We start from the raw sequence: 115,343 nt of genomic DNA, 5'->3' as shown, positions 1-115,343 counted from the left end.
ACAATACCCGCGTTCTCACCAGGTCCACAGATGACCTGGGGGCCTTCGGTGGGCAGGCCGCGCAGCCATTTTTTGGACGACTTGTACGAGCAGTGTTCGTTCCACATCGCAGAGAAAATTCCCAACTCCGTAAACGTCGGCTCACGCCCGATGATCTCAAGGATCAGATCGTATTCGTCGGGCTTCAGCCCGTGACTCTCAATCAGTTCAGGCGTAATCGCTGGTTCCTGCATTCGTTTCTTCCCGATGGATGAGTTTGCGCGCCTTTTAGGACAACCCGTGGCGTTGGAAAAGCCCAAAGCGTATAGAACCAAGGCCTGCGGGCGATCTTTCTGCGGCTTGGCCTGTGAAATTACGCCTTGTGACGTGGTTTACACAAAGGCTGAGGCCGGAACATATGCACTTAAATCAATCACCGTTCGGGAAATTTGGTATAAAATTTGTGCATGCAAAAAATGTGGCATGTTTTTGCTTGGCGGAAACTTGGCATTTACGTTTAGAAGCGCAAAACATGTCGCCATAAAGTGCAAATCAAATTGCCAAAAAAAAGGCCGAGCACTAAGCTCGGCCGAAGTCCAACAGGGAGGTATGAAGGGCGGCGTCTGCCAGCGCCTTCATAAGGTTCATTTAGGAGGTCTCTCCAAAGCCTTCAAGACTAATCACCGTTAAATCGTGCAAATCTGCTATGCACCTTGCGCATGGCTGTCCCGAGCGCCTAAATTTTACCCAGTTCTTTCATGTGCTTGCGATGTTCTATGATTTCGCTTTGTACAAAATCACGGAATGCTGCAACGCGACGAGAATGACGCAGCTCTTCGGGATAGGCCAAATACACCGGAACCTCATGTGTCTCTTCCTGGGGGAGGACTTCGACAAGACCGGGAAAATCTTCGGTGACGTAATCGGGCAGGATGCCGATACCCAGATCATGAACCACCGCCTGTAACACCCCAAAGTAGTTGTTGACGTTCAGCAGAGACTTCGGGCTGTGCGCCATCAAACGTTTGACCATCAGCGCAGCGGCTCCGACCTGGGCCGAATGCGGATTCTGACAGACCAGACGGTGGTCTTTGATGTCTTCGGCTTTGGCAGGGGTACCGTGACCCTTCAGATAGGTTTCAGACGCATAAAGCCGCATCTGCACCGTCATCAGACGTTTGCGGATCAAATCGGCCTGGCTTGGCTCTTTCATACGGATCGCCACATCGGCCTCACGCATGGGCAGATCCAACACCCGTTCTTCCAACATCAGATCGACGTTCAGATTGGGGTATTCCTCATATAATTTGTTCAGACGCGGCGCGAGCCACAGCGTGCCAAAGCCAAATGCCGTGGTCACACGCAATTGGCCAAAGACTTCTTCTTCGCTGTCGCGGATCCGGGCCGCTGCGGCCTCCAGACGCTGGCTCATGGCGCGCGTGGCTTCAAACAGAAGTTCACCCTGTTCCGTCAGGATCAGTCCACGCGCATGGCGATGGAACAGTGTTGCGTTCAAACGTTCTTCCAGTGCGCGCACCTGCCGGCTGACCGCAGACTGAGACAGGTTCAGCTTGTCGCCCGCGTGGGTCAGGCTGCCTGCATCCGCAACCGCGTGAAAAATACGTAACTTGTCCCAATCCATCTGCGTGCTCGCCGTTTTTGTGTTTTGCTTGAGTATAGCGGTAAGAAGCGCGCTTTTCCATTTTGTGACGGGACGTTCAATGGTTCGTAGCCAAAAAACCACTATTCAGGTCAGCATTTATGACCCAATGTGGTAAAATCAAAGGCAAGCTGATCTGGTGAGGAGGACTTGATGGGCAAGCAAGGTATTTCACTAAACGATAAATTCGACCTGACGCAGTCCCCCATTCTGTTGAATGGGACGCAGGCGCTGGTTCGATTGATGTTGATGCAAAAGGCACGGGACACGGCAGCAGGGCTTCATACTGCTGGTCTGGTCACGGGCTATCGCGGCTCACCGTTGGGGGCGGTGGACATTCAGATGGCCCGCGCCGAACGCCAGCTGCGCGATGGCGAAGTGACCTTTCAATACGGGCTGAACGAAGATCTGGCCGTCACCGCCCTTTGGGGATCGCAGCAAGCCGAGGTGCGCGGCGAAGGAAAATACGACGGGGTCTTTGGCCTTTGGTACGGAAAGGGGCCGGGTGTAGACCGATCCGGCGATGCCTTCCGACACGCCAATATGGCAGGGTCTTCGAAACATGGCGGCGTTTTGGTGGCTATGGGGGATGACCACACAGGCGAAAGCTCAACCGTGTTGCACCAATCCGAATGGTCGCTTTTGGATTGCTACATACCCATCCTCAGCCCGGCCGGTGTTCAGGAAATCCTCGACTACGGGATCTATGGCTACGCGCTGTCTCGGTTTTCGGGCCTTTGGGTTGGGCTCAAGACGATGAAAGACACGATCGAGGTCACATCGGTTGTGGATGGTGATCCGGACCGGGTGAAACTGGTAACCCCCGAGTTTGACATGCCCGCCGACGGGCTGAACATTCGGTTGGATGATGACCGCTTCCGTCAGGAGGATCGGATCATCGACTACAAACGCTTCGCGGCCGAGGCGTTTTCGCGCGCAAACAAGATGGACAAACGTGTCTGGGGTAAGGCCGGCGCCAAGATCGGACTGGTTGCGGCGGGGAAAAACTGGCTCGACCTGAGCCATGCGCTGAAGCTGTTGAACATTGATGAAGCCATGGCAGAACGGCTGGGGATCACCACATATAAGGTTGGTCAGACCTGGCCGATGGATATGCAGGGGTTTCATGACTGGGCCGAGGGGCTCGATCTGATTGTGGTGGTTGAAGAAAAGCGCAAGCTGATCGAGATCCAGATCAAGGAAGCGATTTTTGACGACCGGCGCGGACGGCGTGTTTACGGCTGGTACAAGGGCGGGGCCGGGGCCTTGCACCGCGAAGAGCTGTTTCCAACCAAATATGCGCTTGATCCCATCATGATTGCCGAAAGGCTGGGCGGCATCCTGTTGGAGGAAGGCCGCGACACCGAGGCGATCCGTGCAGGCCTTGCCACATTGGCCGAAGCCAAACGCGCTGATAACGCCGAGGATATCACAACACGGATCCCCTATTTCTGTTCGGGCTGCCCGCATAACTCTTCGACACGTCTGCCAGAAGGCAGCCGGGCCTATGCCGGGATTGGTTGCCATTTTATGGTCCAATGGATGGACCGCGAAACCGTAGGCGTTACCCAAATGGGCGGCGAAGGGGCCAATTGGATCGGAGAAGCCCCGTTTTCCAAACGCAAGCATGTGTTCCAGAACCTGGGCGACGGCACCTATAATCACTCGGGCGTTCTGGCAATCCGGGCGGCTTTGGCGCAAGGCACCAATATCACCTACAAGATCCTTTATAATGACGCGGTGGCCATGACCGGCGGTCAGGAGGCAGAGGGCGATCTGACCCCGCAGCGTATCGCCGATGAACTGCGCGCCATGGGGGTCGAAAAGCTGGCCGTGGTTTATGACGCAAAGGAAGAGGTTGACCTGAACCTGTTCCCCAAGGGTGTCAGCTTTCACGAGCGGGCCGACATGATGCAGGTCCAACGGGAGATGGCCGAGGTCGAAGGGGTCTCTGTCATCCTATACATCCAGACCTGTGCTGCCGAAAAACGCAGGCGGCGCAAGAAAGGCACCTTCCCGGAACCGGATCAGCGCGCCTTTATCAATACGGACATCTGCGAAGGCTGCGGAGATTGCGGGGTGCAGTCCAACTGTATCTCTATCGTGCCTGTAGAAACGGAACTGGGCCGCAAACGTGCCATAGACCAATCGTCCTGCAACAAGGACTTTTCTTGCGTAAATGGGTTCTGCCCGTCCTTTGTGACGGTCAAGGGCGCGCAAATTCGCAAAGCCGTCAGCACGGAACTGGACCTTCCCAACCTGCCGCACCCCGATCTGCCGCAGATCAACGGAACCCATAATGTGGTGATCACCGGGGTTGGCGGCACCGGCGTTGTGACCATCGGGGCGATCCTTGCTCAGGCTGCGCAAATTGATGGTAAGGGCGCGGGCATGATGGAGATGGCCGGCCTCGCCCAGAAAGGTGGCGCGGTGCATATCCATTGTCGGCTGGCCAATTCCCCCGATGACATCAGCGCCATCCGCGTGGCCACCGGGGAGGCCGACGCGCTGATCGGCGGCGATCTTGTTGTCAGTGCAGGTGCCAAGACATTGGGGCTCACGGCGCAGGGGCGGACCGGAGCGGTGGTCAACAGCCATGAGATCATCACCGGGGAATTCACCCGTGACACCGCCTTTCGTATTCCGGGGGATCGGCTGCAATTGGCACTGACCGCACGACTGCGCCAGCGGGCCGATCTGTTTGATGCCACCGAACTGTCCCGGATCACCATGGGAGATTCGATCTATTCGAATATGATGATCTTTGGTGCCGCCTGGCAGCGGGGGCTGCTTCCGGTTTCCCACGATGCGCTGATGCAGGCGATCACTTTGAACGGCGCGGCAGTGGAGCGCAACAAGCGCGCCTTTGACATCGGACGCTGGGCTGTTCTGCACTCTGATGAGGCCGCGCGGATCATCGCTCCCAAAGTGGTCGACAAACCCAAAACGCTGACGGAAAAAATCGCCTTCCGCGCCGACCATTTGCGCGCCTATCAGGGGGCGCGTCTGGCAAAGCGGTATCTAAAGCTGGTGGACGGGATTTCGGACCCACGTCTGCAGGAAGCCGTTGCCAAAGGGTATCACAAGCTCTTGTCCTACAAAGACGAATACGAGGTCGCGCGCCTGCTGCTGGACACCCGTGCCAAGGCAGAAGCCGAATTTGATGGCAAACTGGAGTTGAAATACCATCTGGCCCCGCCGATCCTTGGCGGAACGGACACCAACGGGCGCCCGAAGAAACGCGCCTTTGGTCCTTGGGTCGAACGCCTGTTGCCGGTACTGGCCCGTCTGAAACCTCTGCGGGGCACCCCGTTTGACGTCTTTGGCTATTCAGCTGAACGCAAGATGGAACGCGCCCTGATCCGGCAATACGAGCGCGACATGGCGACATGGCTGCCCAAAGCAAGCGCCGATACGTTGGATCCTTTGGTGGCGCTGGCAGAACTGCCGCTGCAGATCCGGGGCTTTGGCCCGGTGAAGGCCGCCAATGAAGCCACAGCCGCTAAACGCCGGGAAGAGCTTCTGGCCGTACTCAAAGACGGGGGAGACAATCAGATCCATGCCCGTGCCGCGCAATAGGGCAATAGGGCAATAGGACAGCCGCGCAATAGGGTGATTGCAAACTGCGTCATGGTTTCGTTACCTTAACGTCATAAGTGCTGGGCAGTTTGGCTGCCCGGCGCTGTACATAGCCCACGCCCGGATCGGGCGGCCTCCCTTGCAAGACACGAGACTCCAAAAGACATGCCATCGCGCAGACAGATTGCCCGCGAAATCTCATACTCACATTCCGCAGAAACCCGCTCGGGTCGGGCGCTCATCCGAGTTATGGAAAACACCACAGGACGGTTGCGGCTGATCAAAAGGGCCCGTGGGTATGAGGACGATGTGGCCGCTGGACAGAATTTTTGGTCAGTGATGACAGAGCGGTACGGGCTGACGCTGGATGTGGCGCAGGGCTCTTTGGATATGATCCCACGGGATCGCCCGCTGATCCTGATCGCCAATCACCCCTACGGTATACTGGATGGGCTGATGATGGGTCATATCCTGGCGCAAACCCGCGGGGATTTCCGCATTCTTGCACATCAGATCTTCCGCAAGGCCGAGGATCTGAACCGGGTGATCCTGCCGGTTGATTTTGCAGAAACCAAGGACGCTATGCGCACCAATCTGGAGACCCGGAAGACTGCGCTGGATTATCTGGGGCAGGGGGGCGCTATTGGTATTTTTCCGGGCGGTACGGTCAGCACGGCCGTTACACCCTTTGCACATCCGATGGATCCCGGCTGGCGCGGGTTCACCGCGCGGATGATTGCCAAATCGGATGCGGTTGTGGTGCCTGTTTTCTTTGATGGGACAACCTCCCGACTGTTCCAGATCGCCAGCCACCTGCATGTGACCCTGCGTATGGGGTTGCTGATCAAAGAGTTCAGAAAGCGGATCGACCGCCCGGTGCGGATCGCCATTGGCAAACCCATCGACCGTGATATTCTGGACCCGCTGTCGCGTGACACAAAAGCAATTATGGATTTCCTGCGCAAAGCGACGTATGAGCTGTCTCCAACCCCGTTGAAATCCTTGGATTACGGGTTCGAATTCGAAGAAAAGCACCGCGTGCGCTCCTGATGCGTACGCATCAGGGTGAGAGGGTAAATGGCTGTAGGCATCTTTGATTCCGGTCTGGGCGGGTTGACCGTTCTGAACGCCGCGCAGAAACATCTGCCGGACGTGGACTTCCTCTATTACGGGGACAATGCGCGCGCGCCTTATGGGGTGCGTGATGCGGAAGATGTGTACCAGCTGACCAAAGCCGCGGTTGAGGACATGTGGTCCAAGGGCTGTGATCTGGTCATTCTGGCCTGCAATACCGCTTCGGCTGCGGCGCTGCGCCGGATGCAGGAAGGCGGCCTGCCGCCCGGCAAACGGGTGCTGGGGGTCTTTGTGCCGCTGATTGAAGCGCTGACCGAACGGCAATGGGGGGACAACTCTCCGCCGCGCGAGGTTGCGGTCAAACATGTGGCGCTGTTTGCAACCCCTGCCACCGTGGCAAGCCGCGCGTTCCAGCGGGAACTGGCGTTTCGCGCGATTGGCGTCGATGTCGAAGCGCAGTCCTGCGGCGGCCTGGTGGATGCCATCGAAGACGGCGACATGATTCTGGCCGAAGCCTTGGTGCGCAGCCATGTGGACGCGCTTCTGCGCAAGATGCCAAACCCCGAAGCCGCCATTCTGGGCTGCACCCATTATCCGCTGATGGAAGAGATCTTTCAGGACGCGCTTGGACCATCGGTCAAGGTTTACAGTCAGGGCAATCTGGTTGCAGACAGCCTTGGTGATTACCTGAAACGGCATTCGAATATGTATGGCTCCGGAAGCGGCGGGTTCTTCACGACCGGCGATCCGGCGCGCGTAAGCGTGCATGCGACGCAATTTCTCCGACGAGAAATCACCTTCCAGGCCGCCTGACGGTTTCAGGCTTTCCCCAGCTTTTGCGCGCCTATTCGATAAGCGCACCCTTTGATACGAACAGAGAAACGATATGACCCATAAAGTGGCTATTCTGGGCGCCTCCGGCTACACCGGCGCCGAACTTGTGCGGCTGATCTCTCAGCACCCGTCGATTGAAATCGCAGCGCTTGCGGCGGAACGTAAGGCCGGCATGGATATGGCGCAGGTTTTCCCGCATCTGCGCCACCTGACCCTGCCAACACTGTGCAAGATTTCCGAGATTGATTTCGCCCAGATTGACCTCTGCTTCTGCGCGCTGCCGCATAAAACCAGCCAGGAGGTCATCAGCGCGCTGCCGAAGGATCTGAAAATTGTCGATCTGTCCGCGGATTTCCGGCTGAGCGACCCTGCGGAATATGAAAAATGGTACGGCAATCCACATGCTGCCGTCGATATTCAGAAAGAGGCTGTTTATGGCCTCACCGAGTTTTACCGGGAAGAGATTTCTGCCGCCCGTCTTGTGGCCGGCACGGGTTGCAATGCGGCAACCGGTCAATTTGCTCTGCGTCCTCTGATTGTGGCAGGGGTCATTGACCTGGACGAGATCATCCTGGATCTGAAATGCGCCGTCTCTGGTGCCGGTCGCGCGCTCAAGGAAAACCTGCTGCATGCGGAACTGTCCGAGGGTTATCATCCTTATGCAATCGGCAGCACCCACCGGCATTTGGGTGAATTTGATCAGGAGTTCACAAAGCTGGCAGGCCGTCCCGTAAAGGTCCAGTTCACACCGCATCTGGTACCTGCGAACCGCGGGATTCTGGCCACCACCTATGTCAAAGGCGACGCAAAGGAGATCCACAAGACCTTCGCGCAAGCCTATGAAAATGAGCCCTTTATCGAGCTTCTGCCGCTCGGAGAGGCGCCGTCAACACGGCACGTACGTGGTTCCAATTTCTGCCATATTGGCGTGGCACAGGATCGGCTGGAAGGACGCGCGATTATCTTTGCCGCGCTTGATAACCTGACAAAAGGTAGCAGTGGACAAGCCTTGCAGAATGCGAACCTGATGTTAGGTGAAGACGAGACAGCCGGGCTGATGATGGCTCCGCTGTTCCCGTAACACCCAAACCCCAAGAGGCGGGCGTGGTCCACAGGGCGCGCGCTCGGATCCAGGCTGATGAAGACGCTCAAGAAACAAAGACGCATTCAGGTGATTGTGGCCGCAACAGCGGCGCTTGTTTTGGCGACCGTGCTCATCGGTTACGCGATGCGCGATGGTATCAACTTCTTCCGCGCACCAAGCCAGGTCATGGAAGAGCCCCCCAACGCCAGTGAAGTGTTCCGCATGGGTGGTCTCGTCGAAGAGGGCAGCTTGGTGCGTGGCGAGGGCGGTCAGGTGCGGTTTTCGGTAACGGATGGCGGGGCCTCGGTTCCGGTGGTGTTTTCCGGCGTGCTGCCGGATTTGTTTGGCGAAAATCAGGGGATGGTTGGTACCGGGCGCTATGTGAACGGGGTTTTTGAAGCCACGGAGATCCTGGCCAAACATGACGAAACCTATATGCCAAAAGAAGTGGTTGATGCATTGAAGGAACAGGGCGTTTACCAGGACCCAGAAAGCTAGGCCTGCGCTTTGGTTCAAAAAGGGAGGCGCTCCCGCCCCAATTCCGCCGCCCCAAGGGGCGGCGTTTTGCGTTGGGGGTGGCGCCGCGCTTTTCGCGGCGCGCGGCCCAAGGCCGCAAAGGGATCACAGCCCGAAGGGCGGAGGATCCCGCGGGCGCGGGAGCACACCCCTTGGGTCCGGATGTGGCAACAGCTATTTGCCATACACGTGTTGCGCATGAGGCGTACGCCCCGGTTGGGCCCCTTTAATGTCCGTCAGGCAGACTTAACCCAGATCTCGTCCAAGGAGTTGGGTTATGCGACATATCTATGACATTGCCAAAGACATCGTTGCCCGAGAGGGCGGCTTTGTGAATGATCCGGATGACCCGGGCGGCGCCACAAAGCACGGGGTGACCCTCCAAACCCTTAGGTCACTTGGCCAGGACATCAACGCCGACGGGGTTGTGGACACGGATGATGTCAAATCACTCGATACGTCCAAAGCCACCAAAATCTTCGTCGATCATTATTTCACCAAACCCCACATCGACCTTTTGCCCGAAATCCTGCAGGATACCGTTTTTGACATGCAGGTAAACGCTGGCCGAAACGCCGTGGTCATCCTGCAAAAGCTGCTCAAACAGATGGGATTTGAGATTCGTGTCGACGGCAAAATTGGCCCCGAGACGGCAAACGCGGCACAGGCCGCAGCCAAGGTGGATGCACAGGCTTTACGGGATGCGTATGGGATCGCCCGGCGGAACTATTACCTCGCGATTGCCGACCGCCGCCCCGCAAGTCGCAAATACGCCCGCACGCGTGCCGGAACCAAAGGGGGGTGGATCCGACGGGCAGAGGAATTTATCTCCCCCAAATACCATCTGAGTCCCGAGGACTTTGAGCGGAGGGTCGCCGCATGGGGATGATCCAGTCTCTGTTTGCGTTGCTCTTTGGGGGCTCGCGAAATGTCGTGCGCGAAACCGCAGAGGTGTTTCGGGAGAACGCCGAAGCAGCTTCAAGCCGGGGACATGACATGCAGTTGGCAGCGCTCGCGCAATTGTCGACTGAGTTCGCCCAACCCAAACACAGCAGCTTTGATCGGGTGATTGACGGCCTCAACAGATTGCCGCGTCCCTGTCTCGCACTTGGAACCCTTGGGCTATTGGCCTCTGCCATGGTGGATCCGATCTGGTTTGCCGCCAGAATGCAAGGGATCGCCCTGGTCCCGGAACCGCTTTGGTGGTTGCTGGGGGTGATTGTGACCTTCTACTTTGGCGCCCGCCATCAGGCCAAGGGCCAGGCGTTCCAATATTCGCTCGCTTCTGAACTGGCCCGAATGCCGCAGGTGATCCGAAACCTGAACGCGCTGAATGCCGCAAGGGAGCCAGAGACGGAACAGCCCCCCCACATATCCCCGCAAGTGGATTCGAACCCTGCGCTTCTGGCCTGGCGGGAAAATCAGCAAAGCAAAGACTGACCCCCGCGCGGCTTTGCTCACTTCCCCGTGTCTGCGACCAACTGCGCAGGCAACTGCCACCATTGGGGCATTGGCCTAAGATCAAGAGAGGCGTATAAAATCTCCATGATTACAGAGCTTGGCCACTTCGCCCTTATCCTCGCCTTCCTGATTGCCATCGCACAGATGGTAATCCCCCTTGTTGGTGCCCATAAGCGCTGGCCCGGATGGATGGCTGTTGCAGAACCCGCCGCGCAGGCGCAGTTCTTCTTTACCGCCTTTGCCTTTGGCGCGTTGATGTGGGGCTTTATCACATCCGACTTTTCGCTGCGGCTGGTGACGCTGAACAGCCATTCGGCAAAACCGATGCTTTACAAAATCGCAGGGACCTGGGGTAACCACGAAGGATCCATGCTGCTGTGGGTGTTGATTGTTGCTCTGTTTGGCGCGGTGGCGGCCATATATGGCGGCGGCCTGCCACCAACGTTAAAGGCACGTGTCCTGTCGGTTCAGGCTGCAATTGGCGTGGCCTTTTACGCCTTTATCCTCTTTACCTCGAACCCGTTTCTGCGTTTGGCCGTGCCCCCCATGGACGGGCAGGATCTGAACCCGCTGTTGCAGGACCCCGGTTTGGCCTTTCACCCGCCTTTCCTCTATTTGGGGTATGTGGGCCTTTCGATGGCCTTCTCCTTTGCGGTTGGTGCCCTTATCGAAGGGCGTGTGGATGCGGCTTGGGGGCGTTGGGTTCGCCCCTGGACACTGGCCGCCTGGATCTTCCTGACCATCGGCATCGCGCTTGGCTCCTGGTGGGCCTATTACGAGCTCGGCTGGGGCGGGTTCTGGTTCTGGGATCCGGTGGAGAATGCCTCCTTTATGCCCTGGCTGCTGTCCGCTGCCCTTCTGCATTCCGCCATCGTGGTGGAGAAACGCGAGGCGCTCAAAAGCTGGACCATCCTTCTGGCGATTTTGGCCTTTGGTTTCTCGCTCATCGGGACATTTATCGTTCGATCCGGGCTTTTGACCTCGGTTCATGCCTTTGCAAATGATCCGGAACGCGGGATCTTTATCCTGATCATCATCGCCCTGTTCACAGGCGGTGCACTGACACTGTTTGCCGCTCGGGCGCAGGCGATGGAAGCCAAAGGCGTCTTTGGTCTGGTAAGCCGCGAGACAGGGCTTGTGGTCAACAATATCCTGTTGGCCGTCAGCTGTTTTGTTGTCTTCTTTGGCACGCTCTGGCCGGTGGTGGCCGAGATGGCCTTTGACCGCAAACTCTCGGTTGGTCCGCCGTTTTTCAACATGGCCTTTACGCCTTTCATGGTGGTGCTTGGCATCGTTATGCCTGTTGGCGCGATGCTGCCTTGGAAACGGGGCAAACTGGCGCGCACTTGCTGGAACCTTCGGTATGTCTTTGCGCTGGCCGTGGCCGTGATGATCCTTGCCTTTGTCCTGCAAACCGGGCGTTCGGCGCTGGGGCCGGTTGGACTGTTCCTCGGGACCTGGATGGTTTTTGGAGCCTTTGCGGATTTGTGGATGCGGGGCGGTAAGTCTGATCGCCTGGCCCGCGTTCTGCGTCTGCCGCGGGCGGACTGGGGCAAGGCGATTGCCCACGCGGGCCTTGGCATCACCGTCTTTGCCATTGCGGGCCTCACCGCTTGGGAAGCCGAGGACATTCGCGTTGCCCAGATGAACGAACCCTTTGACGTGGGGGCCTATACGTTGACCCTGCGGGATGTGGGGCGTGAACGGGGACCGAACTATTTCGCAACCAAGGCAACGGTCGAGATTACACGCAACGGTAAGCCCGTGACCACTTTGTACCCGGAAAAGCGGGATTACCCCGTGGCGCGTATGCCCACCACCGAAGCGGCCATTGACTACAAGTTTCTCCGTGACCTCTATGTGGTGATTGGCGATCCGCAAAACGACGGAGGCTGGACCATTCGGACGTATATCAAACCGCTGGCGAACTGGATCTGGGGTGGCTGTATCCTGATGGCGATTGGTGGTCTGTTCAGCCTGTCGGACCGTCGCTTCCGTGTGGCAGCCGGGGCGCGGAAAACAAACGTGCAAGGGGTTCCTGCGGAATGAAGAAATTTGCCCTTTCTGCGGCGCTCGCACTGAGCCTTGCAGCATCTGCAGCGCTCGCCGTGCAACCGGATGAAATCCTAAAGGATCCTGCGCTGGAATCCCGGGCGCGGGTTCTCTCCAAGGATCTGCGCTGCCTCGTGTGCCGCAATGAAAGCATCGACGAATCCAATGCCGATCTGGCGCGCGATCTGCGCATTCTGTTGCGGGAGCGTCTGGTGGCCGGGGACACGGATCAGGAGGCGATGGATTACATCGTCAACCGCTATGGCGAATACGTGCTGCTGCGGCCGACTGTAAATGGCGCCAATTGGATGCTCTGGGCTGCCGGTCCGGCCATGCTTCTGATCGCCCTGATTGTGGCCGGTGTCTTCATTCGCGGCCGTACCCAGGCGCCGGCCAGGACCGAAGAAGCCCTGAGCGGAGAGGAAGCCGCGCGTCTGAAGGCCATTCTGGAAGAGTGATTGCGCCCAAGCGCGGGGATTGATAAACTGGCTTTGGTCCGCAGTTCACCAAGGTTCCGCCCCGCGCTAAACCTGCGATATCTCATGTATACCTGATCCACATGCTGGAGCTTTTCAGGCGATACCCACGGACACGGGCGGACATCCATCCTGCAACAGCAGGCGCGGTATCGCGAGGAGAAGACCCATGTCCAAGGACCCCCAGCGTGCGGAACCTGCACGCGATGTCATCTGTCTGACCATCGACGATCTGTCCCAGTTCACCAAATCCCTCCGCAAACAGTTGAATGCGCCCCCCAGCCATGTCGAGATGCTGACCCATGTCGCCCGCGCGGCGGGCTATCGTAATTTTCAACATTTGCGGGCCCAGAATACGCCTGCGCCCAAGGCCAACCGCAAACAGGTGGACCGTGCGGCCCGGTATTTCGATCCGCGCGGACAATGGGCGCGTTGGCCGCTGAAACGGGGCGTGAGAGAACTGTGCCTTTGGGTGATCTGGGCGGCAATTCCACCACGCCAAACCTTTGGCGAACGTGAAATCAGTGCTCTGATTGATGAAATGTGCACCTTTCGAGACCCTGCCCAGATCCGTCGGTCCCTGATTGAAATGAACCTGATGACCCGTGAACGGGACGGCAGCAATTATCAGCGGTTGGAACAGTCCATGCCGGTCGAAGCGCGCGCATTGCTGGCTGAGATCAAGTCACGTCGCGGATCACGCTGACGTGACGCCGGGTCGGGGGTTCTGCCCCCGGCTCATTTCGGGCAGGCTGGCGCACAAGACGTAATGAGGGGCTGCCGACACATGGAATATACCGAGATCAAATTCACCTGCGAGGACGGGCTTGCGGTGATCACCCTGAACCGACCGGAAAAGATGAACGCGCTGAACGCCAGGATGCGGTCAGAGATCACGCATGTTCTGGGGCATCGTTTGTCAGACGCCCGCGCGGTTGTTCTGACGGGATCTGGAAAAGCGTTCTGTTCAGGCCAGGACCTCGGGGATGCGCGCAATACGACCAAGCTGAATCTGGAGCAGGTTTTGCGTGATGAGTACTACCCGATGCTGCAAGCGATTGTGAATTGCCCGCTGCCAACTCTTGCTGCGGTCAACGGTGCCGCGGCCGGGGCAGGGGCCAATCTCGCCCTTGCCTTTGACGTTGTTATCGCGTCCGAGGACGCGTTTTTCTGCCAGGCCTTCACCCGGATCGGCCTGATGCCGGACGCCGGAGGCACGTGGTTTCTGCCCCGCCAGATTGGCCTGGCCAAGGCAATGGGCGCGGCGTTCTTTGCAGATAAGATCGCAGCCAAAGAAGCAAGCGACATGGGGATGATCTATGAGGCGGTGCCTGCCGCAGATTTCCCGGCACATTGGACCAAGCGCGCGCGTAGCCTGGCGCAGGGACCGAGCTGCGCGCTCCGTGCCGCCAAACAGGCGATGCGCAGCAGCTTTACCCATGATCTGGCGGAACAATTGAACCTGGAGGCCCAACTGCAAGGCGATCTGGGCAAAAGCCGTGACTTCATGGAGGGGGTGTCTGCCTTTCTGGAAAAACGACCCGCAAAATTCGAAGGCCGGTAAGACTTCGTTAATCGGCATCTACTACCGCTATTGCGGATACACACCCGTTTAATTTGAACTCAAACCGCGCCATTTTATGTGCCCTCGTTGGCGTGCTTTGTGGCCTAATAGGCGGGTATTGGTTGGCTATGGTAGATCACAATGTACGTAATTCGCAGCAGGGAAATTTCACTTTCTGACAAGCTCATCACTTCCGGCGATCGGGCTGCATTGGCTGACTGGATTGCTGACGGCGGCTCATTGGCGCGGGGCGAACATACGGCCGCATTTGAACGGGAATTCGCGACCTGGCTTGGCGTGCGTCATGCGATCATGGTGAATTCCGGTGCGTCGGGCAATCTCGTTATGGCCTATGCGCTGAAACAAGGCGGGCAGCTTCGCAACATGCGGGTTGTTGCCCCCGCATTGTGTCGGCCCACGACAATTGCGCCCCTGTTACATGCCGGGTTCCAGGTGTCCCTGTGTGACTGCGCCGCCGATTCCTGGAACATTGATATCACCCAGCTGGAGCAGGTTCTGGAAGAAAAAACACCGGCGCTGATGGTCTTACCCCATATCCTTGGCATGCCCAGCGATATGGAGGCGATACGGGATCTCTGTGCGCTTCATGATGTGATCCTGCTGGAAGATGCCCGCGAGGCCCTCGGCTCTGCCGCAATGGGGCGCAAGACCGGGACCTTTGGAACGGCGGCAAGTTTTTCTTTGCGCGACGGCTATCAGCTCTCCACGGTTGAGGGCGGGATGATTGTGACAGATGACGATGACCTGCACCAATCCATGCTGTCCCTCAGAGCGCATGGAACCAGCACCTACCGCGGTCCTGAGCGGCGCAACCAGCTGCGGCAGCGCCTGGGACATGTGGATTTTGGCACTCAAACGGGCTTTCTTCACGCCGGCTTCGGGCTGAACGGCGCAGAGGTCAATGCGTTTCTCGGACGTCGCCAATTAAAGCGACTGGATGGCGTTCTTGAACGTTGCGCCCGGAACCGTTCGGTAATGGCGCGGGCTTTGGGCGAGCAGTTTTTACAACAGTCGGGCGGCGATATGACCGCTTCCAACATGTTTGGAACATTGGTGCGAAACCGAACCGAAGTCTTCGAATTTCTGAGATATAACCGCATCGAAAGCCGCCCGATGATTGCAACAAACGTGGCACGGCTGCCGTTTTGGTATGCTCAGAATGGAACCGTGGAAATGCCGGTTGCTGACAAGGTTCACGATATGGGTCTGGCCCTACCGGTCCATTCCGGCCTCGGAGAGGTGGAGATTGTGCGAATTGCTGAATTGGTTCTGAAGATCGCAGATCCTGCCTAAAGCCCGCAAGACCCGAACAAAAAACCCGCGCCACACCAGCGCGGGTTTCCTGTGTCTATCAGGTTGAGGCCCGAAACGGGCCCCATCCGGAATTAACGGTTTTCGATGTCCACATAATCGCGCAGACCTTCGCCGGTGTAGAGCTGACGCGGACGGCCGATTTTCATTGTCGGATCGGAAATCATCTCTTTCCACTGGGAGATCCAGCCGATGGTGCGCGACAGCGCAAAGATCGGCGTGAACATGGAGGTCGGGAACCCCATCGCTTCGAGGATGATGCCCGAGTAGAAGTCCACGTTCGGGAACAGCTTCTTCTCGATGAAATAGGGGTCGTTCAGAGCAGTCTGTTCCAGCTCTTTGGCAACCTGCAGCAGCGGGTTGTCTTCGACGCCCAGCAGTTCCAGAACCTCATCCGCGGATTGCTTCAGAACCTTCGCACGCGGGTCGGTGTTTTTGTATACACGGTGACCAAAGCCCATCAGACGGAACGGATCATCCTTGTCCTTGGCGCGGGCGATGAATTCCGGAATACGATCGACAGTGCCGATTTCCTTGAGCATTTCCAGGCAGGCCTGGTTTGCGCCACCATGTGCCGGACCCCAAAGGCAGGCGATGCCAGCCGCGATACAGGCAAACGGGTTTGCACCGGACGAAGACGCCAGACGCACCGTAGAGGTCGACGCGTTCTGCTCGTGGTCGGCATGAAGCGTAAAGATACGGTCCATCGCGCGGGACAGGATCGGGTTGACCTGATAGTTTTCGGCCGGAACCGAGAAACACATGTGCAGGAAGTTCGCCGCGTAATCCAGATCGTTGCGCGGATACACGAAAGGCTGACCGATGGAATATTTATAGGCCATCGCCGCAATGGTCGGCAGCTTTGCAATCAGGCGGATCGCCGCAACCTCACGCTGCCACGGATCAGAGATATCGGTGGAGTCGTGATAGAAGGCGGACATGGCACCCACAACGCCAACCAGAGTTGCCATCGGATGTGCATCGCGACGGAAGCCACGGAAGAAGTTGTGCATCTGCTCGTGGACCATGGTGTGACGGGTCACACGGGTCTCGAAATCTTCGAGCTGAGCCGCAGTCGGCAGTTCACCATAAAGAAGCAGATAGCAGACTTCCAAATAGTGGGATTTCGCCGCCAGCTGGTCGATCGGGTAACCACGGTGCAGCAGCTCACCTTTGCCACCATCGATAAAGGTGATGGTGCTGTCGCAAGACGCTGTGGATGTGAAACCCGGGTCATATGTAAAGACACCTGCCTGGCCGTAAAGCTTGCGGATGTCGAGAACATCGGGGCCTAACGTCGGCGAGAAAATGGGAAGCTCATATTCCTGGTCATTCAAGAGGAGCTTAGCGGTTTTCTGTGTGTCGGTCATAGATGTCCCTTCCTGTTACAGGCACGGAATGAAAGAAGAACTTCATATTCCATGCGGGGCAACACCTGCGCGCCACCCGCGCAGGCGATGTGTTATAGGAGCGGGCTTACTCTCACGTTAAAGGAGAAATTATCCCGCTTTTTCCTGGATCCGGGCCAGCGTTTCGTCACGGCCCAGAACCATCATCATGTCGAAGACCGAAGGAGTGACAGCCCGTCCTGCCAGCACGGCCCGCAATGGGGCGGCGAGCTTGCCGAACTTGGTCTCATGCGCTTCGGCGAAGGCGTTCAGCGACGCCTCCAATTCGTCTCGCGTCCAGCTAGCACTTTGCAGATGCGGCGTCAATTCACTCAGTATACCGTCGGATACACTTTGGAGCGCTTTTTCAGCTTTTCCATCTGTTTCAATCGGACGGGACGTCAAGGCAAAGTGAGCCTTTTCAAGGAGTTCCGGGAAAGTCTTGGCACGATCCTTCAGGCAGAACATTGCTTTTTCCAAATTTTCCGACTGTACGTCACTCAGTTCGGGCTGATTGGCCGCAGCCAGATAGGCGACGATTTCCTGCCGCAATGCGGCGTCATCCGCGATTGCAATATGCTGACCACAGAGGTTTTCCAGCTTCTTGGTATCAAATCGCGCCGGGCTCTTCCCGATTCCATCCAGGTTAAACCACGCACGTGCCTGTTCGTCCGTAAAAAATTCGTCATCTCCATGGGACCAGCCCAGCCGCGCCAGATAGTTGCGCATGCCAGCCGCCGGATACCCCATGGCCTGATATTCCTGCGCTCCCAGGGCGCCGTGGCGTTTTGACAGTTTTTTCCCGTCCGAACCGTGGATCAGTGGAATATGCGCATAGACCGGAACAGGCCAGCCCATCGCGGTATAGATCATCATCTGACGCGCCGCATTGTTCAGGTGGTCATCGCCGCGGATCACATGGGTCACGCCCATATCATGATCGTCCACAACAACCGCCAGCATGTAGACCGGTGTACCGTCGGAACGCAGCAGGATCATATCATCGAGCTGTTGGTTCTTGATGGTCACATCACCCTGAACCTCATCCCTGATCACGGTTTCGCCATCCTGGGGCGCTTTGATCCGTACCACAAAGGGCGCATCCGGATGTGTTGCGGGATCCGCGTCACGCCAGGGAGAGCGATACAAGGTGGATTTCCCTTCGGCCTTTGCCTGATCCCGGAAGGCTGCGATCTCTTCCTGAGTGGCAAAGCACTTATAGGCTTTGCCCTCAGCCAACAGCTGATGAGCCACTTCGGCATGACGGTCAGCGCGTTCGAACTGGCTGATGACCTCTCCATCATGATCCAGCCCCAGCCAGTCCATCCCTTGCAGGATTGCTGCGGTGGCTTCGGGGGTAGAGCGTTCGCGGTCGGTGTCTTCGATCCGCAAAAGAAACTTTCCGCCCCGACCGCGCGCAAAAAGCCAGTTAAACAGCGCGGTGCGGGCGCCGCCGATGTGAAGAAAGCCAGTGGGAGAGGGGGCGAAGCGGGTGACAACCGGTTGGGACATGTCGGGAATTAACCTTTCGGAAACCATATGCGGCGAGCATTTCTGCCAGTGATTTTCTGCCTGTCTACCCACACGCTGTCGCAGGAGCAAGCATGCGGATTGCAACGGCCCTTCAACACTGCTGGTTTGCACAGGCGGGATATCTGTTTCCCTGGGCTGCCGTGTGTTTCGGTATCGGTATTGCCGTGTTTTTTGCCTGGCCGGTCGAGCCCGGCATTTGGGAGTGGTCCGCCGCTGCAACGCTGGCGGCTGCAAGCGGTGGCCTGTGGCGCTATGCCCGTGCTGTGGCCTGGGCGCTGATCCTCTGTACGGCCGGCTTTGGCGCAGCCAGCCTGCGCGCTCACTCTGTTTCCGCGCCTGTTCTGGATTTCCGCTATTACGGTCCGGTCGAGGGACGCCTGGTTGCAGTCGACCGATCCCAAAGTGACGCCCTGCGGCTGACATTGGATCAGGTTTACCTGTCGCGTGTTCCACAGGAAGAAACGCCTAAACGGGTGCGCATCGCCGCCCGAAATCTGGAGCGGGCCCCTGCAATCGGGGCTCGGGTCATGACCACCGCCCATCTTGCACCGGCGGGCGGACCCGTTGAACCCGGCGGATTTGATTTTCGCCGTCACCTTTGGTTTCTGGGCATAGGCGCGGTTGGATATACACGGGTTCCGGTGCTGCTGGCTGATCAGCCGGGGAGCGACCTTCCCGTGGCGCGGTTTCGCTCTCGGATAACGCAGGCTCTGCACGACAGGCTGCCCGGCGCAGGCGGTGCCGTGGCCGCAGCGGTTCTGACAGGGGATCGCAGCGGGTTGAGCGCCGAAACAATTGAGGATCTGCGCATCAGCAACCTGGCCCATCTACTTGCGATTTCGGGCCTTCATATGGGCTTGCTCAGCAGCGTGGTCTTTACAGCGGTTCGCTTTTCCCTGATCGCCGCCGGGCTGATTATGGGGCGGGACTTCCGCGCAAAGAAGGGCGCAGCCGTGGTCGCCCTCGGAGCTGCGACGGCCTATCTGATGCTGTCTGGTGGCAATGTCGCAACCGAACGCGCATTTGTCATGGCAGCCGTTGTCCTGGTCGCGGTTCTGTTGGGCCGCCGGGCCTTGACCTTGCGATCTGTCGCTCTTGCGGCACTGGTTGTCCTGGCACACCGGCCCGAAAGCCTTTTTGGTCCGGGCTTTCAGATGAGCTTTGCGGCGACCACCGCATTGGTGGCCGCCTTTTCAGTCCTGCGCGAACAGCGCCTGCCTCTGGGCCCCGGCTGGGCCCGCCCGGTAACGGCGCTGTTGATATCGTCTGCGATTGCCGGACTGGCCACGGCCCCCTTTGGTGCGGCGCATTTTAACACGCTGTCGCATTACGGTTTGCTGGCGAACCTGTTGGCTGTCCCGGTGATGGGGGGCGTGGTGATGCCATCCGCCGTTGCTGCTGTGGCGCTGATCCCGTTGGGGTTAGAGAACATCGCGCTCTGGGTGATGGTGCAGGGGTTGGAATGGATCCTTGCCGTGGCGCGCTTTGTCTCGGACCTGCCGTCGCCCCGAAGTTATGTACCACAGGCAGAGCCCGTGTCATTGGCCTTGGTTGCGATTGGCGGGCTGGTTTTATGCCTCTTGCGCGGCTGGGGTCGCATGGTTGGAGTTTTGCTTTTGGTGGCTGCCTTTGCACAATGGAGATCTGCCGAACGCCCCTATATTTTGGTGGCAGAGGACGGTGGCTTGATTGGGGTGATGACCGACAGGGGGCGGGCGTTGTCACGGGCCAAAGGCAGCGGGTTTGCCGCCCGGGTCTGGTTGGAAAATGACGGCGCACCGGTAACGCAGCAAGAGGCTGCAAGCCGCTGGCAGGACGGCCCATTTTCCGCGCTGAGAGGAAAACGCGCGGCCGAGGCTTTTGCCGGGTGCGGGTCTCATGTGCTGGTGGTCAGCAATCAGGCTTTGACCCGACCGGCCCCCGGTGACTGCCTGATCCTGGACCCAAAGATCCTACGCCAAACCGGAAGCCTGTCGATTGCCAAGACGGGGACAATAACCACCACGCGCAGCAAAACAGGGCTCCGTTTATGGAGCCCCCAAGATTGGTATAAATCAAAAGATCCGCTGGCCGGAGCTGTGATTGCGATCCCGCGGGACACTCACATCGCGCAGGCTGATCAGTAGCTGCGGATCAGCCCCACCAAACGCCCCTGAATTCGCACCATATGAGAGGGGTATTTCTGGGTTGGATAGGCCGGGTTTTCCGCCACAAGCTCAATCGTGTCACCCTTGCGCATGAACCGTTTCAGCGTGGCCTCCTGATCGTCAACCAGCGCTACGACAATATCGCCATTGTCTGCATGCGAGGTCTCACGGATCACCACAACATCGCCATCATTGATGCCCGCATTCATCATGGAGTCGCCTTTGACCTCAAGCGCAAAATGCTGACCCGAAGAAGACAGCATTGCGGTCGGCACAGCCACCTGATGCGAAACCTCGCTGATAGCAGAAATCGGCACACCCGCTGCAATACGTCCCATAACCGGCAGTTCGATGGCACCGGACATCATGACCTCAGCCGCGCGTGACTTTTCGGCGGTGTCTGGCTTCCCGTCGTCGATGACCTGCGGGGTTGCCACCTGCGCGTCACCGCCCATGCTTTCCGGCAATTTGATAATTTCAATGGCACGGGCACGATGGGCAAGACGACGGATAAAGCCGCGCTCTTCCAGCGCGGTGATCAATCGGTGGATGCCCGATTTGGAGCGCAAATCCAGTGCGACCTTCATTTCGTCAAAACTGGGCGGGACACTATCGCGCTGCAGACGTTTGTGAATGAATTCCAGCAAATCCAACTGCTTCTTCGTGAGCATCTGCGCCTCGCCTGTTTGTCACTGTCGTGTTTTGTTCTACGCATGTTCCTGTTTTGTGTCAACCGCGAAGCCGTGGACAAAACAGAAAGCCGCCCCGGGTTGGGACGGCGCATCCGTGCGTTTGTGATCACGACAAGTCAGATCGCCAGATAGGCAACCGATGTCCCCGCATCAAGCGGTTCACCAAAAGGCGGGCGGATCAGAAGGGCGTTGGCCTCTGCCAAAACAGATAACAGCGCGCTGTCTTGTCTGGCACAGGGGGTAATACCTTCGGACGTCACAACGGCGCGCATGTAATGGGCGCGCGGGCCGTTTTCCGAGACGGGCACCAGCAAGGGCGCGGATTTTAACGGCGCATCCGTGGGCAGGCCCAGCATATGTTCCACCATCGGTTTCAGGAACACATGGCCACAGACCATAGCCGAGACCGGATTGCCGGGCAGGCCAACCATAGCCGCGTCGCCCATCCGACCGCCCATCAGAGGTTTACCGGGGCGCATGGCAACCTTGTAGAAGGATTGCTCCATCCCGAGATCCTGCGCGACCTGTCCCACCAGATCATGGTCCCCAACAGAAGCGCCCCCAATGGTCACCACCAGATCAGCGCCTTCGGCCAGCTTGAATGCCGCCTCGAGGACAGGTTTCTGATCTCGCGCGATTGGCAGAATGCGGGCCGTTGCACCAAGACCTTCCAACAGCGCCTTCAGGCCAAAGGTATTGGAGGCGATGATCTGATCGGGGCCGGGGGTATCTCCGGGCATGACCAACTCATCTCCCGTAGACAGCAGCGCAATAACGGGCTTGCGCCGCACCGGTACGGTGGCGATGTTCATCGCCGCGAGCAGGGCAATATCCGCAGATGCCAGACGTTTTGGAGCCGCAACCACATCGCCGGTTTTGAAATCACCACCGGCTGGTCGGATATTGTCGCCACCGGGTTGGTCCAGGATGGTGATCAGGCTGCCCTTGCGGTCTACATCTTCCTGAATAACGACAAAACTTGCCCCCTCGGGCACCGGAGCACCAGTGAAGATCCGCACCGCCTGACCCGCGCCAACGCGCCCTTCGAACCCGTGACCGGCGGCGGCTTCACCAATAACCTTGAACATGGCATGAAGTTCAACCTCAGCCTTGTTGACCGCATACCCATCCATGGCAGAAGCCGCAAAAGGCGGCTGGTCCCGATTGGCGGTCAGATCCTCTGCCAACACCCGGCCCGCGGCCTCGGCCAAGGGGACATGTTCAATTTCCAGCGGGCTGACGAGGTCCAGAAGATGGTCCAGAGCTGTGCTGACTGAAATCATCTACGCCTCATACCGACCTGACTTTCCACCATCTTTCAGCGTGACGCGGATGCCTCCGATCTCCATTGCCTTATCGGCGGCCTTGCACATGTCATAGACCGTCAATGCGGCGGTGGAGACGGCGGTGAGCGCCTCCATTTCAACCCCGGTTTGGCCGGTTGTTTTGACGGTGGCTTCGATCTGGACGCCGGGCAGGTCAGGATCAAGGGTCAGCTCAACCGCCACTTTGGTCACCGGAAGCGGGTGGCACAGGGGGATCAGATCGGGGGTCTTTTTGGCCCCCATGATCCCTGCCAGCCGCGCCACGCCCAGAACGTCACCCTTTTTCGCACGCCCGTCAGATATGATGTCAAATGTGGCTTGCGCCATTTTGACAAACCCTGCCGCTGTTGCGATACGCGATGTCACGGCTTTGTCCGAGACATCCACCATATGGGCGTCGCCTTTTTGGTCGAAATGGGTGAGGCTCATGGTTCAGGCCCCCGGCCGGGCGGGGTTGGCCAGCAGATCATGAGTTGCTTTGGCCACATCCTCCTGACGCATCAGGCTTTCACCGATCAGGAAGCTGCGCGCGCCATAACGCGACATATCCGCCAGATCCGCTGGCGTAAACAACCCGCTTTCGCAGACGATGGTGCGGTCGGCGGGTACTTGTTTTGACAGGGTGCGCGTGGTGTCCAGCGTTGTCTCAAAGGTTTTCAGATTGCGGTTGTTGATCCCCATCAGGGGTGATTTCAGTTCGCAGGCGCGTTCCAGCTCTTCGGCGTTATGCACCTCCAGCAGCACATCCATTCCCCATTCAAAGGCGCAGGCTTCCAGCTCGGCCGCTTGGGCGTCTGAGACGGATGCCAGAATGATCAGGATACAATCCGCATTCAGCGCGCGGGCCTCTGCCACCTGATAGGTATCATACATAAAGTCCTTGCGCAGTGCAGGCAGGGAACAGGCAGCGCGAGCCTGCACCAGGAAATCTTTGGCGCCTTGAAAACTCGGCGTATCCGTCAGCACCGACAGGCATGCAGCGCCGCCGGTCTCATAGGCCTGTGCAATTGCGACGGGGTCAAAATCGGCGCGGATGAGACCTTTGGACGGGCTGGCCTTTTTCACTTCGGCAATCAAACCGTAACCATCGCGACTGGCGGCAATCAGGCGATCCGCAAAACCACGCACGGGATCGGCGGCCTTGGCCTTGGCTTCGACCTCGGCCAGAGGAGTAGCGGCCTTGTCGGCGGCGACCTCTTCGAGCTTATAGGCTTTGATTTTGTCCAGCACATTTTCAGTCATGGCGCGGCCTTTCGGATTATTGGCTCCAGTCGATGGGCGGGTGCCCCTGTTGGGTAAGCCAGTCGTTCACGTTTGAAAAGGGGCGAGAGCCGAAAAAGCCGCGCCGCGCGGAAAGCGGCGAGGGATGCGCGGTTTTCAGGATCAGGTGGGTTTCGCCGGTGATGAATTTAGCGAGCTTCTGTGCCGTGTTGCCCCAGAGAATAAAAGCGGTGGGGCGGGCTGAGCATTGCTCCAGAATCTGGTGCACCAAAGGGGCCCAGCCGAGCCGTTTGTGACCATCTGCCTCACCTGCGGGAACCGAGAGCGCGGTGTTGAGCAAAAGCACACCCTGTTTGGCCCAGCCCCGCAAGTCTCCATTGGGTCGACTTATGTGAAGATCGGCCTCTAACTCTTTGTAGATATTCCCCAAAGAGCGCGGGAGCGGGCGAACATCCGGTTCCACCGAAAAGGCCAGCCCATGGGCGTGCCCCGGGGTTGGATAAGGATCCTGCCCCAGGATCACAACGCGGGTTTCTTCGGGCGCGGTATAGTCCAGCGCGGCAAAACGTTGTGGGTTGGGTGGCAGGATCTGGCGATGGTCTGCCTCCAGAGCGGCCTCAATCCGGGGCCAGTCCGTTTCGAAGAACGGCAGGTGAGACCAGGCGGCGGGAAGCGTGTGGGGTTTCATCAATGCAAGGGCCTTTGCGCCTCTGGTCAGATCAGGGGGCAGATCAGGACCAGAGGATGGTGTTATACGGCGGAGGTCAGCGCTGCGAGCGCCTCCACCTTGGATTTAGCAGCTCCACTGTCGATGCTTTCCTTTGCAAGATCAACACCTTCAGAAAGGGTGCTCACCTTGCCTGCAACCACAAGAGCCGCAGCCGTGTTGAGCAAAACCGCGTCGCGATAGGCGGAGGTTTCGCCGGCCAGAAGAGCCCGAAACGCCACGGCGTTCTCTTCTGGCGTGCCACCGACAATGGCCTCGAACGGGTGGACCGGCAGCCCGGCTTCTTCGGGGTGCACTTCAAAATCAGTGACAGCGCCAGCGTCCAGACCAGACACCCAGGAGGTCCCGGTAATTGTCAGTTCATCCGTGCCATCGGAGCCATGCACCAGCCAGGCTTTTTCTGATCCCAGGGCCAGCAAGGTCTCGGCCATGGGGCGGATCAGATCGCGGTTGAAGGCACCGGTCAGCTGGCGGGTCACACCGGCGGGATTGGTGAGCGGGCCGAGAATGTTGAAAATCGTCCGCGTGCCAAGTTCCTGCCGGGTTGGCATGACGTGGGCCACAGCCGGGTGGTGAACCGGCGCCATCAAGAAGCCGATTCCGACCTCGTTGATAGCACGTTCCATCACAGAAGAGCCCGCCATCACGTTGATTCCCATCTGAGATTGCAGATCGGCGGTGCCAGATTTCGAGGACAGGTTTCTGTTGCCATGCTTGGCAACAGAAACGCCTGCGCCAGCCGCAACAAAGGCAGTCGCCGTCGAGATGTTCAGGGTGTTTTTGCCATCACCGCCGGTGCCAACAATGTCCATCGCGCCCTTGGGTGCGGTAACGGCGTTGCACTTGGCACGCATAACGGCGGCGGCGGCAGCGTATTCCTCCACCGTTTCACCACGTGTGCGCAGGGCCATCAGCAAGCCACCGATCTGGCTGGGGGTGGCTTCGCCTTCGAACAGAATACCAAAGGCTTCTTCGGCTTCAGCCCGGGTCAGGGCGCGGTCGGCGGCGGCACCGATCAGGGGTTTCAGCGCATCGCTCATGCCGGCACCTTCATGTCCGCCAGGAAGTTCTTGAGCAACGCATGCCCATGTTCAGACGCAATGGATTCCGGGTGAAACTGAACGCCGTGAATCGGCAGGTCCTTGTGCTGAAGCCCCATGATGGTGCCATCTTCCAGCTCAGCGGTGATTTCCAGACACTCGGGCAGGCTTTCACGCTCCACCACCAGCGAGTGGTAACGGGTGGCCTCAAAAGGGGATGGCAAACCTGCAAACAGGCCTTTTCCGGTGTGTTTCATCGTGCCCATCTTACCGTGGACGATCTCATGACAGCGCACGACCTTACCGCCAAAGGATTGGCCGATGGTCTGATGGCCCAGACAAACCCCCATCAAAGGGGTGCGCGTTTCGGCTGCTGCTTCGACCATGGCAAGGCAAATGCCGGCCTGATCGGGATCACAAGGCCCCGGCGACAGAAGGATCGCAGCAGGGTTCATCGCCATGGCTTCTTGGACGTTCAAAGCGTCATTGCGGTGAACCTGAACATCCGCGCCCAGCTCGCCCAGGTAATGGACAAGATTGTAGGTGAAAGAATCATAGTTGTCGATTAGCAGCAGCATGGTTCGCGGCCTCGTTTTTGGCTGGCGGGCAGGGGGCCCACCGCAGTATAGTTGTTCCAACATAGATGTTCAGGGATGCGCGGCAGCGTCAAGGGCAGTTGCGGTTGCCCACGCTGCATAAACGGTGCAAATGCCGGAAAAACGGCAGTACCATGGTTGCACACCCTGGCGGTACAGACGAGAGGCGAGACAGGTATGCGGGGATTTTTAGGAGGCGTTGCAATTGGCGCTTTGGTCTCGGGAATGGGGGCGGCCTTGGTGTCCTTGGCGGTCCCATTCCCAAAATCAATCGATGTCGCCAGCGAAGACCCGCTTGGCGTGACGCAGCCCGACGTGGCAACGGGGGATAGCGACGCGCAAATATCGCAGGGCCTTTTTACCGGCGATGCAGACCTGGTCGAGGCGGCACCGGTTGCGCCGAAGGATCCAAACGCAAGAGGCAACACAGCCGGTTTGGATCAGGACGCTCTGGAACCGGCACGCAAACCCGCAGTGACCGAAGAGACAACAGCCCTGAAACTAACGGACACAGCGCCCCGTCAGGTGCAAATTGTCCCTGAGACAGCTCCGCCGAACCTCCCATCCGCAGACAGTCTGCCTGCGCCTGACGTCCCGTTGGACGAGCTTGCCCCCATTGTGGAAACCACATCCGCTCCGCTGCCGGAAAATGAGCCCGAGGCTATTGTGCTCGAAGAGGATCCCATTACCGAAGCACGCATAGATGCGGTGATTGAGGACACCCCTTCCGAAGAGACCGTGTCTGAGGAACCTGTGGCAGGTTCAGATCATGCAGAGCCGGATCAGACAGTGGCACTACCAGACAACGTCTCAGCAGAGGATGCTCCAGTTGATGTTGCTCTCGAAGAGAGCCCAGAGGCTCCGGCCGCTGCCGAAAACACAGAAGATCCAAAACCGACGCCGCCCCAGATTGCGTTAAATATCCCTGCGATTGCTGCGCCGGAACTGGCGACTGGACTTCCGGGGCTGACGCTGCCGCAGGTCTCCGATCGTCCCGAAACACAGCGCCTTCCCGAAGAGACCGAGGAACTGGCGCAGGAAACAACTGGCGAAAACCGGCCCCGTATCGGAAAACCCGGTGCTCAGCTGGCCACGCAGGGAAGCACTGAAACACAGGAAAGCACTGAAACACAGGCGGAGGTTTCCCAGGCTGACGCCGATTTGCCCGCCTATGTTCGCAACGCAGAAGAATTCATTGCGTTGGATGATCGGCCGTTGATGTCGATTGTGTTGATTGATGCAGAAAAGAGCATTGGCGCAGAGGCGCTGGTTGACTTCCCCTATCCGCTGAGCTTTGCAATCCGGGCCGATGACCCAGACGCACAGAAGAAAGCCGCAGCGCATCGTGCGGCTGGATTTGAAGTTTTGATGTTGGTGGATCTCCCACGCGATGCGGCCCCCAAAGAGGCCGAAACCGCGATGGAAGTCTGGGCGCCGAAACTGCCGCAAGCTGTCGGCATTTTGGAAGGCGTCGACACCGGGTTTCAGGGTAACAGACCTCTGAGCGATCAGATGGCAGCCTTGTCCGGCGCCCGCGGATACGGTCTGGTAACACAGGCAAAAGGTCTGAACACGGCGCAGAAACTGGCGCAACGTGATGGGGTTCCCTCTGCCGTTGTGTTCCGAGATTTTGACGGCGCCGGCCAGGACCCCCGCGCGATTCGCCGGTTCCTGGATCAGGCCGCCTTCCGGGCCGGCCAGGAGGGGGCCGTGGTTATGTTGGGCAGGCTGCAACCAGACACGATTTCCGCGCTGTTGTTGTGGGGGCTTCAAGACCGCGCCAGCCGGGTTCAACTGGCTCCCGTGTCCGCCAGCCTGCAAACCGGGCCGTCCGCTGAGCAATAGGTACAAGAGCATATATGGGCCTCCCCGCATGAAAGTGCCCGTTTTGGCGGCGCTCACGCAAAGGGGGGCACAGCCGTTGCACCCCTGTGCAGAATTGGGGGGCTGACCTCTGCGCCCGTCATAAAAGTTACGCATGGGAATTGTAGGTGAAGCGCACCCAGTTCACATTTGCCAGGGGAAGTACAAATGGCTGATAAACGCGTAGACCTATCTTGGGACGAGTGGGACGAATTGAACGACCCACGTCCAACCGAAAACGAATTTGACCGTGTTGTTGAAACCGCTCTGAGCCGTCGCGGCTTTCTGAGCGGCATTGTGGCCTTTGGCTCTGGCGCAGCTGTAATGGGCACCGGTGCTCTGTTGTCCTCAACCGCCGAAGCAGCCACCTCCAGCCGTTTTGCGTTCAAGCCGATCGAGATCGCAACCGATGCAACCGTTCACGTTCCGGAAGGCTACACCTGGGACATCCTGACCCGCTGGGGTGATCCGCTGTTCTCGGACGCGCCGGAATTCAGCCACGAAACCGGTGGCGACGACGTGTCTGACCGTATCTTTGGTGAGAACACCGACGGCATGGAGCTGTTCGAAATTGGTGGCAAGCAGGTGATCGCTGTAAACCACGAATACCTGAACCCCAAGCTGAACTTGCCGAAAAACGAAGACGGCAAACCGACATCGGCTGCTGAGGTGAAGAAACTGCAGAACCTGCAGGGTGTCACCGTCATGGAAGTGGAAGAGACTGATGCAGGTTGGAAAGTTGTCGTCGACAGCCCCTATAACCGCCGCATCCACCACAACACACCGATGCGTATTGCTGGTCCGGCAGCTGGCCACGACATGCTGAAAACACCGGCCGATCCAGAAGGTATCGAAGTTCTGGGCACCATGAACAACTGTGGTTCGGGCAAGACCCCTTGGGGCACCTACCTGACCTGTGAAGAAAACTTCAACGGCTACTTCGGCTCCACCGACGCAGCATTTGAACAGACGCCTGGTTTCAAGCGTTACGGCATCAAAGGTGAGAGCCGTTACGACTATGAAAAATTCGACGCGCGCTATGACCTCGCGAAAAACCCGAACGAGCCGAACCGTTTTGGTTACATCGTTGAAATCGACCCGACCAACCCGGACAGCAAGCCAGTCAAGCGCACCGCACTGGGTCGTTTCAAGCACGAGAACGCCGAAGTTGTCATCGCCAAAGACGGCCGCGTTGTTGTCTACCTCGGCGATGATGAACGTGGCGAATATCTCTATCGTTACGTCTCTAACGACGTTTACCAGCCGGGTGGCGACACCGAAAACCTTCTGAACGAAGGCACGCTTTATGTCGCGAAATTCCACGATGACGGCAAAGGCCGCTGGCTGCCGCTGACCCCGGAAACCACCGGCATGGATGAAGTTGAAATCTACATCCACACCCGTATGGCGGCTTCCGCTGCCGGCGGCACCACCATGGACCGTCCTGAATGGGTTGCAGCCAACCCGATCTCGGTTGAAGCCTATTGCGCGCTGACCAACAACAAGAACCGTGGCGTCAAGCCGAACGCCGGTGGTGATGACACCTCGCCGAACGCAGTGAACCCGCGTGAAGCCAACAACTATGGTCAGATCGTACGCTGGAAACCGGCGGATGCGAACTATGCCGCCGATACGTTTGACTGGGATCTCTATGTCATGGCCGGCAACCCGAATGTGCATGGTGACGAATATGCGGGTTCTGCAAACGTCCACCCGGGCAACATGTTCAACTCGCCGGATGGTATGGCGTTTGACACCTCGGGCCTCCTGTGGATCCAGACCGACGGCAACTACAAGAACGAAGGCGACTTTGAAGGTCAGGGCAACAACCAGATGCTGGTTGGCGATCCTGTAACCGGCGAAATCGTGCGCTTCATGACCGTACCTTACGGCGCGGAAGTTACCGGCCTGTGCTGGTCTGCGGACCGCCGCTCGATGTTTGTTGGCATCCAGCACCCGAAAGCACCGTTCCCGGACGGCGAGGGCAAACTGGCGCGCTCTTCCGTTGTTGTTGTAAAACGCGAAGATGGCGGCCTGATCGGCTAAGCCCCTGTTAAAAATGAACGAAAGCTGCGCCCTTTGGGGGCAGCTTTTTTCATTTGGGGAACAGAAACGGCGCGGCGCCTTTGGGCTGGCGTTGATTTATTTAATATCTTTGCCTTTTAATCGCCGTGCACACAGACCCAAAGCGCCCAGAGCGGCCAGCAGCAGCGGCGCTGTCATTGGCAGAGGTACGGGTGCGATTTGCGAAGAACCGGGCGGGACGTTTTGGTCCGTAACGATAGTACCACCAGTCGATCTACCGCCCCCTCCGGTAAACGTAAAAGGCGTTTGGAACGGAGATCCGGAAGATCCAAACCCATCGGAAGATGAACCACCCGATTGTCCATTTCCAGATGTCGAAGATCCAAAGCGCTGTACATTGAACGCATCAAAGAACTGCTCAGCAGCAGGAAGGGGAAGGTCATAGCTGTTCCAAAGCGCGGGATTGATCAGTGGCGCAACCCTTGGGAAGTTCGGAACGTTGACCCCGAAGCCGTTTCCACCCGAAAAGCCTTCTAGGTTTACCGAAGCCAGAGCAAAATCAGTACGTTGGGACGGGCCGCCCAAAGGTGCGCCTGTACGAAATGACAAGTCTGGTTCCCAAAACGGCAGACCTGCGATGGGATCGTTCGCAAATTGAAAAGACAGGGGTTCAATGTTTGTCAGTTCTTCAAACGCCAGTTCGCTGAACGTTCCAAATGCAATAGCTGTTGGAAACACCGCCAGAACAAATGTCGAGACGAACCTAAATCGCCCTTTAGTCTTTCGTTGATTTCTGATCCAGAACTTCACCCAACACTCTTCTTTTTTAACGAAACATTTGCGATTTGAGCTCTATTTTTTTGCAAACAGATGCCTAAATGACACTTTAATAAAATCGGCAGCAACTCAAGAAGAATATGACATTCTCGTGAATGCAGCCCGAAACCATGCCGTCTGTGGGTTTAATCACAGTGACCTTGGTCTATTGTTTCAAATTTGGGTAAATATATCCCTAATGCATCCGGTCAGCGCATCACGTGGTTCTACCCGATCTGTTACGGTGTTTCAGAGACAGGCACCGCAGCCGAGCAGATAGAAACGAAAACCTGCAACCGCTCGGGTTGCAGGTTCAGCGTGGACGTTTTCTTTAGGAATTTCCGCCGCGGGTAAAACGCGCCGCATCCTCAGCAGCGCGGCGGATGGCGTTGGATTTGTGAACGGTTTCCATATATTCAGCCTCTGGATCGCTGTCATAAACAACACCACCACCGGCCTGGATATAGAGTTTCTGATCCTTCACAATTGCTGTGCGCAGGGCAATACACATGTCCATATCACCGCCAGCTGAGAAGTAACCGACACCACCACCATAGACACCGCGTTTTTCAGGTTCCAGCTCGTCAATGATCTCCATCGCGCGGACCTTGGGCGCGCCGGATACAGTGCCCGCAGGCATCCCGGCAAAAAACGCATCCAGCGCATCTTTGCCTTCGTCCAATTCGCCCACCACGTTTGAAACAATGTGCATGACATGGCTGTAGCGTTCTATGATGAACTCTTCAGTGGGTCTGACGGTGCCGATTTTGGCCACACGCCCCACGTCGTTACGCCCCAGGTCCAAAAGCATCAGGTGTTCCGCCAGCTCTTTCTTGTCTGCCAGCAGATCCAGCTCATTCGCCTTGTCCTCCTCGGGGGTTGCGCCACGGGGACGGGTGCCGGCAATGGGGCGGATCGTCACCTCATTGCCAAAGACCCGAACCAGAATCTCGGGTGAGGCACCAACAACCTGAAAGCCGCCAAAGTTAAAGTAGAACATAAAGGGCGAAGGGTTGGTACGGCGCAGCGAGCGATAAAGCGCAAAAGGCGGCAGTGGGAAGTCATGAGTCCAGCGTTGGGCCGGCACAACCTGAAAGATGTCGCCCGCGCGGATATATTCCTTCGCTTTTTCAACCGCTTCCATATAGCCCGATTTGGTGAAGTTGGAGACAGGCTCGCCCACGTCGCGGCTGTCGCCCAGATCGCGGGTGGCGTCGGGCATGGCGCGTTCCAGATCACGTACCGCGTCCATCACCCGCTCAGACGCCTGCGCATAGGCCGCACGCGCCGATTGCTCGGCGTTAGCCCAGACCGGAGAGACCACGGTCACTTCGCCTTTGACACCGTCCAGAACGGCAATCACTGACGGGCGCATCATCACCGCATCGGGCAGGCCAAGCGGGTCCGGGTTCACATTGGGCAGAACCTCCACATGGCGCACCATGTCATATCCAAGGTATCCAAACAGACCAGCGGCCGCCTGGGGCAAGTCTTCGGGCAGGTCCATTTTGCTTTCGTCAAGAAGCGTCCTCAGATTGTCCAGCGGGTTGCCGTCCTGACGCGTGAAAGCCTCGTCGTCAAAACGGGCTGTGCGGTTCAGCTCCGAAAATTCCCCACGTGAGCGCCAGATCAGATCCGGTTTCATGCCGATGATGGAATAGCGTCCGCGCACCTCGCCACCGGTCACGGATTCCAGCATAAACGCGTCCTTTTGCGCACCGGTGAGTTTCAGCATCAGCGAAACAGCAGTATCCAGATCCGCTGCAAGGCGGGTATACACAACCTGATTTTCGCCCACTTCATAAGCGCTTGCGAAGTCTTTGTATTCGGGTGTCAGAGCCATTTTGGGGTGCCCTTATCAGTAGAAGTTGGCCTGAACAGCCGCAAGCGCCTGTTGGTTAACCGTGGGCTCTGCCCGTTGCAGCAAGTCGTTTGCATAGGCTTCAAACAGGGCCTGTGCCAGCGATTGGTCGAGCTGGTTGCTGATCGCATCAGCCAATGTGGTCAGATCATCATTCTCTGCCGGGGGCAAGATTTCATCCAGACGGACGACAGCGGTGTTTTCGTCACCGGTGACCACGCGCAGATCTCCCACTGCCATCTCAAAGACCTGGTTCATCAGATCCGCCGGCGTGTGATCCAGATAGGCGGTACGGGTCAGGCCTTCTTCGGTCTGGACCTCCGCGGTCTCAGGAAAGTCCTTGCTCTCCTCAATCTGTGCCACCAGATCCTCGGCCTGTGCGGCCAGAGCGCTGGCCACGCGATCCGCGTTCCAGGCCGCCAGCACTGCATCGCGCGCGTCTTCGAACGGTTCCGGACGGGGGGCCAGAACCTCATCCAGACGCAGGGCATAAAGGCTGCCATCTGCAAGGAAATCTACGGTCGGAAAATCATCCACAGTGACCGAGCTGGCCCGGTTGCGGAAGCCATCATAGGCCGCGATGTCGTCTTCGCTGGTGGCGGTCCAGTTGATGGTACCCAGCTTCAAACCGTCGCTTGCAGCGACTTCTTCAAGTGTGACGCCACCGGCCAGAAGATCTTCGATGTCCTCGCTGCGGGCCTCGATCAGGCGGCGGGCGCTGTCGCCGGCCAGTTCACGGCGCAATTCGTCGCGTACGTCATCCAATGCAGTGCTGCGCGCTTCGAGGATGCCATTTACACGGTAGAGCGCCGGCCCAAGGTCAGAGGGCAGGGGGCCTACGACCTCACCGGTCTCGGCGGCAAAGATGCCGTCGCCCGCTTCGCCCAGATCCTCAAGGGTCACGTCCCCCAGATCGACATCCCCCAGAGACAGGCCACGCGCGGCCACAAGACCTTCAAAGATGGTGCCGCCCAGATCCAGTTGGGCCTTGGCGCTTTCGGCTGCGGCCTGATCTGCAAAGACGAGACGCTCGACCAGACGACGTTCCGGCAGTTGATAGATATCCGCCCGGTCGTCGAACGCCGTTTGCAGCGCGCTCTCTTCGATATTGACGTCATCCATCACCATTTCGGGGTTCAGCTGCACATAGGTGATAACCTTGGTTTCCGGCAGTGTGAAATCTGCGATGCGCTCATCATAAAACGCCTTCAGCTCTTCGTCGGACGGGGCGATCTGCGGCAGGATCACGTCTTCGGGCGACAGCACAACATAAGAGAAGCTGCGGCGTGCGCCCACATAATCCAGCAAGGTGGTTTGCATGACGGAAGGCATCTTGACGCCGGAAATCACAGCGCCCTGTACCAATGTACGTGCGGTTTCCTGACGAATATCGGCCTCGAAGTCCCGTTCACTGAGACCCGCGTTCTGAAGCGCAAAGGCATAGGCCTCGCGGTTGAACTGCCCGTCAATGCCCTGAAAGGCCTGAATATCGGCAATCTCACGTTGCAGGTTCTCATTGCCGGTGGATACGCCGATGCGGGAGACTTCATTGTCGATCGCGGCGACCGAGATCAGGCGGTTCAGAACCGCACGGTCGATCCCAAAGGCCACCATTTGCTCCATGGAGAAGGCCTGACCGGACTGTGCCTGAAGGCTGCGCTGTTCCTGTTGCAGGGCGCGGCCATAGTCGTTGATGGAGACTTCCTTGTCACCCACGGTGGCAACCGCTGTATTGGAGCCGGTAAAGCTGACCGCACCAAAGCCAGCAAGGCCCAGGATCAGCATCCCCATAAGGACCCAAACGAATGTCTTAGATAGTTGTTTCATGCCTGCCGCCCTGATGGCCAAAGTTCTGTTCTGTGCCGGTTGCAAGGCGCAAACATGCCTGCATCTCCTGCACATCTGTGGTTCGTCGTCCTGAATACGCTGACACCGGCGTCGGAGCAAGCGGGTCCAACCTGCCAGAGCCCGGTGTTTTGCAACAATTTAGCCACCAACGGGTGTCCAGGATGCGAGCCGCCGGAAAAGCTCTTCAATTCCGGCGCTGTCTACATTGGCAAAGGCAATCCGGAACTGACGCCGCCCAGACGGATCATCATCCGGGGTAAACATTGTTCCCGGCAGCATAAGAATGCCGCAGTCATGGATCAGTTTTTGCGCCAGATCATCCGAACTTTGCGGGAAGGGGTGTTCCACATAGGCGAAATAGGCACCACTTCCCAGAAGGCGCCAACCCACGTTTGCGAGAACCGAAAACCCCTCTTCGATGGTCTTGCGCCGCATCAGCATCTCGGCGCGTTCCCCTTTCAGCCAGTCCTGAAGGTTGCCAATTCCCCAAGCCGCAGCGATCTGCCCGATCTGGTTTGGACAAATCGTATGCGTATCCAGGAATTTTTCAATTTCGAACAATTTTGACCGCCCGGTCACAATTGAACCAACCCTATGACCGGTCAGACGATAGGCTTTGGAAAAGGAATACAGATGGATAAGTGTACCATCCCATTCGTTTTTTTGAAACAACTTATGCGGAACTTCGTTGCGCTTGTCAAAATCGCGGTAAGTCTCGTCCAAAATCAGAGCAATGCCACTTTCCTTGGCCAGCGCATAAAAATCAGCAACCAGCTCCTGGGGGTATTCAACGCCGCAGGGGTTATTCGGGGAGATAAGCACCAGCGCGCGGGTCCTAGAGGTCATGAGGTCCGCGGCCTCGGCAACGGAAGGCAACATGCCCGCTCCAACCGGCAAAGGCACCGCAGATACGCCAGCCATATCAAGCGCCATTTTGTGGTTGAAGTACCATGGCGTCGGCAGGATCACCTCGTCTCCTTCATCGCAGAGACTGGCAATGGTGGCGGTAAAGGCCTGATTGCACCCCGATGTAATGGCAACCTGCTCCGGCGCAACGGCGCACTCATAGTGGGCGCTGATCTGTTCAGCGAGCGCGGCACGCAGTTCCGGCCGCCCCAGAACCGCGCCATAAAGATGTGCGCTGTCGTCCTTCAGCGCTGCCTCTGCCATGACCTTGCGTAAGGTTTCCGGCGGCGGATCGGCCGGGGCCGCCTGGCTGAGGTTCAGAAGCGGGCGATCCGACGGGAATGAGACCCCCTGTATCCAGCGGCGCGATTCGACAATCGGAGAAGAAAACGTACGTTGCGTGCGCGGCATTGCCATAGGGAAGCTCCGTCAAGTTACGTGAGAAGTTCGGCCAAGAAAAAAGGCGCCCCAAACCGGAGCGCCCTGATGTTCAATCTGCAGGATTAATCCTTGCCACGGTAAGGCTCTACATATTGCAGCGCCATGTCCCAAGGGAAGAAGATCCATGTGTCCTGGCTGACTTCGGTGATGTAGGTGTCCACCTGCGGGCGGCCTTTGGGCTTTGCATAAACCGTCGCGAAATGCGCCTTGGGGTACATCTCGCGCACCAGTTCAAGGGTCTTGCCGCTGTCCACCAGGTCATCAATGATCAAGATGCCATCGCCATCCTTCATCAGATCCGCGTCGGGAGCTTTCAAAACCTGAGCATTACCCTGATCCTGATGATGGTAGGATTTGACACTGATCGTATCCACAGTGCGGATATCCAGTTCACGGCTTACGATCATGGCAGGAGCCATGCCGCCACGGGTAATGGCAACAACTGCGCGCCAGGCACCGTCGTCAGGGCCCTGACCATCCAGACGCCATGCCAAGGCTCGGCTGTCGCGATGGATCTGATCCCAACTGATATGGAACCCTTTTTCATGTGGAAGACGGTCTGTCATAACTGTTCTCCTGTCGCGGCTGAGCGGCGGCAAAGGGCAGGGAGCCTTTGTACCCCACTGCCAAATTCGCGTTTAGGCTTTGGACATATCCGGGGCGTCGACCGCCTTCATACCGACAACATGGTACCCAGCGTCCACGTGCAGGTTCTCACCGGTGACACCGGATCCGAGATCGGACAAGAGGTAGAGCGCGGAATTGCCCACGTCTTCGATGGTGACGTTGCGACGCAAGGGTGAGTTATACTCGTTCCACTTCATGATGTAGCGGAAGTCGCCGATACCGGAAGCCGCCAGTGTCTTGATCGGCCCGGCGGAAATGGCATTTACACGGATACCGTCCTTGCCCAGATCTTCGGCCAGATATTTGACCGATGCCTCCAGCGCAGCCTTGGCCACACCCATCACATTATAGTGTGGCATAACCTGTTCGGCACCGTAGTAGGTCAGCGTCAGCGCGCTGCCGCCTTCGAACATCATCTTCTCTGCCCGCTTCATAACGGCAGTGAAGGAATAGACCGATATATCCATCGTCATGGTGAAATTGTCACGGCTGGTGTCGACATAGCGTCCGCGCAGCTCGTTCTTGTCGGAGAAACCGATCGCATGAACAACAAAGTCCAGCTTCCCCCATTTCTCTTCCAGCGCTGCAAACAGCGCGTCGATGGAGGCTTCATCCGATACGTCGCATGGCAGCACGATCTCGCTGCCGAGCTGCGCCGCAAGCGGGTCGACCCGTTTTTTCAGAGCGTCGCCCTGATAGGAAAATGCCAGGTCCGCGCCGGCCTCGGCGCAGGCTTTTGCAATGCCCCAAGCAATTGATTTGTCGTTGGCAAGGCCCATGATAAGGCCGCGTTTACCAGCCATAAGTTGACTAGACATGCAGGTTCTCCGCCTGTGATCACGTGATTATGTGGTGTTTATTATGACATTGCTGATGCTTCAAGTGCTCACCGTTCCCCTGAGGTGCTTGTGGTCCCCCAAGACGCGTCCTAGGGTGCATTTAAATGACAATTTCGGGCAAGGATGGTGGACACATGTCTGATCAGAGTGAACTTTTTGCAGGCGATGATCCTTTTTCAATCGCGCGCCGCTGGCTATCAGAAGCGGAAAAGACCGAGATCAACGACCCAAACGCCATTGCGCTGTCCACTGTTGACGGCGACGGGATGCCAAACGTGCGCATGGTTCTCCTGAAGGAAATCGAAGACGCGGCTTTTGTCTTTTACACCAATTATGGCAGCGCCAAAGCACTCGAAATCGAAGCAAGCGGCAAGGCGGCTTTTGTCATGCACTGGAAATCCCTGCGTCGCCAGATCCGGGTGCGCGGCGTGGTTGAACGGGAAGAGGGTCCAAAGGCAGATGAATATTTCGCCTCTCGCTCCCTCAAAAGCCGGTTGGGCGCCTGGGCATCCAAGCAGTCACAGCCCCTGGCCAGCCGGGCCGCCTTGATGGCCGAGGTCGCCAAAGTCACCGCAACCAAGGGCACAGCGCCCAAGCGCCCGCCATTCTGGGGTGGCTTTCGAATCTCTCCGATTGAAATCGAATTCTGGGCCGACGGCGATTTCCGGCTGCACGACCGCTTCCAATGGCGCCGAGCAGAAAACGAGCAAAGCTGGTCGACCCGCCGATTGTCGCCGTAACAATTTTGTTGGAATTGTCCATTTCAGTACATGCACCGTAAATTTGTACTTGCAAATGTCCGGTCATATGGAGCATCAGAAAATCGCAAAAAACACTTAGAAAGAATTGGTGGGATTCCGGTGGCTGAAGACGTTAACCTGAGCAGCATGCAAACCGTTCGCGGCGTGGTCAAATGGTTTGACCCGACCAAAGGCTATGGTTTTGTCGTTTCCGACGACGGTGGCCCCGATATTCTGCTTCATATAAATGTATTGCGGAACTTCGGTCAGAGCTCGGTCGCTGATGGTGCCCAGGTCGAACTGATCGCGCATCATACCACACGTGGTGTTCAGGCAGTCGAAGTGCGTGAAATTCAAGCTCCAAAGCGCGACGATGTGCCGGTGCTCAGCGATTTTGCCGACCTCGATATGTCCGAAGTAAGCGCGCACCCTCTGGAGGCCGCACGTGTCAAGTGGTTCGACAAGGGCAAAGGTTTTGGGTTTGCCAATGTGTTTGGTCGTCCCGAAGATGTCTTCCTGCATGTTGAAGTCCTGCGGCAGTCCGGCCTTGCAGACCTTCAGCCGGGTGAAGCGCTTGCCATGCGCGTCATAGAAGGCAATCGCGGCCGGATGGCTGTGGAGGTCATGTCCTGGGAAGCAGCCATTGAGTAGACTGCTGCGCCGTTGGGCTTTGGCTGCTGCCTGCGCGTTTGCAGCAGGGGCAGCCCATGCAGACTGCCGGGCAGATCGGGTTGAGCTGCGCGGAGACTTTGGGCAGATCGCCTTTTCCGTCGAACTGGCTGACACTCCGGCGGAACGCTCCCAAGGATTGATGTTTCGAGAAAGCATGCCACGCGGTGCGGGCATGCTTTTTGTTTATGAACACCCCCAACGGGCGGCCTTCTGGATGAAGAACACCCTGATTCCCCTCGATATGATCTTTATCGAGGCGGACGGGCGGATCAGCCACATTCATGAAAATGCGATTCCCGGCGACCTGACACCGATTCCCGGCGGCGAAAACGTCTTTGCAGTGCTCGAAATCAACGGCGGACTGGCCCGTCGGTACGGGATTTCCGTCGGAGACGCGCTGCGCCATAAAGTTTTTTCAAATTCTTCACCAATTTGGCCTTGTTAGGGGTTTTCAATCCCGTTCAGCAAGGATAGGAAGGCGCACGGTCCGGGGCGTGGCGCAGTCTGGTAGCGCACCTGTTTTGGGTACAGGGGGTCGTAGGTTCGAATCCTGCCGCCCCGACCATTTCTCCTCTTCAAGAATGAGATTGGTCGGGGGACCGTAGCTTAACCGAAAGGTTAAAGCACAACATGTAGTTCCCTCCCTTGTTAAGCAAACCTTAAGAAACTGACGTGAATTGGCGTCATCGCACTGGTCGAAAACTCAGCGCACAGGCCGAAATACATTCGCATGCGCACAAATGACTTGCAAAAAAGTCGCATGATTTTTCTGAGCCGCGCCTCGTCCGTTTTTCGTTAAAATTGCACCCCTTCGACACTCAATCACCTATGGTTGTGGACCTGCAAAGGGTTGAAATCATGAGCCAACTTTCACAAGGCCTTGAAAGAAAAAAGGGAAACCTCGACCCAAACCAGTCGAATGCTGCACCGTACAAACACCTTTCGAACGCCTCCTGAATCGCACAGCAAATCACCCGTCTCAAACTAAAATTGGCGTCAATAGAAAAGAGGTATGTAACTCGGTAAATTTGGCGTTGACCAATTGTGGCTAAATACGTCAAATTGTGTGTACTGGATGCGGCAGCACAAGATCTTGTAGGTCTGACTGGGGCAACCGCAAGAACGCTCAAAACATGATCTTTCAAAGCCTTACGGGCAATCGGCGCTCTCTTTCCGCCGGTGAGGGAATGTTTTTTCCGTTTGTGCATGTGTCCGGTGCCGATTGAACACAAAAAACTGCAAAGCCGGGGCAGAACATATGAAAATCGAACGGAAGTTTACCACTGCAGGGCAAGATGCCTACGCTGGTTTGGACTTTACCGCTGCTACTTCCGAAATTCGCAATCCTGACGGGACCATTGTGTTCCGTCAGGAAGACATCGAAGTGCCGACGGCCTGGAGCCAGGTTGCCAGCGATGTGATCGCACAGAAGTACTTCCGCAAGGCCGGTGTCCCGGCCAGCACCAAGAGGATCCGCGAAAAGGGCGTTCCCGAATTCCTGTGGCGCTCTGTGCCCGCAAACGACACGGTTGAGATGGGCGGTGAGACGTCCTCCAAACAGGTTTTTGATCGTTTGGCCGGAGCCTGGACGTATTGGGGCTGGAAGGGCGGCTATTTCACCACTGAGGATGATGCCCGCGCCTATTTCGATGAGATGCGCCACATGCTGGCCACCCAACGTGCGGCGCCGAACTCTCCGCAATGGTTCAACACAGGTCTGCATTGGGCCTATGGAATTGATGGCCCGGCGCAGGGGCACCATTACGTCGATTTCAAAACCGGCAAGCTGACCAAATCCAACAGCGCCTATGAACACCCGCAGCCACACGCCTGTTTCATTCAGTCCGTGGCCGATGATCTGGTGAACGAAGGCGGGATTATGGATTTGTGGGTGCGTGAAGCGCGCCTGTTCAAATATGGTTCCGGCACCGGAACCAACTTCTCGGCCCTGCGGGGCGAAGGGGAAAACCTGTCAGGCGGGGGCAAATCCTCGGGGCTGATGGGCTTCCTGAAAATTGGGGATCGCGCCGCTGGTGCGATCAAATCTGGCGGGACAACCCGTCGAGCAGCGAAGATGGTGATCGTGGACGCCGATCATCCGGATATCGAGGACTTCATCCAATGGAAGGTCCTCGAAGAGCAAAAGGTTGCCTCCATTGTTGCGGGTTCCAAGATGCACGAGAAGATGCTGAACGGCATCTTCCAGGCAATCCGCAACTGGGACGGCGCCGAGGCTGACGCAACCGATCCCGCGAAAAACGACGGGCTGAAAAAAGCGGTGCGCGAAGCCAAGAAGGTCGCGATCCCGGAAACTTATGTCAAACGGGTGCTGGATTACGCCAAACAGGGCTACACCAGCATTGAGTTTCCGACTTATGACACTGATTGGGACAGTGAAGCCTATAGCTCGGTATCGGGACAGAACTCAAACAACTCGATCCGGGTCACCAATGCCTTCCTCACAGCGGTTGAAAAGGATGCCGACTGGCAGCTGATCAACCGTGTGGATGGTTCGGTGTCAAAAACCGTGAAAGCCCGGGATCTGTGGGAAAAGGTGGGTCACGCCGCCTGGGCCTGTGCAGATCCCGGCATTCAATTCCATGACACCGTAAACGAGTGGCACACATGCCCCGAAGACGGTGAGATCCGCGGTTCAAACCCTTGTTCCGAATACATGTTCCTGGACGACACCGCCTGTAACCTGGCGTCTATGAACCTGCTGACTTTCCTGGAGGATGGTAAGTTTCAGGCCGAGGATTACATGCACGCCTGTCGTCTTTGGACGTTGACCCTGGAAATCTCGGTCACTATGGCGCAATTCCCGTCCAAGGAAATCGCCCAACGGTCCTTTGACTTCCGCACGCTGGGTCTGGGCTACGCCAACATTGGCGGCCTCTTGATGAACATGGGGTATGGTTACGATTCAGACGAGGGACGCGCGCTTTGTGGTGCACTGACCGCGCTGATGACCGGTGTGGCCTATGCGACCTCGGCCGAGATTGCGGCAGAGCTGGGCGCATTCCCCGGCTATGAGCGCAATGCAAAACACATGCTGCGTGTCATCCGCAACCACCGCAGTGCCGCACGCGGGATGGTGGACGGCTACGAATCTCTATCGGTCAAACCGGTTCCGCTGGATCTGGAGAACTGCCCAGATGCGCGTCTGGTGGAATTCGCCATGAGCGCCTGGGACGAGGCGCTGGATCTTGGCGAACGCCATGGGTATCGCAATGCGCAGACAACCGTGATTGCTCCCACGGGCACCATCGGTCTGGTGATGGATTGTGACACCACCGGGATCGAGCCTGACTTTGCCCTGGTAAAGTTCAAGAAACTTGCCGGTGGCGGATATTTCAAGATCATCAACCGGTCTGTTCCTGCCGCTCTGGAGGGTTTGGGGTATAGCTCGGCGCAAATCGAAGAGATCGTCTCTTACGCGGTGGGACATGGATCCATTGGCAATGCGCCTGCGATCAACCACACATCGCTGACCGGTCACGGGTTCGGCCCGCGTGAGCTGGCAAAGATCGACGCCGCGCTCGAAAGTGCTTTTGATGTCCGCTTTGTGTTCAACCAGTGGACCCTGGGCGAAGACTTCTGCACCGGTGTGTTGGGCATCCCTTCGGCCAAGCTGAATGATCCAACTTTTGATCTGCTGAAACACCTTGGCTTCAGCAAAGCCGAGATCGACGCCGCAAATGACCACGTCTGCGGCACCATGACCCTGGAAGGGGCGCCGCATCTGCACCCGGATCATTATTCGATTTTTGACTGCGCCAACCCATGTGGGAAAAAAGGCAAACGTTATCTGAACGTTGACAGCCATATCCGCATGATGGCTGCAGCACAGTCCTTTATCTCGGGCGCAATTTCCAAGACCATTAACATGGCGAATACTGCCTCGATCGAGGACTGTCAGAAAGCCTATGAGCTCAGCTGGTCCTTGGGTGTGAAAGCCAATGCACTGTATCGGGACGGCTCCAAGCTGAGCCAACCGCTGGCAGCGGCACTGGTCGAAGACGATGATGAGGCGGCCGAGATCCTTGAGACGGGAACACCGCAGGAAAAAGCAACCGTTCTCGCCGAAAAAGTGGTCGAGAAGGTGGTCATCAAAGAGGTTTTGAAATCCCACCGGACCAAAATGCCGGAACGTCGCAAGGGGTATACCCAAAAGGCGGTTGTCGGCGGGCACAAGGTTTACCTGCGGACAGGTGAATATTCTGACGGCTCTCTCGGTGAGATCTTCATCGACATGCACAAAGAAGGCGCGGGCTTCCGGGCGATGATGAACAACTTTGCCATCGCGGTCTCGGTTGGTCTGCAATATGGTGTTCCGCTGGAAGAGTTTGTGGATGCCTTTACCTTCACCAAGTTTGAACCGGCCGGCATGGTCCAGGGCAACGACTCGATCAAAAATGCCACCTCGATCCTGGACTACATCTTCCGGGAGCTCGCCGTGTCCTATCTGGATCGCACCGATCTGGCGCATGTCAAACCGGAAGGGGCCGCATTTGATGATGTGGGCCGCGGCGAGAAGGAAGAAGGGATTTCCAACCTGTCAGAAATCTCCGACACCACAGCGACTCGCTCCTTGGAAGTGCTGAAACAGATCTCCTCAACCGGTTATCTGCGCAAGCGTCTGCCCCAGGAATTGGTTGTGTTGCGGGGCGGTCAGGAAACTCCAGCACGGATAAGCGATGTTGGCGATCCGCTGACGGCTCTGCAAACACTGGTGCCGGAGACATCCCAACCGGCAGCAACCGGTCTGGATGCGCGGACCAAGGCCAAGATGCAAGGATACGAAGGCGATCCTTGTGGTGAGTGTGGAAATTATACTTTGGTCCGCAACGGAACCTGCATGAAGTGCAACACATGTGGATCAACATCCGGCTGTAGCTGATTGTTATCAAAAGGCATTTGCAGGCAGCCAGCGGCAGATCTGCAAATGCGGCCCAGGGTCCCCGGGCAAAAAACGGGGACCACGAAATTCACCAATCTGGGGCGGGTGCGCTCGCCCTCAGCGCTGTTCAGGCCGCAGGCAAAACAACAACGAGCGGTATAAAAGAGAGTCTGAATGGTGAAACTTACCTCCTCTTCGGTGAAGAGGAGGTTTTGTTTCAACTCCCTTGCCGTTCGACAGGCACCGCTGAAAAAGGGCCAAGTTTTTGCCGTCAAAAGCAGGTATTGCGCGCGGTTCTCCTGCTTGAAATGGAGCAAGCGCTCTCTGAACCGTGATCCTATCGCTAAAAACTTCGGCGATTTGGAAACCACTGATTAAGCAATTTCAGGCATATTGAACTCCGGGATGTCTGGCGCGACAGCGCCTGTTTTCAAATTACCGGTGCAACTATGGGACACTACAGAATGTGGATGGCTCGGGCCGCTGCCGCTGCGAGCCTGCTGATACCGTTGTCCGTTCTGCCGACGGACGCAGAAGAACAACGGGGTTTCTTTTTTGGCGCGGGCTGGCCCAGTGGCGGGCAGGTCTTTGTGTTGGGCAAACGTCAGGGAGCGGGCGCCATAACGCCATCAAACGCATTGAATTTGCAAACATATACCGAAGGCGCGCAACTCCAGCGACGCAGCACGCGGCGGAAGTCTCATAACCTTGGCGGCGTGGGCCCGGTCCAATTGCGGGCCGGCTATGACTTTGGAAATATCTTGGGCTATATGGCGTTTGAGCAAGAAAATGGCCGTGACATCATCAATACCCAAGACCCAAATGTCAGTCTCGGCTTTGCGGTTCCGGTTTCCAACAACCTGCAGATCACCGGCGAAGTGACCCAGGATGAAGGATCTCAAACCAGCGGCGGTTCTGAGAATACATGGTCGCTAACGGCCGGGTTTCGGTTCTGACATGAGGATCAGAAGATCCCGGCAGATCTTTTGTTGGCGTCACCTGAAACCTGTGCTAAGCCCGTTGCATGAACATGACCCGTGCCATTTGCATTATCTGCATTACCTGCTGATTTCCTCAGCGGGCTGGTTTCTGTCGTTTTCTTCTTTCTGACAAGCTGCTAAGCCCGCGCTGCGCATCTTTTGCGCATTTAGGACTGCAATTTCGTGCCGGGCCGGGGCGATCCAAGGGAGCTGTCATGACGACGATCAAATTGCACAATACCAAGACCCGCAAGAAAGAGGTCTTTGCGCCAATTGATGAGCAGAATGTGCGCATGTACGTCTGTGGGCCGACGGTTTACGATCGGGCCCATTTGGGCAACGCACGACCTGTTGTGGTGTTTGATGTGCTGTTTCGGTTGCTGCAAGAGGTCTACGGCCCAAAGCATGTCACCTACGCCCGGAATTTCACGGATGTGGATGACAAAATCAACGCCCGCGCGGCTGAAAGCGGGCGTGAAATCAGTGAGATAACGGCAGAAACGACCCAGTGGTTCCTAGATGACATGGGGGCGCTTGGCGCGTTGGAGCCAACCCATATGCCGCGCGCAACCGCCTATATCACCGAAATGATCGTGATGATCGAAGACCTGATCGCACGGGGTCACGCCTATTCGGACGGGGCCGGGCACGTGCTGTTCTCTGTCAAAAGCTACGAGTCCTATGGCGCGCTGTCGGGGCGGTCGGTTGATGATATGATCGCCGGAGCGCGGGTTGAGATTGCCGACAACAAACGCGACCCGATGGATTTTGTTCTGTGGAAACCGTCCACTGACGACCAGCCGGGATGGGACAGCCCCTGGGGACGTGGGCGTCCGGGCTGGCACATTGAATGCTCCGCCATGAGCCGCGATCTGCTGGGGGCGAGCTTTGACATTCATGGGGGCGGCAATGATCTGATGTTCCCGCACCATGAAAATGAGATTGCCCAAAGCTGCTGCGCCAATCCGGACGGCGAATTTGCCCGGTTCTGGCTGCACAATGAGATGCTGCAGGTCGAGGGTAAGAAAATGTCCAAATCACTGGGCAATTTCTTCACGGTCAAGGATCTGCTGGATCAGGGCATCCCGGGTGAGGTGATCCGCTTTGTGTTTATGCAGACCCATTACCGCAAGCCGATGGATTGGACCGAAGAAAAGGCAAAGCAGGCCGAGGCGACGTTACGCAAGTGGCGCGCGCTGACAGCTGGCATCGAACCCGCCGCCAGCGCTGCTGCCGCGGTCCTGGACGCACTCGCAGATGATCTGAACACCGCCGGAGCTGTAGCTGAGATGCATAGGCTGGCCGCCGCCAATGATGCGGCCACGCTTTTGGCGTCTGCACGTATGTTGGGTCTATTGTCCGAAGAGCTGGGGGGATGGGAAAATCAAACCATCAAAGACGACCTGTCTAATCGTGTCGAACAGTTAATTAATGCAAGAATAGTCGCCCGACATGAAAAAGAATGGGCAAAAGCTGATGCAATAAGAGGCCTCCTCGCTATGGCAGGAATTGCAGTCGATGACGGGCAGGAGGATAATTGGTCAGTGGACTTTGGGAGGCAAGAGCTCGGTTGGCTTGGACTTTCTGCTCCAGCATTGGACGGTAAACTTAAACTTTCCCCGGAGGAGTTTAAGTTACTTTGCGACGTCAACGGGGTCGAAGCGGTCACAAATGCAAAAGGTCGCTGGAAGTCAGTTTCATTGGCAAAGCAGCTAAACGAGGTAAATGAGCAGTTTATAAAGATCGCCGAAAACGAGGCATCCCAATGAGCAAAGACCGCCTTTACCTTTATGACACCACTCTGCGGGACGGGCAGCAGACGCAGGGCGTTCAGTTTTCGACCGCCGAGAAACAGCAGATAGCCGCCGCGCTGGACGGGCTTGGGGTGGATTACATCGAAGGAGGCTGGCCCGGGGCCAACCCCACTGACAGCGCGTTTTTTGACGACGCCCCCAAGACGCGCGCGACAGTAACGGCCTTTGGAATGACAAAACGGGCAGGGCGCTCGGCGGAAAACGACGATGTTCTGGCCGCCGTGCTCAACGCTGGCACCGCTGCGGTCTGTCTGGTTGGCAAAAGCCACGACTACCATGTGTCTCAGGCGCTTGGTATCTCGTTGGAGGAAAACCTGGAAAACATCAGGGCCTCGGTTGCGCATATCATCGCGCAGGGACGGGAAGCGTTGTTTGATGCCGAGCATTTCTTTGATGGCTACCGTGACAATCCTGAATATGCCTTGGCCTGCTGCCGCGCCGCGCTGGATGCGGGCGCGCGTTGGATTGTTCTGTGTGACACCAACGGGGGCACCCAGCCGACTGTGGTCCGCGAGGTGGTAACATCTGTAATAAACAGCGGAATTCCCGGTGCCAAGCTGGCGATCCATTGCCACAATGATACGGAACAGGCTGTGGCCTGTTCTTTGGCGGCTGTGGAAGCCGGTGTCAGACAGATCCAGGGCACGTTGAACGGGCTGGGCGAGCGCTGTGGAAATGCCAATCTGACCTCGCTGATTCCGACGCTGGTTCTGAAGGAGCCCTATGCCAGCCTGGTTGAGGTTGGTGTGACAAAAGACTCGCTGGCGGGGTTGCGACAGGTTAGCCGGATGCTGGACGAGATCCTGAACCGCGTACCGCAAAAACAAGCGCCCTATGTGGGGGCTTCTGCCTTTGCTCATAAGGCGGGCTTGCATGCCAGTGCAATCCTGAAGGATCCGTCCACATATGAACATGTGGACCCTGCCGTTGTTGGCAACAGCCGTATTATCCCGATGTCCAATCAGGCCGGACAATCAAACCTGCGCAAACGGTTGTTTGAGGCGGGGTTGGACGTGGCCAAGGACGATCCGGCGCTGGCACGTATTCTGGAGACCGTGAAGGAGCGTGAGGCGCAGGGCTACTCTTATGACACGGCGCAAGCCTCGTTTGAACTGCTGGCGCGGCGAGAGCTGGGCCTGTGTCCAGAATTCTTTGAGGTCAAACGCTACCGGGTGTCTGTGGAACGTCGTAAAAACAAATACGACAAGATGGTCAGCCTGTCCGAGGCGGTGGTGGTTGTGAAGGTCGACGGAGAGAAACGCCTTTCGGTGAGCGAATCTCTGGATGAGACCGGCAGCGACCGCGGTCCGGTCAACGCGCTTTCAAAAGCGCTGCGCAAAGATCTGGGCCGGTATTCGGCGCCGCTGGACGACATGCGGCTGGTGGACTTCAAAGTGCGTATCACCCAAGGCGGCACCGAGGCTGTAACACGGGTTATCATTGACAGCGAGGACGCATCCGGGCGACGCTGGTCAACCGTTGGCGTCAGCGCCAACATAATAGACGCCTCCTTTGAGGCGATGCTGGACGCTGTAAACTGGCGTTTGCTGCACTGCGAAACCCTGGCCGAGGCCGCGGAGTAACCCGGTGCCCGAGCTTGTGTTCAACGACGACCTGCGGGCCTGCGCCGAACTGGTGCAACGCGCAGATCCTGACCGGTTTCAAGCCGCCATGGCAGCCCCTTTAGCTGCGCGGCTGAAACTGTTCGTGCTTTATGCTTTTAACGCAGAACTGTCCCGCGCCCCCTGGGCCAGTCAGGAAAGCATGATTGCAGAGATGCGGGTTCAGTGGTGGCGCGATGTGGGCGCAGAGATCGCAGAAGGCAAAACGCCCCGTCGCCACTTTGTCGCGACCCCTTTGGGGGAAATCCTGTCACCAGTTTTGGCCCATGACATTGACGCGATGGCAGAGGCGCGGCGTTGGGACATTTACCGCGACCCGTTTTCGGACCTTGATGGGTTGGTGAAATATCTTGCTGATACCGCCGGAAATCTGATGTGGATCTCTGCGGCAACTCTCGGATCTGCTGATGAGGGCACGGTTCGGGCCTGTGGTCTGGCCCATGGGGTGGCCAGCTGGCTGCGTGCAATTCCCGAGCTGGAGCGCCAGAACCGTATTCCGATGGTCGATGGCACAGCAGCAGGGGTGCAAGAGCTCGCGCAGATCGGATTGGACGCTTTGCAAAAATCACGGCGCGGAGCAGGGGCGGTAGACCGCTCGGCCCGCCTTGCTCTGCTGTCCAGCTGGCAGAGTAGCGCGATTTTGCATCAGGCCCTTTCAGAGCCAGAGCGTGTCGCACAGGGCGCATTAGGTATGAGCGAATTCAGGAAACGCCTGCGCCTGATGTGGTGTTCCAGCACCGGGAAATGGTAAGGCAGTACCTGCCTTACCCAAAACAATACAAGGCCAGATCACGCCAGACGGGGGCGCATCATCAGGCGCAAAAGCGCCACCCCAGCCAGTACCAGGAAGGGGGCCATCGCCATATTCACAGCGGTCCATCCTTCGGTTGGAGTGCCGCCGGAACAGTTCATCAATCCCCCTGAAGACAGCGACGCAACGGTCACCCCCCCAAATACGAGGAAGTCGTTCAGCCCCTGCATCCGGCCTTTTTCATGTCCCTCATGTCCGCTCGCCAACATGGTGGTTGCCCCGATAAAGCCAAAGTTCCAGCCCAAACCGAGCAGGATCAGCGCGATAAAGAAGTTTTCCAGCGTCACGCCGCTCAGCGCGACGGCACCCGCACCGGCAAGGATGACAAGCCCCGCTCCAACAACCTTTTCCACGCCGAAACGTACAATCAGATGACCGGTAAAGAACGAGGGGATATACATCGCCAGAACGTGGCTCATGACCACATTTGCCGCATCTCCCTGACCAAAGCCACAGCCGACAACCGCCAATGGGGTGGACGTCATGACAAGGTTCATCAGCGCATAAGACACGACGGCACAGATCACAGCGGTAGAGATCACAGGATCCTTCAGAAGCTCCCAGCGTGATCGGCTCGGCGGAGTAGCGGCCGAAGGCCGTTCTGGTAAAGGTATCCGCAAAAGGAAAAAGATCAACGCACCCACGAGGTTCAGTAGGATGATCACCATATACGTGCCCATAAATGGCACCACAAAGGCGTCAGAGGTTTCCACAACCAGGGTTCGCCCCACAACAGCCGCCAAAAGCCCGCCCGCCATGACATAGGAGATCGCCTTGGGCCGGAACGCCTCCGAGGCAGTATCAGCCGCGGCAAAGCGATAAAAACCCTGAGCGCTCATATAGACACCGGTCAGCAGGCTACCAGCCAGAAAGATCGGGAACGACCCCAAGTACAGCCCATATGCCCCAACAGCTGCGCCCACGGCCCCAAACAAGGCACCAATCACGAACCCCACCCGTCGTCCATAACGTTGCATAACAGCAGAAACCGGGTTGGCCGCCAGCATTGACCCCGCCACAATCAGCGAAATCGGCAAGGTTGCGAAACAGGCGTTCGTCGCAAGGGACTGTCCGGCAAGGCCACCAATCGTAAAGATCATCGGCATCTGAGCACCCAGAATAGCCTGAGCGATCACCAAAATGGCAACGTTGCGCTTGGCAACACGATCATCGGGGGCGGTCATGGTCATTGTCATGGCAACTGCCTACTCCTAAGGAGAATGCGGAACAAGTGACTCGCAACCATTGGTACAATCACAGGTCTGCAATGTGCAACATCGTGGGAGATATGGGCATGGCGACCAAACCGCCCTCTGACATTGGCCGGGTTATCACCACGGACGCATGTGTCCGTGAAGGGGCCGACTGGCTGTGCAGGCATGACCCGCGTTTTGCCGCTGCGCTGGATATGACGGGCCCTTTGCCACTGCGCCGTAAACCCGATGGGTTTGAGCAACTTCTAAGTGCGATTGTCAGCCAGCAGGTCAGCGTTGCTGCGGCGGCGGCAATCTGGAAACGGATGCGCGATGCCCGTCTGACCGGCCCGCGCAAGATCATCTGGGCCAGCGACGAAGAGCTGCGCGCCGTCGGCCTTAGCCGTCAGAAGATCCGCTATGCCCGCGCTCTGGCCGAGGCAAGGATCAACTTCAAAGCGCTGCGTGACGCCCCCGATGATGCGGTCATCAGCACGTTGACCGAAGTGCCAGGGATCGGGATCTGGACGGCTGAGATCTATGCCATGTTTTCACTGGGGCGCGCAGATGTGTTTGCACCCGGCGATCTGGCCTTACAGGAAGCCGCGCGTATTCTCTTTGATCTGGAAGAGCGTCCCAAAGAACGGGTTCTGCGCCAGATGGCCGAAGACTGGTCCCCGTGGCGAGCGGTTGCGGCGCGGCTCTTGTGGGCCTATTACCGAGTGGCAAAGGACAGGGAAGGGATCCGATGACACGTGTATTGAACGCCGGCCGCAAAGCGCCGCTTTCGGGCGAAACCAGATCTGCCGTGGTGTTCCTCCATGGCTATGGCGCAAATGGGGCCGACCTTTTGGGCATGGCCGATCCTTTGGCAGAGCATTTGCCCGATACGCTGTTTGTAGCGCCCGACGCTCCCGAGGCCTGTGCCGGTGCGCCGATGGGGTTTCAGTGGTTTCCGATCCCATGGATCGACGGCTCTTCCGAGGAAGAGGCTGAACGTGGCCTACTGGCTGCAGCCGAAGATCTGAACGCCTTTTTGGATGCGCTGATGGTGGATGAGGACCTGCTGCCGGAACAGGTTGTTCTTCTGGGCTTTAGTCAGGGCACCATGATGAGCCTGCATGTAGCGCCGCGCCGCGAGGATCCAGTGGCCGGAGTTGTCGGGTTTTCCGGACGGTTGATGCGGCCTGAACTTCTGAACGACGAAGTGGTTTCGCGTATGCCGATTCTTCTAGTCCATGGCGATCAGGATGATGTGGTCCCGATCGAATCCTTGCCTCAGGCTGCCGAAGCACTGCAAGAGGCTGGGTTCAAGGATGTCTATGCCCATATCATGAAAGGCACCGCCCACGGGATTGACCCGGATGGTTTGGGGGTCTCTCTTGCCTTTATGCGGGATGTGCTGAGCCTCTGATCCAAACCGGAATAGCGTTTAAGAGCCGCGCGGCCGTCTGGGTTTGCGCGGCTTTTTGTCTTGGGCGTCATTGCCTCGGGAGCGGGTCTGGGCTTTTGGGCGGCGCGGCGGTTTCTGTGACGGTTTGGGGCGCCCCGGAATCCGGGGAACCTCAAGATCCTGCCACGTGCCCTGGGGCAGATCCTCCAGCGTCCAGGCACCGACGGCATAGCGGATCAATCGCAAAGTCGGATGGCCAACAGCCGCTGTCATCCGGCGTACCTGCCTGTTCTTCCCTTCGGTAATGGTCAGCTCCAGCCAACGGTCCGGCACGGTTTTACGCTCCCGAACAGGCGGCACACGCGCCCAAAGGTTAGAGGGCTGCGTGATCAACCGCGCTTTGGCGGGCCGTGTCAGCCCGTCCTTCAGCTCAACCCCTTTGCGCAGAGCCTCCAACGCGGCCTCATCCGGAATACCCTCCACCTGCACCCAATAGGTCTTCGGTAGCTTATGCGCCGGGTCACTGATCCACGCCTGAACACGCCCGGTATCTGTCAACAGCATCAACCCTTCGCTGTCACGATCCAGACGGCCAGCCGGGTAAACGCCGGGACAGTCGATAAAATCACTCAGCGTTTTGCGTGGACTGTCGGTATGCGCGCTATCCGTAAACTGCGGCAGCACATCAAAGGGTTTGTTAAAGCGGATCAATCGGGCCATGGGGCTGCCATAGGGGCAGGGGCAAGCTCTGGCAAGCCTTTGATCACCCGGACAGCCTGTGGATAACTGTCACGTCCCTGTCACGGAATCGAAATAAACCCTGCGACATATTGTGGACACTTGGGGGTTGCCTCAGCTTAACCACGATATATAGTTTTAGATAGCTGGGGCGGGGCTCCCCGCTCTGGTGCCAGTGAGGCAGACAGGGCGAGGAAGACGTTACCCATGGACGGCGATTTCAGGACAGAGTTTGTAAGAGCACCGGGCGCATTACGCCACCACCCGGCTTTGGTGTTGAACGCGGATTACCGCCCCTTGTCATACTATCCTTTATCCCTGTGGCCCTGGCAGGATGCGATCAAAGCAGCCTGGTTGGATCGCGTTGATATTGTTGCGGAATATGACGAAACCGTCCGCAGCCCGAGCACCGAAATCCGAATACCTTCGGTTGTTGTACTGAAAGACTATGTCAAACCTCAAAAGCGCGTGGCCTTCACGCGCTTTAATTTATTTTTACGGGATGAATTCTGTTGTCAGTACTGCGGGGCCAAGGGGGATTTGACCTTTGATCACGTTGTGCCACGCGCCGCCGGGGGCGTTACAAGCTGGGAAAACGTGGTTGCGGCTTGCTCCCCCTGCAACCTGAAGAAGGGTTCCAAGTCGCTGCACAGGGCGGGTATGTCCCTGCGCAAACCTCCGCGCCGTCCAGGTGCTGAAGAATTACGCAACACTGGCAGAAAATTTCCGCCAAATCATCTGCACGAAAGCTGGATGGATTTCCTGTATTGGGACACGGAACTGGACGCGTAAGACTTGTCTGTTGAATGTAATAAGCAGGCCATTGGGCCTGCTTATTTGTTACAGTAGATCTCTCGGATCTCTCCGAAGCAGCAGCTCAGGTTTTGGCGCGGGCCAGCATTCCAAAGAGGTCGCGCGGATCATCTGGGTCAGCCAACATATCGAGGTCCTCGTAAAACCCGGTACCTGCGATATGATCGCGGATATACCTGAGGGCTGAAAAATCCTCGATCGCAAAACCGACGCTGTCAAACAGGGTGATCTGGCGAGCGTCGCGTCGCCCTGGCTCCTGACCGGTGACAACTTTCCAGAATTCCGTCACCGGGAAGTCTTTGGGCATCTGTTGAATTTCCCCCTCGATACGGGTTTGCGGCGGGAATTCCACAAAGACATCTGAACGGGACAGGATGCCCGCAGCCAGTTCGGTCTTGCCCGGGCAGTCCCCACCAATCGCATTAATATGCACCCCGGCACCCACCATATTGTCGGTCAGAATCGTGGCACATTGCTTGTCCGCAGTGCAGGTTGTCAGGATCTGCGCTCCCTGAATTGCCTCTTCGGGCGTGCTGCAGGAGACAAAGTTCATCCCAAGACCCGAGAGGTTTTGCGCACATTTACGTGTTGCGGCGGGATCTTTGTCATAAAGGCGCACTGTTTTCAGATCACAGATTGCCTTCATCGCGAGGGTCTGGAATTCGGACTGCGCCCCATTGCCGATCATCGCCATGGTATCCGCACCTTGGGGGGCCAGATGTTTGGCAACCATCGCCGAAGTGGCCGCGGTGCGCAGGGCGGTTAAAATCGTCATCTCTGTCAAAAGCACCGGATAGCCGGTATAAACATCCGCCAGAAGGCCAAAGGCGGTGACTGTCTGCAGCCCTTCTGAGGTGTTCTTGGGGTGGCCATTTACGTACTTGAACCCATAGGCCTCCCCGTCGGATGTGGGCATCAGCTCGATCACGCCCACGTCGGAATGGCTGGCCACACGCGGGGTCTTGTCAAAGGACTCCCAGCGTTTGAAATCATCCTCGATATAGGTGGCCAGACCTTTCAGCATCTCTTCTATGCCAATGTGGTGGATCAGCTGCATCATATTGGCGACGCTGACAAAGGGTACCAATGCCTTGTGTGATGGTTGGGTCATTATTCTGTCCTGCCTTGGCGTATGTGGATTACAAAAAACTGCGGGTTGAGCGGTCAAAAACCCGACGCCCAAAGGCCGAGGCGCACAGGTCGACCATCAGATGTGCCGTGCGGCCGCGTTCGTCCAGAAACGGGTTCAGCTCGACCAGATCCATCGAGGTCACAAGACCGCTGTCATGGAGAATCTCACAGACCAGATGGGCTTCGCGCACAGTTGCGCCGCCTGGCACGGTTGTTCCAACCGCCGGTGCGACAGAAGGATCCAGGAAATCCACGTCCAGCGACACATGCAGCATTCCGTTTTCAGTTGCGACCCGTTGCAGGAAGCGTTGCAGCGGTTTGACGATGCCGTTTTCGTCGATATCGCGCATGTCGTGCAGGTGAATGCCGGTATCCCGCATCGCTTTGCGCTCCATATGATCCACCGAGCGCAGCCCCATCATACAGACATTTTTATGCGGAACCGGATGAACGACGGGTGGAAAGGGTCCAAACCCGGGCACCCCGGTAAAATAGGCAGCAGGTGTTCCGTGGAGATTGCCGCTTTCGGAGGTTGCAAGCGTGTGGAAATCCGAATGCGCGTCAAGCCAGAGTACAAACTGCGGGCGTTTCACCTGGGCGGCGTATGAAGTAACTCCGGTCACGGTTCCCATGGCCAAGGCGTGATCTCCGCCAAGGAAAATGGGAACCCCCTCGGCCATTGTAGCGGCGGCCACCTTTTGCAAGGCTGTTGTCCAGGCCACCGTTTCATTCAAGGCATGCGGGTGGGTTTCAGCATGCTCCGGTATAAACGGTTCCGGCAGAATGTTGCCACGGTCTGTGACCTTATGGCCAAGCCCCGCAAGCGCATCCCCCAGCCCCGCCGTGCGATATGCATCAGGCCCCATCAAACACCCGTTGCGCAGCTTGCCGCTGTCCAGGGGTGCACCAACCAAAATACAATGTTGAACCATCGGATATGAACTCCGTCTCTGTGTTAGAAACGATTTATCCATTCATAAAGGGTAGAAAAAACCCATATTTGTGACCATACCGGAAGCCAAACAGCCAAAACGGAAACTTAAATGGACAAAGTGGACGAACGCCTGATCTCAGCTCTGCGCCATGACGCACGGGCGTCTCTTTCTGACCTTGCAGCGCAGCTGAACCTGTCGCGCACCACAGTGCGCAGTCGCATCGAACGGTTACAGGCGCGCGGCGATATACTGGGATTTACGGTTGTTCTGAAAGAAGACGTGCTGCGTGATCCCGTGCGGGGTTTGATGCTGATCGGGATTGAGGGGCGCGGTACCAACCGGATTGTCCGCCAGCTTCAGGGGCTTGCAGAGGTGCGCGCGATCCATACGACCAACGGGCGCTGGGATCTGATTGTGGAACTGGGAACCGAAACGCTGGAGGATTTTGACGCGGCTTTGGCCAAGGTTCGGTTGATCGAAGGTGTCACAACCAGCGAGACCAACCTGTTGCTGGCGACCAAGAAGGACAGCTGAGCCGCAGGCTCAGCTGTATCCCATTTTCAACGCGTGTGGCGGGCAGCGGCCACCCAGATCAGGGCAAGGAAAAGGGACAGGATTGTGTTCCAACCTGCCATCGACACATTCAGGAACTGCCACGCGATCTCATCACAGCGTACCAAAGGCGCGGACATGATCTGTTCCATCAGCTGATCCGGGGAAAGACCACCAATCGGTGCAGAGGTGCAGGTGCTTGGGCCTTTCCACCACCCTTGTTCAACCCCAACATGAAAGAAACCAACCCCGGCAGTCGCCAGCGCAGCCAAAGCCCCCAGGTAAAACAGGACCGTTGCAGGCAGGAACAGGGCGACAACCGCAATGGCAATGGCGGCCATATGGGGGTAGCGCTGCCAGTAACACAGTTTACACGGCGCAAGCTCGCCCAGGTACTGAAACCCAAGCGCACCCAGCAGAATTGCAGCAGACCCAAAAGCCGCAACACCCGTCAAAAATCTTCGCATTTACAAGAACCTCAAGACCAGGAAGCCGCCAAACAGCAGGACGACGAAGGCTGTGAACACCAAACCAAGGCGCTTTTCTATGAACTCCCTCACAGGTGCGCCAAAAGCCCGCAACAGACCTGCCACCATAAAGAAACGCAACGCGCGCGCCAGAATCGAGGTGGCGATGAACGTCCCGATCGGCATGCCTGTCCAGCCGGACATGATGGTGATGACCTTATAGGGGAACGGGGTAATGCCCGCGCCCAGAACAGCCCAGAACCCAAAGTCATTGAACTTGGTGTTGAACTCTTCCATGGCATGGCCTTTGCCCATCGTTTCCAGGATCGGCTGGCCTAAGCCCTCGTAAAAGAACGCACCAATCGCATAGCCCAATACGCCACCGGCAACAGAAGCGACCAAAGCCACCAGCGCAATCAGCCAGGCCCGCGACGGGCGCGCCAGGATCATCGGAATCATCAGAACATCTGGCGGTATCGGGAAAACCGAGCTTTCGATAAAAGCCACAGCGGCCAGCCACCACAGGGCTTTAGGATGATCGGCCAGGGACATGGTTCGATCGTACAATGGGCGCAGCATTGGGCGTCCTTTTTTTGGTTACCACTCTTTCGTATCTGCGGTCGCATGGCCCGCGCAGCAGGTCAAGTTCTTGTCATTACAGCATAACACTGCCCATTTCGGATCCCAGCAACTCGAATCAATCGTAACGCTTTGTTTATAAACTAGAAAATAGGCACCTTCCGCCCTCACATCAAATCATTGCCGATTCAAGGCATAAACGTGCCCGATCCTGCATCCCGCGAATGCCCAGAAAAAAACCAACTTAGAAGAGTGGGCGGGTTGAAACCGTATGGATGTCTTGGGACTAAATCCGTTTTCCCTCCCAAAGTGCAAAGATCTTTTTGGCCTCAAAAAGTACTTCGTAGTCGTCGATCAAAAACGGCAAGTAACCGGGCTGCACCCCGGTGGCATCCGTAAAGGCCTTGCAAAAATCCGATACCGACAATGCGGCGCGACCTTTCGATAATGCCACGATGCAAGCATCAATCAGCAGCTCGATCACCGGCTCCAAACGAAACGCGCCAGCGGTCGCTAGCCTGTTGTAGAAATCACGTGACGGAAGCCTCCCGAGACCAAGTTCGGCCTTCTGGGCATAGGCGTGGCAAAGAGTGTGCAGCTCGGACTGGTCGTCCTTGTTGGCCATAGAGATTTCGGCGAACGCCAGAGGTCGGAGCAAATAGGTCAATTGCCCCTCTTGCGTGATCTGTCTTGCGAGGCTTTCAACGCCAGAAAAGATCAACATCAAAGTACGCTCAGACAGTTTGAGAAGTGACTTGAAATTATCCAGAATGTTGGCGCTTGAAGCGCCGGGAGTTCCTCCCGCTTTCCGGACAGTTTGATTATTGCCCCTATGCTGCGATTTTCCAAGTCATGGTTTCGTATGCTTGCGCGGGGGGAGGTAGCCTATGGCGGAGTGTCGGCGCTGGCGATCTTCGAATACTTCTTTGTATTCGAAGATCGCAGCCTTTGCTTGGTCGCGCGTTTTGAACCGGTTTTGGTGCACCACTCCTTTTTCAGCGACGCAAAGAAACTTTCCATCGGAGCCTTGTCCAGACACTCGCCGGTTCGGCTCATTGATTGGATGATCTTCGCAGACCCGAGCAGTACACGGTATTCGCTGCCAGCGTATTGCGCGCCGCGATCCGAATGGTGAATGAGATCTGGCACCGGGCCACGACCCCCAGGGCCATGTTCAAGGCATCACAGCACAGTTCGGATCGCAGATGATCGTCCATGGCCAGCCCACGATTTCACGCCTGGCCATGTCTTGGATGGCGCCGACATCGAGCCAGCCTTCATCCGTATCGGCGTAAGTAATGTCAGCGAGACAAACCCGGTTCAGTACGGTACAATCGAGATGTTGTTCCAACAGATTTGGTGAGGGTTTGAGGCTGTGATTGCTGTCTGTAGTGCGCGGCTTGTGGCGTTTTCACAGGAGCGGCAAGGCATTGTTTTTACGAATTATTCTGGCCGCACACTACTCCAAGGCTGCCTCGCCATCGGCTTTCAGATCCTGGTGGACCCGCTTTGACCCATACCGTTTTTTGCTTCGGGAGAAAGCCGCTTTTATTTTTGGCAGCAGCTCGGCATCCCGGTCGGTACGCTGCTTTTGCCGCTGATCTCGGGCAGGGTGCTACTAAACAAAGCCATAAAGCCAGCTGCGCGCAACACCAACAATGTGACAGAGCTGAGCGATCGGATAAACAGTCTTGTGGGCAGCGACGAAAGCACGTCTCGTGTTCATGTCTTCGCTGCCCTTGAGGCGAAAGAAGCGGAAGATTTCTCGAGGATCTCATTTTCCAGCTTCAAGCGTTTGTTTTCCTTCCGCAGACGGTCCGGTTCCGCCGCCTCCGCCTGTTGCCTGCGCAGTGCCGCCATCGATCCTGCCGCTTCGATCTCCAGACACCAGGTCTTCGACTGAGAGCCCGTCACCCCCAGTTGCTTCGCGACACCGGTTTATGTGGAACCAGGCTCATAAAGCCGACCAACAGCCGCGGCTTTGAATTCATTTGTGAACGTCAGTCTCGATTGTCCCATTCCATGCTCCTTTCCTGAACAGGGGGAAATTACCCCGATGTCCGGGAACAGGAACGAAGTTCAACCTTCAGGCCGTCACGACAGATTGGAACTATGCTGCGCCTCGTTCGAATGTCAGCGAAGCGCAGTTAGTGATCTTTGGCTCAGTGCCATCAATGGGCTGTGACGGGAGCCGGGCCACCGCAGAAAGACAAAAAAACGGGCCCGGTCCTACACCCAAGACCACGACGCTACGCCTTCAAACTCGGAAAAGTCCGCAAAACTCAAACCGATATCAGGGACTAGGAAATGCGCTTTCCCCATAGCACGACGCCTACATCCCGCGGCTTCCACCTTGTCAGATTTGTCAACGCGGTCCAGACGCACCAACACAACCTTAACGCACTGGCCCGCATCAAAAAATCTTAGACAGAGCAGGCTTTGGCGGCACTTGCTCTAATGCCTGCAAAAGATAAATCAGTCTATGGCGACATCGATTCCATCGCTTGCTTGGTCGAACACATCACGACCATATCTTGATCTCAAATCAAACATCAGTTTGTGCACGTCTTCATCAATATATGCGTCGAACCAAGTTCGTATACCGAGTTGGGTCAGACGTCTTTGATGTTGGAAATCCAATTCGAAGCTAAAACATTGGAGGTTATGGCTTACGAAAACCATCCGTACATCGTAGTCACCATTTAGGCTTTGCAGTGCCAGCTCACGTGTGCGCAGCCGCCGTAAAATTGCCTCGACATGGACATTTAGGTCTTCTGTTTCGGGTATCCCGCTATTGAGCTTCCAGTTCGTGAACCAGCGCTTCTTGTGAGGGCCTTTCGTTTGCCAAGGATCGCCCTCAGACCATTCGTCATCAGGATCAATCCCCAAAACGTCCGTAATCGCTTGAGCGGTTCCTTTTCCTTGAATCCCGAGGTAGGCATACTGGCGATATGTCTGTGGCTCTAGTGGCATTATCTGACTTCTTTTTTGAAGGAACTGACTGGTCTTTCTGTCTATAGCGAACGTTGGCTCATTGTGTAGCATCGGTCAAGTTGGGCTCAGAGCGGCGCTGCGGCAGCAGGGGTGCAGCCAAACAGCGCTCAGTTCCATCCGCCCGATGACACCAGTCAGCCTATTCCGTTGAAAAACTCCGCTCGAAGATCGCTTTGATCTATCACCCAGAATTTCGGGGTCTCTGCCCATCTTTCCTTAGCAGCGGCCTGCTGGACTGGAAGGAGCTTGGTGAGCTTCCTGAGGTTCTGGGCGGTGGCAGCGAGGTGGAATTCGTCGCGTGCGCCGGTCGGTCCGCGTAATCGGAGACGATTGAGACCCAGAATGCTCTGGAAATGTGCGAACAGCATCTCCACCTATTTTCGGAGCTTGCAGGAGATCGCGTAGTCGATGGTTTTTGTGATCGCCCTCGCTCGATCCCGGGAGGGTTCGAACACGGAACCTAGGATTTTGCGCGCCGGAGCCTTGGGGCAGCAGCGCACTTTCAGCTCGCAGGAGACGCAATCGGTCTTGCTGGCTCGGTAGCGAAGCATGCCTTCACCATCAGGATTCCTCTCCCGAGGTTGCGTGAAGGTCCTGCGGCTTTGCTTCAATTCCTTTCCGTTCGGACAGGTATAGACATCACTTTCGGGATCACAGGCAAAGTCGGCGCGTTCGAATGTCCCATCCTTTCGGCCCGACTTGTCGATCACCGGGATATGGTGCGCGATACCGCGCTTCTGATACAACCAGTTCAGCATGGCGCCGGTGCCATAGGCCGTATCCGCGATCAAGCGTTCCCGCGCTATGTCGAAGGTATCAGCCACCCGGTCGATCCTCGTCTGGACCGATCCAACTTCGGCTTGTCGGATCGACCGGGTCGCTTGCACGTCCAGGATTACGGTGTTGTCGGTGTCGATCAGGTCGTTGGTGGAATAGGCAAAGTAGGCAAGGCTCCCCGAGCACCGGTCCATTGCGAGGCCGGATCGGAATGCAATGTGAACTTCGGATCGACCGGGCTGGCTGCGCCGAAGGTCGCATGATCCAGCGTGTCCAGGTATTCTCTGACAGCGCAGGGCGCGTCTGCGGGATCGATGCTGTGGGGCTCCGGTCCGCCTTCGGCGTCGAGTTCTACCGGTTCGCGTCGGCTTGGATGATGCGGGCATCCGCCGCGAGGCGCTGGCCAACCCTTCTGAGATGCAACGCGCCACCACTGTTTCAAAAAGCTGGCGCAACACGTCGCTGTCGCGAAAGCGGCCGTGCCGGTTTTTCGAGAAGGTCGAGTGAGCCGGCACGGGAACCGTCAGGTCGAGGTGGCAGAACCAGCGATAGGCGAGGTTGAGATGAACCTCCTTGCACAGACGGCACTCGGATCGGATGCCCATGATGTAACTCACCAGCGGCATGCGGATCATAAGCTCCGGATCGACTGACGGCCGTCCCGTTGTACTGTAAAACGCCGCCAAGTGTTGCCGGATCCCGGTCAGGTTGGCAAACCGATCAACCGGTCGAAGCATGTGGTCCGATCGAGAACTCGTGGAACAAAGCGCCTTGCGCTTCCTGCCGGGACCCCATCATCGCCGTTCACCTCAACCTGCCGTAGCCAGATTGAATCAGCGCTCAGTCCTTCTGGCAAGCCGCATTTTTCAACGGAATACGCGCATGTTCGACATTGGGGCGGACTACAGCATCGGTCAAATTGGGCTCTGGCTCTAAATCGCTTCGCGATATGGGCGCTTGTGGCGTGGGTTACGCGTAGGTGGGATTTGTTCAGGGTACTGGGGTGTTGGGAGTTTGCTGTTGATCGAGGTGACTTTGCCTCGGTTGACAGACGGTTTTCCCATGCACATTCAGCAAACAATGAACGTTGCGCCACTTCGGGCGCGTATAGCCTCGGATATGTCGGCGCGTAACCCTGGAGCCGCTTCGCAGGTCGGGCACTTGCGGGCGTGCAAGAGATTTACGGCATGGTTGGGGCGATCTCCAGAGACAGCCACTCCGGACAATTTTCGCGATTTCCGGCAGCATCTGATTGAGACCGGCACCAGCATCTGCACCTGCAATCGTACGATAACCGGGGTGAAGTTTTTTGTTCCGGGTCACGCTGGGGCGGCATGATCTGGTATCACGGATCTTTAGCCTGAAAGAGCCCGTCAAGATCCCGCTGGTGCTGAGCCGCAACGAGGTCAAACGCATTTTGCTGATGGCTCCGAGCCTGAAGGCGCGCGTGATGCTGTCTCTTGCCTATGGCTGCGGCGTGCGCGCGGGCGAGGTTGTTCGACTGCGGGTCGGCGATATCGGTGGCGAACAGAAGATCATCCGCCTTGTACAATCCAAGGGGCGCAAGGAACGCAATGTGATGCTGCCCAGCGATATTCTGGGCCTGCTGCGCGACTGGTGGAAGGAACGCCCCACCAGCCAGGACAAAGATGTGGCTGGTCCAGACTGGGTGGTCTTTCCCGGCTATAATGGCAAGCATTTGTTGTGCTGGAAGCACGCCTCTGGCGTGACGCGCCAAATCTCAAGGCTGTTTAGGCAGGCGGCCAAAGCGGCAAGCATCACAAAGCCGGTCACATTGCACACGCTGAGGCATAGTTTTGCGACTCATCTTTTGGAACGCGGCGTTGACATCAGTGGGATCCAAGAGCTCTACTCGGACACACCAAACTCACCACGACGGCGCGCAATGGCAGCGTCGAGACCGGCATGATCTCTGCCGTAGAGAGCCCATTGGACAACCTGTCTGTCTGCCGAAACCGGCCTGCACCGAAACACAGTTCGTCATGCTTTGAAGAACGCTGGTATTAATCCATTCTCGCAAAGCGGCCGGGACTACGGTGGATTCTACTTGCGTGAGGATGCAGTTCAGGCTGTTTTCAAAAAGAAAATGAATGCAATAGCTTAGAGCAAATCGCTTGCTGCCGTTAGCGGTTGTACCATACTGACCACAGCCAACCCGCAAAAAAGACTTGATAGCCACATGGCACGCTTTGTCCAAAACGGGCACTGTTATGCTGAAATGACAGTTCTCGCATAGAGGCAGGCGGATGTTTTCCAATTTTTCTGCACCTTTATGTGCATTTGCCTCTGGACCTTGGCTGCGGGCAAATATAATACACACCTCACGCGGCCCAAGTGGCGGAATGGTAGACGCAGGGGATTCAAAATCCCCCGCTGGTGACAGCGTGCCGGTTCGAGTCCGGCCTTGGGTACCACCGCGTATTTCAGCTTGATTATATCAGGCTCGATGTCCTTATGCGTATTTAAGACGCAGGTAGGACGGGTTTTAGCGCTCACACGGGCGCGCCTTCTTATCATCCCTTGCATTTCGAACGTGCTTACGGGCTACAATCACCGAGTTAGTTTCGGTTGGGGATTTTTTGTGACAAGTTTGAAACTTGCGCCGCAGGCGCATCAGCAGCAAGTGAGCTTGGCAATAGAGGCGATGAAACAGCCCGACGCCGCCAAAGCTGCACCGCTAAACCTACGTGGACCCGGAGATTTATGCCGGATTGTGTTGCCCTCGGTGACGATCCACCAAAAAACGAAATAAAAAACCGCCCCAAGGGGCGGTTTTCTTTTTCAAGAGTTTGACCCGATCAGCTCTCTGCGGGAGCCTCTCCGTCATCCTCGTCCTCATTCTGCTCTGCGATCCAAGCAACCGAGACGACAACTTCGCCGTTTCCGGTGTTGAAAACACGGACCCCACCAGCAGAGCGCGACCGGAACGAAATTCCATCAACAGGCACACGGATCGACTGGCCTTTTGAAGTCGCCAGCATGATCTGATCCCCCATCTCAACCGGGAAGGAGGCAACCAGCTGCCCGCCACGCATCCCTTTGTCGATGGCTGTGACACCCATGCCACCACGGCCGCGCACCGGGTAGTCATGGCTCGACGACAGCTTGCCCTGTCCGCCTTCGGTGATGGTCAGGATCAGGTTTTCTGCTGCGGACATTTCCGCATACCGTTCCTGGCTGATGGTGGCGTTGGCATTGACCTCTTCATCGGAGGCACTGCCTTCGCTCTCATCTGTGAGGCCCGCCATGGCGCGACGCATCTTCAGATAGGCAGCACGCTCATCCGAGGAAGCCTCGAAATGGCGGATGACTGACATGGAGACAACTTCGTCACCTTCGCCCAGCTTGATTCCGCGCACACCCACCGAATTGCGTGAGTTAAACACGCGCACTTCGGCCGAAGGGAAGCGGATTGCGCGACCGGTATTGGTCACCAGCATCACATCGTCATCTTCAGAGCAGATGCGGGCGTTGATCAGCTTGGTGTCGGCATGCTCCTCCTCGAACTTCATTGCGATCTTGCCGTTGCGCATCACATTGGTGAAATCCGACAGACGGTTGCGCCGCACGGTCCCAGCCGAGGTTGCAAACATGATCTGTAGGTCGGCCCATTCTTTTTCATCCCGGTCAACCGGCATGATCGCAGCGATAGAGACCCCGGGCGGGATCGGAAGGATGTTAACAATCGCCTTACCCTTGCCGGTCCGGCCCGATTGGGGCAGGCGCCAGGTCTTGAGCTTGTAGACCATCCCATCGGTGGTAAAGAACAACAGCTGCGTATGGGTATTGGCCACAAAGAGCGTGGTGACCACATCCTCTTCTTTGGTCTGCATCCCCGACAGTCCTTTGCCGCCGCGTTTCTGCGCCCGGAAATCTGCCAGAGGTGTCCGCTTGATATAGCCGCCGGAGGTCACGGTCACGACCATATCTTCGCGTTCGATCAGGTCTTCGTCGTCCATATCACCGGACCAGTCGACAATCTCGGTCCGACGCGGCACGGCAAAGTTTTCGCGCACCTCGCGCAGCTCATCCGCGATAATACCCATAATCCGCTCACGAGAAGACAGGATTTCAAGGTATTCCTTGATCTTCTTGGCCAGTTCTTCCAGCTCATCCGTGACTTCTTTGACGCCAATCTGGGTGAGACGCTGCAGACGCAGCTCAAGGATCGCACGTGCCTGTGTTTCCGACAGGTTATAGGTGCCGTCCTCGTTCATCTTGTGGGTCGGGTCGTCGATCAACTGGATATAGCCTGCGATCTCGGCCGCGGGCCAGCGGCGCTCCATCAGCTTCAACCGGGCTTCCGCCGCATCAGCCGAGGCGCGGATGGTTGCAACAACCTCATCCACATTGGAGACAGCAACCGCCAAACCACACAGGATATGACTGCGTTCGCGCGCTTTACGCAAGTTATAGGCGGTGCGGCGCGCAACAACATCCTCGCGGAAATCAATAAAGGACGTCAGGAACCGGCGCAGCGTCAGCTGTTCCGGACGGCCACCGTTCAGCGCCAGCATGTTACAGCCAAAAGACGTCTGCATCGGTGAGAAACGGTACAACTGGTTCAGAACAACTTCAGGCGTCGCATCGCGCTTCAGTTCGACCACCACACGGACACCGTTGCGGTCAGATTCGTCCTGAACATGCGCCACGCCTTCGATTTTCTTTTCGCGGACCTGTTCAGCGATCTTCTCGATCATCGACGCTTTGTTCACCTGATAGGGGATCTCATCGACAACAATCGCATAGCGATCCTTGCGGATTTCCTCCACTCGTGTCTTGGCGCGGATGATAACGCTGCCGCGCCCTTCCAGATAGGCTTTGCGCGCACCAGAACGGCCCAGCATGGTGGCTCCGGTTGGGAAATCCGGGCCCGGAATATACTCAATCAGCTGTTCGGAGGTCAGATCGGGTTCGTCGATCAGTGCAAGAGTCGCATCAATCACTTCGCCCAGGTTATGGGGCGGGATATTGGTTGCCATACCCACGGCGATGCCGCCGGCACCGTTGACCAGCATATTCGGGAAACGGGCAGGGAGGACGGTCGGCTCACGGTCCTTACCGTCATAGTTATCCTGGAAATCAACCGTCTCTTTTTCGATGTCGGCCAGCATAAAGGCGGCAGGCTTGTCCATGCGCACCTCGGTGTAACGCATGGCCGCCGGGTTGTCGCCGTCCATCGAGCCAAAGTTGCCCTGACCATCCAGCAGCGGCAGCGACATCGAAAAGTCCTGCGCCATCCGAACCAGCGCGTCATAAATCGCGCTGTCGCCGTGGGGGTGGTATTTACCCATGACGTCGCCAACAGGGCGGGCGGACTTTCGATAGCTTTTGTCGTGCGTGTTTCCGGTTTCATGCATCGCGTACAAAATACGCCGGTGCACCGGTTTCAAACCGTCGCGCAGGTCGGGAATGGCCCGACTGACAATAACCGACATTGCATAGTCGAGATAAGAATTACTCATCTCGGCTTCGATAGACACAGTAGGACCGTCGTACTTGGGACGTTCCGGCTGGTTTTCTTCCATGTTTTCAGGAGTTTCCGGCGTATCGTTCACGTCGTGTGCCCGCTCTTTCTTTTGGGTCTATATCTTGTATATGCACCATAACAGACAGGGCATATCATGCGCAAGCAAGTGCATCACGTGTTGGTGAAACAATAGGCTTAAACCAAGCTAACGCATCGTCATTTTTAGAAAATTCACCATTTCCTGCTATCCTTAGCACCAGTGACCTAAGCGAGGAGGACAGATTTGCCAACATCTGAAACCGAACTGATGCTCAAGGGGTACGGCCTGACCACGGCCGAATTCACCTATCACATGCCCGATTTTACGCATGTCCTGAATACCTTTGTCTGGCAGGACTACGATGTATTGCCAGACTATCCGCGGCTTTTCAAATTTATCGAATTCTGGCAACGTGAAATCGATGGCCCGTTACATTCCGTCCGCTTTACCCACCGACGACACCTTGCCTCCGGAGAATGGCGCAATGTCGTAGGCGAATTCTACCTGCACTGAGGCCCGTATCACGCGGAACAGCTGGCTCCGCCAAGGACGCAGAACTTGGCGCAATGCGGGTGGTTCAGATAGACGTCCTGCTCGGCCTCTTTGAGGGTCGCACCGAGTTCGAACTCTTTCTCATAGGGAAGGAGCGTACAGGCCAGAACAGTTGGCGTTTCCGCCCCTTTTCGCTTTACCACCATCCGTGAGGATGAACACATGATCGCGTCCGGAGACTTGTTCAGGATGCCCCAGCACTCAGTGGTGATTTCCGGAACTTCCACGTTCACATCCATTTCGGGGAACAAAACGGTCTGACCCGGATTTTTTGCGTCGATGTCAAAATCATGGGCGGCAAACAATTCTGCAAATCCCGCGCGGGACTGCGCATCCGTTTCATCCCACAGCGTGCGACCGGCAACGGCCATGTTGAACCCATTGTCGCGCAGCCATTCCATACCCGCGATTGACAGAGCAAAACTGCCCTTGCCACGCACCTGATCATGTAAATCGGCCGTGTGATGATCCAATGAGACCCGAAATGTCAGCTTCTCGCGATATCTTTCGGCCAAATCCAACAGCCCTTGCTGGATGCGTTTGCGCATCATCGGACGCATTGCATTGGTCAGGATCAGAACCTCATAACCCCGCTCCAGCGCCGCGCGTGTCATATCCACCATCTGAGGGTTCATAAAAGGCTCACCACCGGTAAACCCGATTTCGCGTATCCCCCAGTTGCGCTCTTCAATCTGATCCAGATAGCTGCGGATCTCATCCGTGGTCAGATAAACCAGCGCGTCATTGCTCGGAGAACTGAGAATATAGCAATTCTCGCATTCGATGTTACAAAGCGTGCCGGTATTGAACCAAAGTGTATCCGGTTTGGTCAAAGAAACCGACGCGCGCGCATCTCCCTTGGCTGTTACAAGCCTGTCTTGAAACTTGCCCATATTGGCAATCGGGGTGGACAGGTCTTTCATATGCACAGCTCCTGAGCGTTTTCTGGTGCGTTTCCAGTCATGGACAAGCTATTCACGCAGAAATACATTTGAAACCTCTCTGGAGACTTTTAACAGGGATGTGATCAGTGCTTCAATGCCTTAGCCCAGTAATAGACATTGTTTGGCGAGGCGATTTCAGTCGAATAGGTGCGTCATGTTACCAAGGATGAATGACTTGGCAGCCCCCGGTGATACCCACACGCATTGGATATTCGTGTTAGCGGTATCATTTCCAACAAAGGCACAGTAAAACCTCACCAACTTCACCTGCCTGCAGGCCGTGTACAGGTGACGATTGAGGGAGACAGAAGATGAACAGAACCAACTATGACAACCGCGACCTGGCGGCCCAAGGAATTGCAAACGCGATGGCGCATGACCTGGCGGAACTTTTGAGCGCGCAGAAAAGCGTCACACTTGCGGTTGCCGGGGGAACTACGCCTGCGCCGATTTTCGACATTCTTGCTCAGGCGGATCTGGACTGGTCCCGTGTTCAGGTGATGGCCAGCGACGAACGCTGGGTGCCGGAAACACATGAACGCTCAAACGCGCAGATGATCCGGGTGCGGCTTTTGACTGGCAAGGCCGAGGCTGCTGAATTCATACCCTTTTTTGTCGAAGATCTGACACCAGAGGAGGGGGCCGTCGCGCTTTCGGCCCGGATCCAAACCGTCGATCTCATCCTGTTGGGCATGGGCGAAGACATGCATACGGCCTCCCTGTTCCCGGACACCGAAGGGCTTGAAGCGGGACTGGCTGAAGACGCGCCTGCCTTTGTCGTGATGCGCCCCGCCAGCCAGCCCGAAGCGCGCATCAGCCTGTCTGCGCGCCTTCTGAATGCCGCGAATCGCAAACATCTCGCAATTTATGGAGCAGGCAAAGCAGACGCCCTTGCCAAAGCCTTGAATTTGCCACCAAAAGACGCCCCCATCGCCGCAGTCCTGTCGGAGATGAATGTCCATTGGGCCCCTTAACGTTTGGAGTGACAGAATGTTTCAAGATTTGAAAGACCAGCACAGCGCCCTGGGCGACAGAAGGATCCTGGATCTGTTTGCACAGGACGCCAACCGGGCTTCGGCTTTCGCGGTGACGTTTGGGGATTTGGTCTTTGACTACTCTAAGACGCAGATCGACGCCGAAATCCTGAAGATACTGTTGTCCCTTGCAGAAACCCGCGGTGTGGCTGAATACGCCAAGGCGATGTTTTCCGGACAAAAGATCAATGATACCGAAGGGCGCGCAGTCCTGCATACAGCTCTGCGCGATCCGGACGGTCCAGCCCTGATTGTAGACGGTGAAGACGTCCGCCCCGCACTACGTGACACCCTGCAGCGCATGCGCGAGATGGCCGATGCGGTCCGCACTGGCGCGTTCGCAGGGGCAGGGGGCGCCTTTACCGACGTCGTCAACATCGGCATTGGTGGCTCGGATCTGGGTCCGGCGATGGCCACGCTGGCACTGGCCCCTTATCATGACGGTCCGAAATGCCACTTTGTCTCCAATGTGGACGGCGCGCATATTCATGACGTTCTGAAGGGGCTGGACCCGAAGACCACTTTGGTTGTGGTCGCTTCCAAGACCTTCACCACAATTGAAACCATGACCAATGCCAAAACCGCGCGCGACTGGATTGCGGCGGGCGGCGGCGATGCGGCGGGCCAGTTTCTGGCTTTGTCTACGGCGATGGACAAAACCGCCGAATTTGGCATCCCAGCCGAGCGAGTTTTTGGGTTCGAAGACTGGGTTGGCGGCCGCTATTCCATGTGGGGCCCCATTGGCCTCAGCCTTATGATCGCGGTGGGACCGGATGATTTTGACTCCTTCCTTGCCGGTGGAAAGGCAATGGATGATCACTTCCTTGACGCTGACGGTTCCGCGAATATGCCGCTGATGCTGGCGCTGGTGGGGGTTTGGCACCATCAGATCTGCGGCCACCCGACCCGCGCCGTTCTGCCTTATGATCAGCGCCTGTCTCGGCTGGCGGCCTATTTCCAACAGCTTGAGATGGAATCCAACGGCAAATCCGTTGCAATGGACGGCAGCAGCGTCGACTATGTCACCGGGCCGGTGGTCTGGGGTGAGCCCGGCACCAACGGGCAGCATGCGTTCTATCAGCTGATCCATCAGGGCACGGGCGTAGTTCCATGCGAATTTATGGTGGCCGCACAAGGACATGAACCCGAGTTGCGTCACCACCATGAACTGCTGGTCTCCAACTGTCTGGCCCAGTCCGAAGCATTGATACGCGGTCGCTCACTGGAAGAAGCACGTGCAATTATGGCAGCCAAGGGGCTGGACGGCGACGAACTGGAACGTCAGGCCCGGCATCGTGTATTCCCCGGCAACCGCCCGTCAACCACATTGATTTACCCCAAGCTGACGCCCTTTGTTCTGGGTCAGATTATCGCCCTTTATGAGCATCGGGTGTTTGTCGAAGGGGTTATCCTTGGCATCAACTCTTACGATCAATGGGGCGTGGAGCTGGGCAAGGAACTGGCGAAGTCTTTGGAACCCATGGTCAAAGGCGATGCGGGCACAGACGGCAAGGACGGTTCCACTGCGGCGCTCATTGCTTATGTGCGGGCACGGGCCTAAGCGTCGTGCTGGGCACCTTCGACCTCTGACCAGAATGAAATCAGGCTCTCCGGCACCGGGTAGCCTGCACTGCCGTCAGGGGTGCGCAGAACCATAACCCCCTCCATCCGACACCGCAGCGTGCCGCCGGACCAGATCTGCTGTTCCATCACATAAGAGGTACGCCGATACCGGATCACCTGCGTTGTGGCGATGTAAGATTCGCCCAGCAACATCTCCTGGACATAATGCACATTGGCGTTGCGCAACACGTTCCGGGGCCGCTCCAGCCCCTCGAAATGCGGTAGGCAGAACTGATTGAAATAAGCCACGCGCGAGACTTCGAACCAATCCAGATAGGCCTTGTTGTTGACGTGCTGCAGAATGTCCAGCTCGGAAAACCGCACGCGGTCCGCCATCGCCATGGTCTGTGGCACGGTCAGGCCAAGAGTGGTTTGTTCTTCAGGGCTGAGCGGGGTGTGAAAAGGAAGATCCATGACGCCACATTATGCACGCATCGGATACAGACCAAGTACGCATGTTAAGTGACGCAGCGGCGTTTGCCGAGCAGATCGGCAAACGCATTTGTTTAGAAGGCTTAAACCTCTTTGCGTCGGCGCAAAACGGCGAGGCCTGCAATCGCCCCCAACAGAAGCGGCAAGCCAGCAGGAAGTGGAATCGGAGCCGGAGTTTCCACGACACTTCCTTCAAGACCACGAACCACAGACAAGTCATATCCCGGAGATCCGCCACCGGTGCCTAGTCCGGTGACACGAATTGCATTAACAGCTCCGACGAAACCGATATCCGCAAGGTCCAAGGTTTCAGTGCCGCCGGTTCCAACGAAACCTAGAAATGTAAAATTGATACCGTCACTGGAGACAGAGACTTCGGCATCCTCATCAGAATTCCCGCCCACTTCGGTCACAAAAATGTCGTCTCCGACTCCATCAAAGACAAAACCGGTTGAGAACCCGACGGTTATAAAAGAACCGGTCGGCAAGGAAACAAAAGTGCTCAGGTTTCCATCAACTGCATTAGATGTATCTGGAAGAGCGATTGGAAAGCCGCTACCCAGCGTGTCACCACCATATGGGCCGGACAAAGGGCCGGCGCCGGAATCAAAAAAATCCAAGACGACGTCGGCGGTCAGCGTAGCTGCCTGAGCTCCTGTCGAAAGCAGCGTTCCACATAGGCCAGCGACAGCCAAAACTCGTAAAAAATACATTTGTTCACTCCCACAAACGAAGCTACACAAGGTAGCTATAGAACCAAAAAAAAACCGTCATTGTTGACGAAGTGCATACAATTTTTAACGCCGAAAGAGATTTTTCTGAACAAAAAATTAACGTTGGCGCACAAAAAATTACGTTTGCGGACTACAAATTTCCCGCTAAATCTCTGAGAAAAAAGATCTTCCCACGCTCGAAAGCGCTGTAAAAAATCTTTTGGTGTCTATCGAAAAAGAGAGATTTCAGACCCAAATTGGAGCGGGTAACGGGAATCGAACCCGTAACTAAAGCTTGGGAAGCTGCCGTGATACCTTTTCACCATACCCGCGCTCCGGGAGGTCAGAATTATTCTGCGCCGCGCGGATGGTCAAGAGGCGCAGCGCAGCATTTTCAGATTATCCGCGCCGACGGCGACGACGGCGCCCGCCTGTGTCATCACCGTCGCCTCCGCCAGTATTGAAGGACACATCAGGCAGGGTCACGATGCTGTTCAGGATCGGGAAGGGGTCAACAGCGTTCGGCATCGCAGAGGCATTTACAAAATGCTCCTGGAATTTTGCTTCCACCGCGGTTTCGATCTTCTCGATCTGGCGGACGGTCTGTTCGATTTCAGCCCTGGCATCGGTGTTTAACAAAGCAATCCGCGCCCCCGTGCCAGCGGCGTTCCCGGCCGAGGTGACCTTGGCCAGAGGGCAATCCGGGATCATGCCCAGAACCATCGCGTGTTTGGCTGAGATATGCGCCCCAAAGGCCCCCGCCAGCACAACGCGATCCACATGATCCACTCCGAATTTATCCATAAGAAGCCGCGCCCCGGAATACAGCGCCGCCTTGGCCATCTGGATTGCGCGCACATCACCGTTGGTGACCGTGATCACGGGTTCGCCATTGGCGGATCCGTCCCAAAGCACATAAGAATGTGTGCGCCCGTCCTGAATGCAGCGAGACGATCCCGTTTGCTCGGCAGATCCGATCAGACCGGAGGCATCCAAAAGACCGGCCAGGCGCATCTCGGCCAGGGCCTCGATAATGCCAGAGCCGCAGATTCCGGTGATCCCTGTGGTGGCAATGGACAGGTCAAACCCGTCCTCGTCAGACCACAGATCGGAGCCGATCACCTGGAACCGCGGCTCCTTGGTCACGGGGTCGATCGCCACCCGTTCGATCGCACCGGGCGCTGCACGCTGACCGCTGGAGATCTGTGCCCCTTCAAACGCGGGGCCGGTGGGAGAAGAGCAGGCCAGCACTTTTTCTGTATTTCCCAGCAGGATTTCGGCGTTTGTGCCCACGTCGACCACCAGAACCAGATCCTCGGACTTGTTCGGCGCTTCGGACAGGGCAACCGCAGCAGCATCCGCGCCCACATGGCCCGCGATGCAAGGCAACAGGTAGACACGTGCTGCCGGGTGGATGTTCAGGTCCAGCTCCACGGCGCGCAAGGACAGCGAATTGGACGTGGCCAAAGCAAACGGCGCCTGTCCCAGTTCAAATGGATCAATCCCCAGGAACAGGTGATGCATGACCGGGTTACAGACAAAGACCGCGTCCACAATCAGCGCCTTGTCGATCTCGGCCTCGGCCGCGATTTGGGTGAACAGCGCATTCATTCCCTCGCGCACGGCGCGGGTCATCTCCTGATCACCGCCCTTGTTCATCATCGCATAAGAGACCCGGCTCATCAGATCTTCGCCAAAGCGGATCTGCGGGTTCATCACACCGGAGGAGGCCACAACCTCTCCGGTCTTCAGATCACACAGATGCGCCGCGATGGTGGTCGAGCCAAGATCCACAGCAAGCCCGTAGACAGTGCCTTCGTAATAGCCGGGCCAGATATGCATGATCTTGGGCGGATGCGTATCATCCCCCAGATGTACGGCAACGGTGACCGTCCAATTGCCCTTGCGCAACACGGGTTGCAACTGGTGGAGGATATGCAGATCGGTCTTCACGCCTTTCAGCTGCCACTGGTCCTCAAGCGCGGCAATCAGACGTTCCATATCGCCCGTGGGTTTATGCATGTCTGGCTGTTCGACCTCGACATAAAACAGGCGGGTGGACGGGTTCATGGTGATGTCGCGCGCTTCGGCCCGCTTGCGCACCACCTGTTTGTGCACCTGGCTTTCAGGCGGCACGTCGATCACGATATTTCCCTGGACCGTGGCCTGACACCCCAGACGGCGGCCATCCATCAGACCGCGCTTGTCCTTGTATCGTTGTTCAACCGCGTTCCACGCGCTCAGAGCGCCGTCCTCAACCGTGACACCCAGTTTGGCGAACTCACCGTATGATGGTGTTATCTGGCATTTCGAGCAGATCCCGCGCCCGCCACAGACTGAATCCAGATCCACACCCAATTGCCGGGCGGCAGTCAGGATGGGCGTGCCCACGGGGAAATTCCCACGTTTGCCGGAGGGGGTAAACACAACAAGTGGATCGGTGGTCATGTCTGGGCCTTCATTGTTCGCGTGTCGTGAGAACATATCCCTTTTGCCACAAAGGGAAAGGGCAGGTTTGACGAATTGCGACAGATGAAGGACAGGACCACCACCTGGAACGGGTCATACGCCGGTTTCACGCCCCTGCAGCCACGTCAAAATGGCCTGTCGATCACCGTCCAGCGCGGGCGCAGGTGGCCGGGTGGCGGGATCTTCCATGCCTGACAGTTTGATTGGGTTGCCCGCGGCAACATAGGCGGGTTCCCCGGAACGATCGAGAACCGAGACGACCATGTTGCGTGCCTTTATCTGCGGGTCGTTCATGGCCTGTGCCACATTCTGGATCGGGCCAGTGGGAATACCTGCAGCGTCCAGCTTGGCGATCCAATGGGCCGTCGGGCGGTCGATGGTCACAGCTTCGATCAGTCGTTTCAGAAGGCGCGCGTTTTCGCAGCGCGCCAAATTAGTGGCAAAACGCGCATCATTGGCCAGCGGCAGCTCTAGGGTTTCACACAGGCGTTCAAACAGCACATCATTGCCCGCCGCGATCACAAACAGCCCGTCTTTGGCGTGAAAGGTTTCAAACGGGGTGATGGAGGGATGCCGCGCACCATTTGGACGAGGGGCTTCTCCGGTGACCGAAGTGATGGCCACCGCGTGTTCCAGCATGGCCAACTGGCTGTCGAGCATCGCGACATCGACCTTTTGACCGGGCGCGCCGGATTTCACCGCCAGAAGGGCTGCCAGAATGCCGTGCGCCAGAAACATGCCGGCCGCAATATCCCCGATCGAGGCTCCGACCCGAACCGGTTCCCGGTCGCGTTCTCCGGTGATGGACATCACGCCGCCACGGGCCTGTACCACCATGTCATAGGCCGGTTTCAGGGAGTCCGGTCCCGTATGCCCAAACCCGGACACGGCCCCGTAAATCAGCTTGGGATGACGTTGGTGCAGATCCTCCCAGCCAAAGCCCAAACGCTCCATCACACCGGGGCGGTAGTTTTCCAACAGCACATCGGAATGGGCCAAAAGCTGCTCAAAGATCGCGCGATCCTCGGGGCTTTTGAGATCCAGCGCAATGCTTTCCTTGCCGTGGTTGATGGTTGCAAAATAGGCGCTTTGACCGTCTTTGAAGGGTGGAAATGCGCGCGTATCATTGCCGGTCCCGGGACGCTCCACCTTGATCACCTTGGCTCCGAGGTCCGACAGGATCATCGACGTATAGGGACCTGCCAAAACATGGGTCAAATCCAGAACAACATATCCTTCAAGGGGTTGAGACATCTGTTATCCTTCAGCGGTTGTTTAATTTCCTGTGCGCACCGCCCCCGATGAGCCGTGGGCAGTGTCACTTGGGGGCGTTCTTGCGCCAGTTCCGAGCATTTTCTTTGTCACAGATCATTTTCGGGCAAATCCTGCATGAGAAATTCGCTATTTGGCGCTATCTGTTTGATAAAGTTTTGACTTGCCTGATTTCGGGGCTTTTCCCCCGAAGAGATCCATGCCATAGGGTCACCGCCAAACGGGGTTATGCATGGGGTATGAAAATGCAGATTCGTGAGGCTCTCACTTTTGATGATGTTCTTCTGGTGCCAGGTGCGTCAAACGTGCTTCCCAGCACGGCGGACACGCGGACACAGGTCACGCGCTCGATTGCACTGAACATTCCACTGCTCAGCTCGGCAATGGATACCGTGACCGAGGCACGTATGGCCATCGCCATGGCACAGGCAGGCGGTATGGGGGTGATCCACAAGAACCTTGATACCGAAGAACAATCCCGTCAGGTCCGGCGCGTGAAACGGTTTGTATCCGGCATCGTTTACAACCCCATTACTCTGACCCCAAACCAAACCCTTGCCGATGCAAAGGCGCTGCAGGAGCGCTACCGCGTGACAGGCTTCCCGGTTGTCGACGAAAAAGGGCATGTTCTGGGCATCGTGACCAACCGTGACATGCGCTTTGCAACCGATGACAGCACCCCCGTTTCTGTCATGATGACCTCGGATAATCTGGCGATGCTGCACGAGCCTGCCGATCTGGACGAAGCCAAGAGCCTGATGAAATCCCGCCGCATCGAAAAGCTGCTGGTTGTGGATGGTGACAGAAAGCTGACCGGTCTTTTGACCCTGAAAGACAGTGAACAAGCGGTCCTGAACCCCACCGCATGTAAAGACGAATTGGGCCGCCTGCGTGTCGCTGCTGCAAGCTCTGTTGGGGACAGCGGGTTTGAACGCTCCATGTCCCTGATTGATGCGGGTGTTGATGTGGTGGTGATCGACACGGCCCATGGCCACTCCCAGGGCGTAATTGACGCGGTAAAACGCGTAAAGGCGGAAACCGACAAGATCCAGATCATCGCCGGGAATGTCGCCACCGGAGAGGCCACCAGGGCGCTGATTGATGCGGGTGCGGACGCCGTGAAGGTTGGCATTGGTCCGGGCTCCATCTGTACCACGCGTATGGTCGCCGGTGTCGGCGTTCCGCAGCTGACGGCGATCAATGACTGCGCGGTTGCAGCGGGTGATGTGCCGGTGATCGCAGACGGCGGCATCAAATTCTCGGGCGATTTTGCCAAGGCCATCGCAGCCGGGGCATCCTGCGCCATGGTTGGGTCGATGATCGCAGGCACCGATGAAAGCCCCGGCGAAGTGATCCTTTACCAGGGCCGTTCGTTCAAATCCTATCGCGGCATGGGCTCGCTGGGGGCTATGGCGCGCGGTTCGGCGGATCGTTATTTCCAAAAGGACGCGGCCAGCGACAAGCTGGTGCCCGAAGGGATCGAAGGCCAGGTTCCCTATAAAGGTCCGGCTTCCACGGTTGTTCACCAGCTGGTCGGCGGCCTGCGGGCCGCGATGGGCTACACCGGCTGCGCCACCGTGGCCGAAATGCGCAAGAACTGCAATTTTGTACGCATCACCGGAGCGGGGCTGAAAGAAAGCCACGTCCATGATGTGCAGATCACCCGCGAAGCCCCGAACTATCGCGTCGGTTAAACTGAGGAGAAAATGATGGCCGCCATATACGCACAGGTTCGGGCATGACCCCGGGCGCACGGCTTCAGGCGGCTATCGAAGTCCTGGATGAAATCATCGCCGGCACCCCGGCCGAAAAGGCTCTGACGGGGTGGGGGCGGCGCAGCCGCTTTGCCGGGTCCAAGGACCGCGCAGCGGTTCGCGACCATGTCTTTACTGCGCTGCGGTGCTGGCGCTCCCATGCTGCATTGGGCGGAGGCACCACCGGGCGGGCCCGGATCCTTGGCGGTCTGCGGGATGAGAGGATTGATCCAGACACGCTGTTCAACGGGCAGGGGCATGCGCCCGCTCCCTTGACGGATGCGGAACGTCAGGACCCTGAAGCTGCAACTGCAGATGCGGAACGTCTGGATATTCCGGATTGGCTGTGGTCGGCCTTTTCGCACAGTCTTGGCGACCAGTCCGAAGCTGCGGCACTTGCGTTGCGTAAACGTGCCCCCGTGCATCTGCGGGTGAATACTGCCCGCACCGATCGCGACAGAATGCAGAAGCATCTGGAAACCGAAGGCATTGTAACCAAACCGCACCCGGCCGCAGAGGCCGCCCTTGAAATCACCGAAGGCGCGCGCAAACTGCGCAACTCGGACGCCTATCAAAGCGGTCTTGTGGAATTACAGGATGCCGCGAGCCAGGCGGTTGTCGAGCATCTGCCGCTTCAGGACGGACAGAAGGTTCTGGACTATTGTGCAGGTGGTGGTGGCAAAAGCCTGGCAATAGCGGCCGGGGCCGATGTGCGTCTTTATGCCCATGACGCAAATTTCGCCCGGATGAAGGATCTTCATGCCCGTGCCGCGCGGGCGCAGGCCACAATCGAGACGATCCAGACAGCCGAGATCGCAGCCCACGCTCCGTTCGATCTCGTGCTTTGCGATGTGCCCTGTTCCGGCTCCGGCAGCTGGCGGCGTGCCCCCGAAGGCAAATGGTCCTTAACTCAGGCGCGGTTGGACAGTATCCGCGTGACCCAGTCGCAGATTCTGGATCAGGCGTCCCAAGTGGTCTCGGCAGGGGGGTATCTGGCTTATGCGACCTGTTCGATGCTTGGGTCTGAAAACATGGAGCAGGTCAACGCGTTTTTACAACGGTCTGAAGGATGGACATTGATATCCTCCCATAGCTGGAGCGTCCACGAGGGCCATGACGGTTTCTTTGTCGCCGTGTTGACGCATTAAGCTGCAGGTTGATAGGGTCCGTGCAAGCAATTTTGGTGTTAACTGAAACTTAACCCTGATTATTCATTGATCAATCAACGTTAAGAAACCGCTACGGAGCCGCAATGATCGGACGCCCCAAGTCTTATGTCCCCGATTTGCGGGTATTTTCCCAGGAATATGCTCGGTTGACGGTGACCTTTCTTTTGTCAGCGATACTGATCTCCATTCCCTTTTTCCTGTCTTTCCCGGAGTGGGTTGGACGGGGATTGGTGGCCGTTGGACTGACACTGGTTCTGGTGGCGGGAATTCTGCTTTTACAGACGAGACTGCGCCAGAAGTCCCAGGGCATGGCCAGCGAACTCCTGACAGGCTTTATCGAAAACGACGCCACACCAAGTTTTGTTACGGATGATGATGGTGTGGTCCACGCCTGCAACCAGGCCGCCATACAGAACTTCCAGGGAATGGAGAAGGAAACGCTTGGCGGAAATCTCCGCTCTATCCTCGCCAACCCATCTGCCGTTCTGTACCGCTTGAAATGCCGTGCGCAAAAGGACGGGTCCGCACGAGAGGACATTGTGACCCGCCGTGGGCATGTGCGTCTGGCGGTTCACCAAATGTCTTCTGGCAGCTACCTGTGGCGGATCGAAGACATTGCGGAACGGACGCAAAACAACCGGAGCCGGGAAAACGCGCCCTTTCCGATGCTGACCGTCGGTCGCACCGGGTCGGTCTTGTTCATGAATGAAGCCGCGCGCGGTTTCTTTGGCGAACGGGTCAAAACCCTTGATGCGATTCTGACAAATCAAGAGATGGAACCGGGCCACATCCAGACAATTGCCACCAAGGCAGGCCTGAAGCAGGTATTGGTGCAGGAACAGGAGCGCAATCAGGGGCGTCGTGAGCTCTATTTCATCGAGATGGACTCAACACAGGCTGCCGGCGGGCATTCCGATTTCGAAACCCTGCCAGTTCCCTTCCTGAAGGTCGCCCCAACCGGGGACGTGTTGTTTGTGAACCGCATGGCCTTGTCGCTGCTTGGTGTAAAGTCAGGTGAGAACCTCAAACTGGGTCAGGTGATGGAAGGGCTTGGGCGCCCGATGACGGACTGGTTGTCGGACACGGTCAAAGGCATTGCGCCGAATAAATCCGAGTTTCTGCGCATCTCACGCCGGGACCGGGAGACCTTTGTGCAGGTGACCTTGACACGGGTTCTGGAGAACGGCGAGCCGATCCTGATCGCCGTTCTCAATGACGCAACCGAGTTGAAAACGCTGGAAGCCCAATTTGTTCAAAGCCAGAAGATGCAGGCGATCGGACAACTGGCCGGCGGTGTCGCGCATGACTTTAACAACCTTTTGACAGCTATTTCTGGGCATTGTGATCTATTGCTGTTGCGGCACGATCAGGGAGATCAGGACTTCGGCGACCTGATCCAGATCCACGAAAACGCCAACCGTGCTGCGGCATTGGTGAGCCAGCTTCTGGCCTTTTCGCGCAAGCAGACCCTGCAGCCCGAAGTTCTGGATGTACGGGACACGCTGTCTGACCTGACGCATCTTCTGAACCGGCTGGTCGGAGAAAAAGTCACACTGACGCTCAGCCATGATCCGATCATGAAATCAATCTGGGCCGATAAGCGCCAGCTGGAACAGGTTCTGATGAATCTTGTGGTGAACGCGCGCGATGCGATGCCTCAGGGTGGAGAAATCAGGATCGAAACAGAGGTCGTGCACCTGGAAAAGACCCTGCAACGCAACCGAGCGGCTGTGCCGACGGGAGACTGGGTTACCATCCGTGTCGCGGATGAAGGCATAGGGATTGACGCGGACCGGCTGGAAAAAGTGTTTGAACCCTTTTACACAACCAAACGCACGGGTGAGGGCACAGGCCTTGGTCTGTCGACCGCTTATGGGATCATCAAACAGACCGGCGGCTTTATCTTTGTTGATTCGGTCAAAGGGCAGGGCACCCAGTTTACACTTTACTTCCCGGTCCACCGCCAGGTTACAGCGGCGGATGTTGAACCGGTTGAACTCAAAGCGGAAAAGGTCACCCCAAGCCATGGCGAAGGCGTTGTTCTTCTGGTCGAAGATGAAGCGCCGGTTCGTGCTTTTGCCTCCCGCGCGCTGCGCATGAGGGGCTATACTGTGCTGGAAGCAGAATCCGCAGAGGAAGCTCTGCATGTGCTGGAGGACGGCAGCCTGCAGGTCGATGTCTTTGTCACTGATGTGGTGATGCCCGGAATGGACGGTCCAAGCTGGGTCCGTCAGGCGCTGGTCACCCGCCCTGAAACGCGGGTGGTCTTTGTCTCGGGCTATGCCGAAGGGGCGTTTGACGATTCCGAACCGGAAGTGCCAAACTCGGTCTTCCTACCGAAACCTTTCTCGCTCAACCAATTGACCGAGACGGTGCACCAGCAAATGGAACCCGTTGAGGCGTGATCAGGCCTCAACCTATCCCATCATAAAGCGCAAATTCTTCTGGCTTCTTGCGCCGGAACATCTGTTCAACCTCTGGCGAAAGCTGCACGTCCAGTGTCGGGCTGACATTGGAGCGCCGGGTGTCGATCTGGACCCCCAAACGGCCCACGAGGAATGCATCCAGTTTGTCCAGCTGGTCATAGCGGAAAAGATGCGTAACCTTGCAACCGTTGGTCTGCGGTTCCAGAAATTTTGCCTGGCTTCCCACATTGGCATGGGCAGGCTGCGCGCCACGGCAATAATCGCGCACAAACTCATCAAAGCTGAGCCCCTTGGTCGAAGTCGGTTTGCCATCCAGAAACGGGCGCTGACGGTATTTATACCAGCTTCCAAGCCAGCTGACCGGCTCGCGTACCACGGCCAAAAGTTCGGGTTCTGCATTGCAGATCTTGGCAAACATCGGGCGGAACCAGCGATTATATCTGAACACCGGTGAATGTTTCAGCTCGGGTGGGTTGGCCACAACCATATCCGCATGCGGGGCAAGAGCCTCCATATAGGCTGTTGTTCCGGTCTTAGGCACCGACAGAAAAACGAGGTTTTCCTTTAAAAAGACAAGCATTTCGTAAAGGTTCCAGTAAATCCTATGGCCAAAACTGGGCCATAAACCACTCTTTAACATTACGGTCGCTGAGTGGGTATCAGAAGTTTTTGCTTGAAATGTTCCCCTTTTGATCGCACAAGAGAACAAGAGGCGAACAAAGCAGCGATTGCCGGCACCCCGCAGGTATGACACATAGAGAGGGACAAGGGACTATGGCGGATCTTTTGACCATGAAAAAAGACAAAGTGAGCGACGACAAACAAAAAGCGCTCGACAGCGCGCTGGCGCAGATTGAGCGTCAGTTTGGCAAGGGCTCGATCATGAAGCTCGGCGATGGCACCGCATTGGCTGAGATCGAAGCATCCTCTACCGGATCGCTCGGTCTTGACATCGCGCTTGGCATTGGCGGTCTGCCGATGGGCCGGATCATCGAAATCTATGGGCCGGAAAGTTCCGGTAAAACCACGCTGACGCTGCATTGCATTGCAGAACAGCAGAAAAAGGGCGGTGTCTGCGCCTTTGTGGATGCGGAACACGCGCTGGACCCGCAATATGCAGCCAAGCTGGGCGTTGACCTGGACGAACTGCTGATTTCGCAGCCGGACACCGGTGAGCAAGCGCTTGAAATCACCGACACGCTGGTGCGCTCCGGTGCTGTAAATATGGTTATTGTGGACTCGGTGGCCGCGTTGACACCGAAATCAGAGCTTGAAGGCGACATGGGCGACAGCAACGTGGGCGTCCAGGCCCGCCTGATGTCGCAAGCCATGCGCAAGCTGACCGGCTCAATCAGCCGTTCAAAATGTATGGTGATCTTCATCAACCAGATCCGGATGAAAATCGGCGTCATGTTCGGCTCCCCAGAAACCACGACCGGCGGGAACGCGTTGAAATTCTACTCCTCTGTACGTCTGGACATCCGCCGTATCGGCGCGATCAAGGACCGCGACGAGGTGGTCGGCAACGCAACCCGTGTGAAAGTGGTGAAAAACAAAGTTGCTCCGCCTTTCAAACAGGTAGAATTCGACATCATGTATGGCGAAGGCATCTCCAAAATGGGTGAGCTGTTGGATCTGGGCGTGGCAGCCAGCGTGGTCCAGAAGTCCGGCGCCTGGTTCTCTTATGGGGATGAACGCATCGGGCAGGGGCGTGAGAATGCCAAAACCTTCCTGCGTGACCACCCGGAAATCGCCTATGACATCGAGGACAAGATCCGCGCCGCCCATGGGCTGGAGTTCGACCGCCCCGAAGGCGGCGACGATGACATTCTAGAAGCGTAAAGTCACTTCGACCAAATCGTTTTGAACAAGGGCGCGGACAGATAGTTTGCGCCCTTTTCATTTGGGTTTTTCGACACAACCCGGCACATTCTGTGGACAGCACCGCATCTGGGGGATAAACCGGGTCGACTATGCTGTGTAAGCCTCTGAAAAAGAGAGACGGAAGATGCCGAGCCTGAACGAAATCCGTTCCACATTTCTGAACTACTTCGAAAAACAGGGACATATGATTGTCGACTCCAGCCCACTGGTGCCGCGCAATGACCCGACCATGATGTTCACCAACTCTGGGATGGTGCAGTTCAAAAACTGCTTCACCGGGGTTGAAAAGCGCGACTATGTCCGTGCGACAACCGCGCAGAAATGTGTCCGTGCCGGCGGCAAGCACAACGACCTGGACAACGTGGGCTATACCGCGCGCCACCACACATTCTTTGAGATGCTCGGTAACTTCTCCTTTGGCGATTACTTCAAGCATCAGGCGATCCCCTTTGCCTGGGAGCTGATCACCAAGGAATTCGATATTCCCAAAGAGCGTCTTTATACCACCGTCTATCACACCGATGACGAAGCCTTTGAGATCTGGAAAAAGGTCGGCGTGCCCGAGGACCGGATCATCCGGATCTCCACCTCGGATAACTTCTGGCAGATGGGCGACACCGGTCCCTGTGGTCCCTGCACCGAGATCTTCTATGACCATGGCGACCATATCTGGGGTGGCCCTCCGGGCAGCCTAGAAGAAGACGGCGACCGGTTTATCGAGATCTGGAACCTTGTTTTCATGCAGAACGAACGGTTCGCGGATGGCTCTATGGTCGATCTGGACATGCAGTCCATCGACACCGGTATGGGTCTGGAGCGGATCGCGGCGCTGCTGCAGGGCACCCACGACAACTATGAAACCGATCTGTTCAAAGCCTTGATCGAAGCCTCGGCCAATGTGACGAATTCCGATCCTTTTGGCGATCAGAACGTCCACCACCGGGTGATTGCAGACCACTTGCGGTCCTGTTCGTTCCTGATCGCCGAAGGTGTTCTGCCCTCTAACGAAGGCCGTGGATATGTCCTGCGCCGTATCATGCGCCGCGCCATGCGTCATGCGTCATTGTTGGGCGCAAATGATCCGGTGATGCACAAGCTGGTGCCAGCGTTGGTCCAACAGATAGGCGCGGCCTATCCTGAACTGTCCCAAGGGCAGGCGCTGATCGAAGAGACGTTTGAGCAGGAAGAAACCCGGTTTCTCAAGACTTTGGACCGTGGGCTGAAACTGCTGGATGAAGCCTCGACCGATCTGGGCAAGGGCGACACGCTGCCTGGTGAGACCGCGTTCAAACTCTATGACACCTATGGTTTCCCACTCGACTTGACACAGGACGCCCTGCGCGCCAAGGAAATCGAAGTCGACACCGACGGGTTCGACGCCGCCATGAAAGCGCAAAAAGAGAAGTCCCGCGCCGGTGGCATTGGTTTGGGCGAAGCGGCAGATGTTAAGGTCTATTTTGACATTCTGGACGCCAATGGCCCAACCGAGTTCCTTGGTTATGAGACCGAGAAGGCCGAAGGTCAGATTGTAGCCATCGTCAAAGACGGCGCGCAGGTCGACAAAGCCTCCAAAGGTGACAGTGTTCAGATCATCCTGAACCAGACCCCGTTTTACGCCGAAAGCGGCGGTCAGATCGGCGACACCGGTGTGCTGACCGTCGAAGGCGGCGCGGCGCGAATTACCGATACCAAGAAGGTCGAAGGTCTGTTCCTGCACATCGCCGATGTCACCGAAGGCGAGATCGCGGTTGAGGCCGGGGCAGGGCTGGTTGTTGACCATGCACGTCGCAGCCAGATCCGCGCCAATCACTCCGCCACCCACCTGTTGCATGAAGCTCTGCGCAATGCGCTTGGCGATCACGTGGCACAGAAGGGCTCGCTGAATGCCGATGACCGTTTGCGTTTCGACTTTAGCCACAACAAAGGGCTGAGCGGCGAAGAACTTGCCAACATCGGCGCCGAAGTGAATGAATTCATTCGTCAAAACACAGCCGTAACCACCCGTATCATGACCCCGGTTGACGCCCGTGCCATTGGTGCACAGGCCTTGTTTGGTGAGAAATACGGCGAAGAGGTCCGCGTGGTCTCCATGGGGCGTGCGCCAACGGGCAAGGGCGCGGATGGGGAGACCTATTCGCTGGAACTTTGCGGCGGAACGCATGTCAAACAGACCGGTGACATCGGAACCTTTGTGATCCTGGGCGACAGTGCGTCGTCTGCCGGTGTCCGCCGGATCGAGGCGCTGACCGGTGCCGCAGCTTTGGAGCACTTGGAACGCGAAGCAGGCCGGATGGCGGATGTTGCCGCAGCGCTTAAAGCGCAGCCTGTGGATGTTCTGGATCGCCTCAAGGCCCTGATGGACGAACGCAAAGCCCTGCAGAACGAGATTTCCAACCTAAAACAACAGGTTGCCATGGGCGGTGGCTCTGGTGGTGGGGTTGAGGCCAAAGAGATCGGCGGCAAAAAGTTCCTGGCGCAGGCCCTGAAAGGCGTCTCCGGCAAGGACCTGCGTGGCTTGATTGACGCGCATAAACAGAACCTCGGATCTGGTGTGATCCTCTTGATCGCCGACGACGACGGAAAAGTGGCCGTGGCAGCAGGCGTGACCGATGATCTGACCGGAGAGATTTCTGCGGTGGACATCCTGAAAGCGGCAGTTCCTGCTGTTGGCGGCAAAGGTGGCGGTGGCCGTCCTGACATGGCACAAGGCGGTGGCAAGGATTTTGCCGGAGCGGAGGACGCAATCAAAGCAGCCGAGGCCGTGCTCCTGAATTGACCAAACGGTAAAAAAGAACTTGGACTTTCTCGCAGACCCCTTAATCTGCCGGGAAGTTTATCTGCTTTGGAGCCAAAAATGTCCGCACTCTGGATTGCACATGTCACCGTAACTGATGCTGACGCATATGGGAAATATGCGGAGCTGGCAGGTCCGGCAATTGCCAAACACGGCGGTGAATTCATCGCCCGCGGTGGTCGCTATGTTCAGCTGGAAGGCAAAGAACGCCCGCGCAATGTCGTTGCAAAGTTTCCGAGCGTTGAAGCGGCAGTTGAGTGCTATAACAGCGCGGATTATCAGGAAGCGTTGAGCCATGCCAAAGGCGCATCCGAGCGGGAATTGATGGTGGTTGAGGTCACATCCTAAACCACTCAGACACAAACCAGTTGATTAAAATGAGACCCACACGAGGCTTGCTCGCGTGGGTCTTTCTATTGAGACTGTGCGAAACTCCAAATGCCGTAAATGCGCCATTCATAGGGTACAGCGGCAAAACAGAATTGCCCTTAATGTGAAAATGGAACTCCCTTCATGATTGGTCACGTCGGCGCAGCCCTTTCTTCAAACCCGTCAGTCCCACAGCCCCAGTCCGCGCAGGTTCAAAAACCAGCGGAAGCTGCACTGAACGCGCAACCCGCCTCGCAAACCCCCAGCAGCGCCGAAGCGTCACAAGTTGTGCTGCCGGTGTCTGATACCGACAACAGTCGCGGCGCAGACCTTCAGCCGCAGCTCAATCAACAGCCACAAGAGACCGGCACCGGTGGCGTCAACCGAGGCGCGATCAAAATTCTGGAAGAGGTTCAGGAAAACGCGTCAAAGGATGAGTTTCGCGAGGAACTGAATACCCGATTGGCAGCGGCAGGACAGGATCCGACGCAACCCATGGTCGATGTTCGTATCTGATTGCGCCGGCAGGGTCGATCTCGCCCGAAAGACAACAGTCTTCTGCTTTTATTGGCATGTGTGATGCCAGTCGCGAAAATCTGGCGAGTAGGGCATTGCATTAATTAGAGATTTTCAAATTTTAATTGGTAAGCAAATGAAAATTTCCATCTGACATTTCTGCACCTGCAGTCAGGAGGCTGCAAGGTAACAGCAAATGGATAGAAGCCATGATTAATGCAACAAGCGGGATTTCGGTCTCCGCATTTTTTTCGAGCCCCAGTCAGGCACAGACGTTGTCGGATGAACAGCGCGCAAGCCTGGACGACCTCCTTTCCAAATACGACACGGAAAACTTGAGCGACAGTGATGCCAAAGAGATTGTCGAACGCATCCAGAAACTCGATATCAGCTCTGGACCTGCGCTTGGCTCTGCCCTGACGGACGCGGGTCTGGACCCGAATGAACTGTTGGATCAGGCAGGCGTGGAACGCGGTGGCCCCGGTGGACCGGGCGGCCCAGGAGGACCTGGCGGTCCGGGTGGAGCCGGCGGACCTGGCGGGCCGCGTGGACCTGGGGGCGCTCCGGGTGCCGGGGACGGAACCGCTGGTGTGAACGAAGCCGCTGTTGAAATTCTGGCAACTGTACTGGAGGCGTTGGCCGAAGACGAAGACAGTGACTACTCGGATTTTCAGGAGCTTTTAAACCAACAGCTTGAAGACGCCGGAATTGATTCCAGCCAGCCGATTGTAGACTTCCGCCTGTAAAAACGGCACTGCTCTAAATTTGAAAAGGCCGCTCATTCGAGCGGCCTTTGGTGTTTTACTGGTTGGCTTTGGCCATCCGCTTCCGTTCGTGCGGATCCAGATAGCGTTTGCGCAGACGCACGTTGTTGGGGGTCACTTCCACCAGCTCGTCGTCATCGATATAGGCAATCGCTTCTTCAAGGCTCAACTTCATCGGAGTGGTCAGACGCACTGCATCGTCTGTGCCAGAAGCACGCACGTTGGTCAGTTTCTTACCTTTGAGCGGGTTCACTTCCAGATCGTTTTCACGGGAGTGTTCGCCAATGATCATGCCCTGGTACACATCTTCCTGCGCACCGATCATCATCTTGCCGCGCTCTTCCAGGTTCCACAGCGCATAGGCAACCGAGGTACCGTTCTCCATAGAGATCAGAACACCGGCGCGACGACCCGGGATCGACCCTTTGTGCGGGGTCCAGCCGTGGAAAACACGGTTCAGAACGCCGGTACCGCGGGTATCCGTCAGGAATTCGCCGTGATAGCCGATCAGGCCACGGGACGGCACATGGGCGATGATCCGCGTTTTGCCTGCACCTGCGGGCTTCATCTCGACCAGTTCACCTTTGCGATGGCCAGTCAGCTTTTCAATCACAACGCCGGAATATTCGTCGTCCACGTCGATGGTGGCTTCTTCAACCGGCTCCATGCGCTGGCCGTTCTCTTCGGTGAACAGAACCTGCGGGCGAGAGATCGACAGTTCGAACCCTTCGCGGCGCATGTTTTCGATCAGAACACCCATCTGCAGCTCGCCACGCCCGGCAACCTCAAAGGCTTCGCCACCGGGGGTGTCAGTCACCTTAATGGCAACGTTTGACTCGGCTTCTTTCATCAGACGGTCGCGGATCACGCGGGACTGAACCTTCTTACCATCGCGGCCAGCCAGCGGGCTGTCGTTGATGCCAAAGGTCACGGTGATGGTGGGCGGGTCAATGGGCTGCGCGGGCAGGGGCTCGTTTACCGAGGTGTCGACCAGAGAGTCCGCAACAGTGGCCGTTGCCATCCCGGCAACGGATACGATGTCACCGGCTTCGGCCACATCAATTGGCTGTTGGGACAGGCCGCGGAAGGCCAGAACCTTGGTGCAGCGGAAGTTTTCAATCAGCTCGCCTTCACGGGTCAGCGCCTTGAGGCTGTCGCCCGCTTTGAGCGTGCCGCTTTCCACACGACCGGTCAGAATACGGCCTATAAACGGGTCTGAACCCAGCGTGGTTGCCAGCATGCGGAAAGGTTCGTCTTTCTTCTCGATCTGCTTGGGCGCAGGCACGTGCTTCACGATCAAGTCAAACAGAGCGGACAGATCCTTGCGCGGGCCATCAAGCGTCATATCGGCCCAGCCGGAACGGCCGGAGGCATACATGGACGGAAAGTCCAGCTGCTCGTCCGAGGCGCCAAGGTTGGCAAACAGGTCAAAACATTCGTCCAGCGCGCGGTCGGGTTCTCCGTCGGGCTTGTCAACTTTGTTCACAACCACAATCGGACGCAACCCCAGCGCGAGCGCCTTGGAGGTCACGAATTTGGTTTGCGGCATCGGGCCTTCAGCGGCGTCCACCAGCAGAACCACACCATCAACCATGGAGAGGATGCGCTCAACCTCGCCACCGAAATCCGCGTGGCCGGGGGTATCAACAATGTTGATCCGTGTGTTGTTCCACTCAACCGAAGTCGCCTTGGCGAGAATGGTGATCCCGCGTTCGCGTTCCAGATCGTTGCTGTCCATAGCCCGTTCGGCTACGGCCTGGTTTTCGCGGAACGCGCCGGATTGTTTCAATAGCTCGTCAACCAGGGTGGTTTTCCCGTGGTCAACGTGGGCGATGATCGCAATATTGCGCAGGTCCATAGTATCAGCCTTCTAAAGGAGTTGCGCCGCCCATAGCGTGAACGGCCTCAGAAGGCCAGCGAAAAGAAGTGCAGGCGCAGCATGATAAATTGGGCTGCTGAATTTTGATCAATGTCCCGCAGTTTTGGAAAACAGATGGATCACCAAAATCCCCAAAAGGATCAAAGAGATGCCCAATACCGCCGGCAGATCCAGCGTCTGACCGAACACAATATAGCCAATTGCGGCGATCAGGACGATGCCGAGCCCGGACCAGATCGCATAGACAATGCCGACCGGCATAAAGGCCAGCGTCTTGCCCAGAAGATAGAATGAAACACCATAGGCCACCACCACCAGGAGCGACGGCATTAAGCGGGTGAATTGCTGACTGGCCTGCAACGCGCTGGTCCCAATGGTTTCGGCCAGAACTGCAAGGATCAGCAGAAGATAAGGCTGAGGCATGGGTATCTCCACATGACAGGATCTGCACCCAAAAGGCCTGAAAACGGCACGCCATGCAATCCTGTTTCGAGCCGCCCTCACAAAAGCGTGCCAATGCCTTATCTTTGCACAGGTTTCTGTGCAGTATGGGATCTCGCGAGGACGTGATGAGTTTTGTATAGACTCGCGGCGTTAGACGACCGGGGCGTTTTCCGGTCATGTGTATGAGGACAGGCAATGTGCAGATGGGCAGCCTATTTGGGGCAAGAGATTTATCTGGAAGACATCATCGCCACGCCGGGGCATTCACTGATTGCCCAAAGCATCGGGGCAACGCAGTGTAAGACCACAACAAACGGCGACGGATTCGGGGTGGCCTGGTACGGCAGCCGTGCGGAACCGGGCCTGTTTCGGGATGTGTTTCCAGCCTGGTCCGATCCGAACCTGCGGGCACTGGCGCATCAGGTGAAATCGCGACTGTTCCTGTCCCATGTGCGGGCCTCCACCGGCTCTGCCACCAGCCGCAACAACTGCCACCCGTTTGTGGCGGGCCGCTGGTCCTTCATGCACAACGGGCAGGTGGGCGGTTTTGACAGCTTCCGCCGGACTGCCGACATGAAAATCCCGGATACGCTCTACCCGCACCGTAAAGGCGCAACCGACAGCGAGGTTCTGTTCCTTTGTGCCTTGAAACATGGGCTGGACGAGGATCCGAAATCCGCGTTGGAACGATCCGTGGCCGAAATGGAGACACTTTCGCGCCAGTCCGGCGTTACGCCCCATATGCGCCTGTCAGTGGCAGTCTCTGACGGGGTCCGCCTGTTTGCTGCCCGCTATTCTTCTGACGACATCGCGCCTTCGGTCTATTACCGCTGGAGCGATACGCGCGCAGGCTGGGCGGTGGTTTCAGAACCTTTGGAGGCGGATGAGGACGGCTGGACCGCGCTGGCACCGGGCGAATTCCTCGAGATTTCAGAAGCGGGCGCAAAGACCGAAAGCTTCACACCCGCCTGACGTCTCACGCACGACCGTTTTCAACAAACCAGTCAGCGACCTTGGGGCGCACATGCTCCCAAACCCGAGCGGCGCCGCGCAGGACCTTGTCCCCGACGCGGCGATCAAGCTGTTCAAGGCTCACGTCATAATCCAGCCAGCTGCCACCGCCATTGGCGAGGTTCAACAAGACCGGCTGCACGCGGTCGATGGATTTGGCAAATACAGCCTCCGGGGATTGTGCGGCCTCAAACTCCTCCCAGATCTCGCGCAGATCCCGGGCCTGCGCATCTGGCAACAGGCCAAAGATACGGTCCGCCGCCGCCTGTTCTTTGGCTTCGACCTTGGCCAATGCTGCGGCGCTGACAACCCCGTGTATGGGGGCGTCACCCGCGTCGATTTCCACGAGATCATGCAGGATCAACATGGTCAGTACCCTCAACAGGTCCACCTGATCTTTGGCATGATCCGCAAAGACCCAGGCGAACATCAGGATATGCCAGGAATGTTCCGCAGAGTTTTCATGCCGCGACCCGTCTCCCAGTTTCGAGGCACGCAGCACGTGTTTCAACAGGTCCGCCTCATTCAGGAATGCAACCTGGGCCGGAAAATCGCCCGCGTCCCGTGGCGCAAAGACCCCTTCAAGAGCGTCTCGCAAGTAGTTGTAAGCGATCGGCAAGTTCTGCTTCAACGAAACCGCGCGCCCGGTTTCGATATTCTCTCGGCAGATTGCGACGTGGTCGGCAGGTGGATTGCTTCCACAGAGGGTTTGAAACAGCGGTTGTGCGCGGTCCAGTGCTTTTGCGAATTGGGCGTCGGGCGTCTCATTCGCCTCAAACTCATGCCAAATAGCGGAAAGCTTTTGCCCTTGCTCAGTTGGTAACAGGCCAAAGATCCGTGCCGCCGCGCGTTCTTCGGCTTGTGCAACCGCAGCCCAGTCAACCTCTTCATGGATGGGGTGATCGCCGACGTCGATTTCAACGATGTCGTGGAGCAGCAGCATCTGGATGACCCGCAGGACCTGCACCCCTTCAGGCGCGTGATTTTGCAGCACAAGCGCATAAAGTGCCAGATGCCAGCTGTGTTCTGCTGAATTTTCTACCCGCGAGCCGTCCAGCAGGTTGTTATGCCTGTTCACCCCCCGCAGCTTTTCAATTTCGGTTAAGAATTCTAGCTGCTGCGCGAGGGTATTTTGCACGTTTAGTCCTTTGGCTCTATTGCAGCCTGCGCGGCCGCGATCTTTTTTTCGAGAAATATTCGGGCCTTTTGCTCCGCCAGGCGCACGCGCACCTCGGTCAAAAAGGCCTCTTCCAGGGATTGGGAGGCGGCCCCCAATACCTGGGCCACCTCCATATAAAGACGATCCTCACCCAAAGCGTCCTGCACCTTGAGCGTATCCGCGGCCAGTTTCTGGGCGAGGGAGTCCAGCGTGGATGACATCAGCGGGTATTTTCCGTCAGACGGCGTTTTACGTAATCCGAAACGCTGCCAACCATCGTGTCCATATGCTGATCCTGGAAGAAGTGATCCGCACCTTCCACCTCGGTATGGGTGATGGTGATCCCCTTCTGCTCATGCAGCTTGTTGACCAGGCTTACGGTGTCTGCAGGCGGTGCCACACGGTCCGCAGTGCCATTGATGATCAAGCCAGACGACGGGCAGGGGGCAAGGAACGAAAAGTCATACATGTTTGCAGGCGGCGCGACCGAGATAAATCCGGTGATTTCCGGACGGCGCATCAACAGCTGCATGCCGATCCAGGCGCCGAAGGAGAAGCCCGCAACCCAGCAATGCTTGGAGTTGTTGTTCATGGACTGCAGGTAATCCAGCGCCGATGCGGCATCGGACAGCTCACCCACGCCCTGATCATATTCGCCCTGGCTGCGTCCGACGCCACGGAAGTTAAACCGAAGGACGGTAAACCCCATGTTATAAAACGCATAGTGCAGGTTATAGACGACCTTGTTGTTCATCGTTCCGCCAAACTGCGGGTGGGGATGAAGCACAATTGCAATCGGTGCGTCACGTTCTTTTTGCGGGTGGTAGCGGCCTTCCAGGCGGCCTTCGGGTCCAGGAAAAATGACCTCAGGCATGGGCGGGTTTATCCTACTCTCGTTTTACGCTCGCTGATCCGATGCAAATTCTTGACGAAATCTCTCGGGCAGATTAGAACGGTTCTAATTTGTTGATGTTGGACCTTGCCGAAACATCGTCCCGATGAGATACGCACAGTTGTTCAAAACGTCAATGATTTCGCGGGCGCACGCGCCGTTTGGGAGGCATAAGACAATGAAGCTATCGACAAAAGGCCGCTACGCGATGGTCGCGCTGGCAGATATTGCCCTTCAGCCCTCAGATGTTCTGGTGGCGCTTGGGGATATTTCCAAACGGCAGGACATCTCACTTGCCTATCTTGAGCAGCTCTTTGTAAAGCTGCGCCGCGCTGATCTGGTGTCATCGGTCCGTGGACCGGGGGGAGGCTATCGCTTGTCTCGTCCTGCCTCCGAAATCCGGGTCATTGATATTCTGTCCGCGGTCGAAGAAACCATTGATGCCATGCACAAAGGGGCCGGGGCTTCCGGGGGATTGTCCGGCAGCCGTGCGCAGTCGCTGACAAACCGCCTGTGGGAGGGGTTGAGCGCGCATGTTTATGTCTTCCTGCATCAGACCCGTCTGTCCGATGTGATCCAGAACGAACTTGCGCCATGTCCGGCAGTGCCAAGCCTGTTCGATGTTGTCGACGATTAATTCTGTGCATCAAACCGCATCATGACCCGAGTTTACCTGGACCATAACGCCACAGCCACGCTGCGCCCCGAAGCGCGCGCAGCGATGGCTGCCGCGATGAATGTATGCGGAAACCCGTCTTCGGTTCACGCAGAAGGCCGCAAAGCCAAAGCACTGGTTGAAAAGGCCCGCGCACAGATCGCTGCTGCCTTTGGCGCAGACGGTGCGGATCTGGTCTTTACGTCGGGATCAACAGAGGGGGCCGCACTCGCACTTGGCGGTCGGGGACTGCACGGCGCAGCAGTTGAACATGACGCTGTAAGGTCTTGGATTAAAGAAGACCTTTGTGTTGATGAAGACGGCGTTGTGGCTGTTACAGAACCATCAAAATGCACCCTTCAACTGGCCAATTCGGAAACCGGAATCATTCAAACCCTGCCTGAAGGTCTGGCCGTAACCGATGCCACTCAGGCGTTTGGGAAACTCCCGGTCGCATTCAACTGGATGGGTGCAACCATGGCGCTCATCTCTGGTCATAAACTGGGTGGGCCAAAGGGGATTGGGGCCATCGTCATGAAACGCGGCACCGATCTTGCGGCGCAAATCAAAGGCGGAGGCCAAGAGATGGGCCGTCGTTCCGGGACTGAAAATGTCATTGGAATCGCGGGCTTCGGAGCCGCAGCTGAAGCGGCAGCACGGGATCTGGCAAATGGCGTTTGGGACGAAATCGCTGAATTTAGAAATATTCTAGAAAACGCCCTTGTGGCTGGCGCGCAAGAGACTATTTTTGTCGGGAAAGATGTACGGCGTTTACCTAATACCTCATGTTTCGCAACACCGGGGTGGAAGGGGGAGACCCAGGTCATGCAGATGGATCTGGCCGGGTTTGCTATCAGTGCCGGCAGCGCCTGCTCCAGCGGAAAGGTGCGTGCAAGCTCGGTGCTGACGTCGATGGGGATCGCACCAGAGATCGCACAATGTGCCATCCGGGTCTCTTTGGGGCTTGAGACAACAAAAGATGATGTTCTGCGCTTTGCTGATGCGTGGATAGAAAAACAAAAGAAACACCGCGCCCGCATGGCGTGACCGTAGGAGATGACAATGGCCGCTTTGGATAAATTTGAAGCCAAGGAAGGCGTCGATCAGGATACCGTCGACGCAGTGCGCGAGATAAGCACTTATAAATATGGTTGGGACACAGATATCGAGATGGAATACGCCCCCAAAGGCGTAAACCCCGATATCGTGCGTCTGATCTCGGAAAAGAACGAAGAGCCTGAGTGGATGACCGAATGGCGTCTGCAGGCGTTTGAACGCTGGGAAAAGCTGGACGAGCCGGACTGGGCGATGGTCACCTACCCAAAGATCGACTTTCAGGACCAGTATTACTACGCCCGTCCAAAGAGCATGGAAGTAAAGCCCAAGTCGCTGGATGAGGTCGACCCCAAGCTGTTGGCCACTTACGAAAAGCTCGGCATCCCGTTGAAAGAACAGATGATTCTGGCTGGCGTCGAGGGGGCCGAAGACATGCCCGCCGAAGGTCGCAAAGTTGCGGTGGACGCGGTATTTGACTCGGTTTCCGTGGGCACAACGTTCCAGGCAGAGCTGAAGAAAGCCGGCGTGATTTTCTGTTCGATCTCGGAAGCGATCCGTGAACATCCCGAACTGGTCAAGAAATACCTGGGCACCGTGGTTCCGGTCAGCGACAACTATTACGCCACGCTGAACTCGGCCGTGTTCTCGGACGGCTCCTTTGTATATATCCCGCCGAACACCCGCTGCCCGATGGAACTGTCCACCTATTTCCGCATCAACGCGGAAAACACGGGCCAGTTCGAACGCACCCTGATCATCGCCGATAAAGGCAGCTATGTCAGCTATTTGGAAGGCTGTACGGCTCCGCAACGCGACACTGCGCAACTGCATGCCGCTGTGGTTGAGATCATCGTCGAAGAAGACGCCGAAGTGAAATACTCTACCGTTCAGAACTGGTTCCCTGGTGATGAAAACGGCAAAGGCGGCATCTATAACTTTGTGACCAAACGCGCCGACTGCCGGGGCGACCGCTCCAAAGTGATGTGGACCCAGGTTGAGACCGGCTCTGCCGTGACCTGGAAATATCCGTCCTGCATCCTGCGTGGAGAAGAAAGCCAGGGCGAGTTCTACTCAATCGCGATCACCAACAACTATCAGCAGGCCGATACCGGCACCAAAATGATCCACCTTGGCAAAAACACCAAGTCGCGGATCGTATCCAAAGGGATCTCGGCCGGGAAGGCGCAGAACACCTATCGCGGTCTTGTCTCCATGCATCCCAAGGCAAAGGACAGCCGGAATTACACCCAGTGTGATAGCCTGTTGATCGGATCGGAATGTGGAGCCCACACGGTGCCTTACATCGAGGTCAAGAACAACAGCAGCCGCGTGGAGCATGAGGCCACAACCTCCAAAGTGGACGACGACCAACTGTTCTACTGCCGCCAGCGCGGCATGGACGAGGAAGAGGCGGTCGCTTTGGTCGTGAACGGCTTCTGCAAAGAAGTGCTGCAGGCGCTGCCGATGGAATTTGCGATGGAAGCCCAGCAGCTTGTCGCAATCAGCCTGGAAGGTTCGGTGGGCTAATACGTGGCGGACGAGGATTTCCAGAACCGGGTGAACCGCATCGCCAACCGTCATGAGACGGAGCAAAATCTGCGGTCAGGTCAACGACCACGGTCAGGCCCTTTTGGAAAAGGGTCGCGTGGGCGCTACGCAGTCAGCCTGTTTGGCGCTTTGGCGTCTGGATTTCTTACGGTTATTCTTGTGCGCTATGTGCGCTTTCACCTGACCGGTGAGGGAAGTGTAGCGGATGCGGTGGCATTCTTGCTGGATGCGGGCATTTCGATTGTTGCCTGTATCGCGATTAAAGAGATGTTCAAGCTCCACGAACCGGAGTTGAAAGCGGCACAGGGCATTGGTGTCTTTTTGATGGTGATGGGAATGCACAATCTGGTCTTCTGGGCGCCCAAGGCGATGGAGACGCTGTTCTCGCCCGCATGGGTCAAGGAGCAGCGGCAAGACGCAATGCCCAATTCTCTATGGGTCGGCGTTCAATACATCCAAATCGGTCCTAAACAGCAGCAAACAACTACGGCACCGGAAAGAGCCGCGGTGGTCTACCGCAACTGAAAAAATGAAGATAGGCGGCAAGATCCAATACCCGGATCAGTCGCCCCGAAAAAACGGCACTGTTTGGTGCGCTACGAAATGACAGCGGCCGCACTCGGACGCTCAAACCGACGATAAACGAGGAAAAAATGCTCGAAATCAAGAACCTGCACGTCAAACTTGAAGACGAAGACAAGCAGATCCTGAAAGGTGTGGATCTGAAAGTGGAAGCCGGTAAGGTGCATGCCATCATGGGGCCGAACGGCTCTGGCAAATCCACACTGTCATATGTGCTGTCCGGTCGTGACGGTTATGAGGTCACCGAGGGCTCTGCCTCACTGGGTGGTGAAGAACTGCTGGAGCTGGAAGCGGAAGAGCGCGCGGCATTGGGCCTGTTTCTCGCGTTCCAATACCCGGTCGAAATTCCCGGCGTTGGCAATATGACCTTCCTGCGTACAGCCGTGAACGCACAACGCAAGGCACGAGGTGAAGAAGAACTGTCCGCTGGCGATTTCCTGAAGATCATTCGCGAAAAAGCAAAAACCCTGAAAATTGACGCAGACATGCTGAAGCGCCCGGTCAACGTGGGCTTCTCGGGCGGTGAAAAGAAGCGCAACGAGATCCTGCAGATGGCAATGCTGGAGCCAAAGATGTGCATTCTGGACGAGACCGACTCCGGCCTCGACGTGGACGCAATGAAACTGGTTTCCGAAGGTGTAAATGCCCTGCGGGACGAAGGTCGTGGCTTCCTGGTGATCACCCACTATCAGCGTTTGCTGGATCACATCAAACCGGACGTCGTGCACATCATGGCGAATGGTCGTATCGTCAAAACCGGTGGTCCAGAGCTGGCGCTGGAAGTTGAGAACAACGGCTATGCCGACATTCTGGCGGAGATCGCATAATGGCGCTGCCTGAATTGAAACAAACCGCAACAGAGGCGCGGCTGGCCGCGCTGACGTTGCCCGAGGGCGGTTGTCTTGAAACCGCGCGTGCCGCAGCGCTGTCGCGCGTTCAGACGCTGGGATTGCCAGACCGCCGGGATGAGTATTGGAAGTACACGCGCCCGGATACGCTGGTGACCGCAGAAGCGCCGACCGCTGGGGTTTTTGCGTCTGATGAGGCGCCGGTCTTTGATGATTTTGACCGCCTGAAGATTGTTTTTGTCGACGGTGTCTTTGACGCCGAAGCCTCTGACGATCTGAGCCTGGAAGGCGTCGAAATTGATCGCCTGGCGGATGCCGCAGTCAAGGACATTCATTGGATCAAGGACTTATACGGCGTTCTTGAAGCGTGTGGCCAGTCCCCGGTGGCCCGCCCGCTGGCGGCACTGAACACCGCTTATGCAACGGATGGTGTGGTGATCCATGTGACCGCAAAACCCTCCAAGCCGATCAGCTTGATCTACAAACATGGCAAAGAGGATTCCGATGCGATCCTGCACCATGTGATCCGCGTTGAAAGCGGTGCAGAGGCGACCATTCTGGAGAACGGTCCCGCAGCGTCGCGGTTTAACAAAGTGTGTGAAATCGACATCGCAGACGGGGGTGCATTGCATCACATCCGCGCCCAGGGTCGCGACCACGAACGCCGCGCGGCAACTCATATGTTCACGCGCCTCGGGTCCGAGTCTGTCTTCAAGTCTTTCACCCTGACCGTTAACGGTGTTCTGACCCGCAACGAACACGTGATCGAACTGACCGGAGACGACGCAGTGGCCCATGTGGCCGGCGCCTGTGTTGGCGATGGTGACTTCCATCACGACGACACAGTTTTTATCACACATGACGCGGTGAATTGTGAAAGCCGTCAGGTGTTCAAAAAGGTCCTGCGCAATGGCGCGACCGGCGTGTTCCAGGGCAAGATCCTTGTGAAGGAAGGCGCGCAAAAGACTGATGGATATCAGATTTCCCAGTCTTTGCTGTTGGATGACGACAGCCAGTTCCTCGCCAAGCCTGAGCTTGAGATCTATGCCGATGATGTGGCCTGTTCACACGGGTCCACATCTGGTGCGATCGACGAAGAAGCGCTTTTCTACCTGCGTTCTCGGGGCGTTCCACATGGGGCTGCAACGGATCTTCTAACACTTGCCTTCCTCGCAGAAGCCGTGGAGGAGGTGGAAGATGAGACCATTGCAGCTTCACTTGTTGATCGCCTCGAAGGCTGGCTGGCCCGGCGTCGCTGATGGCGATTACAACTGATATTTTGCTGACATATAAAGGGCCGCGCCAGGTTTTGGCGCGGCTCCTGTCCGCAGGCCCGCGCGAAGACCGTCTGGTTGCGCTTGCCATGGGCAGCTGCGTGGTGATGTTCATCGCCCAGTTGCCGCGTTTGGCTCGTGTGGCCCATCTGACGGATCAGGATCTGAACACGCTGATGGGCGGCTCCCTTCTGGCCATCGTCTTTATGCTGCCCTTGATCCTTTATGGACTGGCTTTTCTGTTCCACATTCTGGCCCGGGCTTTTGGCGGCAAAGGGCAGGGGTTTCAATCACGCCTCGCCCTGTTCTGGGCCATGATGGCCGCCAGCCCGCTGATGCTGCTGAATGGTCTGGTTGCCGGTTTTATTGGCAATGGTCCTGCGCTGTCTTTTGTTGGTGGCTTGTGGTGCGCAGCCGTTTTGTGGTTTCTGTTGACCGGTCTGCATGAGGCATACTGGAGAAGGCAACGATGATTGCAATCAGACCTTTAATTGGTCAAACCATCCAAGCGCCATCCCAGGCGGCAAGGTTCATATTGTCGCTGCCTCTCTCGAACGAGGTCGCGTGGACAGGGTTTGCTCTGGTGCAAGTCCTCAGCGCGATGGTCATGATCGTTCAGTCTCTGCTCTTCGTTCTGATGGGGTCAACAGCCGTGTTCTTTTCGGCGGTCGAATATCTTGTGCTGAACGTGGTTGTTCAGCTCCTTGCTGTTGCGGCTTTGACTGGGGTCGGCCGTTGGCTGGGGGGAACCGGGTCTTTCGTCAAAATGCTGATCGCCATCACCTGGGTAGGTTTCGTACAGACGCTACTGGTAGCCTGTGTGGTTTTTGCGGCGTTTGTATCGCCAGCATTATCCGAGATCCTGGGCCTGGTTGTCATCCTCGGAGCGCTTTATGTGCTGGTGCATTTTATTAACGAAGTGCATCAGTTCAATTCAATGTGGCGCGCGGTGGGAACCTTTATGCTGGCCATTGTCTCCATATCCTTCGTGTTCACCCTGTTATTACAATACATCTCGACCGGCCTATAGGGGCAGCTAATGTACGAAATTGACAAAATCCGCGCTGACTTTCCGATCCTGTCACGAGAAGTGAACGGAAAGCCGCTGACCTATTTGGACAATGGTGCCTCAGCGCAAAAGCCGCAGGTGGTGATTGATGCGATCACGCGTGCCTATGCGGAGGAATATTCCAATGTTCACCGCGGCTTGCATTACCTTTCTAACCTGGCCACCGAAAAGTATGAATCCGTCCGTGGAACCATTGCACGGTTCCTGAATGCCAGGCACGAGGATCACATCGTCCTGAATTCAGGCACCACCGAAGGCATTAACCTTGTGGCCTATGGCTGGGCCATGCCAAGTATGGAAGCCGGAGATGAGATTGTCCTGTCGGTGATGGAACACCACGCAAATATCGTACCGTGGCATTTTCTGCGGGAACGGCAGGGCGTGGTTCTGAAGTGGGTCGATACCGAGCCCGACGGATCGCTTGACCCGCAAAAGGTGATTGACGCCATCGGCCCCAAGACCAAGCTGGTTGCAGTGACCCAGTGTTCAAACGTTCTGGGCACTATTGTCGATGTCAAAGCCATCACTTCAGGTGCCCAGGCCAAGGGGGTTCCCGTCCTTGTAGATGGATCGCAAGGTGCGGTTCATATGCCCGTTGATGTTCAGGACATTGGTTGCGATTTCTATGCCATCACTGGCCATAAGCTGTACGGCCCCTCTGGCTCTGGTGCGATCTATGTGAAACCCGAGCGGATGGCACAAATGCGCCCCTTCATCGGAGGTGGTGACATGATCAAGGAAGTGTCCAAGGATCAGGTTATCTATAACGATCCACCGACGAAGTTCGAGGCCGGAACACCTGGTATCGTTCAGACCATCGGGTTGGGGGTTGCGCTGGATTACATGATGGGGCTGGGGATGGAGAATATCGCTGCCCATGAAGCCTCTTTGCGCGACTATGCTGTCGAACGTTTTGCCGGCCTCAACTGGCTGAACATTCAGGGCCACGCCCCCGGCAAAGCCGCCATCTTTAGCTTCACGCTGGATGGGGCAGCCCATGCCCATGACATTTCGACCATTCTGGACCGCAAAGGTGTTGCGGTACGGGCAGGTCATCATTGCGCAGGGCCGTTGATGGAGCACCTCGGCGTGACAGCCACCTGCCGCGCGTCCTTTGGGCTTTATAATACAAAAGACGAAGTCGATACGCTCATCGACGCCCTTGAGCTTGCGCACGAACTCTTTGCGTAAGGATCACGACCACAGCTTGTTCCGCGCGACCGCCCTGATTTCGCGCGGAACATATTGTTTTATTACAAACCACTACATGGCTTTTCGCATCTCACAGCCTGACACATTTTAGCGAAAACCCCTGAAAATTCTTTTCGAGTTTACGTTATCTTCAGTCCGCTTTGCGACCAATTCCCTCTGATGGCATTTGCTCCAACTGAGGGAAAACAAAAATTGCGTAATAGCCAAACGACGGACCGCAGAAACATACCGGGGCAAATAAACCTGATACAGGACGAACTTTCACAGGACATCGCAGCAACTGAGTTGGCGGACGCATGTGTCGAAAAGGCAAAAACACTTCCCTTGACGGATGGGGGCCAGCAGACGGCCTTGCTCTTGCAGGATGCGCTTGATCTGGACCCGCATCACCATGAAGCCCAAATCCTGCGCGAGCGTCTTTTTCAGATGTGCGTGCCACGCTGGCACTTTTCGATGCTTGCGGACACATCGCGCAACCAAGCCTACGCGCAGGCAATTGCAGCCAAGGTCAGACCCGGTGACATCGTGCTGGACATCGGCTGCGGGGCAGGGTTGACGGCAATGCTTGCTGCACGGGCGGGAGCAAAACACGTCTACACCTGCGAACAGCAGCCCTTGATTGCGCAGGCTGCGCGTCAGGTGATTGCCGACAACGGGCTGAGCGAGCGGATCACGGTGATCCCGAAACTGTCCCATAACCTGATTGTTGGCGTGGATATTCCCGAGGCGGCGGATGTTGTGGTATCCGAAATCGTAGACACGGTATTGTTGGGCGAAGGGGCTCTGGCCACATTGACCCATGCCATGGCCGCGCTGGCCAAACCCAATGCCCGCGCCATCCCGGAGCACGGGACTTTGATGGCGCAAGTCGTGGAAAGCGACCGGCTTCTGGACATCTGGCGCCCGAAAAAGGCGGAGGGCTTTGACCTCTCGGCCTTCCACCGGTTTGCAAATGTCGCAGCGATCACCCCCAATGACTTTTCGGTCTGCGGGCTGCGCCCCTTGGGGCCGCAAACGGATCTTTTCCACTTTGACTTTACCCGTCCCAATATCAAACCAGCTGCTGTATCGACTGATCTCACCGTCACCGAAACAGGCATGGCGCATGCGGTATTTGTCAGCTTTGTCATGGAGTTGGCGCCAGGAATTCGAGTCACCAATGATGTGCAGTCCAACGGCCACTGGGGGCGCACGGCATTCCTGCTAGAACAGCCAAATCCCATTCAAAGCAGAGGGCAGATATCTGTTACCGCTCAGCATGATTCAGAACAGCTCAGCCTCTGTGTCGGGGAGTTCGTCACGGAAGACCAAAACGCAAGGCCCTGCACCCTGTGGATGAGCCGATCCTGGGGCGACGGGACCGCTGACACCAACGAAACCGAACCGGCACCCGCAGTGCTTAGCCTGCATGGCACCCCAAGGGAAGTTTCAGATGGACCTTTGCCCAAGCCGCTTCCCTTTCACTGATCCCCGAAACCCCAAGGTGCGTTCTTGGGGGCTTCGGGATATTCTGAGCCGCAGTGCTGTTGGGAACCCAAGTGCGCGGTATCCGCTCAGCCGTGGACCATCAATTGGCGGAAACCGCGCAAGTTTTTGAACAAGACCTATCGCGTGAATGAACCTTCCGTGGACACTGGAGCCACAAGCTGCCTGCGTGCTGGCTGTGTTTGGGCCGAAGCTCAGACCATTGCTCCGACGCGGCGCTTGCCATGACTCTGGGAGGAGAACACATGCGCGATTTAACATTAACGCGTCGCCACGCTTTGTTTGGGGCGGCGGCAATAGCCGGGACAGTGGGCACCGGTTTCACAGCGAGGCCATCCCTGGCCAAAGCGCCGCTGGCAACAGATCAGGCACCTTATTTCTATCGCTTCAAACATGGCTCCATGCAGGGGACCGTCATATCAGACGGGATCCTGCCATTGGGAGAGCCTTCAGCCAGTTTTCTGGGAACCACAAAGGAAGAAGTCAGCGGTATCCTGACCGGCAACTTTCTGGATCCGAACAACGTTATTTTGGAACAGAATATTCTGGTGCTGAATACAGGCTCTAAATTGGTTCTTTTTGATACCGGGATGGGCGATTCACAGATGTTTGGCCCAACCACAGGCCGGATGATGGAAAATCTGGCTGCTGCAGGGATTGATCCGGCTGACATTGACGCCGTTGTCTGTACACATGCCCACTGCGACCACGTCTGGGGGATCATGTCGCCAAGCGGTGAACGCAATTTCCCCAATGCTCAGATCTATATCTCGCAGACTGACTTCGAGTTCTGGACAGATGAGGCAAAGCTGGGCTGGTCCGAGCCCGGATATATGAATGCCTTTGTTGATGGTGCGCGGCGCAACCTGATGCCAAACCGTGACAGGATCATCTTTGTCAAAGATGGCGAAGAATTCCTGCCCGGCATCCAGGCGGTGTCCGCCCCCGGCCACACGTTGGGGCACATGATGTTCCTGATCACATCCGAGGGGCAAACACTGGCAGCCATTGGCGATACGACACATCACCATGTGCTGTTGCTGGAACGGCCCTTGATGGAATTTGCCTTTGATACGGATCCCAAATTGTCGGCACAGACCCGGTTCAAAGTCCTGGATATGCTTGCCCAGGAACGGATTCCCATGATCGCATATCACTTCCCATGGCCAGGCATCGGACATATTGCAAGGGCAGGCGAAGGGTTCCATTTCTATCCTGCGCCGATGATCATGCAAACTCTGCCAAGCTAAAACCGCAGGCCCCGCGTTCCGATGAGCGGTTTGCGCTCGTATTATTGCGGATTGCGGGGTTTCCATTGGCCGTTGCGTCGCTACACTCAGCGGACTGTGGGAGGCGGATCGACGGACACTATGTTCTGGCGGCACAATAATCTGGCGCGGCGTTACATGTTCGCGGCCCTTGTGGCCGCGATTGTTCCGCTTGTGGTGATCGCCTTTCTTTACGACCGCTACAGTGTGCGCCTGATCGACACGATTTCACGCAGCCGGACCGAAGCAGAAGTGCAGGCCGTTGCGGTGCGGATGGGCAGTTTCCTTCGTGCCCAACTCAACCGCCTGGAAAACATTGCCGATCTTCCCCAGACCGCAGAGTTTCTGGCCTCAGGCACCCCGGAGATGACCGAAACCTTGTTCGATTTCCTGTTACTCGAAGCGGGCAGTCCCGATGTCTATGCGATTGAGCTGCGTAGCCTGGACGAAACGCTTCTGGCAACGGTGCCCCAAAGCCAAAGCAGGTCGGCACATCGTGCCCCGGCAACCCCGTTTGTCAGATTTGAACAAGCAGACGTCATTGGTCCTGTTTTGCCCAAGGACGGTCTGCCTGGCATGGTGATGATCCGCGTGCCTGTATCAGTAAACGGTGCCCAGCTTGGCTATGTTGGCATGAAGCTCAGGCTGAACTCGCTGACCGAGCAGATGGCCCCCCTGATCCTGACCGGGATCAAAAGCCCGCAACTGGTGATTTTTGACCGCATCCATTTGAACGCAACCGGCCAAATTGAACCCGCAGGAGAGGTGGTTCATTTCTCCGACCCCATTCTTCCCGGATGGAAGGTCAATCTTGTAGCGCAGAGCCACAGCCTGAACGAACGTCGACAGGTTTTGCGGCTGACCCTGCTGGTGTTGTCCTTTGCGCTGGTTCTGGCTTTGGGGTTTCTGTTTTTCCAGCTTTCCAACCGTCTGACGGGCTATTTGCGCCCTCTCAAGGACGGGGCTGATGCGCTGTCGCGGGGGGATTTCACCGCAGATGTGCCCGAAAACGGGCCGGGAGAACTGGGCAGTCTGGCCCGTGCCTTCAACCATATGCGCCGACAGATCCGCGCGATGATCAACTCTCGTGTGGATATCGAACGCCGCGCCGCGCTTGGCAATATGGCTGCAGGAATAGCCCATGAGGTCCGCAATCCGCTCGCGACTATTGCGGCCACGATCTACGGGTTGAAACGCGGTGAGACGGTGGCCGAGCGCATTGAAATGTATGACGAAATGTCCGGAGAGATCGAACGCGTCGACCGCGCCATTGAAGAATTTCTGAAATATGCGCGCCCCTCGACGCCCAAACGGCAAAACGTTCTGGTTCGGGACACCTTTCGTGGTCTCAGGACGCTGACCTCGGCGCAGGTTCTGGAACGCAATATTACCTTGAACCTTGGCGGGGATTCCCAGCTGCAGCTTCTGATAGACCCGGCCCATCTGCGTCAGATTTTGCTGAACCTCGTTCTGAACGCGATCCAGGCCGTTCCCGACGGTGGGTTGATTTCTCTGAAGGTTCTGCGCCTTGATGCGGCGACTGTTATCACGGTGGCAGACAATGGCGCAGGGATGGACAACGAAACATTGAAAAAAGTCATGCGCCCGTTTTTCACCACCCGATCCGGCGGCAGCGGTCTTGGTCTTGCGGTCACGGCTGAACTGACACGCGCCAATGGCGGGCAAATTCGGATCGAAAGCCGTCCGGGTGAGGGCACCACCGTGACCCTGACCTTTCCCGACGCCGCAAAGGAGGCCGCAGCATGAAACCCCGCATCCTGGTTATTGATGACGAAATCAAGCTGACCCGCTCCATTGCGTTTGCCTTGCGCCAGTCCGGGTATGAATGCCTTGAAAGCCATAATGGACGCGCGGGATATGAGCTGGCCCAAAAAGAAGTGCCGGATCTTGTTTTGCTGGACGTGCGCATGCCCGGCCATTCCGGTCTGGATGTGTTGAAATCGCTCAGCGCGGATTTACCTTCGGTTCCGGTGATTATGATGTCGGCATTGGACGCAACCCAGGATGCGGTCAAAGCGGTAAAGCTCGGCGCTGCGGATTACCTGTCAAAACCCCTGGACATGGATGATCTGATCCAGCTGATTGAGCAGACAACAGCGCGGGCGCAGGACGGTCCCGAAGTCACATCGGTTGAGGAAAGCGCGCAGGACAAGGCCTCGTTATTGGGCAATAGCCCGCAGATGCGCATGTTGCGGAGCCTGATCGAACGGGCTGCTACCTCTGGCGTGCGGACGGTTCTTCTGCGCGGCGAACTGGGGGTTGGGCGTGCGATGGTGGCCCGCGACCTGCATCAAAAAGCCTGTGGTGCAGACGCCCCGTTTGTAGAGATCAACTGCGCCACTCTTGTCGGGGAACAGATCGAAACCGAGCTTTTCGGCAGCCAGGATGAATTGCATCGTCGCGGGCTGATAGAAGTGGCCGATGGCGGCACGCTGTTTCTCCATGAGATCGAGGCGCTGTCACAGGTGGCGCAGGCCCGGATCATGGCCTTTCTCGAGAGCGGAACTCTGCGTCAATACGGTGGCCGTGTTGTGCGCCCTGATGTGCGCATCATCGCAGCTGCAAATGCAGATCTGGGCGAATGTGCCGCCCAGGGGCGGTTTCGAAAAGACCTGCATCTTCGGTTGGAGCACCTCCCTTTGGACGTGCCGCCTTTGCGAGAGCGACGCGAAGACATCGAACTGTTGTGGATGAGCTTTGCCCGAAATTATGCGCGCAAAATGGGATGCAAACAGATCCGGCTCAGCCCTGCAACGCGGGACCAGCTGGCAACATATGACTGGCCCGGAAACGTCCGAGAACTGAAAAACCTGGTGGAACGCCAGACCATTTTGAACCCGGGCGCAATGATCGACATCGCTCATTTGCCGCGGGAAATGTTTGCATCGGAACCGGCTGTGGATGCAAATATCGAAGAACAGATGGCGACAATCGAACGGGCCCTTGTTCAGGATGCGCTCACCAAAGCCCGCGGTCGAAAAGGCGTAGCCGCCGAAGCGCTGGGTATCTCGCGGCACGCCCTGAAGAGGAAGATGCAACGGCTTGGTCTGACATGAGATTTCTTTGCATTCTTCTGCTGTCCCTGACAACCGTGGTCCCGGCCTTAGCAGAGCCGGTCAAAGTAAAAGTGGGATGTCTTTACCCGTTATCCGGGTCAGGTGGACTTTATGGGCGGGATTCCATTGTTGCCATCGAAATGGCGCTTGATCGTATCCGGGAGGAATACGAAACACTGGAGATCGACGTAGACGTCCGCGACAGCCGCTCGAAATCCCTGCGTTCGCTGCAAATTGCCCGGAGCTTTGTCGAAGAGGATGGCGTGGATTTCCTCTGTGGCATCGTGAGTTCAACCGTTGCCTTGACCGTGTCAGAATACGCCCGCCAAAGTGAGACGTTTTTGATCGGAACAGACCACGCATCCCCCACATTGGTGTCATCGCGTCTTCATCCCTATTACTTTCGGGTCACCAATGGATCACGCCAATCCGTCCGGGCAGGCGCTATGTATATCGCCGAGACACATCCGGCGACATCCCTAAGGATCAGCTTTATCGGACCGGATTATGACTATGGCTACCAAGTCTATGAAGACCTGCGCCATTTTCTGGATTTTGAGAGGGTGGATTATGCGTTTTCATCGGTCTACTGGCCCGCGCTTTTTGACGATGACTACAGCCTTTACATCCAGCAGCTGATTGAAGATGCGCCCGACATTGTCGTTAACGCCCATTGGGGACTGGATCTGGTGACCTTTGTGAGGCAGGCGGACCAGCTTGGCCTGTTCGACAAGGTTCAGTTCATGAATTTTGACACCGGCGGAAACTATGAGATCTTGGCCGAGCTTGGCGCGGATATGCCAGAAGGTCTTGTCCTGTCGGCGCGTCATCATCTCAACTGGCCACAGACACGGGCGAACAGGGCGTTTGTGCAGGAATTTCATGCACGGGCAGGGCGGTATCCCAGCTACGCAGCTGAGGGCGCATATTCCGGGATCATGGTCATCGCCGAAGCCGTACGTCTTGCTGGGGGGACTGACGACAAGGCACGCCTTCGCCATGCTCTGGAAAACCTGAGCATCGCACTGCCCGAAGATCCCGAAGGTTTTCGATCAACCATGGATCCCAAACACCACCAAATGCTTCAGGTGCAGGCCATTGGACGTACGCAGCCCTCACAAGCCTTTCCTCCGGCGCAGATGGTGCTTGGCGACATTCGTGTCTATGCGCCGCCCATGATCTGGCCGCAAGGGCCCGAAGACCTGCCGACCGACTGAGCGGCAACCGCTCATCGGTTTATGCCGATGGGCGCAAACCGCTCAGCCTGGTGTGAGTGTTCGTCTAGGATCTCGGCGCAATCATCGGCAGGTTCGCTCTCAGTTCCGAGGAGGGAACATCGGGGGGAGCCGCGGTTGCAACTTGCACATCCAAACAGGGTGCAAGACCCATCGCGCAGGTCTTCCCGAAGTGAGAACAAGGAGGACCCCATGGGGATCAAGACCCGCATTCTGACCACCACCGCAACCCTGGCTGCATCGGCAGCGCTATGCCTGCCGGCCGCGGCCGCCGAGGTGAAAATTGGCGTTGTAACCTTCCTGTCCGGCGGCGCAGCCGGACCGTTTGGCGTGCCCGCACGAAACGCCGCCGAACTGGTGATTGAGGCAATCAACGATGGCAGCCTGCCTGCGCCCTACAACACCCCGGGGCTGGCTGGTGACACCATTGCGCCGATTTATGTTGATGAAAATTCCAAACAGAAAAACGCCGACTTCCAGAAACTCGTGGAAAAAGACGGTGTGGAGCTGGTGCTGGGCTACATCTCATCCTCATCCTGCAAAGCCATCGCGCCCGAGGCTGAGAAGCTGAAAAAGCTGACGGTCCTGTTTGACTGTGGCACGCCGCAGATCTTCGAAGAGATTGTCACCGAACCAAAATACACATTCCGCACCGCAGCCACCGCGACCATGGATAACGTGGCCGCCGCACGATACCTGATGGACACTGGTGCCGCTTCACAGCGGGTGGCCGGCATCAACCAGAACTACGCCTGGGGGCAGGACAGCTGGCGTGATTTCTCTGCCTCCATGGCGCAGCTTGCGTCCAAGGCTGAAATCGTGACCGAGCAATACCCCAAGGTCTACGCAGGTCAGTATGGCTCTGAAATCTCGGCCATTTTGACCAAACGCCCCGATATCGTGCATTCCTCGTTCTGGGGTGGCGACATGGAAGCCTTTGTGATCCAAGGCTCCGCGCGGGGCGTGTTTGAACGCTCCAAAGTGGTTCTGACAGCGGGTGAAACCGCGATGCACAGCCTGGCCAAACAGATCCCCGACGGCACGATTATCGGCGCACGAGGCCCGCATGGGGATCTGGCACCGGACAGCGCGCTGAACGACTGGTTCCGCGCAGCCTATGAGGCGAAATTCGGCTCGCTGCCCACATACCCGTCCTATAAAATGGCGCAGGCTTTGTTGGGTGTGAAATCTGCCGCGGACAAGGCAGGTGCATCCTCACAAGACGCCATCATCACCGCCTTGGCCGGACTGGAATGGGAAGGGCCGTCAGGCAAGGTTTCCATGGCACTGGCCGGAGGACACCAGGCCATTCAGGACACGGCCTATGGTACCTTCAAACTGACCGAAGACGGCAAAGGCAGCCTGGTCGACATCATCCGCTATGATGCGACCTGCGTGAACCCGCCGGAAGGGAAGATCTCGATCGAATGGATCAACGCGGGTTTTGACGGCGCGAGCTGCAATTAAGCCAATCGGGCCGCAGCTGCTCCGAGCCACACCATCTCGGTGCTGCGGCCCCGCCGGATCTGACCTCCCCCTTCCGGTCCAGATCCGGCCCTCTTTTCCAAAGAAAACCAAAGACGCAGCCGCGTCTTGAACGACGGAGATACCACATGTTGACTGCGGTCGCGATCGCAGTGGACGGCCTGGGCTTTGCCGCCTGGCTGTTCCTGTCCTCGGTGGGCTTGACGCTGATTTACGGCGTTATGCGCATCCTTAACATCGCCCATGGAGGGTTTTACGCCCTCGGGGCCTATTCCTCGGCCTGGGCCATCGGGCTTTATATGCAGACGGGACAAACCGTGGCGCTGGCCTTTCTTATCATTCCGGTAATGGCAGTGCTTGCAGGCACGGTAGCAGGCCTGGTGATCGAACGCGGCGTTTTGCGGTTCATGTATGGACGCGACGAAGTGCTGATGGTTCTGGTGACCTATGCGCTGTTCCTGATCCTGGAAGACGTGACCAAGCTGATCTGGGGCACCGACAGCTATGTGGCCTGGCAGCCTGCTTATGCGCTCGGCACCATTGATATTATGGGCATTCCCTATACGGGATATAAGTTCATGATCATCGGCGTGGCTGTTATCTGTGGCGCAGCACTTTACTGGGGACTGACCCATACGCGGGTGGGAAAATTGCTGTTGGTGGTGATCGAGGACCGCGAAGTGGCCGGGGCATTGGGGGTCAATGTGACCCGTTTCTTTACCGTCACGTTCCTGGTCGGTGCCACTCTCGGCGCGCTTGGCGGCGCCCTGACCGCACCCGAGATTTCCGTGGTCCCCGGCATCGGCGCCGAGATTATCGTGATGGCCTTTGCGGTGATTGTGATCGGCGGCATGGGGTCCATTCCGGGAGCTGTCATTGGCGCTTTGATCGTGGGTCTGGCGCGCGCAACCTCCGTGCATCTTTACCCGCCGGCCGAGCTGTTTTCGATCTACCTCGTCATGGCAGCGGTGCTGGCCGTCAAACCCTATGGGCTGTTTGCCATCGCAGAAGGGCGCAAGATATGATCCGAGCTGATAAAACCGAATGGGCGCTGATCGTCGCATTTCCCGTGCTGATCGCCGCTGCGCTGCTGCTGCCGTCCTGGATGGTGAACTATATCCAAGTCTCCCTTGGCACCGGTTTGGTGGCCCTGGGCGTGATGATCCAGATGCGGGCAGGGCTGGTCAGCTTTGGACAGGGGCTTTACTTCTGCGTCGGCGGCTATGCTGCCGGGATGGCCGGTAAGTTCCTTGGGATTTCAGACTTCTTTGTCCTGCTTGTTTTGGGTGTCGTGGCGGCCTTGGTAGTGTCCGTCGTCCTCGGCTTCCTGTTGCGCCGCTACCGCGAGATCTTCTTTGCCATGCTGTCGCTTGCGGTCTCCATGATCCTTTATGGGCTCCTCAGCTCCTCCGAGGGGCTTGGATCAACGGATGGATTTAACCTGCCGGTTCCGACCTATCTGTTCTTTGCCCCCGAAGGGGACGCCGCGCGGATGACCCTTTATGCGCTGACGGCAGGATTGGCCGTGATTTGTGCCATTGTGTTGAACCGCGTGCTGCGCTCGCCATTGGGCATGATAAACGAGGCCATCCGCGAGAATGAGCTGCGGGTGGAATACCTTGGTTCTTCAGCGCATTATGCGGTGCATGTCACATATGTGATTGCGGCCTGCGTGTCGTCGATTGGCGGGGTTCTCTGGGCCTTGTCGCTGGGTCACGTGGATCCTGAGATGACCAATTGGACGACATCCGGCGCCTTTGTCTTTGTGGTGATCCTTGCCGGCACCGGCAATATCATCGCGCCTTTGGTTGGCACCTTCCTGCTGGAAATCCTGCGGGTCTATGCGGTCGAGCTGTCGCCCAACACCTGGCAGATGATCCTTGGCACCGTCATGCTTTTGACCATCATCTTCCTGCCCAAAGGTCTGTGGTCGCTGATGGGCCGCAAACCCAAAGCCCAAGGGCCAAGCCCGGACGGCGCGGTCCAACCCGGAGAGTGATATGACTGTTATTCTGGAAACCCGCGCATTGAAGCGCACGTTCGGAGCGGTTGTGGCCGCACATAATATCAACATTCAGATCCACGCCGGAGAGGTCATGGGCGTGATCGGATCGAATGGCGCAGGCAAGACTACATTTGTGAACATGGTCACCGGCTACCTGCCGCCGTCCTCGGGCGAAATTCTATATCACGGGGAAAGCGTGGTTGGCCTGCCAACCCGGGACATTACTCGCAAGGGGATCTGCCGGTCTTTCCAGATCCCACAGCTTTTTGCCGAACTGTCTGTGATCGACAACATGTTGATTGCGCTTACAATTGCAAATGGCGCGCGGCCCGCCTTGTTGCGCCCAGCAGTAACGGCGGCGCTGAAAGATCAGGCCATGGCACTGCTGGACCGCTTTGGCATTGCCCATCATGCACAGCGCGAGGTTGGCGTTCTGGCCCAGGGCGTGCGAAAGCTGGTGGATATAGCCATGGCCACCGTGGCCGAACCTGAACTTTTGTTCCTGGATGAACCCACATCCGGCGTATCCGCAGATGAAAAAATGGAATTTATGGGCACGCTTATTGCTGCGCTCAAATCCACCCAGACTGCGGTTCTGTTTATTGAACATGACATGGAGATCGTCGAAACTTTCTCTCCCCGTGTGGTAGCCTTCTACGAGGGGACAATCCTTGCCGATGGCCCAACAGCCGAGGTGCTGGCCAACGAAAAGGTGCGCGAATTTGTCATCGGTGGTGAAATACACCGCTCATCCAAGGTCCAGGGAGGCGTTCACTGATGCTTACGATTGATAATGCAAGCCTGTCCATCCAAGGTATCCCGATCCTGCGAGATGTCTCGTTAGAGATCGAGACCGGAACCACCGTTGGACTGATCGGTCGAAATGGCGCCGGGAAAACCACACTCATGCGCGCCATTATGGGGGCTTTGCCGCTGAACAAGGGCTCTATCCAATTCGAGCACCAGTCCCTGCACAGCATGCCAGCACATCATCGGGCGGAACTGGGCATCGGATATCTGCCCGAAGATCGCCGACTGGTGCCCCATTTCAGCGTCGAGGACAACATCCTGGTCTCGCTGTGGGCCACGGGAAATCAGGACCGGGCCCGGTTGAAATGGGTTTATGAGCTGATGCCGGAAATCGGCCGCTTTGCGGACCGGCGGGCCATGACATTATCGGGTGGTCAGCAGAAACTTGTGGCCTTGGCACGTGCTTTGGTCGCCGGAGGAAATCTGCTGCTTCTGGATGAACCCTTCGAAGGTGTCGCCCCGGCGCTGGCCCAACGTTTGATGGAGGTCATCAGCGACCTCAGGCAAGAGCACCTGTCAGTTCTGATCTCTGAATCCGATTACACGCATTCTGAAAAGGTGGTCGACAAGGTGTATTCGATTGAACGGGGACAGATCAGCCTGATGCCCCAAGCCGAAGTAGCCTGAAGGAGGCGCCAACATGAGCGATTTTAACTTTAATACAACGGCTTCGGTTGTCGTTCGCAGCGGTGGCGCGGCGGATATCGCTTCGGTTTTGGCTGGGGTCCCCTTATCCAAAGGCGCGCCCTTGCTGTTTGTCACTGACCCTGGGTTGATGGCGCTTGGACTGGCAGATCCGGCATTGGCCAGTTTGGAGGCGGCGGGTTACAAGGTCATAAAATTTACCGAGATTGAACCGGACCCCAAAGCCTCCACGGTCGAAACGGCGGCTGCGCTGGCGGGCGTTGCCGAGGTCCAGGCCGTGATCGGATTTGGCGGGGGCTCTTCGATGGATGTGGCAAAAGTTGTTGCGCTGCTTTTGGGATCTGACCAAAACCTTGAAGAGATGTACGGTGTTGGCCAGGCACGCGGCCAGCGCGTACCGCTCATTCTGGTGCCGACTACGGCTGGAACCGGTTCAGAAGTTACACCCATCTCGATCCTGACCACCGGAACGTCCGAAAAGAAAGGGATCAGCTCGCCCCTTATCCTTCCCGATATTGCATTGTTGGACGCTGAACTGACACTGGGATTGCCACCGTCTGTCACGGCTGCAACGGGTGTCGATGCAATGGTCCACGCAATCGAGGCCTATACATCCACCAACGCCAATACAAACCCGGTCAGCAAAGCCTTGGCGGTTGAGGCGCTGCGGCTTTTGTCGACCAATATCCGGACCGCCGTCACAGACGGTGGCAACCGCGGCGCGCGCGAGGCAATGCTCTTGGGGTCCATGCTGGCCGGGCAGGCCTTTGCCAATTCACCGGTGGCAGCTGTGCACGCGTTGGCCTATCCAATCGGGGCGCTGTTCAAGGTCCCCCACGGCCTGTCCAACGCATTGGTTCTGGCCGAAGTTATGCGTTTCAATGTGACGGTTGCCGCGGCCTCCTATGCTGAGCTTGCACCGATCATCTTCCCGGATATTGATACCCACCGCGACGACCTGGCCGTTGCTACAGATCTGATTGACCGGTTGGCCGCATTAAACACCAAGCTTGGTCTGGAACCGGGGTTAAGATCCGTCGGCATCCGCGAAGAGGATCTGGATAAGCTGGCCTCTGACGCGATGAACCAGACCAGACTTCTGATAAACAACCCAAGGCCGGTGACAGAAGACGACGCGCGCGCGATCTATCAGGCCGCGCTTTGACACGTCGCTCAAAAGGGATTGGAGCTGGCTAAACTTGATCCGGGCCTCATCGCCCGGATTTTTGTATTTTACAGGGGATCTGCTGCGGTATCCAGCGCGTACCGATTGTCCCCAGTACCGAAGCCCGCCTTGTTGAGAGGATAGACTAGAGCAGGGAAATATCACACAGATTGGGGTAGTGGCGCACCCGAGAGGATTCGAACCTCTGGCCTCTGCCTTCGGAGGGCAGCGCTCTATCCAGCTGAGCTACGGGTGCCTGTTCGCGCGGTATATCCTTGCAACCGGACTACTGCAACGGAAAAATTACCAAATTTCCATCGCTTCGGATGTACCGGGACAATTGAGCAAACAGCTGTTTCCCAAAATAAAAACCCCACCGGAATGGCAGGGTTCATTTAGACCTATGGAAAGACGTTTCTTAACCGCGCCAGCTGCGCACAACGCCACAGTCCATATGCACAAAGTTGGACCCGTAATATTTGCCAACACCACCTGCATGGCAGGATTGAGCGGCAGCAGCCATCTGCGACACGCTCCGGGAGGACAGGCGCAGGTCTGCCGCTTTACCCTGCATATGAAGTGAGTTCTTCGCCACACCGCGGGACCGGCTGCGCAACATCGCATTCGTTTGCGGGCTTCTGTAGCCAGACAGCAGCAAATACGGCTCGCTCACATCCAAAAGATTGTGGGACGCCGCCATAATATCGATTGTGCGCGTGTCGATGGTTTTAATTTGGTCAGAGCGCCAATCCCGCATGAAGTGGTTCACTTCCTTCAGCGCGTCTTTGATATACTGGCCTTCGATCCAATAGATCATGTCCAGACGTTCACCGGTACGGCCGGAGTACATGCGAATGCGTCGTATGTCGCCCGCACCGCGTAACAGCCCAGCTGCATTGGAAAAAGTCGGTGCCGCGGAAACTGCTGTTGCCGCAAATGCGCCCAAGATTGCCCGACGGGTGAACCCGTTGTTTTTGGTTTCTGCCATATATTCTGCGCCGTCCCGTACGCGAGTTAGTCCTGCCTCAGGCTCGATGTTACGAACCCGTTATTACGTCCCGTTGCTATGCAAAGAGCTATTGCACAGCGAGAATCATCTGCCAACATTTGTTTATCACAACGGTTTAATCATGCTAAATTTAGGCGAAAAATTGCGCAAAAGGGGACGAAGCACTCGGAATTCCCCCCTGAATAGTGGGGCAGCCATCCGCTACTGTCGCCATGCACCGGCTGATAACTTATTCGCTGTATATTACAAAATGTGAGTGGATGAGGGATTGGATTCCGTCAATATGTCCCTTATCGAACGGGAATTACCTTAAGTAATAGATTTTCAGTCAAGGACCCATCTATGTCTAAAGTTGCTGTGCCCACGTCTTCAAAGTTGATCAAAGCCGGGCTTTTTGCATTGGCCATGGGCGGTTTTACATTGGGGGCAGGACCGGTGACGGCTCAGGTCACTGCGTTCAAACAGGCCGTAGCCGAGGCCGCATCTGACGATAGCGATGTTTCGGCCTTTTATCGGGCAAATGGGTATCAGGCGATCTGGACCGGCTCGGACGAGGCGTCAAAGCTGCGACGCCAGGCCTTGCTGCGTGCGCTGGAAGATGCTTCCGTGCATGGTCTTCCGGATCAAAGCGATGTGATCGCAGATCTGATGAACCAGTTGAAATCTG

At 57.0% G+C, this 115,343-nt stretch carries 101 protein-coding genes, 4 tRNA genes and 1 pseudogene (2 of these 106 cut by a window edge); 64 read left to right on the top strand and 42 right to left on the bottom strand.

Annotated elements, in window-relative coordinates; translation table 11 throughout:
- Both purL and ACXAEW_RS15870 read right to left on the bottom strand, forming a co-directional pair.
- A protein-coding gene (gene purL, locus ACXAEW_RS15875) for a phosphoribosylformylglycinamidine synthase subunit PurL (protein ID WP_474942245.1) crosses the window boundary here: on the bottom strand, nucleotides 1-233 show its 5' portion. The gene continues 1,927 nt to the left of window position 1, outside the view; the window shows 233 of its 2,160 coding nt (coding positions 1-233); the start codon lies at nucleotides 231-233; its stop codon lies beyond the left edge, outside the window.
- Nucleotides 234-715: 482 nt separating this feature from the next.
- Nucleotides 716-1,621 carry a LysR family transcriptional regulator gene (locus ACXAEW_RS15870; protein ID WP_474942244.1) on the bottom strand — a complete coding sequence of 302 codons (906 nt, stop codon included), beginning with the start codon at nucleotides 1,619-1,621 and terminating at the stop codon, nucleotides 716-718.
- Nucleotides 1,622-1,792: 171 nt separating this feature from the next.
- Between ACXAEW_RS15870 and ACXAEW_RS15865 the strand changes: the two genes are divergently transcribed.
- The 12 genes from ACXAEW_RS15865 to ACXAEW_RS15810 all read left to right on the top strand — a co-directional run bounded on the left by ACXAEW_RS15865 (nucleotide 1,793) and on the right by ACXAEW_RS15810 (nucleotide 15,593).
- Entirely contained in the window at nucleotides 1,793-5,218 is a 3,426-nt protein-coding gene (locus ACXAEW_RS15865) for an indolepyruvate ferredoxin oxidoreductase family protein (RefSeq protein WP_474942243.1), read from the top strand.
- A gap of 165 nt (nucleotides 5,219-5,383) precedes the next feature.
- Nucleotides 5,384-6,268, top strand: a complete 885-nt coding sequence (locus ACXAEW_RS15860) for a lysophospholipid acyltransferase family protein (protein ID WP_474942242.1) — start codon at nucleotides 5,384-5,386, stop codon at nucleotides 6,266-6,268.
- Between the two features lie 27 nt (nucleotides 6,269-6,295).
- Nucleotides 6,296-7,105, top strand: coding sequence for a glutamate racemase (gene murI, locus ACXAEW_RS15855; RefSeq protein ID WP_474942241.1), 810 nt, complete (start codon nucleotides 6,296-6,298; stop codon nucleotides 7,103-7,105).
- A gap of 73 nt (nucleotides 7,106-7,178) precedes the next feature.
- Nucleotides 7,179-8,207 carry an N-acetyl-gamma-glutamyl-phosphate reductase gene (gene argC, locus ACXAEW_RS15850; RefSeq protein ID WP_474942240.1) on the top strand — a complete coding sequence of 343 codons (1,029 nt, stop codon included), beginning with the start codon at nucleotides 7,179-7,181 and terminating at the stop codon, nucleotides 8,205-8,207.
- Nucleotides 8,208-8,264: 57 nt separating this feature from the next.
- Complete coding sequence (gene ccmE, locus ACXAEW_RS15845) at nucleotides 8,265-8,708, top strand: cytochrome c maturation protein CcmE (protein ID WP_474942239.1); 444 nt, start codon at nucleotides 8,265-8,267, stop codon at nucleotides 8,706-8,708.
- Between the two features lie 295 nt (nucleotides 8,709-9,003).
- Nucleotides 9,004-9,615 (top strand): holin-associated N-acetylmuramidase, encoded by a 612-nt coding sequence (locus ACXAEW_RS15840; RefSeq protein WP_474942238.1) that lies wholly within the window; start codon nucleotides 9,004-9,006, stop codon nucleotides 9,613-9,615.
- Nucleotides 9,606-10,166 carry a holin family protein gene (locus ACXAEW_RS15835; protein WP_474942237.1) on the top strand — a complete coding sequence of 187 codons (561 nt, stop codon included), beginning with the start codon at nucleotides 9,606-9,608 and terminating at the stop codon, nucleotides 10,164-10,166. The genes ACXAEW_RS15840 and ACXAEW_RS15835 overlap by 10 nt, the downstream gene beginning before the upstream one ends.
- A gap of 105 nt (nucleotides 10,167-10,271) precedes the next feature.
- Nucleotides 10,272-12,236 (top strand): heme lyase CcmF/NrfE family subunit, encoded by a 1,965-nt coding sequence (locus ACXAEW_RS15830; RefSeq protein ID WP_474942236.1) that lies wholly within the window; start codon nucleotides 10,272-10,274, stop codon nucleotides 12,234-12,236.
- Entirely contained in the window at nucleotides 12,233-12,697 is a 465-nt protein-coding gene (locus tag ACXAEW_RS15825) for a cytochrome c-type biogenesis protein (protein WP_474942235.1), read from the top strand. The genes ACXAEW_RS15830 and ACXAEW_RS15825 overlap by 4 nt, the downstream gene beginning before the upstream one ends.
- 187 nt (nucleotides 12,698-12,884) lie before the next feature.
- A complete protein-coding gene (locus ACXAEW_RS15820) occupies nucleotides 12,885-13,421 on the top strand; it encodes a DUF2087 domain-containing protein (RefSeq protein WP_474942234.1) in 537 nt (178 codons plus the stop codon).
- 81 nt (nucleotides 13,422-13,502) lie between these two features.
- A complete protein-coding gene (locus tag ACXAEW_RS15815; RefSeq protein WP_474942233.1) occupies nucleotides 13,503-14,279 on the top strand; it encodes an enoyl-CoA hydratase-related protein in 777 nt (258 codons plus the stop codon).
- A gap of 141 nt (nucleotides 14,280-14,420) precedes the next feature.
- Nucleotides 14,421-15,593 carry a DegT/DnrJ/EryC1/StrS family aminotransferase gene (locus ACXAEW_RS15810; protein WP_474942232.1) on the top strand — a complete coding sequence of 391 codons (1,173 nt, stop codon included), beginning with the start codon at nucleotides 14,421-14,423 and terminating at the stop codon, nucleotides 15,591-15,593.
- 92 nt (nucleotides 15,594-15,685) lie between these two features.
- On the opposite strand, the gene gltA is transcribed toward ACXAEW_RS15810, so the two are convergent.
- Nucleotides 15,686-16,981, bottom strand: a complete 1,296-nt coding sequence (gene gltA / locus ACXAEW_RS15805; protein WP_474942231.1) for a citrate synthase — start codon at nucleotides 16,979-16,981, stop codon at nucleotides 15,686-15,688.
- 129 nt (nucleotides 16,982-17,110) lie between these two features.
- Nucleotides 17,111-18,511, bottom strand: a complete 1,401-nt coding sequence (gene gltX, locus ACXAEW_RS15800; RefSeq protein WP_474942230.1) for a glutamate--tRNA ligase — start codon at nucleotides 18,509-18,511, stop codon at nucleotides 17,111-17,113.
- Nucleotides 18,512-18,603: 92 nt separating this feature from the next.
- Between gltX and ACXAEW_RS15795 the strand changes: the two genes are divergently transcribed.
- On the top strand, nucleotides 18,604-20,658 hold the full coding sequence (locus tag ACXAEW_RS15795) for a ComEC/Rec2 family competence protein (protein ID WP_474942229.1): 2,055 nt from the start codon (nucleotides 18,604-18,606) through the stop codon (nucleotides 20,656-20,658).
- Here ACXAEW_RS15795 and lexA read toward each other — a convergent pair.
- From lexA to ACXAEW_RS15760, 7 genes are all read right to left on the bottom strand, one after another.
- Complete coding sequence (lexA, locus tag ACXAEW_RS15790; protein ID WP_474942228.1) at nucleotides 20,652-21,350, bottom strand: transcriptional repressor LexA; 699 nt, start codon at nucleotides 21,348-21,350, stop codon at nucleotides 20,652-20,654. The two genes, ACXAEW_RS15795 and lexA, sit on opposite strands and share 7 nt — an antisense overlap.
- A gap of 137 nt (nucleotides 21,351-21,487) precedes the next feature.
- Nucleotides 21,488-22,654, bottom strand: coding sequence for a molybdopterin molybdotransferase MoeA (locus ACXAEW_RS15785; RefSeq protein ID WP_474942227.1), 1,167 nt, complete (start codon nucleotides 22,652-22,654; stop codon nucleotides 21,488-21,490).
- Entirely contained in the window at nucleotides 22,655-23,125 is a 471-nt protein-coding gene (moaC, locus tag ACXAEW_RS15780; RefSeq protein ID WP_474942226.1) for a cyclic pyranopterin monophosphate synthase MoaC, read from the bottom strand.
- Nucleotides 23,126-23,128: 3 nt separating this feature from the next.
- Nucleotides 23,129-23,938, bottom strand: coding sequence for an indole-3-glycerol phosphate synthase TrpC (trpC, locus tag ACXAEW_RS15775; RefSeq protein WP_474942225.1), 810 nt, complete (start codon nucleotides 23,936-23,938; stop codon nucleotides 23,129-23,131).
- Nucleotides 23,939-23,954: 16 nt separating this feature from the next.
- Nucleotides 23,955-24,605, bottom strand: coding sequence for a uracil-DNA glycosylase (locus tag ACXAEW_RS15770; RefSeq protein ID WP_474942224.1), 651 nt, complete (start codon nucleotides 24,603-24,605; stop codon nucleotides 23,955-23,957).
- 62 nt (nucleotides 24,606-24,667) lie between these two features.
- The gene (gene trpD, locus ACXAEW_RS15765) at nucleotides 24,668-25,684 is read right to left on the bottom strand and encodes an anthranilate phosphoribosyltransferase (RefSeq protein ID WP_474942223.1); all 1,017 of its coding nucleotides are present in this window, start codon (nucleotides 25,682-25,684) and stop codon (nucleotides 24,668-24,670) included.
- Complete coding sequence (locus tag ACXAEW_RS15760; RefSeq protein WP_474942222.1) at nucleotides 25,681-26,262, bottom strand: anthranilate synthase component II; 582 nt, start codon at nucleotides 26,260-26,262, stop codon at nucleotides 25,681-25,683. Before ACXAEW_RS15760 ends, trpD begins: the two co-directional genes overlap by 4 nt.
- Nucleotides 26,263-26,457: 195 nt before the next feature.
- Here ACXAEW_RS15760 and ACXAEW_RS15755 point away from each other — a divergent pair, with 195 nt between their 5' ends.
- A complete protein-coding gene (locus ACXAEW_RS15755) occupies nucleotides 26,458-28,125 on the top strand; it encodes a divergent polysaccharide deacetylase family protein (protein ID WP_474942221.1) in 1,668 nt (555 codons plus the stop codon).
- A 186-nt stretch (nucleotides 28,126-28,311) separates the two neighbouring features.
- Nucleotides 28,312-30,189, top strand: coding sequence for a PhoX family protein (locus ACXAEW_RS15750; protein WP_474942220.1), 1,878 nt, complete (start codon nucleotides 28,312-28,314; stop codon nucleotides 30,187-30,189).
- 96 nt (nucleotides 30,190-30,285) lie between these two features.
- On the opposite strand, the gene ACXAEW_RS15745 is transcribed toward ACXAEW_RS15750, so the two are convergent.
- The 6 genes from ACXAEW_RS15745 to fabI form a co-directional block, all read right to left on the bottom strand.
- A complete protein-coding gene (locus ACXAEW_RS15745) occupies nucleotides 30,286-30,978 on the bottom strand; it encodes a hypothetical protein (RefSeq protein ID WP_474942219.1) in 693 nt (230 codons plus the stop codon).
- A gap of 337 nt (nucleotides 30,979-31,315) precedes the next feature.
- Entirely contained in the window at nucleotides 31,316-32,827 is a 1,512-nt protein-coding gene (gene trpE / locus ACXAEW_RS15740) for an anthranilate synthase component I (RefSeq protein WP_474942218.1), read from the bottom strand.
- 15 nt (nucleotides 32,828-32,842) lie between these two features.
- Nucleotides 32,843-34,672: a peptidylprolyl isomerase gene (locus ACXAEW_RS15735; protein ID WP_474942217.1), complete on the bottom strand. Its 1,830-nt coding sequence runs from the start codon at nucleotides 34,670-34,672 to the stop codon at nucleotides 32,843-32,845.
- A 159-nt stretch (nucleotides 34,673-34,831) separates the two neighbouring features.
- The gene (locus ACXAEW_RS15730; RefSeq protein WP_474942216.1) at nucleotides 34,832-36,016 is read right to left on the bottom strand and encodes an aminotransferase; all 1,185 of its coding nucleotides are present in this window, start codon (nucleotides 36,014-36,016) and stop codon (nucleotides 34,832-34,834) included.
- Nucleotides 36,017-36,102: 86 nt separating this feature from the next.
- Entirely contained in the window at nucleotides 36,103-36,606 is a 504-nt protein-coding gene (gene gpt, locus ACXAEW_RS15725) for a xanthine phosphoribosyltransferase (RefSeq protein ID WP_474942215.1), read from the bottom strand.
- Nucleotides 36,607-36,678: 72 nt separating this feature from the next.
- Nucleotides 36,679-37,485 (bottom strand): enoyl-ACP reductase FabI, encoded by an 807-nt coding sequence (gene fabI / locus ACXAEW_RS15720; RefSeq protein WP_474942214.1) that lies wholly within the window; start codon nucleotides 37,483-37,485, stop codon nucleotides 36,679-36,681.
- 155 nt (nucleotides 37,486-37,640) lie between these two features.
- Between fabI and pdxH the strand changes: the two genes are divergently transcribed.
- The 9 genes from pdxH (at nucleotide 37,641) to ACXAEW_RS15675 (ending at nucleotide 48,985) form a co-directional block, all read left to right on the top strand.
- Nucleotides 37,641-38,246 (top strand): pyridoxamine 5'-phosphate oxidase, encoded by a 606-nt coding sequence (gene pdxH, locus ACXAEW_RS15715; RefSeq protein WP_474942213.1) that lies wholly within the window; start codon nucleotides 37,641-37,643, stop codon nucleotides 38,244-38,246.
- A gap of 120 nt (nucleotides 38,247-38,366) precedes the next feature.
- The gene (locus tag ACXAEW_RS15710) at nucleotides 38,367-38,897 is read left to right on the top strand and encodes a cold-shock protein (RefSeq protein ID WP_474942212.1); all 531 of its coding nucleotides are present in this window, start codon (nucleotides 38,367-38,369) and stop codon (nucleotides 38,895-38,897) included.
- Complete coding sequence (locus tag ACXAEW_RS15705; protein WP_474942211.1) at nucleotides 38,890-39,363, top strand: DUF192 domain-containing protein; 474 nt, start codon at nucleotides 38,890-38,892, stop codon at nucleotides 39,361-39,363. Before ACXAEW_RS15710 ends, ACXAEW_RS15705 begins: the two co-directional genes overlap by 8 nt.
- A 43-nt stretch (nucleotides 39,364-39,406) precedes the next feature.
- A tRNA-Pro gene (locus tag ACXAEW_RS15700) sits at nucleotides 39,407-39,483 on the top strand.
- 693 nt (nucleotides 39,484-40,176) lie between these two features.
- On the top strand, nucleotides 40,177-43,818 hold the full coding sequence (locus tag ACXAEW_RS15695; protein ID WP_474942210.1) for a vitamin B12-dependent ribonucleotide reductase: 3,642 nt from the start codon (nucleotides 40,177-40,179) through the stop codon (nucleotides 43,816-43,818).
- A gap of 464 nt (nucleotides 43,819-44,282) precedes the next feature.
- The gene (locus ACXAEW_RS15690) at nucleotides 44,283-44,774 is read left to right on the top strand and encodes a hypothetical protein (RefSeq protein WP_474942209.1); all 492 of its coding nucleotides are present in this window, start codon (nucleotides 44,283-44,285) and stop codon (nucleotides 44,772-44,774) included.
- 239 nt (nucleotides 44,775-45,013) lie between these two features.
- Nucleotides 45,014-46,567: a cysteine--tRNA ligase gene (gene cysS / locus ACXAEW_RS15685; protein WP_474942208.1), complete on the top strand. Its 1,554-nt coding sequence runs from the start codon at nucleotides 45,014-45,016 to the stop codon at nucleotides 46,565-46,567.
- Nucleotides 46,564-48,195, top strand: coding sequence for a citramalate synthase (cimA, locus tag ACXAEW_RS15680; protein WP_474942207.1), 1,632 nt, complete (start codon nucleotides 46,564-46,566; stop codon nucleotides 48,193-48,195). The genes cysS and cimA overlap by 4 nt, the downstream gene beginning before the upstream one ends.
- Before the next feature lie 4 nt (nucleotides 48,196-48,199).
- Complete coding sequence (locus tag ACXAEW_RS15675) at nucleotides 48,200-48,985, top strand: squalene/phytoene synthase family protein (RefSeq protein WP_474942206.1); 786 nt, start codon at nucleotides 48,200-48,202, stop codon at nucleotides 48,983-48,985.
- Nucleotides 48,986-49,023: 38 nt separating this feature from the next.
- Here the strand turns inward: ACXAEW_RS15675 and ACXAEW_RS15670 are convergent, their stop codons facing one another.
- On the bottom strand, nucleotides 49,024-50,241 hold the full coding sequence (locus tag ACXAEW_RS15670) for an MFS transporter (protein WP_474942205.1): 1,218 nt from the start codon (nucleotides 50,239-50,241) through the stop codon (nucleotides 49,024-49,026).
- A gap of 98 nt (nucleotides 50,242-50,339) precedes the next feature.
- Between ACXAEW_RS15670 and ACXAEW_RS15665 the strand changes: the two genes are divergently transcribed.
- Together ACXAEW_RS15665 and ACXAEW_RS15660 are read left to right on the top strand one after the other, a co-directional pair.
- On the top strand, nucleotides 50,340-50,990 hold the full coding sequence (locus ACXAEW_RS15665; protein WP_474942204.1) for a DNA-3-methyladenine glycosylase family protein: 651 nt from the start codon (nucleotides 50,340-50,342) through the stop codon (nucleotides 50,988-50,990).
- Complete coding sequence (locus ACXAEW_RS15660) at nucleotides 50,987-51,652, top strand: alpha/beta hydrolase (RefSeq protein ID WP_474942203.1); 666 nt, start codon at nucleotides 50,987-50,989, stop codon at nucleotides 51,650-51,652. The genes ACXAEW_RS15665 and ACXAEW_RS15660 overlap by 4 nt, the downstream gene beginning before the upstream one ends.
- Before the next feature lie 18 nt (nucleotides 51,653-51,670).
- Here the strand turns inward: ACXAEW_RS15660 and ACXAEW_RS15655 are convergent, their stop codons facing one another.
- On the bottom strand, nucleotides 51,671-52,351 hold the full coding sequence (locus ACXAEW_RS15655; protein ID WP_474942202.1) for a pseudouridine synthase: 681 nt from the start codon (nucleotides 52,349-52,351) through the stop codon (nucleotides 51,671-51,673).
- Between the two features lie 225 nt (nucleotides 52,352-52,576).
- Here ACXAEW_RS15655 and ACXAEW_RS15650 point away from each other — a divergent pair, with 225 nt between their 5' ends.
- Nucleotides 52,577-53,161 carry an HNH endonuclease gene (locus ACXAEW_RS15650; protein WP_474942201.1) on the top strand — a complete coding sequence of 195 codons (585 nt, stop codon included), beginning with the start codon at nucleotides 52,577-52,579 and terminating at the stop codon, nucleotides 53,159-53,161.
- Between the two features lie 85 nt (nucleotides 53,162-53,246).
- On the opposite strand, the gene ACXAEW_RS15645 is transcribed toward ACXAEW_RS15650, so the two are convergent.
- Both ACXAEW_RS15645 and rocF read right to left on the bottom strand, forming a co-directional pair.
- Complete coding sequence (locus tag ACXAEW_RS15645) at nucleotides 53,247-54,293, bottom strand: ornithine cyclodeaminase (RefSeq protein ID WP_474942200.1); 1,047 nt, start codon at nucleotides 54,291-54,293, stop codon at nucleotides 53,247-53,249.
- 28 nt (nucleotides 54,294-54,321) lie between these two features.
- The gene (gene rocF, locus ACXAEW_RS15640) at nucleotides 54,322-55,245 is read right to left on the bottom strand and encodes an arginase (protein WP_474942199.1); all 924 of its coding nucleotides are present in this window, start codon (nucleotides 55,243-55,245) and stop codon (nucleotides 54,322-54,324) included.
- 111 nt (nucleotides 55,246-55,356) lie between these two features.
- Here rocF and ACXAEW_RS15635 point away from each other — a divergent pair, with 111 nt between their 5' ends.
- On the top strand, nucleotides 55,357-55,782 hold the full coding sequence (locus ACXAEW_RS15635) for an Lrp/AsnC family transcriptional regulator (protein WP_474942198.1): 426 nt from the start codon (nucleotides 55,357-55,359) through the stop codon (nucleotides 55,780-55,782).
- 26 nt (nucleotides 55,783-55,808) lie between these two features.
- On the opposite strand, the gene ACXAEW_RS15630 is transcribed toward ACXAEW_RS15635, so the two are convergent.
- From ACXAEW_RS15630 to ACXAEW_RS15615, 4 genes are all read right to left on the bottom strand, one after another.
- On the bottom strand, nucleotides 55,809-56,267 hold the full coding sequence (locus ACXAEW_RS15630; RefSeq protein ID WP_474942197.1) for a disulfide bond formation protein B: 459 nt from the start codon (nucleotides 56,265-56,267) through the stop codon (nucleotides 55,809-55,811).
- A complete protein-coding gene (locus ACXAEW_RS15625) occupies nucleotides 56,268-56,846 on the bottom strand; it encodes a YqaA family protein (RefSeq protein WP_474942196.1) in 579 nt (192 codons plus the stop codon).
- Between the two features lie 286 nt (nucleotides 56,847-57,132).
- Entirely contained in the window at nucleotides 57,133-57,570 is a 438-nt protein-coding gene (locus tag ACXAEW_RS15620) for a hypothetical protein (RefSeq protein WP_474942195.1), read from the bottom strand.
- A 735-nt stretch (nucleotides 57,571-58,305) separates the two neighbouring features.
- Nucleotides 58,306-58,398, bottom strand: a complete 93-nt coding sequence (locus ACXAEW_RS15615; protein WP_474943050.1) for a hypothetical protein — start codon at nucleotides 58,396-58,398, stop codon at nucleotides 58,306-58,308.
- A 39-nt stretch (nucleotides 58,399-58,437) separates the two neighbouring features.
- Here ACXAEW_RS15615 and ACXAEW_RS15610 point away from each other — a divergent pair, with 39 nt between their 5' ends.
- On the top strand, nucleotides 58,438-58,749 hold the full coding sequence (locus tag ACXAEW_RS15610; RefSeq protein ID WP_474942194.1) for a hypothetical protein: 312 nt from the start codon (nucleotides 58,438-58,440) through the stop codon (nucleotides 58,747-58,749).
- Between the two features lie 572 nt (nucleotides 58,750-59,321).
- On the opposite strand, the gene ACXAEW_RS15605 is transcribed toward ACXAEW_RS15610, so the two are convergent.
- Both ACXAEW_RS15605 and ACXAEW_RS15600 read right to left on the bottom strand, forming a co-directional pair.
- On the bottom strand, nucleotides 59,322-59,819 hold the full coding sequence (locus ACXAEW_RS15605) for a DUF4279 domain-containing protein (protein WP_474942193.1): 498 nt from the start codon (nucleotides 59,817-59,819) through the stop codon (nucleotides 59,322-59,324).
- A gap of 248 nt (nucleotides 59,820-60,067) precedes the next feature.
- Nucleotides 60,068-61,415 (bottom strand): annotated as a pseudogene (locus ACXAEW_RS15600) (transposase); the annotation flags it as partial.
- Nucleotides 61,416-61,926: 511 nt separating this feature from the next.
- Here ACXAEW_RS15600 and ACXAEW_RS15595 point away from each other — a divergent pair.
- Together ACXAEW_RS15595 and ACXAEW_RS15590 are read left to right on the top strand one after the other, a co-directional pair.
- The gene (locus ACXAEW_RS15595) at nucleotides 61,927-62,547 is read left to right on the top strand and encodes a tyrosine-type recombinase/integrase (RefSeq protein ID WP_474942192.1); all 621 of its coding nucleotides are present in this window, start codon (nucleotides 61,927-61,929) and stop codon (nucleotides 62,545-62,547) included.
- Between the two features lie 419 nt (nucleotides 62,548-62,966).
- Nucleotides 62,967-63,052 (top strand) — tRNA-Leu (locus tag ACXAEW_RS15590).
- 384 nt (nucleotides 63,053-63,436) lie between these two features.
- Here the strand turns inward: ACXAEW_RS15590 and gyrA are convergent.
- Nucleotides 63,437-66,166, bottom strand: a complete 2,730-nt coding sequence (gene gyrA / locus ACXAEW_RS15585; protein WP_474943049.1) for a DNA gyrase subunit A — start codon at nucleotides 66,164-66,166, stop codon at nucleotides 63,437-63,439.
- Nucleotides 66,167-66,391: 225 nt separating this feature from the next.
- On the opposite strand from gyrA, the gene ACXAEW_RS15580 reads away from it, so the two are divergent.
- Nucleotides 66,392-66,661: an usg protein gene (locus tag ACXAEW_RS15580; protein ID WP_474942191.1), complete on the top strand. Its 270-nt coding sequence runs from the start codon at nucleotides 66,392-66,394 to the stop codon at nucleotides 66,659-66,661.
- Between the two features lie 8 nt (nucleotides 66,662-66,669).
- On the opposite strand, the gene ACXAEW_RS15575 is transcribed toward ACXAEW_RS15580, so the two are convergent.
- Nucleotides 66,670-67,623, bottom strand: a complete 954-nt coding sequence (locus tag ACXAEW_RS15575; protein WP_474942190.1) for a radical SAM protein — start codon at nucleotides 67,621-67,623, stop codon at nucleotides 66,670-66,672.
- A gap of 332 nt (nucleotides 67,624-67,955) precedes the next feature.
- On the opposite strand from ACXAEW_RS15575, the gene pgl reads away from it, so the two are divergent.
- Together pgl and pgi are read left to right on the top strand one after the other, a co-directional pair.
- Nucleotides 67,956-68,618: a 6-phosphogluconolactonase gene (pgl, locus tag ACXAEW_RS15570; protein ID WP_474942189.1), complete on the top strand. Its 663-nt coding sequence runs from the start codon at nucleotides 67,956-67,958 to the stop codon at nucleotides 68,616-68,618.
- Nucleotides 68,619-68,634: 16 nt separating this feature from the next.
- Complete coding sequence (gene pgi / locus ACXAEW_RS15565; protein WP_474942188.1) at nucleotides 68,635-70,239, top strand: glucose-6-phosphate isomerase; 1,605 nt, start codon at nucleotides 68,635-68,637, stop codon at nucleotides 70,237-70,239.
- On the opposite strand, the gene ACXAEW_RS15560 is transcribed toward pgi, so the two are convergent.
- The 5 genes from ACXAEW_RS15560 to ACXAEW_RS15540 all read right to left on the bottom strand — a co-directional run bounded on the left by ACXAEW_RS15560 (nucleotide 70,236) and on the right by ACXAEW_RS15540 (nucleotide 75,169).
- Nucleotides 70,236-70,715: an acyl-CoA thioesterase gene (locus ACXAEW_RS15560; protein ID WP_474942187.1), complete on the bottom strand. Its 480-nt coding sequence runs from the start codon at nucleotides 70,713-70,715 to the stop codon at nucleotides 70,236-70,238. The genes pgi and ACXAEW_RS15560 overlap by 4 nt on opposite strands.
- Nucleotides 70,716-70,816: 101 nt before the next feature.
- Nucleotides 70,817-71,446, bottom strand: a complete 630-nt coding sequence (locus ACXAEW_RS15555; RefSeq protein WP_474942186.1) for a VPLPA-CTERM sorting domain-containing protein — start codon at nucleotides 71,444-71,446, stop codon at nucleotides 70,817-70,819.
- 258 nt (nucleotides 71,447-71,704) lie between these two features.
- Nucleotides 71,705-71,778 (bottom strand) — tRNA-Gly (locus tag ACXAEW_RS15550).
- A 67-nt stretch (nucleotides 71,779-71,845) separates the two neighbouring features.
- Nucleotides 71,846-73,894: an ASKHA domain-containing protein gene (locus ACXAEW_RS15545; RefSeq protein WP_474942185.1), complete on the bottom strand. Its 2,049-nt coding sequence runs from the start codon at nucleotides 73,892-73,894 to the stop codon at nucleotides 71,846-71,848.
- Nucleotides 73,895-74,008: 114 nt separating this feature from the next.
- Nucleotides 74,009-75,169, bottom strand: a complete 1,161-nt coding sequence (locus ACXAEW_RS15540) for a CaiB/BaiF CoA transferase family protein (protein WP_474942184.1) — start codon at nucleotides 75,167-75,169, stop codon at nucleotides 74,009-74,011.
- A 263-nt stretch (nucleotides 75,170-75,432) separates the two neighbouring features.
- Here ACXAEW_RS15540 and guaB point away from each other — a divergent pair, with 263 nt between their 5' ends.
- From guaB to ACXAEW_RS15525, 3 genes are all read left to right on the top strand, one after another.
- Nucleotides 75,433-76,881 carry an IMP dehydrogenase gene (gene guaB / locus ACXAEW_RS15535; RefSeq protein WP_474942183.1) on the top strand — a complete coding sequence of 483 codons (1,449 nt, stop codon included), beginning with the start codon at nucleotides 75,433-75,435 and terminating at the stop codon, nucleotides 76,879-76,881.
- Between the two features lie 44 nt (nucleotides 76,882-76,925).
- A complete protein-coding gene (locus ACXAEW_RS15530; RefSeq protein ID WP_474942182.1) occupies nucleotides 76,926-78,089 on the top strand; it encodes an RsmB/NOP family class I SAM-dependent RNA methyltransferase in 1,164 nt (387 codons plus the stop codon).
- 104 nt (nucleotides 78,090-78,193) lie between these two features.
- Nucleotides 78,194-80,515: an ATP-binding protein gene (locus tag ACXAEW_RS15525; RefSeq protein WP_474942181.1), complete on the top strand. Its 2,322-nt coding sequence runs from the start codon at nucleotides 78,194-78,196 to the stop codon at nucleotides 80,513-80,515.
- Nucleotides 80,516-80,522: 7 nt separating this feature from the next.
- Here the strand turns inward: ACXAEW_RS15525 and ACXAEW_RS15520 are convergent, their stop codons facing one another.
- On the bottom strand, nucleotides 80,523-81,116 hold the full coding sequence (locus ACXAEW_RS15520; protein WP_474942180.1) for a sulfotransferase family protein: 594 nt from the start codon (nucleotides 81,114-81,116) through the stop codon (nucleotides 80,523-80,525).
- A 194-nt stretch (nucleotides 81,117-81,310) separates the two neighbouring features.
- Here ACXAEW_RS15520 and recA point away from each other — a divergent pair, with 194 nt between their 5' ends.
- The 5 genes from recA to ACXAEW_RS15495 all read left to right on the top strand — a co-directional run bounded on the left by recA (nucleotide 81,311) and on the right by ACXAEW_RS15495 (nucleotide 86,845).
- Complete coding sequence (gene recA / locus ACXAEW_RS15515) at nucleotides 81,311-82,378, top strand: recombinase RecA (RefSeq protein WP_153213989.1); 1,068 nt, start codon at nucleotides 81,311-81,313, stop codon at nucleotides 82,376-82,378.
- A gap of 166 nt (nucleotides 82,379-82,544) precedes the next feature.
- A complete protein-coding gene (gene alaS, locus ACXAEW_RS15510; RefSeq protein ID WP_474942179.1) occupies nucleotides 82,545-85,196 on the top strand; it encodes an alanine--tRNA ligase in 2,652 nt (883 codons plus the stop codon).
- Nucleotides 85,197-85,274: 78 nt separating this feature from the next.
- Nucleotides 85,275-85,562, top strand: coding sequence for a DUF1330 domain-containing protein (locus ACXAEW_RS15505; protein ID WP_474942178.1), 288 nt, complete (start codon nucleotides 85,275-85,277; stop codon nucleotides 85,560-85,562).
- Between the two features lie 165 nt (nucleotides 85,563-85,727).
- A complete protein-coding gene (locus ACXAEW_RS15500; protein WP_474942177.1) occupies nucleotides 85,728-86,099 on the top strand; it encodes a hypothetical protein in 372 nt (123 codons plus the stop codon).
- Between the two features lie 209 nt (nucleotides 86,100-86,308).
- Entirely contained in the window at nucleotides 86,309-86,845 is a 537-nt protein-coding gene (locus tag ACXAEW_RS15495; protein ID WP_474942176.1) for a hypothetical protein, read from the top strand.
- Between the two features lie 55 nt (nucleotides 86,846-86,900).
- Here ACXAEW_RS15495 and typA read toward each other — a convergent pair whose 3' ends face one another.
- Together typA and ACXAEW_RS15485 are read right to left on the bottom strand one after the other, a co-directional pair.
- Nucleotides 86,901-88,721: a translational GTPase TypA gene (typA, locus tag ACXAEW_RS15490; RefSeq protein ID WP_474942175.1), complete on the bottom strand. Its 1,821-nt coding sequence runs from the start codon at nucleotides 88,719-88,721 to the stop codon at nucleotides 86,901-86,903.
- A gap of 108 nt (nucleotides 88,722-88,829) precedes the next feature.
- On the bottom strand, nucleotides 88,830-89,165 hold the full coding sequence (locus ACXAEW_RS15485; RefSeq protein WP_474942174.1) for an SMR family transporter: 336 nt from the start codon (nucleotides 89,163-89,165) through the stop codon (nucleotides 88,830-88,832).
- A 216-nt stretch (nucleotides 89,166-89,381) separates the two neighbouring features.
- Here ACXAEW_RS15485 and ACXAEW_RS15480 point away from each other — a divergent pair, with 216 nt between their 5' ends.
- Nucleotides 89,382-90,158 (top strand): class II glutamine amidotransferase, encoded by a 777-nt coding sequence (locus ACXAEW_RS15480; protein ID WP_474942173.1) that lies wholly within the window; start codon nucleotides 89,382-89,384, stop codon nucleotides 90,156-90,158.
- 4 nt (nucleotides 90,159-90,162) lie between these two features.
- Here ACXAEW_RS15480 and ACXAEW_RS15475 read toward each other — a convergent pair whose 3' ends face one another.
- From ACXAEW_RS15475 to ACXAEW_RS15465, 3 genes are read right to left on the bottom strand one after another with little or no spacing between them, the layout of a single operon-like run.
- Nucleotides 90,163-91,335: an HD domain-containing protein gene (locus tag ACXAEW_RS15475; protein WP_474942172.1), complete on the bottom strand. Its 1,173-nt coding sequence runs from the start codon at nucleotides 91,333-91,335 to the stop codon at nucleotides 90,163-90,165.
- 2 nt (nucleotides 91,336-91,337) lie between these two features.
- Complete coding sequence (locus ACXAEW_RS15470; protein ID WP_474942171.1) at nucleotides 91,338-91,577, bottom strand: hypothetical protein; 240 nt, start codon at nucleotides 91,575-91,577, stop codon at nucleotides 91,338-91,340.
- The gene (locus ACXAEW_RS15465; protein WP_474942170.1) at nucleotides 91,577-92,230 is read right to left on the bottom strand and encodes an alpha/beta hydrolase; all 654 of its coding nucleotides are present in this window, start codon (nucleotides 92,228-92,230) and stop codon (nucleotides 91,577-91,579) included. Before ACXAEW_RS15465 ends, ACXAEW_RS15470 begins: the two co-directional genes overlap by 1 nt.
- 196 nt (nucleotides 92,231-92,426) lie before the next feature.
- Here ACXAEW_RS15465 and iscR point away from each other — a divergent pair, with 196 nt between their 5' ends.
- From iscR to ACXAEW_RS15365, 20 genes are all read left to right on the top strand, one after another.
- Complete coding sequence (gene iscR / locus ACXAEW_RS15460) at nucleotides 92,427-92,885, top strand: Fe-S cluster assembly transcriptional regulator IscR (RefSeq protein ID WP_474942169.1); 459 nt, start codon at nucleotides 92,427-92,429, stop codon at nucleotides 92,883-92,885.
- Between the two features lie 21 nt (nucleotides 92,886-92,906).
- Nucleotides 92,907-93,950: a cysteine desulfurase family protein gene (locus ACXAEW_RS15455; protein ID WP_474942168.1), complete on the top strand. Its 1,044-nt coding sequence runs from the start codon at nucleotides 92,907-92,909 to the stop codon at nucleotides 93,948-93,950.
- A 15-nt stretch (nucleotides 93,951-93,965) separates the two neighbouring features.
- Complete coding sequence (gene sufB / locus ACXAEW_RS15450; RefSeq protein WP_474942167.1) at nucleotides 93,966-95,486, top strand: Fe-S cluster assembly protein SufB; 1,521 nt, start codon at nucleotides 93,966-93,968, stop codon at nucleotides 95,484-95,486.
- A 3-nt stretch (nucleotides 95,487-95,489) separates the two neighbouring features.
- Nucleotides 95,490-96,032, top strand: a complete 543-nt coding sequence (locus ACXAEW_RS15445) for a hypothetical protein (RefSeq protein ID WP_474942166.1) — start codon at nucleotides 95,490-95,492, stop codon at nucleotides 96,030-96,032.
- 128 nt (nucleotides 96,033-96,160) lie between these two features.
- Nucleotides 96,161-96,916, top strand: coding sequence for a Fe-S cluster assembly ATPase SufC (gene sufC, locus ACXAEW_RS15440; protein ID WP_474942165.1), 756 nt, complete (start codon nucleotides 96,161-96,163; stop codon nucleotides 96,914-96,916).
- The gene (locus tag ACXAEW_RS15435) at nucleotides 96,916-98,196 is read left to right on the top strand and encodes a SufB/SufD family protein (RefSeq protein ID WP_474942164.1); all 1,281 of its coding nucleotides are present in this window, start codon (nucleotides 96,916-96,918) and stop codon (nucleotides 98,194-98,196) included. Before sufC ends, ACXAEW_RS15435 begins: the two co-directional genes overlap by 1 nt.
- Nucleotides 98,196-98,684, top strand: a complete 489-nt coding sequence (locus ACXAEW_RS15430) for a YIP1 family protein (RefSeq protein WP_474942163.1) — start codon at nucleotides 98,196-98,198, stop codon at nucleotides 98,682-98,684. Before ACXAEW_RS15435 ends, ACXAEW_RS15430 begins: the two co-directional genes overlap by 1 nt.
- Complete coding sequence (locus ACXAEW_RS15425; RefSeq protein WP_474942162.1) at nucleotides 98,681-99,241, top strand: YIP1 family protein; 561 nt, start codon at nucleotides 98,681-98,683, stop codon at nucleotides 99,239-99,241. The genes ACXAEW_RS15430 and ACXAEW_RS15425 overlap by 4 nt, the downstream gene beginning before the upstream one ends.
- Before the next feature lie 9 nt (nucleotides 99,242-99,250).
- Nucleotides 99,251-100,471, top strand: coding sequence for a cysteine desulfurase (locus tag ACXAEW_RS15420; protein ID WP_474942161.1), 1,221 nt, complete (start codon nucleotides 99,251-99,253; stop codon nucleotides 100,469-100,471).
- Between the two features lie 258 nt (nucleotides 100,472-100,729).
- Complete coding sequence (locus tag ACXAEW_RS15415; RefSeq protein ID WP_474943048.1) at nucleotides 100,730-101,959, top strand: class I SAM-dependent methyltransferase; 1,230 nt, start codon at nucleotides 100,730-100,732, stop codon at nucleotides 101,957-101,959.
- 263 nt (nucleotides 101,960-102,222) lie between these two features.
- Nucleotides 102,223-103,227, top strand: a complete 1,005-nt coding sequence (locus tag ACXAEW_RS15410; RefSeq protein ID WP_474942160.1) for an MBL fold metallo-hydrolase — start codon at nucleotides 102,223-102,225, stop codon at nucleotides 103,225-103,227.
- Nucleotides 103,228-103,383: 156 nt separating this feature from the next.
- On the top strand, nucleotides 103,384-105,012 hold the full coding sequence (locus ACXAEW_RS15405; RefSeq protein ID WP_474942159.1) for a sensor histidine kinase: 1,629 nt from the start codon (nucleotides 103,384-103,386) through the stop codon (nucleotides 105,010-105,012).
- A complete protein-coding gene (locus ACXAEW_RS15400) occupies nucleotides 105,009-106,322 on the top strand; it encodes a sigma-54-dependent transcriptional regulator (protein WP_474942158.1) in 1,314 nt (437 codons plus the stop codon). The genes ACXAEW_RS15405 and ACXAEW_RS15400 overlap by 4 nt, the downstream gene beginning before the upstream one ends.
- Nucleotides 106,319-107,539: an ABC transporter substrate-binding protein gene (locus tag ACXAEW_RS15395; RefSeq protein WP_474942157.1), complete on the top strand. Its 1,221-nt coding sequence runs from the start codon at nucleotides 106,319-106,321 to the stop codon at nucleotides 107,537-107,539. The genes ACXAEW_RS15400 and ACXAEW_RS15395 overlap by 4 nt, the downstream gene beginning before the upstream one ends.
- Before the next feature lie 210 nt (nucleotides 107,540-107,749).
- Nucleotides 107,750-109,024, top strand: a complete 1,275-nt coding sequence (locus tag ACXAEW_RS15390) for an ABC transporter substrate-binding protein (RefSeq protein ID WP_474942156.1) — start codon at nucleotides 107,750-107,752, stop codon at nucleotides 109,022-109,024.
- Between the two features lie 146 nt (nucleotides 109,025-109,170).
- Nucleotides 109,171-110,067 (top strand): branched-chain amino acid ABC transporter permease, encoded by an 897-nt coding sequence (locus ACXAEW_RS15385; protein WP_474942155.1) that lies wholly within the window; start codon nucleotides 109,171-109,173, stop codon nucleotides 110,065-110,067.
- Complete coding sequence (locus tag ACXAEW_RS15380; protein ID WP_474942154.1) at nucleotides 110,064-111,041, top strand: branched-chain amino acid ABC transporter permease; 978 nt, start codon at nucleotides 110,064-110,066, stop codon at nucleotides 111,039-111,041. The genes ACXAEW_RS15385 and ACXAEW_RS15380 overlap by 4 nt, the downstream gene beginning before the upstream one ends.
- 1 nt (nucleotide 111,042) lies before the next feature.
- Nucleotides 111,043-111,825, top strand: coding sequence for an ABC transporter ATP-binding protein (locus ACXAEW_RS15375; RefSeq protein WP_474942153.1), 783 nt, complete (start codon nucleotides 111,043-111,045; stop codon nucleotides 111,823-111,825).
- Complete coding sequence (locus ACXAEW_RS15370) at nucleotides 111,825-112,484, top strand: ABC transporter ATP-binding protein (RefSeq protein ID WP_474942152.1); 660 nt, start codon at nucleotides 111,825-111,827, stop codon at nucleotides 112,482-112,484. Before ACXAEW_RS15375 ends, ACXAEW_RS15370 begins: the two co-directional genes overlap by 1 nt.
- Nucleotides 112,485-112,497: 13 nt before the next feature.
- Entirely contained in the window at nucleotides 112,498-113,667 is a 1,170-nt protein-coding gene (locus ACXAEW_RS15365) for an iron-containing alcohol dehydrogenase (RefSeq protein WP_474942151.1), read from the top strand.
- 179 nt (nucleotides 113,668-113,846) lie between these two features.
- On the opposite strand, the gene ACXAEW_RS15360 is transcribed toward ACXAEW_RS15365, so the two are convergent.
- Together ACXAEW_RS15360 and mepK are read right to left on the bottom strand one after the other, a co-directional pair.
- Nucleotides 113,847-113,923, bottom strand: a tRNA-Arg gene (locus ACXAEW_RS15360).
- 162 nt (nucleotides 113,924-114,085) lie between these two features.
- Complete coding sequence (gene mepK / locus ACXAEW_RS15355) at nucleotides 114,086-114,655, bottom strand: peptidoglycan L,D-endopeptidase MepK (protein WP_474942150.1); 570 nt, start codon at nucleotides 114,653-114,655, stop codon at nucleotides 114,086-114,088.
- Between the two features lie 363 nt (nucleotides 114,656-115,018).
- On the opposite strand from mepK, the gene ACXAEW_RS15350 reads away from it, so the two are divergent.
- On the top strand, nucleotides 115,019-115,343 hold the start of the coding sequence (locus ACXAEW_RS15350) for a L,D-transpeptidase family protein (protein WP_474942149.1). The gene runs 1,295 nt beyond the window's last position; only the first 325 of its 1,620 coding nucleotides appear in the window; it begins with the start codon at nucleotides 115,019-115,021; its stop codon lies beyond the right edge, outside the window.

The sequence above is a fragment of the Epibacterium sp. ABZ3_068 genome (genome assembly GCF_056159265.1).
This window is presented reverse-complemented; position numbering and strand designations above follow the sequence as displayed.

Bases quoted from the DNA above. Each gene is read 5' to 3' on its own strand.
- ACXAEW_RS15870 (WP_474942244.1), bottom strand. From the start codon at position 1,621: ATGGATTGGGACAAGTTACGTATTTTTCACGCGGTTGCGGATGCAGGC.
- ACXAEW_RS15865 (WP_474942243.1), top strand. From the start codon at position 1,793: ATGGGCAAGCAAGGTATTTCACTAAACGATAAATTCGACCTGACGCAG.
- ACXAEW_RS15860 (WP_474942242.1), top strand. From the start codon at position 5,384: ATGCCATCGCGCAGACAGATTGCCCGCGAAATCTCATACTCACATTCC.
- murI (WP_474942241.1), top strand. From the start codon at position 6,296: ATGGCTGTAGGCATCTTTGATTCCGGTCTGGGCGGGTTGACCGTTCTG.
- argC (WP_474942240.1), top strand. From the start codon at position 7,179: ATGACCCATAAAGTGGCTATTCTGGGCGCCTCCGGCTACACCGGCGCC.
- ccmE (WP_474942239.1), top strand. From the start codon at position 8,265: ATGAAGACGCTCAAGAAACAAAGACGCATTCAGGTGATTGTGGCCGCA.
- ACXAEW_RS15840 (WP_474942238.1), top strand. From the start codon at position 9,004: ATGCGACATATCTATGACATTGCCAAAGACATCGTTGCCCGAGAGGGC.
- ACXAEW_RS15835 (WP_474942237.1), top strand. From the start codon at position 9,606: ATGGGGATGATCCAGTCTCTGTTTGCGTTGCTCTTTGGGGGCTCGCGA.
- ACXAEW_RS15830 (WP_474942236.1), top strand. From the start codon at position 10,272: ATGATTACAGAGCTTGGCCACTTCGCCCTTATCCTCGCCTTCCTGATT.
- ACXAEW_RS15825 (WP_474942235.1), top strand. From the start codon at position 12,233: ATGAAGAAATTTGCCCTTTCTGCGGCGCTCGCACTGAGCCTTGCAGCA.
- ACXAEW_RS15820 (WP_474942234.1), top strand. From the start codon at position 12,885: ATGTCCAAGGACCCCCAGCGTGCGGAACCTGCACGCGATGTCATCTGT.
- ACXAEW_RS15815 (WP_474942233.1), top strand. From the start codon at position 13,503: ATGGAATATACCGAGATCAAATTCACCTGCGAGGACGGGCTTGCGGTG.
- ACXAEW_RS15810 (WP_474942232.1), top strand. From the start codon at position 14,421: ATGTACGTAATTCGCAGCAGGGAAATTTCACTTTCTGACAAGCTCATC.
- gltA (WP_474942231.1), bottom strand. From the start codon at position 16,981: ATGACCGACACACAGAAAACCGCTAAGCTCCTCTTGAATGACCAGGAA.
- gltX (WP_474942230.1), bottom strand. From the start codon at position 18,511: ATGTCCCAACCGGTTGTCACCCGCTTCGCCCCCTCTCCCACTGGCTTT.
- ACXAEW_RS15795 (WP_474942229.1), top strand. From the start codon at position 18,604: ATGCGGATTGCAACGGCCCTTCAACACTGCTGGTTTGCACAGGCGGGA.
- lexA (WP_474942228.1), bottom strand. From the start codon at position 21,350: ATGCTCACGAAGAAGCAGTTGGATTTGCTGGAATTCATTCACAAACGT.
- ACXAEW_RS15785 (WP_474942227.1), bottom strand. From the start codon at position 22,654: ATGATTTCAGTCAGCACAGCTCTGGACCATCTTCTGGACCTCGTCAGC.
- moaC (WP_474942226.1), bottom strand. From the start codon at position 23,125: ATGAGCCTCACCCATTTCGACCAAAAAGGCGACGCCCATATGGTGGAT.
- trpC (WP_474942225.1), bottom strand. From the start codon at position 23,938: ATGACTGAAAATGTGCTGGACAAAATCAAAGCCTATAAGCTCGAAGAG.
- ACXAEW_RS15770 (WP_474942224.1), bottom strand. From the start codon at position 24,605: ATGAAACCCCACACGCTTCCCGCCGCCTGGTCTCACCTGCCGTTCTTC.
- trpD (WP_474942223.1), bottom strand. From the start codon at position 25,684: ATGAGCGATGCGCTGAAACCCCTGATCGGTGCCGCCGCCGACCGCGCC.
- ACXAEW_RS15760 (WP_474942222.1), bottom strand. From the start codon at position 26,262: ATGCTGCTGCTAATCGACAACTATGATTCTTTCACCTACAATCTTGTC.
- ACXAEW_RS15755 (WP_474942221.1), top strand. From the start codon at position 26,458: ATGCGGGGATTTTTAGGAGGCGTTGCAATTGGCGCTTTGGTCTCGGGA.
- ACXAEW_RS15750 (WP_474942220.1), top strand. From the start codon at position 28,312: ATGGCTGATAAACGCGTAGACCTATCTTGGGACGAGTGGGACGAATTG.
- trpE (WP_474942218.1), bottom strand. From the start codon at position 32,827: ATGGCTCTGACACCCGAATACAAAGACTTCGCAAGCGCTTATGAAGTG.
- ACXAEW_RS15735 (WP_474942217.1), bottom strand. From the start codon at position 34,672: ATGAAACAACTATCTAAGACATTCGTTTGGGTCCTTATGGGGATGCTG.
- ACXAEW_RS15730 (WP_474942216.1), bottom strand. From the start codon at position 36,016: ATGGCAATGCCGCGCACGCAACGTACGTTTTCTTCTCCGATTGTCGAA.
- gpt (WP_474942215.1), bottom strand. From the start codon at position 36,606: ATGACAGACCGTCTTCCACATGAAAAAGGGTTCCATATCAGTTGGGAT.
- fabI (WP_474942214.1), bottom strand. From the start codon at position 37,485: ATGTCTAGTCAACTTATGGCTGGTAAACGCGGCCTTATCATGGGCCTT.
- pdxH (WP_474942213.1), top strand. From the start codon at position 37,641: ATGTCTGATCAGAGTGAACTTTTTGCAGGCGATGATCCTTTTTCAATC.
- ACXAEW_RS15695 (WP_474942210.1), top strand. From the start codon at position 40,177: ATGAAAATCGAACGGAAGTTTACCACTGCAGGGCAAGATGCCTACGCT.
- ACXAEW_RS15690 (WP_474942209.1), top strand. From the start codon at position 44,283: ATGTGGATGGCTCGGGCCGCTGCCGCTGCGAGCCTGCTGATACCGTTG.
- cysS (WP_474942208.1), top strand. From the start codon at position 45,014: ATGACGACGATCAAATTGCACAATACCAAGACCCGCAAGAAAGAGGTC.
- cimA (WP_474942207.1), top strand. From the start codon at position 46,564: ATGAGCAAAGACCGCCTTTACCTTTATGACACCACTCTGCGGGACGGG.
- ACXAEW_RS15670 (WP_474942205.1), bottom strand. From the start codon at position 50,241: ATGACAATGACCATGACCGCCCCCGATGATCGTGTTGCCAAGCGCAAC.
- ACXAEW_RS15665 (WP_474942204.1), top strand. From the start codon at position 50,340: ATGGCGACCAAACCGCCCTCTGACATTGGCCGGGTTATCACCACGGAC.
- ACXAEW_RS15660 (WP_474942203.1), top strand. From the start codon at position 50,987: ATGACACGTGTATTGAACGCCGGCCGCAAAGCGCCGCTTTCGGGCGAA.
- ACXAEW_RS15655 (WP_474942202.1), bottom strand. From the start codon at position 52,351: ATGGCCCGATTGATCCGCTTTAACAAACCCTTTGATGTGCTGCCGCAG.
- ACXAEW_RS15650 (WP_474942201.1), top strand. From the start codon at position 52,577: ATGGACGGCGATTTCAGGACAGAGTTTGTAAGAGCACCGGGCGCATTA.
- ACXAEW_RS15645 (WP_474942200.1), bottom strand. From the start codon at position 54,293: ATGACCCAACCATCACACAAGGCATTGGTACCCTTTGTCAGCGTCGCC.
- rocF (WP_474942199.1), bottom strand. From the start codon at position 55,245: ATGGTTCAACATTGTATTTTGGTTGGTGCACCCCTGGACAGCGGCAAG.
- ACXAEW_RS15635 (WP_474942198.1), top strand. From the start codon at position 55,357: ATGGACAAAGTGGACGAACGCCTGATCTCAGCTCTGCGCCATGACGCA.
- ACXAEW_RS15630 (WP_474942197.1), bottom strand. From the start codon at position 56,267: ATGCGAAGATTTTTGACGGGTGTTGCGGCTTTTGGGTCTGCTGCAATT.
- ACXAEW_RS15625 (WP_474942196.1), bottom strand. From the start codon at position 56,846: ATGCTGCGCCCATTGTACGATCGAACCATGTCCCTGGCCGATCATCCT.
- ACXAEW_RS15620 (WP_474942195.1), bottom strand. From the start codon at position 57,570: ATGTTGATCTTTTCTGGCGTTGAAAGCCTCGCAAGACAGATCACGCAA.
- ACXAEW_RS15605 (WP_474942193.1), bottom strand. From the start codon at position 59,819: ATGCCACTAGAGCCACAGACATATCGCCAGTATGCCTACCTCGGGATT.
- gyrA (WP_474943049.1), bottom strand. From the start codon at position 66,166: ATGGAAGAAAACCAGCCGGAACGTCCCAAGTACGACGGTCCTACTGTG.
- ACXAEW_RS15575 (WP_474942190.1), bottom strand. From the start codon at position 67,623: ATGAAAGACCTGTCCACCCCGATTGCCAATATGGGCAAGTTTCAAGAC.
- pgl (WP_474942189.1), top strand. From the start codon at position 67,956: ATGAACAGAACCAACTATGACAACCGCGACCTGGCGGCCCAAGGAATT.
- pgi (WP_474942188.1), top strand. From the start codon at position 68,635: ATGTTTCAAGATTTGAAAGACCAGCACAGCGCCCTGGGCGACAGAAGG.
- ACXAEW_RS15560 (WP_474942187.1), bottom strand. From the start codon at position 70,715: ATGGATCTTCCTTTTCACACCCCGCTCAGCCCTGAAGAACAAACCACT.
- ACXAEW_RS15555 (WP_474942186.1), bottom strand. From the start codon at position 71,446: ATGTATTTTTTACGAGTTTTGGCTGTCGCTGGCCTATGTGGAACGCTG.
- ACXAEW_RS15545 (WP_474942185.1), bottom strand. From the start codon at position 73,894: ATGACCACCGATCCACTTGTTGTGTTTACCCCCTCCGGCAAACGTGGG.
- ACXAEW_RS15540 (WP_474942184.1), bottom strand. From the start codon at position 75,169: ATGTCTCAACCCCTTGAAGGATATGTTGTTCTGGATTTGACCCATGTT.
- guaB (WP_474942183.1), top strand. From the start codon at position 75,433: ATGCAGATTCGTGAGGCTCTCACTTTTGATGATGTTCTTCTGGTGCCA.
- ACXAEW_RS15530 (WP_474942182.1), top strand. From the start codon at position 76,926: ATGACCCCGGGCGCACGGCTTCAGGCGGCTATCGAAGTCCTGGATGAA.
- ACXAEW_RS15525 (WP_474942181.1), top strand. From the start codon at position 78,194: ATGATCGGACGCCCCAAGTCTTATGTCCCCGATTTGCGGGTATTTTCC.
- ACXAEW_RS15520 (WP_474942180.1), bottom strand. From the start codon at position 81,116: ATGCTTGTCTTTTTAAAGGAAAACCTCGTTTTTCTGTCGGTGCCTAAG.
- recA (WP_153213989.1), top strand. From the start codon at position 81,311: ATGGCGGATCTTTTGACCATGAAAAAAGACAAAGTGAGCGACGACAAA.
- alaS (WP_474942179.1), top strand. From the start codon at position 82,545: ATGCCGAGCCTGAACGAAATCCGTTCCACATTTCTGAACTACTTCGAA.
- ACXAEW_RS15505 (WP_474942178.1), top strand. From the start codon at position 85,275: ATGTCCGCACTCTGGATTGCACATGTCACCGTAACTGATGCTGACGCA.
- ACXAEW_RS15500 (WP_474942177.1), top strand. From the start codon at position 85,728: ATGATTGGTCACGTCGGCGCAGCCCTTTCTTCAAACCCGTCAGTCCCA.
- ACXAEW_RS15495 (WP_474942176.1), top strand. From the start codon at position 86,309: ATGATTAATGCAACAAGCGGGATTTCGGTCTCCGCATTTTTTTCGAGC.
- typA (WP_474942175.1), bottom strand. From the start codon at position 88,721: ATGGACCTGCGCAATATTGCGATCATCGCCCACGTTGACCACGGGAAA.
- ACXAEW_RS15485 (WP_474942174.1), bottom strand. From the start codon at position 89,165: ATGCCTCAGCCTTATCTTCTGCTGATCCTTGCAGTTCTGGCCGAAACC.
- ACXAEW_RS15480 (WP_474942173.1), top strand. From the start codon at position 89,382: ATGTGCAGATGGGCAGCCTATTTGGGGCAAGAGATTTATCTGGAAGAC.
- ACXAEW_RS15470 (WP_474942171.1), bottom strand. From the start codon at position 91,577: ATGTCATCCACGCTGGACTCCCTCGCCCAGAAACTGGCCGCGGATACG.
- ACXAEW_RS15465 (WP_474942170.1), bottom strand. From the start codon at position 92,230: ATGCCTGAGGTCATTTTTCCTGGACCCGAAGGCCGCCTGGAAGGCCGC.
- iscR (WP_474942169.1), top strand. From the start codon at position 92,427: ATGAAGCTATCGACAAAAGGCCGCTACGCGATGGTCGCGCTGGCAGAT.
- ACXAEW_RS15455 (WP_474942168.1), top strand. From the start codon at position 92,907: ATGACCCGAGTTTACCTGGACCATAACGCCACAGCCACGCTGCGCCCC.
- sufB (WP_474942167.1), top strand. From the start codon at position 93,966: ATGGCCGCTTTGGATAAATTTGAAGCCAAGGAAGGCGTCGATCAGGAT.
- sufC (WP_474942165.1), top strand. From the start codon at position 96,161: ATGCTCGAAATCAAGAACCTGCACGTCAAACTTGAAGACGAAGACAAG.
- ACXAEW_RS15435 (WP_474942164.1), top strand. From the start codon at position 96,916: ATGGCGCTGCCTGAATTGAAACAAACCGCAACAGAGGCGCGGCTGGCC.
- ACXAEW_RS15430 (WP_474942163.1), top strand. From the start codon at position 98,196: ATGGCGATTACAACTGATATTTTGCTGACATATAAAGGGCCGCGCCAG.
- ACXAEW_RS15425 (WP_474942162.1), top strand. From the start codon at position 98,681: ATGATTGCAATCAGACCTTTAATTGGTCAAACCATCCAAGCGCCATCC.
- ACXAEW_RS15420 (WP_474942161.1), top strand. From the start codon at position 99,251: ATGTACGAAATTGACAAAATCCGCGCTGACTTTCCGATCCTGTCACGA.
- ACXAEW_RS15410 (WP_474942160.1), top strand. From the start codon at position 102,223: ATGCGCGATTTAACATTAACGCGTCGCCACGCTTTGTTTGGGGCGGCG.
- ACXAEW_RS15405 (WP_474942159.1), top strand. From the start codon at position 103,384: ATGTTCGCGGCCCTTGTGGCCGCGATTGTTCCGCTTGTGGTGATCGCC.
- ACXAEW_RS15400 (WP_474942158.1), top strand. From the start codon at position 105,009: ATGAAACCCCGCATCCTGGTTATTGATGACGAAATCAAGCTGACCCGC.
- ACXAEW_RS15395 (WP_474942157.1), top strand. From the start codon at position 106,319: ATGAGATTTCTTTGCATTCTTCTGCTGTCCCTGACAACCGTGGTCCCG.
- ACXAEW_RS15390 (WP_474942156.1), top strand. From the start codon at position 107,750: ATGGGGATCAAGACCCGCATTCTGACCACCACCGCAACCCTGGCTGCA.
- ACXAEW_RS15385 (WP_474942155.1), top strand. From the start codon at position 109,171: ATGTTGACTGCGGTCGCGATCGCAGTGGACGGCCTGGGCTTTGCCGCC.
- ACXAEW_RS15380 (WP_474942154.1), top strand. From the start codon at position 110,064: ATGATCCGAGCTGATAAAACCGAATGGGCGCTGATCGTCGCATTTCCC.
- ACXAEW_RS15375 (WP_474942153.1), top strand. From the start codon at position 111,043: ATGACTGTTATTCTGGAAACCCGCGCATTGAAGCGCACGTTCGGAGCG.
- ACXAEW_RS15370 (WP_474942152.1), top strand. From the start codon at position 111,825: ATGCTTACGATTGATAATGCAAGCCTGTCCATCCAAGGTATCCCGATC.
- ACXAEW_RS15365 (WP_474942151.1), top strand. From the start codon at position 112,498: ATGAGCGATTTTAACTTTAATACAACGGCTTCGGTTGTCGTTCGCAGC.
- mepK (WP_474942150.1), bottom strand. From the start codon at position 114,655: ATGGCAGAAACCAAAAACAACGGGTTCACCCGTCGGGCAATCTTGGGC.